Origin of the sequence: Streptomyces sp. NPDC002018 (assembly GCF_042890865.1) — a bacterium.
GTDB lineage: Bacteria > Actinomycetota > Actinomycetes > Streptomycetales > Streptomycetaceae > Streptomyces.
This window is the reverse complement of record NZ_JBIASO010000009.1, coordinates 1-115,343: the sequence shown is the minus strand read 5'-3', so window position 1 is coordinate 115,343 and position 115,343 is coordinate 1. Positions and strand designations below refer to the sequence as shown.

The window sequence follows — 115,343 nt, the reverse complement described above, 5'->3', positions numbered from 1 at the left end:
CAAGGCCACGGAACACCCCGAGTGGAACCCGGCGCTCTACGCGCTGGATCTGCTGATCCCGGTGATCAACCTCGGCCAGGACGGCTACTGGCTGCTGAAGGGCGGCTGGCAGTGGGCCGCGGCGGCCCTGGTCATGCTCGGCTGGATCCTCGCCACCACGGTGGCCACGGGCGCCTCCCGCCTGCTCAGGCGCGGCTGAGGGTTTCTTGTTTTGGGGGCTCGGTTCGCCTCCGGGGCGCTTCATGTCGATGCCGACAGTCGACCGTGCTCGGCCGCTCGTACCTCACGGCCTCCGCGCGCTCTCCTTTTCGGCACCGACGCGCCCCTTCGGCTCACTCGCCGGCGGCCGACAGCGGCCGGAAACAGGTCCCCCACCCCAGGCGGTCTGCGCGCGGCCAGCGCGCGGCCACACCTCGGGGAGCGGGGCGGCGTCGGCGGCCGACAGCAGCCGGAACATGTCCGCACCCCGGGCCGGTGGGCGCGCGGCACACCTCGGGGAGCGGGGCGGCGTCGGCGGCCGACAGAAGCCGGAAATATGACCGCACCCCGGGCCGGTGGGCGCGAGCGGCGCCTGCCCGCACCCCAGGGGCACCTGTTTCTTTACCGTCCCTTGACTTCGGGCAGGACAACCTTTCCGCCCGCTACGAAAGCTTCACAGCCGCCCCCTGGCGGCCTCCGTCACCTGCGGTTTTCAATGGTCCGCACCATGTCATTGCTTCGCGCCCTGATCAGCACCGCGCGTACGGTCCGGCACTCCTCCCAGCTCACCGCCGGGCTGCCGCCGGACGACGCGGTGCTGCTCGACGCCCCGGACGAGCGGCTCGGGCCCGCGCTGGTCTCCGCCGCGCTCGGTGAGTACGAGCAGGCCGCGAAGCTGCTGGCGACCACCCGGGAGTCGGCCGAGTGGGAGAACCGCGACCGTTATGTGATGCGGCTGGCCGCCTTCGCCCACGGCCGGGACGCCTGGCTGACCGCCTGGCTGAGCGTCGCGCCCCGCGACCCCGACGCCCTGCTCGTCAAGGCCGAACTCGCCATCCGCAGGGCCTGGCGGTCGCCCGCCCGCGCCGAACGGCTGCGGGAGACCGGTTCGCTGATCGACGCCGCCGCCGACGGCGATCCCCGCGACCCGGTGCCCTGGCGCGTCGCGCTCGACCACGCCCGTGGCACGCACGCCACGCACTCCGCCTTCGAGTCGCTGTGGGAACAGGCGGTACGTCGCTCCTCGCACCACTACGGCTGCCATGTCGCCGCGCTCCAGTACCTCTCGCCCCAGTGGTACGGCTCACACCGCGAGTCCTTCGATTTCGCCGAACAGGCGGCGTACGACGCGCTGCCCGGCTCCCTGGTGCGCGCGCTGCCGGTACGGGCCGCCTTCACCCAGCTCCTGGACGGACGGCTCACCTCCGTGCAGGCCGACCGCGTCGACGCCGCCGCCGATCTCGCCGTCACGGTCTCCGCCGAGTACGCGGCCTGCGATCCCTGGCCGGCCGAGGTGCGCAATCTGCTGGCGTACGTGCTGGTGGAGCGGGGCCGCTGGGACGCGGCGCTGGAGCAGTTCCGGCTGATCGGACCGTGCGCGACCTCCTTCCCGTGGACCTGTTTCACCGACGATCCGCTGGGCCAGTTCCTGGAAACACGTGACGCCGCGCGGCTCCAGGTGGCCTCCGCGACGCCTTTGCGCGGCAGAGCCGAACGGAGACCGCCCCGCGGCCACTACGCTTGACCGTTGTGACCACCGCACGCCTCCCTCTCTTCCCGCTGAACGCGGTGCTGTTTCCGGGCCTCGTCCTGCCCCTGAACGTCTTCGAGGAGCGCTATCGCGCGTTGATGCGCGAGCTGCTCAAGACGGACGAGTCCGAGCCGCGCCGCTTCGCCGTGGTCGCCATCCGCGACGGGTACGAAGTCGCGCCGACCGCGCCGGGCATGCCGGACACGACGGCCGTGCCCGCGCGCGGGCCCGCCGCCGGCTTCGGCCCCGAACCTCTCGACGCCTTCCACCCGGTGGGATGCGTCGCGGACGCGGCGACCATCCGCGAGCGCCCCGACGGCAGTTTCGAGGTGGTGGCCACCGGCACCACCCGGGTCCGGCTGCTCTCGGTCGACGCGAGCGGCCCGTATCTGACGGCCGAGCTGGAGGAGCTTCCCGAGGAGACGGGCGACGGCGCCCGCGCCCTGGCCGAAGGGGTGCTGCGGGCGTTCCGCAGCTACCAGAAGCGGCTGGCGGGCGCGCGCGAGCGTTCGCTCTCCGCCGGCGACGAACTCCCCGACGAGCCCTCGGTGGTGTCCTATCTGGTCGCCGCCGCGGCCGTCCTGGACACCCCGGCGAAGCAGCGGCTGCTGGAGGCTCCGGACATCGCGACCCGGCTGCGCGAGGAGCTGAAGCTGCTGCGCGCCGAGACGGCGGTGATCCGCCATCTTCCGTCCCTGCCCGCGGTGACGCTGACGCATACGCCGCCCAGCGCCAACTGACACCCCGACCGACGCGAGGAATGGACGCCTTGGCGAAGAAGTCCAAGAAGCAGCAGCAGTCCGGAGGCACCCCGGCGACCGTCGCGCTGACCGCGGCGGGCACGGCGTACACCCTGCACGCGTACGAGCACGACCCGGCGTCCCCGTCCTACGGCGAGGAGGCGGCCGAGGCACTGGGCGTCTCCCCGGACCGTGTCTTCAAGACGCTGGTCGCGGACGTCGACGGCGAACTGACCGTGGCCGTCGTCCCGGTCGCCGGCTCGCTGAACCTCAAGGCCCTCGCGGCGGCGGTCGGCGGCAAGCGCGCGGCGATGGCGGACCCGGCGGCGGCGGAACGTACGACGGGCTATGTACGCGGCGGTATCTCACCGCTGGGCCAGCGCAAGCGGCTCCGTACGGTCCTCGACGCCTCGGCCGGGTCGCACTCCACCATCTGCGTCTCGGCGGGCCGCCGCGGTCTGGAGGTCGAGCTGTCCCCCGAGGATCTGGCCACGCTCACGGCGGCCGTCCTGGCCCCGATCGGCCGCGCCTGACGAGCCCTGCCCGTCCCGGTCCGCCGACTGCTCAGGGCTGCTTCCGCGGGGCGTCCCAGGACCGGCCGTCCTCGCCCCGCGGGGGTCCGTACGACGGGCCCCAGTCCCACTCCGGTTCCGGATCGCGGGGGCCGAAGAGGGCCGTCAGGGAGAGATGGACGACCATCGCCGCGACCGGCCACGCCAGGAGCGCGCCCTTCGCGTTCAGTTCGAGGGGCGCGTCGAACGTGACCCCCGTACCGGCCGCCTTGGCGTGTGCCACCACGTCCGGCGTGGGGCCGAGCCAGGTACCGAGCTTCCACGCGAGCACCGCGCCCAGCAGTCCGCCCAGTGCCAGCCCGACCACCAGCGGGATACCGCCGCGCCTGCGGAACAGGAACACCAGCCCCGCGCTGACCGCGCCGAAGCCGAGCGCCAGCAGCAGGAACGTCCCGTCGGCGGCGATCGCCTCCTCGCCCTCGGTGTCCTTGAGGAAGACCGCCGTCGCGTCCGAGATCAGCGGGACGCGCGGTGCCAGCCACAGCCACAGCAGTCCGAGCGCCAGCCCCGACACCGCGACCGCCACCAGGACCACGGCGGCCTGGCGCACCTCGGTCCGCAGATCGGACTCCCCCTCCTCGGCCCCGTCCCCGGGGAAGGGTGAGGACCCGGCCGGCGGTGACTGCCAGGGGTCGTCGTGCGGTGGCTGGTGAGGCGGCGTCAGGGGAGCGGTCACTGTGCCATCGTGCCAGGCCCGGCGCCGTGATGCCTCATCGGACCGCCGCACGCCGGTACGCCCGGGTCGCCACGGCCAGCGAGACGACACCGACGGCCGCGCACACCGTGAGATCGAGCCCGACGGCCGCCCAGTCGGGATGCGCGTCGAACGTACGGGCGAGTGCCTCGACCCCATAGGTGGAGGGCAGCAGATCACGGGCGTACGCCACCGGCCCCGGCAGCCGGTCCGCGGGCAGTACGCCCAGCAGCAGCGCCGCGGACATGCCGAGCTGGCCCAGCAGCGTGGCCAGCTCCTGGCGCGGCGCGAGCAGACCGCACGCCGCGCCGAGCCCCGCGAGAGCGGCGCCGGACAGCGGAATCACCGCCACCAGCACCCAGAGATGGGTGAGGGGCAGATCGAAGAGAACGCTCCCGGTGACGGCGGTGACCGCGGTGCCGGGCACCGTGAACGAGGCGTACGCGCCCGCCGCGCCCAGCACCACCGCCGCCGGCGGCACGGGCAGCGTGGCGTAGTGGTCGAGACCGCCGCTCGCCCGGAGCTGACCGAAGTACTGGGCGAGCAGATTCAGTGCCACGAACGCCACGACGAGCACGCTCGATCCCGCGACGACCGCCCGTGCCTCGTCGCCCCCGTCGACGACCCCCCGCATCAGGACCATGATCCCGACGGACTGGAAGGTCGCCACGAAGAGCAGCGGGATCCGGGCGACGCGGGCCCGCGAGAGCTGCGCCCGGTAGACGGCGGCGAGCGAGGGCAGCAGCCGGGCACGGGGCGCGAGGGGCGCCGGTCCACCGTCCGCCGGCTGCGCGGTCTCCGCCGCTGTCCCGGCTCTCCCGGACACGGCCTCCGCGGGCACGATGCTCACCTGGCGCTGCTCCTGTTCGCTCCGTACCGGGGGCCGTTCCGTATCTGGGGCCCGTTCCGTACCTGAGGGCGGGCGCTCACGCCTTCACCAGCCCCTTCGTACGTCCGCCGAGCGCCAGATAGACATCCTCCAGGCTCGGTGTGGCCAGCGTGAAGTCGTCCAGCGCGGCGAAGGCCGCGCCGCCGGTCACGGCGGCGACGGCCGCGCGGGCCTCCTCGGGGGCGAGCCGCAGCACCCAGCGGCGCCCCGACTCCTGCGCGGATCCGCGCAGCGCGGCAACCTCGGGCACCTCCAGCGGTGCCCGCTCACGCCACACCAGTTCCACCCTGACCTCCCCCGCGACCTGTTCCTTCAGCCCCGAGGGGGTGTCACAGGCGATGACCCTGCCCCGCTCCAGCACCGCGACCCGGTCGAGCACGGTCTCCGCCTCGATCACATTGTGGGTGACCAGCAGGACGGTCGTGCCGCGCTCGGCCCGCCGCCGGTCCACCGCCGCCCACACCGCGCGCCGCGCGACGGGGTCCATCCCGGTGGTGGGCTCGTCGAGCACGAGGACGGGCCGCTCCCCCACCAGCGTGGCGGCGAAACAGGCGAGCCTGCGCTGCCCGCCGGAGAGCTTCTTCAGCGGGCGCCCCGCGATCCCGGTGAGCCCCAGCTCCTCCAGCACCGCGTCCCGCTCGACGCGGGCCGCCCGCAGCGCGAGCCCGCGCAGCCGCCCGGTGGTCTCGGCGGCGAGCGCGACGGTCAGTTCGTCGAGGGCCGTCGACTCCTGGCCGAGATAGCCGATGAGACGGGAGGCGCGTTCGGGATGACGCACCAGATCGTGGCCGAGCACCTCGACCTCGCCGGAATCGGGCCGCATCAGACCGGTGAGCTGCCGTACGAGCGTGGACTTGCCCGCTCCGTTCGGCCCGAGCAGACCGAAGATCTCACCGCGCCGTACCGTGAGTGAGATCCCGTCGGTGGCGCGTACGGCCGGCGTCCCGGGAGTCCCCCGTCCGCCACGCGCGGCGGGGTACGTCTTGACCAGATCGCGCACCACACACACCGTACTCACGAGCAACGACCATACGGGGTCCCGCCGGGCGGACGCGTCGCGGGTCTCTCTTCCCCCGCGCCCCGCCACCGCCGGAAGCAGCCCCGCGCCGCGTACCGCCCCTCGCCGGGAGCCGCCCCGCGCCGCGCCACCGCCGGGCAGCCGCGGGGTGCCCCGCCTCTGTCTGCGGCTATGTCTGCGGCGCCTTGTCCGCCGCCGCCCTTACGTCGATCTCGCGCCAGAACCCCGCCCGGATCGCATACCGGTCGTGCTCGTCGATCTGGTCGTCCTTGTGGGCCAGCAGCCCGAACCGCGCCGCGTACCGCAGCAGTTCCCCGTCGATCCGGTGCGGCACCCGCGGGTACATCACCGACAGCTTCTGGACATGGCCCGCGTCCGGGAGCCGTTCCATCCAGCGCCGCGCGAAGACCTGTCCCACCTCGAACGGGTCCCCGCCCACGGTGGTGATGTCCTCCTCACGGTCCGCCCAGCGCTGCTCCGCGCTGGTGAGCTGCGCCAGCGTCGGCAGCGACGCCGTCTCCGGCGGCTCCCCCGCCGTACCGCCGCCCGGCCGCTCCACCCACCCCTTGTCGGAGGACCAGCGGAGGGTCGCGTTCGCGGGCTGCTGCGCGGCCGGCTGGGCCTGCGGTCCGCCGGGGCCGCGCAGGCTCGCCAGGTCCTTGGGGGTGGGGACGCTCTTCCCGCCGGCGGCCGGCGGGTGGGACTCGGCGGCGCCGTGCTCCCCGGCCGGCCGCTCCGAGCCGTTGCGCCGCCCGGCCGTCGCCTCCTCCGCCTCCGCCGCGCGCTCGGCCGACGCGAGCGCCGACTCGGGCAGCGGCGCGGAGAGGATCGCCGCGATCTCGGGCCGGGGGGCGGGGGGCGGCGCGCAGACCCCGCCCAGATCCTTGGCGCGTACGGCCTTGGTGATCCAGGACCGGTCGAGCACCCGCCGCTCGTCGGCCTCGGCGACCAGGTCCTCGGACTGGTTGTAGTCGCCGTCGGCCGCCTGCACCGCCCAGAGGTGTACGGCGACGCCATGCTCCTTGGCCGACATCAGTCCGGGCAGCAGATCCCCGTCCCCGGTCACCAGCACCACATCGGAGCAGGCACGATTTCTGGCCAGCTCGGTCAGCTCCGCGTGCATCGCGGCGTCGACGCCCTTCTGCGCCCAGCGCCCGTCGCTGCGGGTCAGCGCGCCCAGCCGTACGGTGACGCGGGGCATGACCCGCAGCCGCCGGTGCTCGGGCTGCGGCACCCGGTCGGGGGCGCCGTCGAACCAGTAGATACGGAGCAGCGGCTGTTCCGTATCGGCCTCGGCGCGTTCGCGCAGGCCCTGGATGAGGGCGGCATGGTCGACGGTGATGCGGGAACGTGCCGGTTCTCCGGCGAGAAGACTCGCGGCGGCGCCCAGCAGATAGCCGGCGTCCACCAGGACGACGCAGCGGTCCACGTGTTCCACCCTCTTTCGGGAACCTCGGGATCGGGAGATCGGGAGTTACTGCGGGTTTGCTTCGAGTCTGCCCGACGGCAAGAGGCTTAACGTCCGGAACTCGATCATCGGCGTGGCGGATCACCGGTCACGCCCGTGACAAGGCACCACTACACACGGCAATGATCCAGAATGCGGCCATTCGTGGCCTGTGTGACGCTGAAGGCGGCCCTGGACCCGACTCATCCCCCGCAGGAGGCAGCACCATGGCCAAGAACAAGAACCGCGATCACCGGGACCGTGGCGGCAAGCAGCCGCAGCACACCGGGTCCCCGCGTGGGGGCGAGGACACGGGGTCCTCGTCCATGGAGGAGCGGGCCGGGGAGAAGCTGTCGAACATATCGCCGACGGACGTCGCTCCCAAGGGCCGGCAGAAGCGCTTCGGCCACAACTGACCCGGCCGGCGGTCCACCGGGTCCGGCGCCCGACGGCGCACGGCGCACGGTGCACGCGAACGCGCGGCGCACGGCGCACAACGCGCGGCTACGACGACGCACGAGGGGCACGCCCGGCCGGGCGTGCCCCTCGGTGATATGAGCGGTGGCGCTATCCCGCGAGGCAGGACGGCCCGAGCAGCACCTTCAGATCGCCGAAGAGCGCCGGGTCGGGCTGTACCCGGTGCCGGTCGAGCCGCAGCACCGTGGTCTTGCGGGCGCCCTGGAGCTTGATCCTGACCTCCGAGTTCCCCCGGTGGTGGCTGAGGATCTCGCCGAGCCTGCTGATCATCGGCGGGGTGACCTTCACCGTGGGGATGGTGATGGTGACCGGCGCGTTGGTCCCGGCGGACGACAGGTCCGGGACCGCCAGCTCCATCGCGACCAGACGGGGGATGTCCTCGCGCTTGTCGAGGCGGCCCTTCACGAAGACCACGGTGTCCTCGACCAACTGGGTGGAGACCAGTTGGTAGGTGGCGGGGAAGAACATGCACTCGATGGAGCCGGCCAGATCCTCGACCGTGGCGATGGCCCAGGCGTTGCCCTGTTTGGTCATCTTGCGCTGGAGCCCGGAGATGATGCCGCCGACGGTCACGACCGCGCCGTCCGCGTGCTCGCCCCCGGTGAGCTGGGCGATCGCGGCGTCCGCCTTGTCGGACAGCACATGCTCCAGACCGAAGAGCGGATGGTCGGAGACATACAGCCCGAGCATCTCCCGCTCCTGGGCGAGCAGATACGACTTGTCCCACTCGACATCGGAGAATTCGACGTCAAGACCGAAGCCGGGCTCGCTGGTCTCCTCGTCGCCCATGCCGCCGAAGAGGTCGAACTGCCCCTCGGCCTCCTTGCGCTTGACCTGCACCACATTGTCGATCATCGGTTCGTGGTGGGCGACCAGACCCTTGCGGGTGTGGCCCATCTCGTCGAAGGCGCCGGCCTTGATCAGCGATTCGACCGTGCGCTTGTTGCAGACCACGGCCTCGACCTTGTCGAGGAAGTCCGGGAAGCTGCTGTACTTCCCCTTCGCCTTGCGGCACCGGATGATCGAGTCCACCACGTTCTGGCCGACGTTGCGCACCGCCGTCAGACCGAAGAGGATCACATCGTCGCCCTGGGCCGCGAAGTTCGACTGCGACTCGTTCACATTGGGCGGCAGCACCTTGATGCCCATGCGGCGGCACTCGTTGAGATAGACCGCCGACTTGTCCTTGTCGTCCTTGACCGAGGTCAGCAGGGCCGCCATGTACTCGGCCGGATGGTTGGCCTTGAGATAGGCGGTCCAGTAGGTGACCAGTCCGTACGCGGAGGAGTGGGCCTTGTTGAACGCGTATCCGGCGAACGGGACCAGTACGTCCCACAGGGCCTGGATCGCCTCGTCCGAGTAGCCGTTCTTCTTGGCGCCGGTCTGGAAGAGGACGAAGTTCTTCGCCAGCTCGTCGGCCTTCTTCTTGCCCATCACGCGGCGCAGGATGTCGGCCTCGCCGAGGGAGTACCCGGCGATGATCTGGGCGGCCTTCTGCACCTGCTCCTGGTACACGATCAGGCCGTGGGTGAGGCCGAGGACCTCCTTGAGAGGCTCCTCCAGCTCCGGGTGGATCGGGGTGATCTCCTGCTGGCCGTTCTTGCGCAGCGCGTAGTTCGTGTGCGAGTTCATGCCCATCGGGCCCGGCCGGTACAGGGCCGAGACGGCGGAAATGTCCTCGAAGTTGTCGGGCTTCATCAGCCGCAGCAGCGAACGCATCGGGCCGCCGTCGAACTGGAACACCCCGAGTGTGTCCCCGCGCCCCAGCAGTTCGAAGGTCTTCGGGTCGTCCAGGGGCAGGGCGAGCAGATCGAGGTCGATGCCCTTGTTCGCCTTCACCATCTTGACGGCGTCGTCCATGATGGTCAGGTTGCGCAGGCCCAGGAAGTCCATCTTCAGCAGGCCGAGCGACTCACAGCTCGGGTAGTCCCACTGGGTGATGGTGACACCGTCGGTGTGCCTGACCCAGACCGGCACATGGTCCGTGATGGTCTCGCTGGACATGATCACACCGGCGGCGTGCACACCCATCTGCCGGACCAGGCCCTCGACACCCTTCGCGGTGTCGATGACCTTCTTCACATCCGCCTCGTTCTCGTACATCCCCCGGATCTCGCCCGCCTCGCTGTAGCGCGGGTGCTTCGGGTCGGTGATGCCGTTGAGATCGATGCCCTTGCCGAGGACATCGGCGGGCATGGCCTTGGTGAGCCGGTCGCCCATCGCGTACGGGTAGCCGAGCACCCGCGCGGAGTCCTTGATCGCGTTCTTGGCCTTGATCTTGCCGTAGGTGCCGATCATGGCCACCTTGTCGGCGCCGTACTTCTCGGTCACGTACCGGATGACCTCACCGCGCCGACGCTCGTCGAAGTCGATGTCGACATCGGGCATCGAGATGCGCTCGGGGTTGAGGAACCGCTCGAAGATCAGACCGTGCTCGATCGGGTCGAGGTCGGTGATCCCCATGGCGTACGACACGATCGAACCGGCGGCGGAGCCACGCCCGGGGCCCACCGCGATGCCGTTGTTCTTGGCCCACATGATGAAGTCGGCCACCACGAGGAAGTACCCCGGGAAGCCCATCTCGATGATGATGCCCATCTCGTACTCGACCTGCTTGAGCCGGTCGTCCGGGATGCCGTCCGGATAGCGGCGGGCCATGCCGCGCATGGTCTCCTCGCGGAACCAGGTGACTTCGGTGAAGCCCTCCGGCACATCGAACCTGGGCATCAGGTTCCGCTCCTCGAACCAGCCCTCGGTGTCGATCTGCTGGGCGACCAGGAGGGTGTTGGCGCAGCCCTCCTGCCAGGCGTCGGAGGAGTCGACGGCGTACATCTCGTCGGTGGACTTGAGGTAGTAGCCGGTGCCGTCGAAGCGGAAGCGGTCGGGGTCCGAGAGGTTCTTGCCGGTCTGGATGCACAGCAGCGCGTCGTGCGCGGTGGCCTCTTCGGCGTATGTGTAGTGCGAGTCGTTGGTGACGATCGGGGGGATGCCGAGCTTCTTGCCGATCTCCAGCAGTCCGTCACGGACCCGGCGCTCGATCTCGATGCCGTGGTCCATCAGCTCCAGGAAATACCGGTCCTTGCCGAAGATGTCCTGGTACTCGGAGGCCGCCTTGACCGCCTCGTCGAACTGTCCCAGCCGCAGCCTGGTCTGGAGCTCGCCGGACGGGCAGCCGGTGGAGGCGATCAGCCCCTCCGACCACTGGGCGATGGTCTCCTTGTCCATCCGCGGCCACTTCTGGAGCCAGCCCTCCGCGTACGCGTCCGAGGAGAGCCGGAAGAGATTGTGCAGCCCCGTCCTGTTCGCCGCCCAGATCGTCTTGTGCGTGTAACCGCCGGAACCCGAGACGTCGTCCCGCTTCTGGTGCGGCTGCCCCCACTGGATCTTCCGCTTGTTGCGCCGCGACTCCGGCGCCACATACGCCTCGATCCCGATGATCGGCGTCACACCCGCCTTCTTCGCCTGATGGAAGAAGTCGTAGGCGCCGTGGAGATTGCCGTGGTCCGTCATCGCGATGTGCGACATGCCCATCTCGTTGCACGCCTTGAACATGTCCCCCAGCCGCGCGGCACCGTCCAGCAGTGAGTACTGGGTGTGGACATGCAGGTGCGTGAACGGCGGCTTGGTCACGGTGAAGGCCTCCAGCGAACGTACGGCACTGTGTGTTTTCCCGGACGCAACCCCCGGGCCCCCGGCTGCGGACAGTCTCGGGGGGACAGCGTCGAAGTCTACGTCCCAGGAGTGACAGAGGACGGGCACTCGCGAGTAACGTCAGGCGTTGCCCGGTGAGGAGGTCCGGCTCCGTCGGACCCGTTCCTCTTCCCCGCGCCCCACCCTCGATTGTCATGCTCCAGGAGGCACAGAACGATGTCGGTCCCGCGACCTGTTGAGGTAGCTGACGAGCAGCGCGGCGAGGAGATCCTCGCCGTCTTCGACACCGCGTTCGGTGCGCTGCTCGCGGCCGATCCGGCGGCCTTCCAGGTGAAGTTCCGGAAGATGGCCGCCTCCGCCTTCGCCTTCTACCGGGGCACGGCGAGCCTCTTCTACAGCGATCTGGAGCGGGAGCGCTCGTCCGCGGCCGCGGGGGCCTTCCTGGACGAGCGCACCGCCCGCGTCTGGATCCACGGCGATCTGCACGCCGAGAACTTCGGCACGTACATGGACGCCAACGGCCGGCTGATCTTCAATGTCAACGACTTCGACGAGGCGTACATCGGCCCCTTCACCTGGGACCTGAAGCGCTTCGCCGCCTCCCTCGCTCTGATCGGCTACACCAAGGCGCTCAGCGACGCGCAGATCACCGAGCTGGTGGAGATCTACGCAGGCGCCTACCGGGAGCGGATCCGCGCCCTGGCCACCGGTGCCAAGAACGACGAGGTGCCGCCCTTCACCCTGGACACCGCCCAGGGCCCGCTGCTGGGCGCCCTGCGCTCGGCCCGCTCGCTGACGCGCTTCGGGCTGCTCGACTCGATGACCGAGATCCGGGAGTACGAGCGGCGCTTCGCCCCGGGCGGCGGCTCCATCGAGCTGGACGCGGCCACCCGGTACAAGATCCTCGCGGCCTTCGACGGCTATCTGGAGACCCTTCCCGAGTCCAGCCTGACCCGGCCCGACTCGTACCGCGTGAAGGACGTGGTCGGCCGCCGGGGCGTGGGCATCGGCTCCGCGGGCCTGCCCTCGTACAACATCCTGCTGGAGGGCAACAGCGACGCCCTGGAGAACGACGTCGTGATCTATATGAAGCAGGCGCAGACCCCGGCGGTCTCCCGGCACATCACCGACCGCGCCGTGCGGGAGTACTTCCAGCACGAGGGCCACCGCACGGTGATCTCGCAGCGGGCGCTCCAGGCCCACGCCGACCCGTGGCTGGGCTGGACGGAGCTGGACGGCGCCGGCCAGCTCGTGGCGGAGATCTCCCCGTACGCCGTGGATCTCGACTGGTCGGATCTGGACGACCTGGAGGAGATCGCGACGGTCGTCGCCGACCTGGGCAGGGCCACGGCCACGATGCACTCGGCGGCGGACGACGAGAGCGGCCACTCGCTGGTGCCGTTCTCCACGGAGCGTGCCATCGACGCGGCGATCGCGGCCGACGAGGACGGCTTCGGCCAACTGCTGGTCGACTTCGCGCACAGCTACGGAGCGCGGGCCAGGACGGACCACCAGATCTTCGTGGACCTGTTCCGCAACGGCCGGCTGGCCCCCTGAGCCCGGCCCCCGTGAGCCCGGCCCCCGTGCGACGGGCGGGGGCGCTCCCGGTGTCAGCTCCCGCCGGACCTTAGGGACCGCTTACAGGGGCGCATGGCACACTCGGCGACGATGGACATATCCGGGACGCGGCTCAGGGCCACGCGGGCAGCACTGTTCACGGCACTGGTCGTGACGCTGTCCGCGGGCTCGCATGTGCTGCTCTCCCGGGCCCCGGTGCCGCTGTCCCTGGTGGCCGCGCTCAGCGCCGTGGTCTTCCTGCTCGCGTACGCGGCGGCGGGCCGTGAGCGGGGCTACTGGCGGATAGCCGCCCTGCTCGTCCCGCTCGAACTGGCCGCGGACACCGTCTTCACCAGCGGCCAGCACGTCTGTTACGGACCGGCGGGCGGCCCCGTGGCGGGGTCGCTCCGCTCGGTCGGCTTCGACCTCCTGTGCGGTGGCGCGCTCGGCGCGCCGCTGCCCGCCGTGGTCTCCCCTGACTCCACCGCCGCCACCCTGCTGAACTCTCCCGACCCGGCCCTGCCCTGGCTGCTGCTGGCCGCCCATGTCGCGATCGGGCTGTTCGCCGCGTACTGGCTGCGGCACGGCGAGTCCGCGCTGTCGGGTCTGGTGCGGGCCGTGGCCGTGGCCGCGTTCCGGCCGCTGCTGATCGCGGTCACCGTGGTGGGGACGGCCGGGGCTGCCGTACGACGGGCGGTGCGCCCGGCGGACGGCCCGCGCCGCGCCCGTACCCGGCTTCTTGTGCACTCCGTAGGACGGCGGGGGCCGCCGCGCCCCGCGCTCAGCTCTGTCTGAGCAGGCAGCCCCTCCCCGTCCCCCCGCGTCAGCGGAAGCACGTCATCACACGGAGTGATTCACCATGAGCGCACGGAACAGCAGGACGAGCAAGGCAGCGGCCCGCGAGCGGCTGCGCGAGGAGCGCGAGCGTCAGGCGCGGAAGGACAGGGTCCGCCGCCAGTTCGTCGTCGCGGGATCGGCCGTCGTGGTCCTCGCGATAGCCGGCGGTGTGGGCTTCGCCGTCGTCCAGGCGAACAAGCCCTCGCACTGGGAGGCGATGAAGGACGAGACGAGCGTCGTCGCGCCGAAGAACACGGAGGGCACGGACGGTACGACCGTCGTCATCGGCAAGGCGGACGCCAAGAAGACCCTCGAACTGTACGAGGACTCCCGCTGCCCGGTCTGCGCGAGCTTCGAGCAGACGGTCGGCGAGACGGTCAAGAACGACGTCGACGCCGGCAAGTTCAAGGTCAAGTACATCGGCGCCACCTTCATCGACAACTCCGACAACGGCACGGGCTCGAAGAACGCCCTGTCCGCGCTGGGCGCGGCGCTCAATGTGAGCCCCGAGGCCTTCATGGAGTACAAGGCCGCGCTGTACTCGGCGAAGTACCACCCCCAGGAGAGCGAGGACAAGTTCGCCAAAGACTCCTATCTGATCCAGGTGGCCGACTCGGTGAACGCGCTCAAGGGCAACAAGGCGTTCCAGCGGGACGTCGAGGACGGCACGTACGACGCCTGGGCGATGAAGATGTCCGCCGTCTTCGACAAGAGCGGGGTGGGTGGCACCCCGACGCTGAAGATGGACGGCGCGAAGCTCACCGCCGAGGGCAGCGAGAACCCGCCCATGACGGTGGCGGAGTTCAATGCCGCGATCGACAAGGCCCTGGCGGCCTGACGGCTTTCCCCGGGGAGCCCCCGGCGGACCGCGAAGGAACGGCGGAGGGCCGGTGCCCGACGGGCGGGCGAACATTCCCGATTCGCCTGCCCCGTCGGCCTACCGGTCAGTAATCTGATCGGCCGTGACCAGTCTTCCGCCTTCTTCGCCGCGTCGCCGCACGGTCGTCAAGGCCGCTGCCGCCACCGCCGCCGCCACCGCTGTCGCCGCTCCGGTCGTGCTCGGCGGCTCCGCCTCCGCCGCCGAGGCCCCCGCTTTCCTCCACGGCGTCGCCTCCGGGGACCCGCTCCCGGACGGCGTTCTCCTCTGGACCCGGGTCACCCCCTCCTCCGACGCCGTGCCGGGCTCCGGCAGGGGAGCCGAGACCGAGGTGCGCTGGGAGGTCGCCGAGGACCAGCGGTTCGCGACCGTCGTCGCCTCGGGCACCGTCGTCGCGCGGGCCGCCTCCGACCACACCGTCAGGGCCGATGTAAGGGGTCTGCGCCAGGCGACCGTCTATTACTTCCGGTTCACCGCGGGCGGCACGGTCTCCTCCGTCGGCCGTACGCGCACCGCCCCGGCCGCCGACACCGCCGCGCCTGGTGTGCGCTTCGGAGTGGTCTCCTGCTCCAACTGGGAGGCCGGCTACTTCTCCGCGTACCGTCATCTCGCGGCCCGCGCCGATCTGGACGCCGTCCTCCATCTCGGCGACTACATCTACGAGTACGCGAGCGGTGGCTTCCCGGAATCGGAGTACGTCGTACGGCCGCACGAGCCGACGCACGAGATCACCACCCTCTCCGACTACCGCGTCCGCCACGGCCGTTACAAGTCGGACCCCGATCTGCGGGCGCTGCACGCGGCCCATCCCGTGATCGCCATCTGGGACGACCACGAGTTCGCCAACGACGCCTGGTCGGGCGGCGCGGAGAACCACACACCCGGTACGGAGGGCGGCTGGGCCGACCGCGCGGCGGCGGCCAGGCAGGCGTACTTCGAGTGGATGCCCGTCCGCGCCTCCACCGAGGGCACGGTCTACCGCAGGCTGCGCTTCGGCTCGCTCGCCGATCTCCATCTGCTGGACCTGCGCTCCTTCCGCTCCCAGCAGACGACCGCGGGCAACGGCGCGGTGGACGACCCGGAGCGTACGATCACCGGCCGCGCCCAGCTCGACTGGCTCAAGGCGGGCCTGGCGGGCTCCGACGCCGTCTGGAAGCTGGTCGGCACCTCGGTGATGATCTCGCCCGTCGCCTTCGGCTCCCTCCCCGCCCATCTGCTGGGCCCGATAGGCGAGTTGCTGGGCCTGCCCGAGGAGGGGCTCGCGGTCAACGTCGACCAGTGGGACGGCTACACGGACGACCGCGAGGAACTGCTCGCCCATCTCACCGGGCGCGGGATCGAGAACACCGTCTTCCTGACCGGTGACATCCATATGGCCTGGGCCAACGATGTGCCGGTCACGGCCGCCACCTATCCGCTCTCCCGCTCCGCCGCCACGGAGTTCGTGGTCACCTCGGTCACGTCCGACAATCTCGACGACCTGCTCCATGTCCCGGCGGGCACGCTCTCCGTGGTCGCCACGGCGGCGGTGCAGCTCGCCAACCGCCATGTGAAGTGGGTGGACATGGACCACCACGGCTACGGCGTGCTCGATGTCACCGCCGCGCGGACGCAGATGGACTACTACACGATCTCCGACCGCGCCGATCCGGGAGCGACGACCTCCTGGGCCCGCTCCTACCGCACCGCGTCCGGCTCCCAGCGGGTGGAGAGGGCGGACCGGCCCGTACGCTGACCGGGCCTCAGAGCGACGCGATGAAGGCCAGCCCGGTCCGCCAGGTCCGCTCGGCCGCCGACTCGTCGTAGTCCGGCAGACCGGGGTCCGTGTAGAGATGCCCTGCCCCCGGGTAGCGGTAGACCTCCACATCGGCCCCGGTCTGCCGCATCCGCAGATACCAGGCGGTCAGCCAGTCGTGCGACTCGAAGGGGTCGGGATCCGCGACATGGAGCTGTACGGGCAGCTCGTCCACGGACGCGTTCTCCGCGATGTCGGACGTGCCGTGCAGCAGCAGCAATCCGCGCGCCTTCGTGTCGCCCAGCGCCAGATTCTGCGCGATGGACCCGCCGAGCGAGAACCCCACGTACACCAGACCGCGGCCGGAGTACGGCGCGGCGGCCAGCACGGCACGCCTCAGCAGCTCTTCCTTGCCGATCTTCTCCTTGAGCGCCATGCCCTCCTCGGCCGTCCCGGCGGTTTGTCCGTCGAAGAGGTCGGGCACGTGCACCTGGTGCCCCTCGGCACGCAGACGGTCGGCCGCGTCGTGCACGGCGGGGCGCAGACCGTAGACCGAGTGGAAGAGCATGATGTCCATCGGGCCATCCTGCCAGCCCGTGCCGCCGCCCAGCGAGGGAGCCATGGAGAACGTATTGCGCCCACTGACCGTGCTCGGGGGCTCGGTCCTGCTCACCCTGGCCGTCGGCTGGGTGGTCGACCTGGTGCTGCGCCGGGCGGATCAGCGCCACCCCGAGATCTCGCTGTGGGGGCTGCTGCGCCGCTGCCGGCTGCCGTTGCAGGTGGTCCTGCTCACCGCCCTGCTGCGCGGCTCGTTCCGGGAGACCGGCTGGCGGATCCTGCACAGCTACCAGACGGCGATCGGCCGGGCACTGTCGCTGGTGCTGATCGCCGCCGGCGCCTGGCTGGTCGTACGGATCGTGTCCGCCGTGGTGGAGTCGGCGTACGCGCGCTACGCGTCCTCCACCCGCGACCCGGCCCGGGTCCGCCGGGTCGGCACGCAGGTCACCCTGATCATGCGGATCGTGACCGCGGTCGTCGTGGTGGTGGCGGTGGCGGCGATCCTGCTCACCTTCCCCGACATGCGGGCCGTCGGCACCTCGATGCTGGCCTCGGCGGGCATCATCGGCGTCGTCGCCGGTGTCGCCGCCCAGTCCACCCTCGGCAATCTCTTCGCCGGCTTCCAGATCGCGTTCGGCGACATGGTGCGGATCGGCGACACGGTGGTGGTGGACGGTGAGTGGGGCGTGGTCGAGGAGGTCACCCTCACCTTCCTCGCGGTACGGACCTGGGACGAGCGGCGTATCACGATGCCGGTGTCGTACTTCACCAGCAAGCCGTTCGAGAACTGGTCGCGCGGCGGGGTCCAGATGACCGGCACGGTCTTCTTCCAGCTCGACCACTCCGCGCCCGTGCCGCTGATGCGCGAGAAGCTGCACGAGATCCTGATGGGGTGCCCGGCCTGGGACGGCCGCGACTGGAACCTCGCGGTCACCGACACCACCCCGAGCACGATGGAGGTGCGCGCGGTGGTGACGGCCAAGGACGCGAACGACATCTGGACGGCACGGTGTGCCGTACGGGAGGAGATGCTGGCCTGGCTGGCCGAGCACCACGCGTACGCCCTGCCGAGGATCGGGACGGCGCCCGCGGCGGTGCTGCCGTCGCAGAGCCGCGGCGAGCAGGAGCCGGAGGAGGAGCCCCGGCCGGGAGGCGCCGACCGGCATCCGTCGGGGGCGGGCGCCCGCGACGAGGACGGCGACCGGCCACGCACCGGCCGGGGCTGACGGACCGGTCGGCAGTCCGGCCGACCCGCACGGTCCGGTCGGCGGCAGCCCGGCCGACCCGCGGGCCGGCCGGCTGACGGACCGTACGGCCCATGGCGCCCCCCCAGACCCCCAGACCCTGAGCCCCGGAGCGCCGGAGCCCCGGAGTCCCGGAGCGCCGCGACCGCACCCCCGCGCGGACAGCCCCGCACGCCGGGATCAGCGCATGCTGCGGACGTCGAGATGGCGCAGGACGCGGTCCACCACCTCGGGATCCGCGCCCGGTTCGCTGCGGGCGGCCAGGATCTCGTGCCGGGCCGCCGACATCATCTCGCGCTGGATCCGCTGCATGGTCCTGAGCCGTCCCACCCGGTCCGCGACCCATTCACGCCGCTCGTCGTCCACGATGTCGGGGCTGATCCGTACCCCGACGTCGAACGCGGCCCGCTGAAGCCGCTCGCTGATGTCCTCGGGCAGTTCCTCGACATCCTCGATCTCCTTGAGCCTGCGCCGGGCGGCCTTGGCCGCGCGGACGGCGAGCGAGTGCTCCAGGTCACGCTCGGCGCCCGCGTCCGCCCGTACCCCGAGCGTCCTGACCAGCCAGGGCAGCGTGAGTCCCTGGAACACCAGGGTGGTCACGATGACCGCGAAGGCGATGAAGATGATCTCCTCCCGGCCGGGGAACGGATGCCCGTCGTCGGTCTCCAGCGGGATCGCCAGCGCCAGGGCGACCGAGGCCACCCCCCGCATCCCCGCCCACCACATCACCACGGTCTCGCGCCACCCGACCGGGATGTCCTCGTCGTAGTCGCGGAGCTTGTGCATCCGCTTGGCCAGCCAGGTAGCCGGGAGCAGCCAGAGCAGCCGGACCACCACGACGACCCCGACGATCGCCGCGCCCCAGCCCAGCATCCGCCCTTCCCTGCCGCTGGCCGCACCGAACGCGTTGTGCAGTTCCAGCCCGATGAGGCCGAAGGCGACACCGGTCACCAGTACGTCGACGACCTGCCAGAACGAGTTGCCGGCCAGCCGCCCCATCACATCGTCGGCGTCGGCGGTGTGCTCGGCCAGGAAGAGGGCGGTGGTGAGGACCGCGAGGACACCGGAGCCGTGCAGTTCCTCGGCCAGCACATAACCGACGAACGGCACCAGGAGCGTCAGCCCGATCTGGAGGGTGGCGTCCCCGAGCAGCGACATCAGCTTGTTGGAGACCCAGCCCAGCGCGAGTCCCAGCGCCACGGCCACCACCGCCGAGAGCACGAAGGAACCGACCGCCTGCGGCCAGGAGAACGTTCCGCTGACGGCCGCGGCGATCGCCACGTGGTAGAGCACGATCGCGGTGACATCGTTGAAGAGCCCCTCGCCCTCCAGGATCGAGACCAGTCGGCGCGGCAGCCCGAGCGATCCGGCGACGGCGGTCGCGGCGACCGGGTCGGGCGGCGCCACGAGCGCGCCCAGGGCGACCGCGGCGGCGACCGGGAGGCCCGGCACGACGGAGTGGGCGACGGCCGCCACCGCCGCCGTCGTCACGAAGACCAGCGCGACCGCGAGCAGGAAGATGGGACGCTTGTTGGCGGCGAACTGCCGCCAGGAGGTGCGCTGTACGGCCGCGTAGAGCAGGGGCGGCAGCAGCAGCGGAAGGATGAAGTCAGGCGGCACCTGGACGTTCGGTACGAACGGCAGCAGCGCCAGGCCGATCCCCACCAGGGTCATCAGCACCGGCGCGGGCAGCCTGAGCCGTTCCCCGAGCGGGACCGTGACCACCGCGCCGAGCAACAGCACGAGCAGCAGAGCCAGTTGGTCCACAGTGCGCCCTCCGGTGGTCGCGAGCCCGATGGCGGCCCTCGATGATCAGGACCTCAAGCCTGCCACGCACCCTCACGCGGTCAGCGGGCCTCCCCCCGCCACGCCCCTCCGGACTCTCGCTAGACCGTTCCCTCGCCGCTCTGGATCACGCGGCGCATCGACCGGTGCGGCATGTCCGCGTCCAGGAACTCGGGCCCGTACGCCTCGTATCCGAGCCGTTCGTAGAAGCCCAGCGCGTGCGACTGCGCGTGCAGGTCCACCACCGTGAGCCCGCGCTCACGGGCCGCGTCCTCGATGGCCCGCACCAGCGCGGCGCCGATACCGCGGCCCCGGGCCGCCGCGGTGACCGCCAGCCGTCCCAGCGAGCCCACGGCCGGGTCCCCGCCGGTCCGGTCGGCCGCGCCGGGGCCGTACAGCAGCCGTCCGGTGCCCAGCGGCACCCCGTCGTCGCGGACGGCGAGCACCTGGACCGCCTGGTCGTCGCGGCCGTCGTACTCGATGTCCTCGGCGACCCGCTGCTCGACGACGAAGACCTCCTTGCGGACCGCGAAGCACGCCTCGATGTCCGCCGGGTCCGTCGCGAGCCGGATCACCAGGCCGCTCTGCGCCCCGCCCGCCCCGGCGCTGTCCGCCCCGCTCATACGTTGCTCTCCGCCCGGACCCGGTCCAGCGCTCCCTGGAGATCTTCGGGGTAGGTGCTGGAGAACTCCACCCACTGGCCGTCCGCCGGGTGCTCGAAGCCCAGCCGCACCGCGTGCAGCCACTGCCGGGTCAGCCCCAGCCGCTTGGCCAGCGTGGGATCGGCGCCATAGGTCAGATCGCCCACGCACGGGTGGCGGTGGGCCGACATGTGCACCCGGATCTGGTGCGTACGGCCCGTCTCCAGCTTGATGTCCAGCAGGGACGCCGACCGGAAGGCCTCGATCAGGTCGTAGTGCGTGACCGACGGCTTGCCCTCCGCGGTCACCGCCCACTTGTAGTCGTGGTTCGGATGGCGGCCGATCGGGGCGTCGATGGTCCCGCTCATCGGATCGGGGTGCCCCTGCACCAGCGCGTGGTAGCGCTTGTCGACGACCCGGTCCCGGAACTGCGCCTTGAGCAGGGTGTACGCCCGCTCCGACTTGGCGACGACCATCAGCCCCGAGGTCCCGACATCGAGCCGGTGCACGACGCCCTGGCGCTCGGCGGCGCCCGAGGTGGAGATCCGGTAGCCGGCCGCGGCGAGACCGCCGATGACCGTCGTACCGGTCCAGCCGGGGCTGGGGTGGGCGGCCACCCCGACGGGCTTGACGATCACGACGATGTCGTCGTCGTCGTGCACGATCTCCATGCCCTCGACGGGCTCCGCCACGATCTCCACGGGCGCCGCGGCGGGGGGCATCTCCACCTCGAGCCAGGCGCCGCCGTTGACCCGCTCGGACTTTCCGACGACGGAGCCGTCGACCTGGACCTTCCCGGAGGCGGCCAGCTCCGCCGCCTTCGTACGGGAGAACCCGAACATACGGGCTATGGCGGCGTCGACGCGCTCGCCCTCCAGGCCATCGGGTACGGGCAGCGTTCTGATCTCGGGAAAGCTCACCCGTCGAGTATGCCCTGTCAGTCCTTGTGGACGGTCCCGTCGGGGTCGAGGCCCCGGAACGACAGCAGCACGATCAGGATGCCGCCGCAGACGATCGCGGAGTCGGCGAGATTGAAGACGGCGAAGTGCGCCGGGGCGATGAAGTCCACGACGGCGCCCTGGAAGACCCCGGGAGAACGGAAGATCCGGTCGGTGAGATTGCCGAGCGCGCCGCCGAGCAGCAGTCCGAGGGCGATCGCCCAGGGCAGGCTGTAGAGCTTGCGCGCCAGCCGGGCGATCACCACGATCACGGTCGCCGCGATGATCGTGAAGATCACCGTGAACGCCTCGCCCACCCCGAAGGCGGCGCCGGGGTTCCTGATCGCCTCGAACTTCAGCAGATCGCCGATGACCTCGATCGGCTCGTGGTGCTCCAGCTTGGCCACCACGAGCATCTTGGTGCTCAGGTCGAGCAGATAGGCCAGGACGGCGACGGTGAAGAGCGCGGCGATCTTGCGCTTGCCCCTCGACCGCTCGGGCTGCCCGGCCTGCCCGGACGCCTCGGACTGCTCGGCGGGAGCCGCAGTCTCGTCGTCAACATCCGGAACATCCGGCGTACCGATAACGCGCTCCGCCTCTGCCACGTGAGTCCCTCAACCTAGACGCCTGACTGAGGACGAGCGTACGGCACACCGGTACCCGTTCAGCCTCGACGTTCCTGCTTTTGCTTGTCCTCCACGCACAGCGTGGCCCGGGGGAACGCCTGCATCCTGGCCTTCCCGATCGGCTTGCCGCAGATCTCGCAGAGACCGTAGGTGCCGGAGTCCAGCCGCTGGAGCGCCCGCTCGGTCTGCTCCAGCATCTCGCGGGCGTTGGCGGCGAGCGCCATCTCGTGCTCCCGCGTGATGTTCTTGGTGCCGGTGTCCGCGTCGTCGTCACCGGCCCCGTCCCCGGAGTCCCGCATCAGCCCCACGAGCGCGGTCTCGGACGAGGTGATCTCGGCGGTCAGCCGGGCGATCTCCCCTTCCAGCTCGTCCCGGGCCTCGGTGACCTCCGCCTCGGTCCAGGGGTCCTCGCCCGGCCGTACGGCCAGCTCCCCGGGGGGCGTCGCCGCGGCGCTCGCCGTGGAGACCGCTGCCGCGGCCCCCGGGGCGGACTCGCCGGCCGCCGTGCCCCTGCCTCCCGCAGTCTTCTTCGCTCCCACCGTTTTGGCTCCCGTCTGTTCCGCGGCCTGGGCCGCCCCCTTGGCCGCGGACGCGGCCTTCTTCGCAGGTGCCTTGCTCGCCGGCGCCTTTTTCGCTGCCTTCTTCGCGGCCGTCCTCTTCGTGACGGCCTGCTGGGCCGGTGCCTTCCTGGCCGGTGTCTGCTTCGCCGGCGCTTTCTTCGCCGCCGGCTTCTTCGTGGAGGTCTTGCTCATCGAGGTCTTGCTCATCGAGGTCTTCTTCGCGGTGGTGTTCGCGGTGGTGGACTTCTTGGCCGGCGCCTTCTTCGCCGCCGGGGAGGTCGCCCTGTTCCTCGCCGTGGTCCTGGCGGCGCCCTCCGCCGCGGCTCCCGCCGCTGCCGACTTCTTCGCGGGGGACTTCTTCGCCACCATGGCCGCGGCCCCTTCACATATGGTGATCTTGCTCGCGAATCGTGCTGGGACGATAAATCGACCCCAGCCCCGCGGCAACGGGGCACGCCGCCGGTTCGGCCCTCCCCATGGCGTGACAAGACGAGCCTCCATCCGTTGTGCCCAGCTTGCTGCCCGGTAATCCGCCGCCGGGCGGCCACAAAGTCCGAAAGGGCCGGTATAACCATTCGGGTCATACGTTCGGCCGTACGGCAGCCCTGGCCAAAACCGGTCGGCCGCGCCCCCCGCCGCCCCGTACACTGGGCCCTGCGAAAGGCGTGGATGGGGACGAGTAGCGTCGTACGCGGCCATGAGCGACCCGGGGACGGTGCGAGCCCGGGGGCAGAGCGCGAGGTGAAGCATCACCCCGGAGCCGCCGGAAGAAAGCCCTGGTCATCCCGGGGTGAGTAGAACCGGCAGCGCGACCCAATGAGGGGGCCGTGGGCGGCGTACGCCCGGGGCCAAGGAGGGTGGTACCGCGGGAGCGCAGCTCTCGTCCCTCCGACGGAGATGTCGCAGTTCCGCCGGAGGAAGCGCCCCATGACACCAGTGACCCCGCCGCAGTACCACCAGGTGCCCGCCCAGGTCGACCTGCCCGCGCTGGAGCACGCCGTGCTCGATTTCTGGCGTGAGGGCAAGATCTTCGACAAGAGCCTCGAACGCTCCGAGGGCCGCCCCGAGTGGGTCTTCTACGAGGGCCCGCCCACCGCCAACGGCATGCCGGGCGCCCACCACATCGAGGCCCGCGTCTTCAAGGACGTCTTCCCCCGCTTCCGCACCATGCGCGGCTACCACGTCGCCCGCAAGGCCGGCTGGGACTGCCACGGTCTGCCCGTGGAGCTGGCGGTGGAGAAGGAGCTGGGCTTCAACGGCAAGAAGGACATCGAGGCGTACGGCATCGCCGCGTTCAACGACAGGTGCCGCGCGTCCGTGACCCGGCACACCGACGCCTTCGCGGAGCTGACGACCCGCATGGGGTACTGGGTCGATCTGGACGACGCGTACCGCACGATGGACCCGGAGTACATCGACTCCGTCTGGTGGTCGCTGAAGGAGATCTTCGGCAAGGGCCTGCTGGTCCAGGACTACCGCGTCGCGCCCTGGTGCCCGCGCGACCAGACCGGTCTCTCCGACCACGAGCTGGCGCAGGGGTACGAGACGATCGTCGACCCCTCGGTCTTCGTCCGCTTCCCGCTCACCTCGGGGCCGCTCGCGGGCGAGGCGTCGCTGCTGGTCTGGACGACCACCCCGTGGACCCTGATCTCGAACACCGCCGTGGCCGCGCACCCCGAGGTCACCTATGTGGTCGCGACCGACGGCGAGGAGAAGCTCGTCGTGGCCCGGCCGCTGCTGGAGAAGGCGCTGGGCGAGGGCTGGGAGCTAACCGGTGAGTCGTTCTCCGGCCGCGAGATGGAGCGCTGGACCTACGACCGTCCCTTCTCGCTGATCGACTTCCCGGACGGGACCGAGGCGCACTACGTCGTCAACGCCGAGTACGTCACGACCGAGGACGGTACGGGCCTGGTCCACCAGTCCCCGGCCTTCGGCGAGGACGACCTCCGGGTCTGCCGCGCGTACGGCCTCCCCGTCGTCAACCCGGTCCGTCCCGACGGCACCTTCGAGGAGGACGTCCCGCTGGTCGGCGGTGTCTTCTTCAAGAAGGCCGACGAGGCGCTGACCGAGGATCTGCGCGAGCGCGGGCTGCTGTTCCGGCACGTGCCGTACGAGCACAGCTACCCGCACTGCTGGCGCTGCCACACCGCGCTCCTCTACTACGCGCAGCCGTCCTGGTACATCCGTACGACCGCGATCAAGGACCGGCTGCTGGAGGAGAACGAGGGGACCAACTGGTTCCCGGACTCGGTCAAGCACGGCCGGTACGGCGACTGGCTGGACAACAACGTCGACTGGGCGCTCTCGCGCAACCGCTACTGGGGCACCCCGCTGCCCATCTGGCGCTGCGCGGACAACCACCTCACCTGCGTGGGTTCCCGCGCCGAGCTGACCGCGCTGACGGGCAGCGACCAGTCGGAGCTGGACCCGCACCGTCCCTTCATCGACGCCGTCACCTTCACCTGCCCCACCGAGGGCTGCTCGCTGGAGGCCGTCCGGGTCCCCGAGGTCATCGACGCCTGGTACGACTCGGGCTCGATGCCGTTCGCGCAGTGGGGCTACCCGTACCGGAACAAGGACCTCTTCGAGAAGCGCTACCCGGCGCAGTTCATCTCGGAGGCGATCGACCAGACGCGCGGCTGGTTCTACACGCTGATGGCCGTCGGCACGCTGGTGTTCGACAAGTCGTCGTACGAGAACGTCGTCTGCCTCGGCCATATCCTCGCCGAGGACGGCCGGAAGATGTCCAAGCACCTGGGCAACATCCTCCAGCCGATCCCGCTGATGGACCAGCACGGCGCGGACGCGGTCCGCTGGTTCATGGCGGCCGGCGGCTCCCCGTGGGCGGCCCGCCGGGTCGGGCACGGCACGATCCAGGAGGTCGTGCGCAAGACGCTGCTGACGTACTGGAACACCGTGGCCTTCCAGGCCCTGTACGCGCGCACCTCGGGGTGGGCGCCCAGCGAGGCCGACCCGGCGCCGGCCGACCGGCCGCTGCTGGACCGCTGGCTGCTGAGCGAGCTGCACGCGCTGGTCGACCAGACCACCCAGGCCATGGAGACCTACGACACCCAGCGCACCGGCAAGCTGCTCTCGGCGTTCGTGGACGATCTCTCCAACTGGTACGTCCGCCGCTCACGCCGCCGCTTCTGGCAGGGCGACAAGGCCGCGCTGCGCACCCTGCACGACGTGGTGGAGACGGTCACCCGGCTGATGGCGCCGCTCACACCGTTCATCACGGAGCGGGTCTGGCAGGACATGGTGGTGCCGGTCACCCCGGACGCGGTGGAGTCGGTGCATCTGGCGAGCTGGCCGCAGCCCGATCTCGCGGCGATCGACCCGGCGCTCTCGCAGCAGATGGCGCTGGTACGGAGGCTGGTGGAGCTGGGCCGCGCGACCCGGGCGGAGTCGGGTGTGAAGACCCGCCAGCCGCTCTCGCGCGCGCTGATCGCGGCGGCGGGCTTCGAGGCGCTCTCCCCGGAGCTGCGGGCGCAGATCACGGAGGAGCTGAACGTCTCCTCCCTGGCGACGCTCGCCGAGGTGGGCGGCTCGCTGGTCGACACGACGGCGAAGGCCAACTTCCGGGCGCTGGGCAAGCGGTTCGGCAAGGGCGTCCAGGCGGTGGCGAAGGCCATCGCGGACACGGACGCGGCGGCGCTGTCGCTGGCCCTGCGCGAGGGCAAGGCGACGGTGACGGTCGACGGCGATCCGGTGTCCCTCTCCCCGGAGGAGGTCATCATCACGGAGACCCCGCGCGAGGGCTGGTCGGTCGCCTCGGACTCGGGCGCGACGGTCGCGCTCGACCTGGAGATCACCCCGGAGCTGCGGCTCGCGGGACTGGCGCGTGACGCGATCCGGCTGATCCAGGAGGCGCGCAAGAACAGCGGCCTGGATGTCGCGGACCGTATCGCAGTCCGCTGGACGGCGACGGAGCCGTCCACGTTGGAGGCCCTCACCGAGCACACCCCGCTGATCTCGGACGAGGTCCTGGCGACGTCCTTCACGCCCGGCGCCCCGGACGACTCCTACGGCCCGCCGTTCACGGACGAGTCCCTGACCCTCACGTTCCATCTGCGCAAGTCCTGACACCCGGCGAAGGGGTGGGACGGGGGCTTCCTCCCCCGGCCCGCCCCTTCGTCTTTCCCACGCCCCGCTCCCCCGGTGCGGGAAGGTGACCGCTCCCTCGGCCGGGCCGCCGGGCACCGCGAAGCCGGTGCGCCCCAGGGGCAGTCGGCGGACCGACGGGCCCGCCCACGCCGCGCTCCGGGACCCGGGCACGGCAAAGGGCCGGGCCCGGGGAGATCCCCGGGCCCGGCCCTTCAGCCTGCCGACGGCTACGCGTTGTCCACGCGTACCCCTGTCAGTTGTCGTCCTCGTCGATCAGGAATCCCCGCATCGGCGACGGCGCCTGCTGCATCGGCTGCGGCGCCTGCGGCCGTACCGGTGCCATCGGCTGCGTCATCGCCGGGGACATCTGCTGCTGGCCGCCGTACGACGGGCCCGAGGGTCCGCCGTGGCCCATCGAGGGGCCGCCCATGCCGTGTCCCATCGCACCCGCTCCGGCCGGAGCCATCGACGGGGACGGCGGCAGCGAAGCGGTCGCCGGGGTACGCGGCGGGGCCAGCGAGTCGTCCGCCTGGGTCTCCAACTGACGGAGCTGGCTCTCCAGGTAGGACTTCAGACGGGTCCGGTACTCACGCTCGAAGCCACGCAGATCCTCGACCTTGCGCTCCAGCGTCGCGCGCGCGGACTCCAGCGAGCCCATCGCCACCCGGTGCTTCTCCTGCGCGTCCCGCTCCAGCGCGTCCGCCTTGGCGCGCGCGTCGCGCTCCAGACCCTCGGCGCGGCTGCGCGCCTCACCGACGATCTTGTTCGCCTCGGAGCGCGCCTCGGCGATCGCCTGGTCGGCGGTCTGCTGGGCGAGCGAGAGCACTCGGGCGGCGCTGTCGCCGCCGGGGCCCTGACCGGGCTGCTGCATCTGCGGGCCGTGGCCGCCCATGGGGCCGCCCATCGGTCCGCCCATGGGACCGCCCTGCATGGGACCACCCTGGCCCATCGGACCACCCTGGCCCATGGGGCCGCCCTGCATCGGGCCGCCCTGACCCATCGGTCCGCCCTGCATGGGACCGCCCTGCATCGGGCCGCCCTGACCCATGGGACCGCCCTGCTGCATGGGGCCACCCTGCATGCCGCCGGGGCCGTGCTGGCCGCGCGGGTCATGACCCTGCGGACCATGGCCGTGGCCACTCGGTCCGGCGGGAAGCTGCGGAGCGCCACCGGGGAGCTGGGGGGGACCCATCTGCGGCGGCTGCTGCTGAACCGGCGGTCCTGATATGGCGGCGGGGACAGGCGCACCGGGACGGTCCTGCTGTTCCGGAGGCTTGCGCATGCCCTGCTGCTGCTGGTTCTGCGCGGCGGCACGCGTCGCGGCGGCCAGCTTCGCGCGCAGATCCTCGTTCTCGCGGAGCAGGCGCGTCAGTTCGGCCTCGACCTCGTCGAGAAAGGCATCGACCTCGTCCTCGTCGTAGCCCTCTCGGAGGCGGACGGTCGTGAACTGCTTGTTCCGCACGTCCTCAGGGGTCAATGGCATCTCTTCTTCACCTCTACGTAGTCGTCGGCAGTCGGCAAGACCGTATCGTTCACATTCCCCTCGCAAGCGTGCTCACCAGCGAGATCAGGATGTAGACGATGATCATCAGAACGAAGAAGGACAGGTCGAGTGCCACGCCCCCGAGACGCAACGGCGGGATGAACCGCCGAAGAAGCTTGAGCGGTGGATCCGTGACAGTGTAGGTGGCCTCCAGAACGACCACCATCGCCTTGCCGGGCTGCCATGAGCGGGCGAACTGGAAGACGTAGTCCATGACCAACCGGAAAATAAGCACGATGAGGAAGCACATCAGCGCGATGTAGACCACCTGTAGTGCGACGCCCATCCCGCTGCTTCCCTCTCCCCTGGCTCACTCTGGTCCGGTCGTGCGCCGGGCCGTTCCCGCCGCGCGACCGGGTCGTTCCCGGTGCTGTGTTCCTAGCTCTGGTTGAAGAACCCGCCCTCTGCGATGCGGGCCTTGTCCTCCGCCGTGACATCGACGTTAGCAGGAGACAGCAGGAACACCTTCTGCGTCACCCGCTCAATGCTGCCATGGAGACCGAAGACAAGTCCCGCGGCAAAGTCGACAAGTCGCTTCGCATCGGTGTCGTCCATCTCCGTGAGATTCATGATCACCGGAGTGCCCTCGCGGAAGTGTTCCCCGATGGTACGGGCCTCGTTGTAGGTCCTCGGGTGCAATGTGGTGATGCGGTAAGGCTCCCGCTCGGACACGACCTTGGGCATGATCACCGGTGCGTTCTTCTCCAGACTCGGACGTTCAGGTGTGATAGATGCCACGGGGGCGATTCGTGCCGGACGCCCGATTTCCGCCCCCAGCGGTACCGGTTCGCGCTCGCGTTCACGTTGGGCGGGCGGCTGGACCACCCGCATCGGCTCTTCCCGCTCCCGTTCCCGCTCACGCTCCTGCTGGTGCACGGGCTGGTGGCGCCGGTGCTCCCGCTCGGGTTCCGGCTCGGGTTCGAAATCGTCATCGGGGTCAAAACCCCGGCCGTCGTACCCATCGTCCTCCACGAGGCCGAGGTAGACCGCCATCTTGCGCATCGCGCCGGCCATGCTCTGAGTCCTCCGCTCTGTGGTGGATCGGCCTCGTCACCAAGTGCCCGCGATCCACTAGGTCTGACCGCCTTTCGGCGGAAATGACCATATTTTCTGCTGTGGTCCGACTTGCTTCGCGACGTTACCCGAGCCGGGGTCGGACTCCGAGTACCGCCGTACCGACGCGAACATGTGTCGCTCCGGCCCTCACGGCGTCCTCAAGGTCCGCGCTCATCCCTGCCGAGACCATGTTCGCAGCCGGATGGTCCGCGCGCAGGCGGGATGAGAATTCCAGCAGCCGCTCGAACGCCGCCTGTTGCCGGCCCGCGTAGGGACCGGCGAGCGGCGCCACGGTCATCAGACCGCCGAGCCGCAGTCCTGGTGCCCCGGCCACCGCCGCGGCCAACTCCTCGATCCCGTCGGGCGCCACACCGCCGCGCGCGCCGCGCTCGCCGGACTCCGCGTCGAGTGCGACCTGGATCAGACAGAGCGGCTCACGTCCCGCGCGGACCGCCGCCGCGGAGAGGGCCGAGACCAGTCTGATCCGGTCGACGGACTGCACGACGTCGGCGTAAGAGACCACGGAACGGACCTTGTTCGTCTGCAATTGGCCGACAAAGTGCCACGTAAGCGACAAATCCGAACAATCACTGGCTTTGGGGGCGGCGTCCTGGTCCCGGTTCTCGGCCACGTGCCGTACGCCGAGTTCATGCAGCAGCCGTACATCGCTCGCCGGGTAGGTCTTGGTGACCACGATCAGGGTCACCTCCTCCCGCTTGCGCCCCGCCGCCGCGCAGGCGGAGGCGATACGTTCCTCCACCAGCGACAGATTCGCGGCGAGTTCGGTCCTGCGGTCGTTCATGTGCGATCAGTCCAGCCAGACATAGCCGGCGAGCCGCCCGGTCGTGCGGTCGCGACGGTACGAGTAGTGGTCGTCCGACTCCAGTGTGCAGACCGCGGAGCGCTGCCGGTCCACCACCCCCAGGGCCGCGAGCTGCGCGTGCACCCCCGCGGTGACATCGACGGCGGGGGTGGACCAACTGGTCTCGGACCAGGCCTCCGGTACCGCGGCGGCCACCTCGTCCCGCATCGCCGCCGGGACTTCGTAGCAGCGTCCGCAGACCGCGGGACCGGTGCGGGCGTGGATCCCGGACGGTTCGGCGCCCAGCGCGATCATGGCCTCGACGGCGGCCGGGACGACCCCGGCGACCAGGCCGGGACGTCCCGCGTGGGCGGCGGCCACGATCCCGGCGGCCGGATCGGCCAGCAGTACGGGAACGCAGTCCGCGGTGAGTACGGCGAGGACCGGCCCGCGCCGCCCGGTGACGATCGCGTCGACGGCCGGGATCTCCCCGTCCGCCCAGGGTCCTTCGACGACGGCGACCTCACGGCCGTGCACCTGGTTCATCCAGACGACCCGCGCCGGGTCGAGCGCCAGGGACTTCGCGGCGAGTTCGCGGTTGGCCCCTACGGCCCCGGGATCGTCGCCGACCGCGCCGCCGAGGTTGAGCTGCTCATACGGAGCGGCGCTCACCCCGCCCCACCGGTCGGTGAAGGCGAAGTGCGCGCCGCCGAGTGTCTCGTGCTGCCGTATCACTTCAAGAAGTCCGGAACGTCCAGCTCCTCGGCCTGGCTGTCCTGCTGGTAAGGACGGGCCGGGGGAACGTGCGGCGGGTGCACCGGCGAGAGGGGCTTCTCGTTGGCCACCGGGGCGGGGTCGTTCTTGAGCGGGCGGTCCTCGCGCGGCGGCACGGTGCCGAGTCCGCTCGTGGAGCGGCCGCTGTCCGAACGGGACGGGGCCGGCTGGTCGTCGCGCTTGCCCGCCGAGCCGAGCACGGTCTCGCGCCGGGCCGGGGGCTGTCCGCCGTCGAAGCCGGCCGCGATCACGGTGACCCGTACCTCGTCGCCGAGGGCGTCGTCGATGACCGCGCCGAAGATGATGTTGGCCTCGGGGTGGGCCGCCTCGCTCACGAGCTGGGCCGCCTCGTTGATCTCGAAGAGACCGAGGTCGGAACCGCCCGAGATGGAGAGCAGAACGCCCCGGGCGCCGTCGATGGACGCTTCCAGCAGCGGCGAGGAGATCGCCATCTCGGCGGCGGCCACCGCGCGGTCGTCGCCACGGGCCGAGCCGATGCCCATGAGCGCCGAGCCCGCCTCGGACATCACGGACTTGACGTCGGCGAAGTCGAGGTTGATCAGACCGGGGGTGGTGATCAGGTCGGTGATGCCCTGGACACCGGAGAGCAGGACCTGGTCGGCCGACTTGAACGCGTCGAGGACACTGACCTGGCGGTCCGAGATGGAGAGCAGCCGGTCGTTGGGGATGACGATGAGGGTGTCGACCTCTTCGCGGAGTTCGGCGATGCCGTCCTCGGCCTGGTTCGCGCGGCGACGGCCCTCGAAGGTGAACGGCCGGGTGACCACACCGATCGTGAGGGCCCCGAGCGAGCGGGCGATATTGGCGACGACGGGCGCGCCGCCGGTGCCGGTGCCGCCGCCCTCCCCGGCGGTGACGAAGACCATGTCGGCCCCCTTGAGGACCTCCTCGATCTCCTCACGGTGGTCCTCCGCCGCCTTGCGGCCGACGGCCGGGTTGGCGCCGGCGCCGAGGCCGCGGGTGAGTTCCCGGCCGACGTCGAGCTTGACGTCGGCGTCGCTCATGAGCAGGGCTTGCGCGTCGGTGTTGATCGCGATGAACTCGACGCCCTTGAGGCCGACCTCGATCATTCGGTTGATGGCATTGACACCACCGCCGCCGACACCGATGACCTTGATGACTGCGAGGTAGTTCTGCGGTGCTGCCACGTCGAAGGCCTCTCGCCTCGAGTTACGTGTCGCCGCTCCGCCGATGTGGCGCCGCGACGACTGATGCCGATGGGACGGTCCGAAACGCCGACCCAAACCCTGACGTTGAAGTTCAGGGTTACCAGTGTGTCCGCTTCTTGGACTCTTCCGAACAGGACACTAAGTCGACAAGTGGCGCACGTTCAACGAACACGCCGAACCTCCCGTTTTTCTTTTCACCCTATGTGATCACCCATAGCGCTGACCAACCAGGGTGCTGGCCAGCGCATATGTCCGTCAACTCCCCGACGCGGCAGGCGCGGTGGGAGCACTCACATCGAAGTACCCGGCCTCGGGGGCCGCTTTCATCAGAGCGGTGAGCGCACGTGCCTTGGCCGCGCCGTCCTCGGCACTTCCCCACATCACCGTACGGCCGCCGGTCAGCCCCAAGGAGATCGAGTCGTACGAACGGACCCGGACCCTCCTGGTGTCCCCGGCCACTTTCCCGGGGAGTTCACTTCTGACCCGCACCGCTTCGAGTACCAGCCGGTCGGTTCCGAAGCGCCGCGGAGCCGTCGACCGATCCACTGTCAATTCGAGGCGGGCGACGCCCGGGGGCGCCTTCTCCACCTCGGCGAAACGTACACCGCTCCGGTCCACTTCGATGAACTTTCGGCCCTCTTCGATGAGCAGGACAGGCTTTCGTTCGATCACTTTCAGACGGATTCCATGGGGCCAGGAACGAGCCACCTCGACCGAGTCGATACGGGGCAGCTTCCGCCGGAGCCTGGCCTCGATCCCGTCCGTGTCCACGGAAATGAGCGGGGCCCCGACCGGAACGGCCGCGGCGGCCTCGACCTCGCCACGGGTGAGCACCCGGGTACCCGACGTGCTCACCCGCTCGACCCGCAGCCAATCCGAGCCGTACAGCGCCCAGGTGCCGCCCGCGAGCAGCACACTCGCCATGATCAGTACGATCATCATCCGGCGGCCCGGCAGCCGGAACCGGCGGTCCGCCGGCCCCTGGGGAGGGTGGCCGGACGCCGGCCGCGGTCGTGCGCCGCGCTCGGCGGTCGTCGGTCCGGCCACGCTCCCCTGCCTCCCTATGCCTGACGGCGTGCGGCGATCGCCTCGTACACCATGCCGACCAGCAGCTCGTCGGCGTCCCTGCGGCCGAACTCGGCGGCTGCGCGGGACATCTCGTACAACCGGTGCGGATCGGCGAGCACCGGAAGGACCTGGCTCTGGACCCACTCGGGCGTGAGGTCGGCGTCGTCGACCAGCAGGCCGCCGCCGGCCTTCACCACCGGCTGGGCGTTGAGCCGCTGTTCGCCGTTGCCGATCGGCAACGGGACATAGGCGGCGGGCAGCCCGACGGCGGAGAGTTCGGCGACGGTCATCGCGCCCGCGCGGCAGAGCATCATGTCGGCCGCCGCGTACGCGAGATCCATCCGGTCCACATACGGTACCGGGATGTAGGGCGGCATTCCGGGCATGTTGTCCACGCGCGGCATTTCATTCTTGGGACCGACCGCGTGCAGGATCTGGATACCGGAGCGCTGGAGCACCGGAGCGATCTGCTGGATCACCTCGTTGAGCCGGCGTGCGCCCTGCGAGCCGCCGGAGACGAGCAGCGTCGGCAGGTTGGGGTCGAGCCCGAAGGCGGCACGCGCCTCGGGGCGTACCCGCGCCCGGTCGAGGGTGGCGATGGTACGGCGCAGCGGGATCCCGATGTACCGGGCGCCCCGCAGCTTGCTGTCCGGGGTGGAGACGGCCACCGCGGCCGCGTACCGCGAACCGATCTTGTTGGCCAGCCCCGGCCTCGCGTTGGCCTCATGGACGATGATCGGCACCCCGAGCCGCTTCGCCGCCAGATAGCCGGGCAGGGCGACATAGCCGCCGAAGCCCACCACGCAGTCGGCCTTGGTGCGCTCCAGGATCTGCTCGGCCGCCTTGATGGTGCCGCGCAGCCGCCCGGGGACGGTGATCAGCTCCGGTGTGGGCTTGCGCGGCAGCGGTACGGCGGGGATCAGCCCCAGCTCGTAGCCCCGCTCGGGAACGAGCCTGGTCTCCAGGCCGCGCTCCGTGCCGAGGGCCGTGATCCCCACGGTGGGGTCCTGCCTGCGCAGGGCGTCCGCGAGGGCGAGCGCGGGCTCGATGTGGCCGGCGGTCCCCCCACCGGCGAGTACGACATGCACCGAAATTCACCGCTCTCCGGACGGACGCTTCTTGACGCGCCGTCTCATCGTCTTCCATCTCACCCCGGGCCGCCGCATGGCCAGGGCCGCCTTCGCGGCGGGATCCTCCCGCGCGAACGCGATCAGCAGCCCGATAGCGAACATGGTCGGCAGCAGGGCGGACCCTCCGTAGGAGAACAGCGGGAGCGGGACTCCGGCGATCGGCAGCAGACCGAGCACCGCACCGATGTTGACCACGGCCTGGGCCGTGATCCAGGTGGTCACACCTCCCGCTGCGTACCTCACGAAGGGATCCTCCGTGCGTCCGGCCACGCGGATACCCGCATAGCCTAGAGCCGCGAAGAGGGCGAGCACCGACAGCGTCCCCGCCAGCCCCAGTTCCTCCCCGGTGATGGCGAAAATGAAGTCGGTGTGCGGTTCGGGCAGTTGGCCCCACTTTTCCACACTCGCGCCGAGGCCGGAACCGAACCATCCGCCGGAAGCCAGGGCGTAGATTCCGTGGACCGCCTGCCAGCACTCGCCCTTCGGTCCCAGATCGATCGCGCCGACGCACGCGAACCGGGAGAGCCGGTTCTCGCTGGTCTTGATCAGTACGAAGGCGACCAGCGAGGCGAAGGCCAGCACCCCGGCGAAGAGCCTGGTGGGAGCGCCGGCCAGCCAGAGCAGACCGAAGAGGATGGCGGTGAGGATGATCGCCGTACCCATGTCGCCGCCGAGCATGATCAGCCCGAGCAGCATGAAGGTGACGGGCACGAGCGGCACCAGCAGATGCTTCCACTGGGACAGCAGGCGCTTGTCCTGTTTGCGGGCGAGCAGATCGGCGCCCCAGAGGATCAGCGCGAGTTTGCCGAACTCGCTGGGCTGGAGCTGGAACGGGCCGCCGAGATAGATCCAGTTCTGGTTGCCGTTGACGGACCGCCCTATCCCGGGGATCTGGACGAGCACCATCAGGAAGACCGCGCCGACCAGCAGCGGATAGGAGAGCGCCCGGTGGAGCTTGGTCGGCATCCGGGAGGCCAGCAGCAGCAGTCCGGCGCCGAGGACCACCGCGAGGAACTGCTTGCGGAAGAAGTAGGTCGAGGGCAGGGAGAGCTGGAGCGCGTAGATCATCGACGCGGAGTACACCATCACCAGACCGAGCACGGTGATCAGCAGCCCGCTGCCGATGATCAGGTAGTACGCGGTCAGCGGACGGTCCCAGGCGCGGCGCGCGCGCTCGTACAGGCGCCTCGGGCCACCGCCCCGGGGCGGGCGGGGGACGCCCGTCCTGCCGCCCGCCCTGCGGGCCGCGGGGGGACGGCGTACGGCGGCTCCCACCGCCCGGCCGCGCAGCGCGAGCCCCTGTCCGAGGCCGGTCAGGGGGCCTGGGCGGCCCGCTCGCGGACCGCGGGCGGTGGTGCCGACGGGCGGGCCCGCGAGCACGGGCCCGCCCGTCAGACCCCAGCGGTGGAGCGCGGGACGCGGGCCCGGAGGCCGTCCCGACGGCCGTGGCGGATCGGCCCGGGGGCTCCGCGGGCGCGCGTCATGGGACGGGACACCGGTCCCGGGACCGCCGTGCGCCCCGCCCCCGGAGGGGCCGGGCCCCGCGGCGGGATACGGTCCGCCGCGGCCGGTACCCTCCCGGCGGCCCGGGTCGGTGAAGATCCGCCGGACGGGCCTTCGGTCCGCGGTGTCGTCGGCCGGCATCGTCGCTGTCCCCTCCAGTCGTGCCTGGCGCGGCTGCCGGGGATCCGGGGCCCGCGGCGTCACCACGGGTGTCGCGGCCCCCGGGACGGCCCGGCACGAGGGCCGGGCCGGTCAGGCGTGCTCGGCGGCGAGTGCGTGTACCGCGTCCGCGAACGCCTCGCCTCGCTTGTTGTAGTTGACGAACATGTCCATCGAGGCGCAGGCCGGGGCCATCAGTACCGTGTCCCCCGGCTGTGCGAGCCGTGCCGCTTCGCGGACCGCCGCCGACATCGCCCCAGTGTCGGTCCGGTCGAGGTCCACGACCGGGACTTCGGGGGCGTGTCGCGCGAGGGCTTCCGCGATCAGCGCGCGGTCGGCGCCGATCAGGACGACCCCGCGCAGCCGCTTCGCCGACGCCACGACGAGTTCGTCGAAGGTCGCGCCCTTGGCGAGGCCGCCGGCGATCCAGACGATCGGGTCGTACGCCGCCAGGGAGGCCTCGGCGGCATGGGTGTTGGTCGCCTTGGAGTCGTCGACGTAGGTGATTCCGGCGACCTCCGCCACCCGCTCGATCCGGTGGGGATCGGGGCGGAAGGAGCGCAGTCCGTCGCGTACGGCGGCGGGTTCCACACCGAAGGCGCGGGCCAGGGCCGCCGCGGCGAGGGCGTTGGCGATGTTGTGCGGCGCCGGTGGCTGGACGTCGGAGACCTGGGCGAGCTCCTGGGCCCGCTCCCGGCGGTTCTCCACGAAGGCCCGGTCGACCAGGATGCCGTCCACGACGCCGAGTTGGGACGGCCCGGGGGTGCCGAGGGTGAAGCCGATCGCGCGGCAGCCCTCCTCGACGTCGGCCGCCCGCACCAGTTCCTCGGTGGCCGGGTCGGCCGCGTTGTAGACACAGGCGACGGCATTGCCCTCGTAGATACGGCCCTTGTCGGTGGCGTACGCCTCCATCGAGCCGTGCCAGTCGAGATGGTCGGGGGCGAGATTGAGCACCGCCGCGGAGTGGGCGCGCAGGCTCGGCGCCCAGTGGAGCTGGTAGCTGGAGAGTTCCACGGCGAGTACGTCGTACGTCTCCTCGCCGGTGACGGCGTCCAGCAGCGAGACACCGATATTGCCGACGGCCGCCGTGCGCAGCCCCGCGGCCGTCAGGATCGAGGCGAGCATCCTGACGGTCGTGGTCTTGCCGTTGGTGCCGGTGACGGCGAGCCAGGGGGCCGCCCCGGGGCCGCGCAGCCGCCAGGCCAGTTCGACATCGCCCCAGATCTCCACCCCGGCCGCCGCGGCGGCCGCGAAGAGGGCCTTGTCCGGCCGCCAGCCAGGAGCGGTGACGACCAGCTCGGTGGCCTCGGGCAGGGTGTCCCCGTCCCCGAGGCGCACCGTGATCCCGAGCCGCTCCAGCCCGGCCGCCTGAGCGCGGGAGCGCTCGTCGTCCCCGTCGTTGACGACGGTGACCTCGGCGCCGAGACCGTGCAGGACCCGGGCCGCCGGGACCCCGGACACCCCGAGACCCGCGACGGTGACCCTCTTGCCGTTCCAGTTCACTTCTCGGCCGCCCAGCCCGCGTAGAAGAGCCCCAGACCCACGATCACACACATGCCCTGAATGATCCAGAACCGCACCACCACAAGGACTTCGGACCACCCCTTGAGTTCGAAGTGGTGCTGGAGCGGCGCCATCCGGAAGACCCGCTTGCCGGTCATCTTGAAGGAGCCGACCTGGATGACCACGGACATCGTGATCATCACGAACAGACCGCCGAGGAGCGCGATCAGGAACTCCGTACGGGAGCAGATCGCGAGCCCGGCGAGCGCGCCGCCGAGCGCGAGCGAGCCGGTGTCCCCCATGAAGATCTTGGCGGGCGAGGTGTTCCACCACAGGAAGCCGAAGCAGGAGCCCATCAGGGCGGACGCGACGACCGCGAGATCGAGCGGATCCCGTACCTCGAAACAGGCGTTGGGGTTGGTCAGGGTGGCCGCGTTGGCACAGGACTCCTGGAACTGCCAGAGCCCGATGAACGTGTACGCGCCGAAGACCATCACCGAGGCGCCGGTGGCGAGACCGTCCAGTCCGTCGGTGAGATTCACACCGTTGGACATCGCGAGGATCATGAACAGCGCCCAGACCACGAACAGCACCGGGCCGATCGACCAGCCGAAGTCCATGATGAACGACAGCCTGGTGGAGGCGGGGGTGTTGCCGCGGTAGTCGGCGAACTGGAGCGACAGCACCGCGAAGGCGATACCGACGATGAGCTGGCCCGCCATCTTCGCCTTGGCCCGCAGACCCAGCGAACGCTGTTTCACGATCTTGATGTAGTCGTCCAGGAACCCGACCAGGCCCATGCCCGCCATCAGGAACAGGACCAGCACCCCCGAGAAGGTCGGGTCCTCGCCCGTGATCACCTTGGCCAGGGCGTAGGCGATCAGTGTGGCGATGATGAAGGAGATGCCGCCCATGGTGGGCGTGCCCTTCTTGCTGCCATGCGTGCGCGGGCCGTCGTCCCGGATGAACTGCCCGTATCCCTTGCGGGCCAGGAGCTTGATCAGCAGCGGAGTGCCGATCAGGGTCAGGAAGAGCCCGATGGCTCCCGCGAAGAGGATCTGCCTCATCGGCCGGCGACCTCGCCCTCGCTGGCGTTCTCGAGCAGTGCCAGGGCGACCCGTTCAAGACCGGCCGACCTGGAAGCCTTCACCAGCACGACGTCTCCCGGACGCAGCTCACTGCGCAACAGGTCGACCGCCGCCCGCGCGTCGGACACGTGCACCGACTCCTCACCCCACGAACCCTCGTTGTAAGCGCCCAATTGCAGCCAGGACGCTTCCCTGCCCCCGACTGCCACGAGCTTGCTGACGTTGAGCCGGACGGCGAGCCGTCCGACCGCGTCGTGCTCGGCGAGCGAGTCGTCCCCCAGCTCGGCCATCGGGCCGAGCACCGCCCACGTACGGCCCCCCGCGGCCCGTGAGGCACCGCCCATGGCGACCAGCGCGCGGAGCGCCGCTCTCATGGATTCGGGATTCGCGTTGTAGGCGTCGTTGACGATCGTCACGCCGTCCGCGCGCTCGGTGACCTCCATACGCCAGCGGGAGAGGGTTCCCGCCTCGGAGAGCGCCACGGCGATCTCGTCGACGGACATGCCCAACTCATGGGCGACGGCGGCCGCGGCGAGCGCGTTCGACACGTGGTGCTCACCGTACAGCCGCAGTGTCACGTCGCTGCACCCGGAGGGTGTTCGAAGCAGGAAAGAGGGCTGTCCGGACCCGGTGAGACGGACGTTCTCTGCCCGTACGTCTGCTTCGCCCGCCTCTCCGAACAGCAGGACGCGCGCCTTGGTGCGCGAGCTCATGGCGCGGACGAGCGGATCGTCGGCGTTGAGCACCGCCACGCCGCCCTCGGCCGCGGACGGCAGGGACTCCACCATCTCGCCCTTGGCCAGGGCGATCTGCTCACGGCCGCCGAACTCCCCGATGTGGGCGGTGCCGACGTTCAGGACGAGGCCGATCCTGGGCGGGACGAGTCCGGTGAGGTAGCGGATGTCGCCGATGTAGCGCGCGCCCATCTCCAGGACGAGGAAGCGGGTGTCCTCGACGGCCCGCAGAGCCGTCACGGGGAGACCGATCTCGTTGTTGAGATTGCCTTCCGGCCACACGGTGGGCCCGAGGCGGCAGAGCAGTTGTGCGATCAGATCCTTGGTACTGGTCTTGCCGGCGGAGCCGGTGAGGGCGACGGTGGTGGCGCCGAGGCGGTCGACGACGGCGCCGGCGAGGGCGCCGAGGGCCTGGACGACATCGTCGACGACCAGGGCGGGCACGCCGAGGGGGCGGGTGGCCAGGACGGCCACCGCGCCCGCGGCGACGGCACGCTCCGCGTAGTCGTGACCGTCGACGCGCTCGCCCGCGAAGGCGGCGAAGAGACTGCCGGGCTCGACCGCGCGGGAGTCGTACACAACGGATCCGGTGACCCGGACGGACTGATCCGGTATGTCGTGCGGCTGCCCGCCGACGATGGCGGCGATCTCGGCGAGGGAGAGGGCGATCACTGGGTCATCCCTGACTGTTGTTCTCGTGGCGGTGCGCGTGGTGCTGCTCGTGATGCGGGTCGGCGCGGTGCTCCTGACCGGGTTCGTGTGCTGTCGCGGGGCGCAGGGAGCGCTCGATGGCCTCGCGCAGGACCTGGCGGTCGTCGAAGGCGCGTACCACCCCGGCGATGTCCTGGCCCTGCTCATGGCCCTTGCCCGCGACCAGTACGGTGTCGTCGGGCCGGGCGCGGGAGACCACGGCGCTGATCGCGGAGGCACGGTCGGCGTCGACCAGGACGTCGCCGCGCTCGTGGACCGGCACCTCGGCGGCGCCGGCCAGCATCGCGGCGAGGATCGCGAGCGGGTCCTCGGAGCGGGGGTTGTCGGAGGTCAGTACGGCGGTGTCGGCGAGCCGGGCGGCGGCGGCGCCCATGGGCCCGCGTTTGCTCTCGTCGCGGTCGCCGCCGCAGCCGAGGACGATATGCACCTTGCCCTTGGTGACCTTGCGCAGGGAGCGCAGGACCGATTCGACGGCGTCCGTCTTGTGGGCGTAGTCGACGACGGCGAGATAGGGCTGGCCCGCGTCCACACGCTCCAGCCGGCCCGGCACCCCGGGCACCGCGGCGATCCCGTCCGCGGCGGTGTGCGGGTCGATCCCGGCCACCGCCAGGGTGACGACCGCGGCCAGGGTGTTGGCGACGTTGAACGGGCCGGGCAGCGGCGCCTCGGCCCGGACGCGCTCGCCGGCGGGGCCGATCGCGGTGAAGGTGGAGCCGTGCGAGCCGACCTCGACCTCCTCGGCGCGCCAGTCGGCGTCCGGGTGGCCCTCCGCGGAGAAGGTGGTGATGGGGACGGTCGCCTCGACCGCGAGCCTGCGGCCGTACGGGTCGTCGAAGTTCACCACGCCGGTCCTGCTGCGCTCCGGGGTGAACAGCCGCGCCTTCGCCTGGAAGTAGTCCTCCATCCCGGAGTGGAACTCCATGTGCTCCGGGCTGAGGTTGTTGAAGACGGCGACGTCGAAGACGCAGCCGTCGACCCGGCCGAGCACCAGGGCGTGGCTGGAGACCTCCATGGCGACGGAGTCGACACCGCGCTCCCGCATGACGGCGAAGAGCGCCTGGAGGTCGGTGGCCTCCGGGGTGGTGCGCTCCGACTTGATGCGCTCGTCACCGATCCGCATCTCCACGGTGCCGATCAGGCCCGTACGGTGACCGGCGCCGCGCAGTCCGCCCTCGACCAGATACGCCGTGGTGGTCTTGCCCGAGGTGCCGGTGATACCGATCTGGAGCAGATCGGGGCCGGGGTGCCCGTAGATCTCGGCGGCGAGTTCCCCCATGCTGCCGCGCGGGTCGGGGACGACCAGGACGGGCAGTCCGGTGGCCCTGGCACGCTCGGCGCCCGCCGGGTCGGTGAGCACGACGGACGCGCCGAGGTCGGCGGCCTGGGCCGCGAAGTCGGCGCCGTGGAAGCGGGCGCCGGGCAGGGCCGCGTACACGTCTCCCGGGCGTACCGCGCGTGAGTCATGGGTGATGCCGGTCGCTTCCCCGGGGGTCACCCGCCTGCCGGGGCCCGTTCCGGCCGCCGGTGCCGGTACCTCCCCCGGGCTCGGTGCCTCGGCTCCCAGCCGGGCGGCCAGCTCCGCGAGGGAGGTCGGGCGGACCCGTTCCGGGCGGGGCGTCCCCGGCTGGTTCACAGGGGCGTCCTCGGGGGTGGTTCGGTACTGATCAGCTTGTGGCACGGCGGTGAGCGTACCGGGCTCCGCGGGCCGCGGGCCAAGTGAGGGGGCCTCCTGCGCGGCGCGTTCCGGGTGGTTCCCCGAATCGGGGGTGATCGTTGTCACTGGCGCTTTCCCTGGGGTCACTCGCCGGGTTTGAAGGTCACCGGCAGCCTGGCGGGTTTACTGCCGGTCGGTTCGACCTGCAGGGTCTTGAGAGCGAACTCCATGACCTTTTTGTAGATGGGTCCGCAGATCTGCCCGCCGAAGTAGCTGCCCTTCGTCGGGTTCTGGATGGCGCAGTAGACCGTGATCTGCGGTTCGTCGGCGGGCGCGAAGCCCGCGAAGGAAGCGGTGTAGCCCTTGTAGCGGCCCAGGTCCGGGTCGACCCGGTTGGCCGTACCCGTCTTGCCCGCGACGCGGTAGCCGGGGATACGGGCCTTGGTGCCCGTGCCCTCCTCGTTGCCGACGACCGACTCCAGCATGGTGGCGACGGTCTTCGCGGTCCTCTCGCTGACCACGCGGGTCTTCTTGGGCGCGGGGGCGGGGGTGAAGCGTCCGTCGGGGCCCGTCGAGCCGCGGATGAGCGTGGGTTCGATCCGTACGCCGCCGTTGGCGATGGTCGAGTAGACCGAGGCGGCCTGCATGGCGTTGAGCGAGAGGCCCTGGCCGAAGGGGATCGTGTACTGCTGCGAGGTGGACCAGTCCTCGGGCTTGGCGAGGATGCCCTGGGTCTCGCCCGGGTAGTCCAGGCCGGTGGGCCGGCCGATGCCGAACTTGGTCAGATAGGAGTGGAGGACCTTGTTGGCCTCGGGCTGGGTCCTGCCGAGCTGGCCGGTCGCCAGGATGGTCCCGATGTTGGAGGACTTGGCGAGGACGCCGTTGAGCGTCAGGTACCAGGTCGGGTGGTCGATGTCGTCCTTGAAGAGCCGGTCGCCGCGGTGCAGCCGGTTGGGGACGACGACATGGGTGCCCGGGGTGGCGGCCTTCTCCTCCAGTACGGCGGCCATCGACATGACCTTGCTGGTGGAGCCGGGCTCGTACACGTCCTGGAGCGCCGCGTTGCCCATGGCGGCGGCGTCGGCCTGGGAGAGGTCGTTGGGGTCGAAGCCGGGGGCGTTGGCCATGGCGAGGACCTCACCCGTCCTGGTGTTCTGCACCATGACATAGCCGCGGTCCGCCTTGGAGGCGCGCACCTGGTCCGAGATGGCCTGCTGGGCCGCCCACTGGATGTCCCGGTCGATGGTCAGCTCGATGTCGGAGCCGGGCACCGCCGGTTTCTCCCGGGAGCTGGCGGTGGGGACCCGGCGGCCGCCGGACTGGGCGTAGGTGACCTCGCCGTCCTCTCCGGCCAGCTCCTTGTCGAGCATGGACTCGACCCCGCCCGCGCCATGGCCCGCGGCGTTGACGTATCCCAGTATCCCGGCGGCGAGGTCGCCGTTGGGGTACACCCGCTTGCTGCTGGCCTCCTGGAAGACACCGGCCAGCACACTGACGCCCGTGCCGTTCCTGGTGCCGGTGCCGCCCGCCGTACCGTCCGTGTCCGCCTCCCTGGCCTCTTCCTCCTTGCTGGCCTTCCGGGCGAGGACGCTCTTGAGGTCCTTGATCTGGTTCCAGACCTGGGGCGTCTGGCGGTGGGCCAGGACGGTGTAGCGGGACTTGGGGGTCCTGAGCTTCTTCACGAGCGTGCCGGTCTCGGCGCCGAGGATGGGCGCGAGCAGCGCCGCCGCCTTCTCGGGAGCGTCGGGGATTTTGCTGAACTCGCGGGTGAACATGTACGGGTCGGCGGTGATGTCGTACGCGTCCACGCTGGTGGCGAGGGCGATCCCGGAGCGGTCGGTGATCTCGCCGCGCTCCGCGTCGATCCGGTGGCTGAGATAGCGGCTCTTCTCGGCCTTGGCGGCGTAGGCGCTCGCGTCGACGGCCTGTACCTGGAGCAGCCGGACGACGAACACCAGCATGACCAGGGTCAGGGCGAGGCTGACCAGGCGCAGCCGGGGGCGCGGGCTGCCCAGCCGGATCCGCTGCGGCGGGGCCGTACCGGCGCGCGGCCTGCGCGCCGGGGGCCGGCCCGCGGGGCGGTTCCGGCCGGGGCCGCCGGAGCGCGCGGGGCCCGGCACCCGGCGGCGCGGTGGTTCCTTGGAGGGCACGGGGTCACCTGCCGGGGGTTGTCGGGGCCGGGGTGCCGGTTCCCGGCGCGGGAGCCTGCCGCACGCCCGTGGAGCCGTACGGGGAGGGCTGGGGCGCCGGTACGGAGACAGCGGCCGAGGGCGTGGGGAGGACCGGCGCGGGCGGGGCGGCGGGGACCGGCGGGGCGGGGACGACGGGCGCCGCCGTGGCGGTGAGCGGCGGTGTCCGCTCCATGGCGGAGGGCCGCACGAACGGCTGTAGGGCGGGCTCCGCCGGGCTCGGCTCCCCGCTCCCGCCGGGGACCCCGCGCACCGTGCCGTCCGGGTCGAGGAAGGCGGGGCTGCCACCGGGCACCATGCCCAGCTCACGGGCGCGGCGCTCCAGGGCGTACGGGGCGGAGTGGGCGTCGACGTCCTTCTGGAGCGCCTGCTGTTCGTCGGTGAGGTCGGTGGTCCGCTTCTTGAGTTCGCTCAGCCGGAACGAGCCCTCGTTGAGGGACGAGTTCAGCAGCAGCAGGGTGATCAGTCCGCCGCCGAGGAGCAGGACGACCAGCAGGACGAAGGGGGTGCGGGCCGCCGAGCTGGACCCGGCGGGCATGAGCTGGGAGAGCCGGGCCGCCCGCCCCTTCAACTGCTTGGCCGGTCGGCTCACAGAGCGTCCTCCCGGATCCGCTGCGCCCCCCGCAGCCGGGCCGGAGCGGCGCGGCGGTTCTCGGCGACCTCTTCCTCCGTGGGGAGTTCGGCGCCGCGGGTGAGCAGTTTCAGACGGGGCTGGTAGCGCTCGGGCACGACGGGCAGACCGGGCGGCGCGGTGGTGGCGGCGCCCGCCGCGAGGACCTGCTTGACCAGGCGGTCCTCCAGCGAGTGGTAGGAGAGGACGGCGATCCGGCCGCCGACGGCGAGCCTGCCCACGGCCGCGGGGATCGACCGCTCCAGGACGGCCAGCTCTCCGTTGACCTCGATCCGCAGGGCCTGGAAGGTGCGCTTGGCGGGGTTGCCGCCGGTGCGCTTGGCGGCCTGGGGCAGGGCGTCACGGATCAGTTCGACCAGCCGGGCGCTGCGGGTGAAGGGCTCCTTCTCCCGCTCCTTGACCACCGCGGAGACGATGCGCCTGGCCTGCTTCTCCTCGCCGTACGCGCGCAGGATCCGCACCAGCTCACCGGGCGGATAGGTGTTGAGCACCTCGGCCGCGCTGACCCCGGCCGTCTGGTCCATCCGCATGTCGAGCGGGGAGTCCTGGGCGTAGGCGAAGCCGCGGTCCGCCTCGTCGAGCTGCATCGAGGAGACGCCGAGGTCGAAGAGGACGCCCTGGACCCGGGGGGTGCCCAGCCGGTCGAGCACCTCGGGCAGTTCGTCGTAGACGGCGTGGACGAGGGTGGCGCGGTCCGCGTACGGGGCGAGCCGCTCACCGGAGAGCCGCAGCGCCTCCTGGTCGCGGTCGAGCGCGACCAGCCGCACGTCGGGGAAGGCGGCGAGCAGCGCCTCGCTGTGGCCGCCGAGACCGAGGGTGCAGTCCACGACGACCGCGCCGGGCTCGGTGAGCGCGGGGGCCAGCAGATCGAGGCACCGCTGGAGCATCACCGGAACGTGCCGGACCTGGTTCATACCCACCGCTCCTCACGGGGGGCGCCGGGGGCGCCCCGCCGGTGTTCCGCGGGCGCGCGGCCTTCCGTGACTCGCTCGCTGCGCTCGCTCATGCGCCCTCTCAGGTCCGGCGCGGCGGTACACACAGCCGGGTCTTCGCCCCGCTCGGAAGGGGAGGTGGTCCGCCGGCGCCGGAAAGGGCGTCGGCCGACCGTCGAGCGGGAGGAGGCCGAGCCGCACGTTCGCCGCACTCGCGGGAATTCGGAATGTGTCCGGGCCGGGCCCGGGGACTTCGCGCCACTTTAGTCCACCGGTACACGGGGTTCCCGGTCAACCGACCGGTCAGCGCGTCGCCGGGGTCGCTCTCCACAAGTCCATAAACGCCACAATCCACTCGTTCGGCTCCACGGTACTCACACGTGTGGGGTAGGTCACACCATGCCGAGTTGACGTTCTTTGTCCCTTCTCACCCAGGGCCTCAGCGCCGCCGGACCATTACCGTCGTAGGTATGTCGACTTCCGCACATCTCCCCGCAGAGCCCGCCGCGGCTCCCGCCGGTGCGGCACGCACCGGAGGAACGGTCACCGACCGTCTCGTAGAGGCGAACCACCGCTACGCCGCCGGGTTCGACGACCCGGGAATGGACGCGCGGCCCGTGCTCCGGGTCGCCGTCGTCGCCTGCATGGACGCCCGGCTCGACCTGCACGACGCCCTGGGACTCTCCCTGGGCGACTGTCACACCATCCGCAACGCGGGCGGCGTGGTCACCGACGACGTCGTCCGCTCCCTCACCATCAGCCAGCGCGCGCTCGGCACCCGCAGCGTGGTGCTGATCCACCACACCGGCTGCGGCCTGGAGAGCCTCACCGAGGACTTCCGGCACGAACTGGAGATGGAGGTGGGGCAGCGGCCGTCCTGGGCCGTGGAGGCGTTCCGCGACGTCGACCAGGACGTACGGCAGTCGATGCGGCGGATCAGGACCTCCCCCTTCCTGCCGCACACCGACGACATCCGCGGATTCGTCTTCGACGTGAAGACGGGCCTGCTGCGAGAGATCGACCCGGCCGCATGAGCGTCTCCGGAACCGGCGTGTGAGCGCCATCGGAACCGGATGAACGGCAAAGCCGACATATCCCACCCACTTATCCACAGGCGAGTGACACGAAGCGGTAACGGCAACAAGAATGCGTCTGTGACAACGTTCCGGAACTTTCCGGAGCCGGTGTCCGTGTTTCGGGGTGGGCCGGGCCGTCCGATGAGCATCGGCCCGTGGAAAGGGCCGAGGAGGGCCGGGTGACGACCTATGACGATCGAGCGAGCCTCACTGATCTGACCACCACAGCGGAGCGTGTCCGCACATCGGTGGAGGGTGTGATCGAGGGCAAGCCAGAGGTCGTACGGCTTTCGCTGACCGTGCTCCTCGCCGAGGGACATCTTCTGATCGAGGATGTCCCCGGCGTGGGCAAGACCATGCTGGCCAAAGCGCTGGCGCGTTCCATCGACTGTTCGGTGCGGCGTATCCAGTTCACTCCCGACCTGCTGCCGTCGGACATCACCGGGGTGTCCATATACGACCAGCAGCGGCGGGACTTCGAGTTCAAACCGGGTGCGATCTTCGCCCAGATCGTGATCGGCGACGAGATCAACCGCGCCTCGCCCAAGACCCAGTCGGCACTGCTGGAGTCCATGGAGGAGCGCCAGGTCACCATCGACGGGCAGACCTATGAACTGCCCAGCCCCTTCATGGTGGTGGCCACACAGAACCCGGTCGAGATGGAGGGGACGTACCCCCTCCCCGAGGCGCAGCGCGACCGCTTCATGGCCCGGGTGTCGATCGGATACCCCAGCCCCGAGGCCGAGTTGCAGATGCTGGACGTGCACGGCGGGATCTCCCCGCTGGACGACCTCCAGCCGGTGGCCCACGCGCACGACATCGTGAAGCTGATCGACGCGGTGCGTACGGTCCATGTCGCCGAATCCGTACGGCGCTATGCCGTGGAGCTGGTCGGGGCGACCCGTCACCACGCTGATCTCAGGCTCGGTGCCTCGCCGCGCGCCACGCTCCATCTGCTGCGCGCGGCGAAGGCCGCCGCCGCGCTGAGCGGGCGGGAGTACGCGCTGCCCGACGACGTCCAGGCGCTGGCCGTCGCGGTGCTCTCCCACCGGCTGCTGCCCACGGCCCAGGCACAGCTGAACCGCCGCACCGCCGAGCAGGTCGTGCTGGAGATCCTCCAGCGCACCCCCGTGCCCACCGCGGACGGCGGTCATACCCAGGGCAGCCCGGCGCCCGGGGGACCGGCCGGGCCGCTCTACGGCCGGCAGGCCGGCGTACGGCGGCTGTGATGGCGTCCGGGGGGCCGGCCGCGGTGGACGGCGAGGACAGGGGCGGGCTGCGGCCCGCGCTGTCCGGACTGACCACGCGCGGCCGGTCGTTCCTCGCCGCCGGAATCGCGGCGGTGGTCTGCGCCTTCGTCCTGGGCCAGTCGAATCTGCTCCAGGTGGGTTTTCTGCTCACCGCGCTGCCGCTGATCTGTGTGGCGGTCCTTTACCACACGCGCTACCGGGTGGCGGGCAGCAGACGGCTCTCGCCGTCCCGGGTCCCCGCCGGTTCCGAGGCGCGGGTGCATCTGCGGATGGACAATGTCACGCGGATGCCCACCGGGCTGCTGATGCTCCAGGACCATGTGCCGTATGTGCTGGGTCCGCGCCCCCGGTTCGTGCTCGACCGGGTGGAGCCGGGCGGCCGGCGTGAGGTGTCCTACCGGGTCCGCTCCGATCTGCGCGGACGGTATCCGCTCGGACCGCTCCAGCTACGGCTGAGCGACCCCTTCGGCATGTGCGAACTGACGCGCTCGTTCAGCGCGTTCGACACACTGACCGTCATTCCGCGCACCGAGCCGCTGCCGCCGGTGCGGCTCGCGGGCGAGGCCTCGGGGTACGGCGACGGACTCCAGCGCTCGCAGGCACTGGCCGGCGAGGACGATGTGATCCCCCGCGGGTACCGGCACGGCGACGATCTGCGCCGGGTGCACTGGCGCTCCACCGCGCGGTACGGCGAGCTGATGGTGCGGCGCGAGGAACAGCCGCAGCGGGCGAGATGCACCGTGCTGCTGGACACCAGACAGGACGCCTATCACGGCGCGGGTCCCGACTCGGCCTTCGAGTGGGCGGTGTCCGGGGCGGCCTCCGCCCTGGTGCACCTGATGGAACGGGGCTTCGCGGTCCGGCTGTTGACGGACACGGGCAGCTCGGTGCCGGGCGAAGGGACCGACGGCTACGCCGGGGCGGCCCAGGGCTCGGCCGACTCGGCCGGGCTGCTGATGGACACCCTCGCGGTCGTCGAGCACTCCGACAGTCCTGGCCTCTCCGCCGCGTACGAAGTGCTGCGCGGCGGAGAGGGGCTGCTGGTGGCGTTCTTCGGCGATCTGGACGAAGAACAGACCGCCGTGGTGGCCCGGATGCGGCAGCGCAGCGGGGTCGCCGTCGCCTTTGTGCTGGACAGCACGGACTGGGCCCAGGGCATGGGCGTCGACCACCGTGTCGAGGAGCGGCTGCGGCAGCTCCGCGAGGCGGGCTGGACGGCCCTTCTGGTGCCCCCGGGCGCGGCGCTGCCCGAGCTGTGGCGGCAGGCCGCGCGACAGCGCTCGGAATCGTCCGTCACGGGCGGTACGACAGGCTCCATCGGAGGTTGGTCATGAGCGGGAGTGCACGGCTGGCGCTCTGCTCCTTCGCCGCCACGCTGATGGCGGCGGGAGCACTGGTGCCCCTGGTCCAGCCGGCCACCTGGCTGCTGCACGCAGCGATCATGGTGGCGGTGCTGGGCGGGGTGGGCGCGCTGGCCCGGCGGGTGCCGCTGGCCCGGACCCTGACCGTGGCGCTCCAGGCCGTCGTCGCCCTGCTGATGCTCACGGTGGTCTTCGCCGGGGACCGGGCGCTGCTCGGCATCCTGCCCACCCCCGGGGTCTTCCAGGAGTTCGGGCAGCTTCTGACGGCGGGCGGCGAGGACGTCGGGCGGTACGCCATACCGGCCCCGGCCACCGACGGCATCCGGCTGATGCTGGTGGGCGGCGTCCTGCTGATCGGGCTCGCGGTGGACGCCCTCGCGGTGACGTTCCGCGGCGCGGCCCCGGCCGGGCTGCCGCTGCTCGCCCTCTACTCGGTCGCCGCGGGGCTCTCCGGCGGCGAGGGCGGCGCCCTGTGGTTCGTCCTCGCGGCCTCCGGCTATCTGCTGCTGCTTCTGGCCGAGGGCCGGGACCGGCTGTCCCAGTGGGGCCGGGTGTTCGGCGGTTCCCCGCGCGCGCAGGGCCGGTTCGCGGCCGGTCTGGAGGCGGCGGGCCGCGCGCCCGCCCCGGTGCGCACCGGCCGCAGGATCGGGGTGGTGGCGCTGGGCATAGCCCTGGTGGTCCCCGCGGCCCTGCCCACCCTGGACGGCGGACTGCTGGCGGGCGCGGGCCGGGGGAACGGCTCGGGACTGGGCGGCGGGGGCACGATCTCCGCGGTGAACCCGCTGGTCTCCCTCCAGGACAATCTGAACCAGCCCGACGACCGCGAGGCGCTGAAGTACAAGACGAACGCGCCGAACACCCAGAACATGTATCTGCGGATCATGGCGCTGGACAGGTTCGACGGGACGTCGTGGCGGTTCTCGCAGCGCAAGGTCGAGGACGTACCGGAGCGGCTGCCCGCCGCCCCGGGGCTGAGCCCCGGCGTGAGCACGACCGAGATCACGACGACCATCTCGACCGCCGGGTGGTACCAGCAGAACTATCTGCCGATGCCCTATCCGGCGACCAGGGTGAAGATCGACGGCCGCTGGCGCTTCGAGCCCGAGGGCAGGACGCTGGTGGGCGACCGCGGGCAGTCGACCCGTGGCGCCGGGTACGAGGTCGGCAGTCTCCAGGTGAATCCGACCCGGGAGCAGCTCGCCGCGGCGCCCGAGGCGCCGGAATCCGTGCGCCGTGAGTACACCCAGGTCCCGGCCGTCCTGCCGGACGTGGTCAAGGAGACCGCGCTCGAGGTCACCGAGGGCGCGGCGAACAACTACGAGAGGGCCGTCAGGCTCCAGGACTGGTTCGCGCTGGACGGCGGCTTCACCTACGACACCCAGGTGGATTCGGGCACCGGGGTCACGGCGATCACGCGCTTCCTGGAGAACAGGGAGGGCTTCTGCGTCCACTTCTCGTTCACGATGGCCGCGATGGCCCGCACCCTGGGGATACCCGCGCGGGTGGCGGTGGGCTTCACCCCGGGCTCCCCCCAGTCGGACGGCAGCATGTCGGTCGGACTGCGTGACGCGCACGCCTGGCCCGAGCTGTACTTCGAAGGGGTCGGATGGACCCGCTTCGAGCCGACACCGAGCCGGGGCAGCGCTCCCGACTACACCCGCCCGGACACCCCGGCCGGAGCCGAGAGCGACCCGAGCCGCCCCGAGGCCACCGCCCCGGCCGCGCCGTCCGTGGCGCCGTCCGCCTCGGAGAGCTGCCAGACGCAGGCGACGCAGGCGCCCGAGTGCGCCACGGTCACGCCGGGTGCGGCCGCTTCGGCCACGGGCGGGGGATTCCCCTGGCGGATGTCGCTGCTGATCGGTCTGGCCGTACTGCTGGTGGTGGGAGTGCCCCTGCTGCCCCTGCTGTGGCGGAGCGAGATACGGGCACGGCGGCTGGGTTCCCGTGGGCGTACGGAGGCCGACGCCCTGGTGCGGACGCTCGCGGTCTGGCGGGAAATAACCGACACGGCCTGGGACCACGGCATCCGGCCCGACGAGTCGCAGACGCCCCGGAAGACGGCGGACCGGCTGGTGCGGCTGGGCGGGCTGGAGGGCCCCGCGGCCGAGGCGGTGCACCGCGTGGCCGATTCCGTGGAGCAGGTGCTGTACGCGCCACGGCCGCGGCCCGGCACGGGGCTCGCCGAGGACGCCCGGCTGATCCACGCGGGGCTGCGCGCTCCGGTGAGCCGCTGGAACCGGCTGCGGGCACTGCTGGCCCCGCGCTCGTCCGTCCGGGTGGTCTGGGCCGCCTCGGAGCGGTGGCGGGCGTTCACGGCGGGCTGGAGGGCACGCCGCGCGGACACCGCCGGAACGGGCATGGCCCGCTGGCGCCCCTCGCGTCAGCGCGGCTGACACGTTCCCCCGGCCCCGCCGGGCCGGAGGACCTCTCCACGGGCGGCCCCGGGCGCCGTATCTGGCACGGACACGGGGGCTGTACCGGGCACGGACACGGACTCGGACACGGCTGAGGGGCGGACGCTCATTGCGTCCGCCCCTCAGCCGTACGGTCAAGCCTGAGAACCTTCAGGGACTCACTGGCCCTGTTCATCACGGCGGCGCTGCCACCGCTGCTCGATCCGGTTCATCATCGAGCGACGCTGTCTGGGTTGTGGTCGGGTGGCCGGGCCTGCGCCCGCCACCGGTTGCTCACCTGGTTTGGGCGCCTTGCGCCACCCGGTGACCGCCAGGACCGCACAGCCCAGCATGACGAGGAACCCCACCACGCTGATCCAGATCTGCTGGGCGACCATTCCGGCCATGAGGAGCGCGATACCCACCAGGAAGCCGGCAACTGCCTGGTAGACCCGTCGCCGGGTGTACGTACGCAGCCCGCTTCCCTCAAGCGCTGTCGCGAACTTGGGATCTTCGGCGTACAGCGCTCGCTCCATTTGCTCGAGCATTCGCTGCTCGTGCTCCGAGAGCGGCACGGAGTCCTCCTAGTCGTCGGTCGCGGGGGGCGACCGGTATGCGGCTCCTTCAAGGATAGGCAGGGAATCGCCCCCGTGAAACCCGCCCTCAACGCCATTTCGCCATTCCGGGCCGCCATGTCGACTCGGCCGCTGAGGCGTTGATTCCCCAACCATCGATCCGTCATGCCGGATGGTGTACCCCGATCATACGGCGCCCGGCGCCGCATCGGGGGGCCTGTGGCGCACTCCATGTGCCGCTGCGCCCCTGATCAGCCGGGCGATCGGGGCTCCGGGGAGGGTCCGGCCGGTCCCGGAACGCGTCCGGGCCGGTCCCGGAGCGCGATTCCGACGGGATTCGGCCACTCTTGCACCGGACTTCGGCCGTACTCGGCTCAGTCCCGCTTCTCCCCCAGCACATGGAGCTGGGTGGCCACGGAGTGGAATGCGGGCAGCTCGGCGGCGGCGGCCTCCAGCTTCAGCAGGGCCTCCAGGGCCCCGGGCTGGGTGTCCACCAGACCGCCGGGAACCAGGTCCGCGAAGACCCGTACGCCATGGACGGCGCCGATCCGCAGACCGGCCGCCCCGACCAGGTCCGTGAGCTGCTCGGCGGTGAAGCGCCTGGGGACGGGGTCGCCCTCGCCCCAGCGGCCCGCCGGGTCGGTGAGCGCCTGCCTGGCCTCGTTGAAGTGCCCGGCCAGCGCCCTGGCCAGCACAGCGCCGCCCAGGCCCGCCGCGAGCAGACTGAGCGCACCGGCGGGGCGGAGCGCCTCCACCGCGTTCCTCACGCCCTCCGCGGGGTCGTCCACGTACTCCAGGACCCCGTGGCACAGCACGGCGTCGAAGCCACCACGGGCGACCACCTCGAAGAGCCCGTGGATGTCCCCCTGCACCCCGCGCACACGCTCGGCGACCCCCGCCTCGGCCGCCCGGCGCTCCAGCGCGAAGAGCGCGTTCGGACTGGGGTCGACCACGGTCACCCGATGCCCCAGCCGGGCGACGGGCACCGCGAAGCTGCCCGTGCCCCCTCCGGTGTCGAGCACATCGAGGGTGTCCGTCCCCGCCACCTTGGCCCGGCGGTCGAGAGCGTCCCTGAGGACCTCCCAGACCACGGCGGTACGCAGGGAGCCCCGGGGACGCGAGGGCGTCTCCCCACCGGCAACAGGGGAACGGTCCGACACGGCAGTTGACTCCTCGGCGCGGTGCCGCCCCGGACGGCGGGGCGTGGAACGGTGCGGGCTCCGCCCACCCTATTGCCTCGGCATTGCCTCGGCCGTCCCCGCCCGTCACCCAGCGGCACCACCCCGCCGGGGCCGCTCGGACCCGGGCTCCTCGGCCCGGGGCCGCGGCAGCACCGGCTCCAGCACCAGCAGCCGCTCCACCAGCCGCAGGAACATGGCCACGTCGCGCAGCAGATCGTCCGCGTCGCGGCTGCTCGCCGCGCCCTGGATGCCCGCCTCGGCGCGGGCCCTGCGGGTGGCGCCCGAGGCGAAGAGGCTGCTCCATTCGGTCAGCTCGGGCGCGATCTCGGGGAGCACCTCCCAGGCGCTCCTGATCCGGCTGCGCTTGCGCGGAGTGGTCTCCGGGCGGTCCCGGGCGGCGAGGACCGCGGCGGCGGTGCGCAGGGCGGCGAGATGGGCGGTGGCATAGCGCTCGTTCGGAGTGTCCAGCGTGGCGGCCTCGTCGAGCCCCGTACGGGCCTGGGCGAGCAGATCGAGGGCCGCGGGCGGGGCCGTGGCCCTGCGCTGCACGGGGTGGACATCGGTCGGCGGTCCGGTCAGCGAGGGGGCAGGGCCGTCTGTGCGGCGCCGGCGTGCGGCACCGGCGTAGGAGCTGGCCATGACGAACCTCCTGTCGTCGTGTGACGGCGCTGTGGCCGTATGTGTCCATCCTGAAGGACACCACTGACAATCGGCCCTGACCTGCGGTTTTGCTTCGCGCATGGGTGCGGAGTAGCTTTTGTACTGACCAGTCAGTACAAAAGAATGACCCCACCACGATCCGGGGAGGACGCATGGACCGCATGGAGGCCGACCGGGACCACGGGTCCGGCGGCGGGAACAGCGGCGAGACCGGCGGCGGGAGCAGCGGGAGCGACGACGACGCCCGCGGCGCCGGCGACGAACCCCGTGGCGCGGCCGTCGTCGCCGAGGACTTCGGGCTCAAGGGCCCGCGCGGCTGGGTGTTCCGCCAGGTCCGTGTCGACGCCGCTCCCGGCACGCTCGTCGCGGTCCAGGGACCCTCGGGCTCGGGCCGCACCTGTCTGCTGCTCGCCCTCACCGGCCGGATGCGTCCCACCGAGGGCCACGCCGAGACCGGCGGTCTGCCCCTGCCGCGCGCGATGGCCGCCGTCCGCCGGATCAGCGCCCTGGCTCATGTGCCCGGCCTCAGCGAGCTCGATCCCGCCCTGACCGTCGCCGAGCATCTGCGCGAACGCGTCCTGCTGCGGCGCCGGTTCGACGGATCCCCGCGCGCCCTGCTGCGGTCTCGCGCGGACCGGGCCGCCGAGGCCCGTGACCGTATCGCCACCGCGCTGATGTGCGCCGGGCTCGACACGGCCGCCCTGCCCAAGGGCGACCGCACCTCGGCACGCGACCTGGAGCGGCTGGAGGCACTGCGCCTCCAGGTGGCCCTGGCACTGATCGGCCGGCCCCGGCTGCTGGCCGTGGACGATCTGGACCTCAAGCTCTCCGGGACCGAACGCGCGGAGGCCTGGCGGCTCCTGCGCTCCGTCGCCGGAAGCGGTACGACGGTGCTCGCCGTGTGCGGCCAGGCCCCCGGTGACGCGGACACCGTCGTCCGTACGGACGCGGGCCCGGACGAAAGCCGGGAGGGAAGCCGGGAGGGAAGCCCGGACGAAAGCCCAGACCGGAGCCAGGCCCTGACCCCGGACGACCGGCGCGACCGCCAAGTCCGCCACGACCGGCGCGACCGGCGCGAGGACGACAACGACCACAAGCCCGAGGAGGAAACGGCCGATGCGCTCGCCGAGACTGGCCGCGCTTGAGCTGAAGCGGTTCGGCAGGGGAAGGCTCCCGCGCGCCGCGCTCGTCGCGATCACCCTGCTGCCGCTGCTCTACGGCGCCCTGTATCTCTGGTCGTTCTGGGATCCCTACGGACGGCTCGACCGGATACCCGTCGCGCTCGTCAACGACGACAGGGGGGTCTCCGCCGCGGGCCGGAAGATCGCGGCCGGTGACGAGATCACCCGGGGGCTGCTCGACAGCGAGGTCTTCGCCTGGCACGAGGTGAGCGCGGCCGAGGCGCGACGGGGCGTGGAGGACGGTTCGTACTATCTCTCCCTGACCATGCCCGCCGACCTCAGCGAGCGGATCGCCTCCGGTTCCGGTGCCACGCCCGCGACCGGCGCGCTCCAGGTCCGTACGAACGACGCCAACAACTACATCGTCGGCCAGATCTCCCGGACCGTCTTCTCCGAGGTGCGGACCGCCGCGTCGACCGACGCCGCACGCTCCTTCCTCGACAGGATCTTCATCTCCTTCTCGGACATCCATGACGCCACCGAGAAGGCCGCCGAGGGCGCCGACCGGCTCAAGGGCGGTATCGGAAAGGCCAAGAAAGGCTCCCAGGACCTCGCGGACGGACTGAGGACCGCCAAGGACGGCAGCGGCGAACTCTCCGGCGGGCTGAGGAAACTGGACAAGGGCGCGGGCGATCTGGAGACCGGCACCCGCCAGGTCGCGGACGGCACCCAGTCGCTCGCCGACAAGGTCAACGGCGTCGCCGGACAGGTGCGTCCGTATCTGAAGGACAACGGGAGGACGATCGCCGAATCGGCCCGGCTGATCGCGGACTCCTCACAGGCGGTACGGGACAACCTCGACGCGCTCGTGAAGGCCGCGCCCGCCGCCGCGACCGGCGCCCGGGGGGCCTCCGACGAGCTGAACACCCTCTACCGGGCACGGTGCGAGGACGCCCCGGAGCCCGACCCCGACGCCTGTCCCCCGCTGGAGCGCGCCACGACGGCCGCCGCCGACGCGGCCGATGTCGCCGAGGACGTCAACGCCCTGGTGGAGAACGACGACGGTGATCTCGAAGCGCTGGACGGCCGGCTCGCCACGCTCCAAAGGCAGGCGACGGCGCTCGCCCGGCACGCTCCTCATCTGGACGAGGACCTGGAAGCCGTCGTGACGAAGATCAACGCGCTCAACACCGGGGCCAGGAAGGCCGCCGAGGGCGCGGACCGGCTCCACACCGGACTGACCGGCGCCGAGCGGGGCTCCGCCACCCTGGACAGCGGCATCGGCCGGCTCGGAACGGGCGCGGACACCCTCGACGGAGGGCTGTTCACACTCGCCGGCGGATCGGCCGAACTGGCCGGGGGGCTCGCCGACGGCGTCGGCAGGATCCCCGACTACGACAAGGACGACCGCGACCGCCGTACGGAGGTGATGGCCGACCCCGTCCAGCTCGCGTCCCGTTCGCTGCACACGGCGCCCAACTACGGCACCGGCTTCGCCCCGTACTTCATCCCGCTCTCCCTGTGGGTCGGCGCGATGGTGGCGTACATGCTGATCCAGCCGCTGAACCGGCGCGCGCTGGCCATCGGCGCCCCCGCCTGGCGGATCGCGCTCGCGGGCTGGCTGCCGGTCGCCGCGATCGGGCTGTTCCAGGTCGCCGCGCTGATCTCCGTACTGCACTGGGCGATCGGCCTGGAGATGGCGCACAGCGCCGGTACGGTCGGCTTTCTGGCCCTGGTCACCTGCTGCTTCACCGCCATCGTCCAGTGGCTCAACGCCCGCTTCGGACCGGCGGGACGGATTCTCGTCCTGGCGCTGCTGATGCTCCAGCTCACCTCTGCCGGCGGTACCTATCCCGTGCAGACGAGTCCGGGCTTCTTCGCGGCCGTCCATCCCTACCTGCCGATGAGTCATGTGGTCGAGGCGCTGCGCAGACTGATCACGGGCGGCGGGCTGGGCCCGGTCTGGCAGGCGTGCGCCGTGCTGGCCGCCTTCACCGCCGGCGCGCTGGCGCTGACCGCCCTGTCCGCCCGTCGCAAGCAGGTGTGGACCCTCGACCGGCTGCGTCCCGAACTGAGTCTGTGAGGACGGGGTGGGGGGACCTGTGAGAATCGTCGCCATGGACAGCAGCAGCACCCGCCGCCAGGCCACCCGGCAGAAGCTCTACGAGGCGGCGGTGACCCTCATCGCCGAGCAGGGGTTCTCCGCGACGACGGTGGACGAGATCGCCGAGCGCGCCGGAGTCGCCAAGGGCACGGTCTACTACAACTTCAAGAGCAAGACGGAGCTTTTCGAGGAGCTGCTGCGGCACGGAGTCGGGCTGCTCACCTCGTCGCTGCGTACCGCCGCCGACACCACGGCCGAGCGGGGCGGCACCAAGGTGGCGGCACTGGACGCGATGATCAGGGCGGGACTGGTCTTCATCGACCGCTATCCGGCCTTCACCCAGCTCTATGTCGCCGAGCTGTGGCGCACCAACCGGGCCTGGCAGTCGACCCTGCTGGTGGTGCGCCAGGAAGCGGTCGCGGTCGTCGAGAGGGTGCTGCGGGAGGCCGTCGAGGGCGGTGAGCTGAGCGACGAGATCGATATCCCTCTGACGGCGGCGGCGCTGGTGGGGATGGTGCTGGTGGCCGCGCTGGACTGGAAGGCGTTCCAGCCGGAGCGGTCGATCGACGAGGTGCACGCGGCGCTCTCGCGGCTGCTGCACGGGCGGGTCGGCGGGCGCTGACACACGGCCGGCCCGGAGATTCTCGCGGGAGACCGGGAAACCGGGAGACTGAGAGGCCGGGAGACCGGGAAACCGGAAGACCGGAGAGCCCGATTCCCGTGGTCCCCCGTGGTCCCCGGGCCCTCCGTCGTACGCCCCCGTTCCGTCAGGGGAGCCGCGCCGTTCCGCCGCCCCGTGCCGGCGGTGCCGGCGCCGCGCCCCTTCCGTGGTCCCCACTCTTCCGTCCGCACGGCCGGCGTCCCATCCGCGCGCCTACTCATCTCCCCTCCTGAGTAGCTGTACTCAGTGCTCCGCACCCCGGCGTGCTCCATACCTCGGCGGGTGGGCTGTCAGTGGCCCCCGCTAAGGTCACTGACATGGCACGGATTGTGGTGATCGGCGCCGGGATGGGCGCCATGGCGGCGGCTGCCCGGCTGGCCGTGGCCGGGCACCGGGTGACGGTGTACGAACGCTCGGAGACGTACGGCGGCTCGGTCGGCCGCTTCGAGCGGGACGGCTTCGTCTTCGACACCGGCCCCGGTCTGCTGCATCTGCCCGCCGTCTACCGCGATCTGTTCGTCAAGACCGGCAGGGAACCGCTGGAGTCGTGCGTCCGGCTCGATCAGGTCGATCCGGCGAGCCGCCATGTCTTCGCCGACGGCACCGACGTACGGCTGCCGAACGCGTCACGGGCGGGTGTGGTCTCCGCCCTGGACGCGGCGCTGGGCGCGGGTGCCGGGGAGCGGTGGGGGGCGTTCCTCGGCCGGGCCCGTGACGCCTGGGACCGCTCACGCAGACCGCTGCTCGAAGAGCCGCTGTGGGCCGACCGGCAGGTGCTCGGGCGCGATCCGTATCCCGCCGTACGGCAGCGGCGGCTGCTGCGCGGCGCCCGCCGGGCCACCACGGTCGCGGAGGTCGGTGCCTGGGAGCTGGCCGATCCCCGGCTGGGCGCTCTGCTGGACGGATACGCCCTGGCGTACGGACTGGATCCACGCCACGCCCCGGCGGGCGCCGCGCTGCTCCCGTATCTGGAACAGACCTTCGGGAGCTGGTATGTGCGGGGCGGGATAAGGGAGTTGGCCCGCGCGGTCCACGCACGCTGTCTGGCCCGCGCGGTGGAGTTCGTCTTCGGCGCCGAGGTGACCCGCGTCATGGAGAAGGACGGCGCGGCCACCGGCGTGGAGCTGGCGGACGGCACCCTCGTGCCGGCCGACCGGGTCGTGGCGGGCATCGCGCCGGGGCGGCTCATGGACCGCGCGTGGTGGGGCGACGAGGAGATACGGCCCCGGGAGGCGGGCGGCACCGCGGCGCCCGGACGGTTCACGGTGCTGCTGGCGCTGCGCGGCGCCCGGGACGCGGACGCCGCGCACCGGACGGTGGTGCACTCCCCCGACGGGAGCGCCGAGGCAGCCGATGTCTTCGGCGGCCGTACCGCCCCGAGGCCCACGGTGACCGTGCTGCGGCCCGATGACGCGGCGACGCGCCCCGACGGTGACCATGAGGCGGTCACACTCACTGCGACCGTGGCCCCGCACGGCCCGGTGGACTGGTCGGACGGGACACTGCGCGAGCGGTATGCCGAGGTGCTGACAGACATCGCGGAAAGGGCCGTTCCCGGGATCAGGGAGCGGCTGGTGTGGCGCGAGATACGGACACCCGCCGACACCCTGGCGGAGACGGGCGCGGCCGGTGGCTCGGTGCCGGCGCCGGCGCTGGCCGGAGCGGCGGGCCGACTGCTCCACCCGGCCAACAGCACACGGCTGTCCGGGATGTATCTGGCGGGCGGCTGGGCCCATCCGGGCGGCGGGCTCGCCCATGCCGGGATGTCGGGGTCGCTGGTGGCGGGGCTGATCGTCGAGGGAGCGGACTTCCGCGGCTCCCAGTGAGCCGGTATTCCCAGTGAGCCGGTGGACACCCGCGGCACGGGCAGGGCCTCGGCCCGGCTCCGGTCCCGCTGTCCGTGGCGGGGACAGGCATCCTGAGGGCGTGTCGGACGTGGGCGGACCGGCCGACCGTCAGGGCCGCTCGTCAGGACCGACCGCCAGGACCGCTCGGCAGGAGCACCCCTCAGTAGCGGTACTGCTCGTTCAGTAGCGGTACTGCTCGTTGTAGCCGGGGTCGTATCCCGGCTGCTGGGGCTCTTCCCTCGGCATCGGCGGGGCCTGCTCGCCCTCGCGCTGCTGCGGGACCCAGACGCCGCCGGGCGGGGTGTCGGCGCCGTACTGCTGCTGACCGCCGTAGGGGTCGGCGTACTGCTGCTGGCCGCCGAAGTTGTCGTACGAGCCGTACTGCTGACCGCCGTTGGCCGGGTCGGCGTACGGGTCGGAGTATCCGGGGTACTGCTGCTGGCCGTTCCCGTAGTCGTACTGCTGGCCGTAGACGTCCTGGCCGGCGTAGTTCTCCTGGCTCGCGTAGGTGTGCTCGCCCGAGTGGCCCGGGTGGTAGGCGTCCTGGCTCGCGTAGACGTCCTGGTCCGCGTACGCGTCCTGGCCGGCATACGCGTCGTGCGTCGCGTAGGCGTCCTGTCCCGGATAGCCGTCCTGGCCGACCGGCTGCTGGTAGCCGGGGTAGGCGTCGTATCCGCCGTCCCATCCGTTCGCGTCGGGCCCCGGTGTCCCGCCCTCCCGCGCCGCGTCATGGCCCGGGGCGTCGTAGTCGTTGTAGACGCCGTACTGCCCGGTGTCGTCGGGCATCGGCTCCGGTTCGTAGATCTCGGCGCTCTCCACGGGCGCGGCCACCGGCTGGTACTCCAGATCGGAGACCTCCAGGGACGGTTCGCGCTCGGCGTCCTGGCGGCCGGTGTCCTTCCGGCGGCGGCTGGCCCCCGGACTGCCGCCTATCGCCCAGCCGGTGGAGAAGCCGCGGCGGAAGGAGAGCGTCACATACGTCTGGCCGACCGCGAACGCGATCGCGCCCAGCGCGATGACGAAGACGGAGGGCATCAGAACGCCGAGGACCACACCCATGAAGCCGGTGAAGGCAAGCAGTCGCCAGCGCAGTCGCGCCTTGTACTGGAGCAGCACCTCGCCCAGCAGCCACAGGGCCACGATGCCGAATGCGATGTAGAGGACCGTCCAGCCCATGCCCGCCCCTCTCCTGCGGCCACCAGCCCGGGACAGGGCGGGTACGGCCGGTCACGACTGCTCGTGCAGTCCGAGATTCTCGTAGATTTCGAGCGTTGCGGTGGAGTTGTTGAGGGTGATGAAGTGCAAGCCGGGAACACCCTCGGAGAGCAGCTCCGCGCAGAACTCCGTCGCGAACTCGATGCCAATGGAGCGTACAGCGGCGGGATCGTCCTTGACGGAGAGGATCCGCTCTTTCAGTTCGGCCGGGAAGACCGCGGTGCTGAGCTGTGGCAGCCGCTCCAGCATCCGGACGCTGGTGACCGGCATGATCTCGGGAATGATCGGTGTCGCGCAACCCGCGGCCCCCACCCGGTCACGCAGCCGCAGATATCCGGCGGGTTCGAAGAACATCTGGGTGATCGCGTAGTCGGCGCCCGCGTGGCACTTGTCCACGAAGTGCCTGATCTCGGTGTCCCAGTCGGACGAGCGCGGATGCATCTCGGGGAACGCCGCCACTCCCACACAGAAGTCGCCGGACTCCTTGACGAGCCTGACCAGTTCGGCGGCGTAGCGGACGCCCTCGGGGTGCTTGACCCACTCGCCCATGGGGTCGCCGGGCGGATCGCCCCGTACGGCGAGGATGTTGCGGATCCCGGCGTCGGCGTACTGGCCGACCATATTGCGCAGCTCGGCGACGGACTGGCCGACCGCCGTGAGATGCGCGACCGGGGTGAGTGTGGTGTCGGAGGCGATCCGCTCCGTGGCCCTGACCGTGCCCTCCCGGGTGGAGCCGCCCGCGCCATAGGTCACGGAGACAAAGCTCGGTGCCACCGCTTCGACCCGGCGCAGCGCGTTCCAGAGAGTGCGCTCGCCCTTCTCGGTCTTCGGCGCCCAGAACTCGAACGAGAACGATGTCTTGCCGGTCGCGAGCAGATCACGCACAGTCAGTGCGTGATCTGATCTGGTCGAAGCTGCGCCGAGGGCCATAGGTGCAGGTTATCGAGGGGGCGGCGGTCCCCCCAACCGGACGGGGGTATCCGCCCCGGTTCACGGGCTGTCCGCCACCTTCACACGGCCCGTTCCCGTACGCGCTTGGCCAGGCCGGCCGTCGCCGCGGCCGGGTCGTCGGCCTCCGTGATCGCCCGTACCACAACGATCCGGCGCGCGCCCGCGTCCAGTACCTGATCGAGATTGACCGCGTCGATACCGCCGATCGCGAACCAGGGCCGGTCCGTGGCCAGTGAGGCGGCATGGCGCACCAGGTCGAGCCCGGGGGCATGGCGGCCCGGTTTGGTCGGGGTGGGCCAGCACGGGCCCGTGCAGAAGTAGTCCACGCCCGGCTCGACGGCGGCCGCGTCCGCCTCGGCCCCGGCGTGGGTGGAACGGCCGATCAGCGGGGTGTCCCCGAGGATCGCCCGCGCCGCGGGGACGGGCAGGTCGCCCTGTCCCAGATGCAGGACGTCGGAGCCGATGGCATGCGCCACATCCGCGCGGTCGTTCACCGCGAGGAGTACGCCGTGGCGTCGGCAGGCGTCGGCGAAGACCTGGAGGTGCTCCAGCTCCTCGGCCGCCTCCATGCCCTTGTCCCGCAGTTGCACGATGTCCACACCGGACGCGAGCACGGCGTCGAGGAACTCCGGGAGGTCCCCCTGCCGCTTGCGGGCGTCCGTGCACAGATAGAGCCGGGCGTCGGAGAGCGACGCACGAGCGTCGGACATGGGAAGGTCCCCCCTCGGGTCGGCGGTGTGCGGAGGCGCCGGGGCCGCCGCGCGGCCACGAAGGCACCGCCGCACACCGCGAGAGTGGTGAATGGCTCAGACGGCGAGCGCCTGGGCCCGGCGCTTCACCTCCGTGCCGCGATTCTCGCTGAGCGCCTGCGCGGGCGTGCCCGGCAGGGTCGGGTCGGGGGTGAAGAGCCATTCGAGCATCTCTTCGTCGGCGAAGCCGTCGTCCCTCAGCAGCGTCAGGGTCCCGGCGAGGCCCTTGACGACCTTGCCGCCGTCGATGAAGGCTGCGGGCACCTGGAGCGTCCTGTTCTCGCCGCGGCGCACGGCGATGAGCTGCCCTTCCTTCACCAACTGGCGCACACGGGTCACCTCGACATCGAGGGCTTCCGCGATGTCGGGCAGGTGGAGCCAGGCGGGGACGAGAGCATCGATCTTTGCGTCAATCTCGGTCACAGGACAAGCGTGCCATCCCGGACTGACAGACGCCACGAACCGGCTCCGCCCGGAGCAGCCACCGCACCCGGCCGGGGACCGCCACAGAACCTGTCCGGGACCGGCACAGAACCCGTCCCGACCGGCACAGAACCCGTCCCGGACCGGCGCCTGCGGCCCGTCCTCGCGTCAGAGAACGGCCTGCCGCAGCGGTACGGCCGGATCGGCGGCCCGCGCCCCGTCCAGCCGTGCGCCCGTCTCCATCAGCTTGCGGCCCTGCGTCAGGTCACGCGGCCTGCCGACGGCGAGCAACGCCACCAGCGCGCCGTCCCGCAGCCACACCACCGACCAGGCGGCCTCCGCCGGATCGCCGCGCCACACCAGTGTGTCCGTCTCCGTGTGATGGCCCGCGTACTGCACGAACCGGCCGAACTGCTCCGACCAGAAGTACGGCACGGGATCGTAGCGCCGCCCGGTCTCGCCGACGGCCTGGGCGGCGACCGTACGGGGGCCCTGGAGCGCGTTGTCCCAGTGGTGCACGAGCAGTCGCTCGCCGTAACGGGCGGACGGGAAGGACGCGCAGTCACCGACCGCGTACACATCGGGCAGGGACGTCGCCAGCCGCTCGTCCGCGACGACCGCCCCGTCCGGGCCCAGCGCGATCCCGGAACCGGCCAGCCAGCCCGTCGAGGGGCGCGCCCCGATGCCCACGACCACCGCGTCGGCGGGCAGCCGCCGGCCGTCCGCCAGCACCACCGTGCCCGGCTCGACACCGGCCACCCGCACGCCCGTCAGCAGTTCGGCGCCGCTCTCCGCGTACCAGTGCGTCATGGGCGCGGCGACCTCGGCGGGCAGGGCGCCCGGAAGCGGCCGGTCCGCCGCCTCTACGACCGTCACGGCACACCCGGCCTCGCGGGCGGCGGTGGTGAACTCCGCGCCGATCCATCCCGCGCCGACGACCACGATCCCGTCCCGCCGTTCCAGGACGGGCCGCAGCGCCTCCGCGTCGTCCAGTGTGCGCAGCAGATGGACACCGGGCACCGACCCGGCGCCGGGCAGCCCGACCGGCTCCGCGCCGGTGGCGAGGACCAGGAGGTCGTACGGGACGGGCCCGGCCCCGGTGTCGACCTCCCGCGCGTCCGGGCGCAGGCCGGTCACCTCCACACCGAGCCTCAGCTCCACGGAGAGCGCCTCGAAGTCGATGTCGAAGGCCGAACCGTCCACCGTGCCCAGCAGCACCGCCTTGGAGAGCGGGGGCCGGTCGTACGGCGGATGGGGTTCCGCGCCGATCAGAGTGACCGGGCCCTCGAAGCCCTTCTCCCGCAGGGCCACGGCGGTCTGCACCCCCGCCATGCCCGCACCGACGATGACGACGCCCGGCTGTTCCCGCTGCTCACTCATCCGGTCACCTTAAGCAGCCGACGGGCCGTCGGGGGATGGGCTGTCCGGCTCCGGTTCCCGCCGGACCGGCCGCACGGACCCCGCACGGCCGGACCGCCGCCGCACGGTTGCGCCGCGGCCGGACGGCCTTACCCCGCGGCGGGCCGCGCGTTAGGCTGGCCGTCGACACTACCTCGCGGGAGCCCGGACGCACCGGGCTGAGAGGGAGGCTGGAGCGGCCTCCGACCGTACGAACCTGATCCGGGTCATGCCGGCGAAGGGAGGGGCTGGAAGCCCATGCAGTCGTCTCAGGAGAAGACCGGCTCCGATGTCCTGGTCATCGGGGGCGGGATCATCGGCCTGGTCACGGCCTGGCGGGCCGCGCGGCACGGACTGCGGACCGCCGTCGCCGACCCCGATCCCGGCGGTGGCGCCGCGCGGGTCGCGGCGGGCATGCTGGCCGCCGTCACCGAACTCCACCACGGGGAGCAGCTCCTGCTGGGGCTCAATCTCGCCTCGGCGGAGCGTTATCCGGCGTTCGTGGCCGAACTGGAGGAGGCGAGCGGCCAGGACACCGGCTACCGGGCCTGCGGCACACTCGCCGTCGCCCTCGATACCGACGACCGCGCCGAACTGCGCGAGCTCCACGCCCTCCAGCACCGCTCGGGCCTGACGTCCGAGTGGCTCACCGGGCGCGAGTGCCGACGGCTCGAACCGATGCTCGCGCCGGGTGTGCGCGGCGGTCTGCGGGTCGACGGCGACCACCAGATCGATCCCCGCCGGCTGGCCTCGGCCCTGGTCACGGCGTGCGAACGGGCCGGGGTGGTCCTCCACCGCTCCCGGGCCGAGCGGCTCTCCGTCGTACGGGACCGGGCCACCGGCGCCGTACTGGACGGCGGACACACGCTCACCGCGGACCAGGTGGTGCTGGCGGCCGGCAGTCTGAGCGGGCGGCTGGCCGGCGTCCCCGACGAGGTCCTGCCGCCGGTACGGCCCGTGAAGGGCCAGATCCTGCGGCTGACGGTGCCCCGTCCGTACGCGCCCTTCCTGTCCAGAACGGTACGGGCCGTGGTGCGCGGCAGCCAGGTCTATCTGGTGCCGCGCGAGAACGGCGAGCTGGTCGTCGGCGCCACCAGCGAGGAACTGGGCTGGGACACCACGGTCACCGCGGGCGGGGTGTACGAACTGCTGCGGGACGCCCATGAACTGGTCCCCGGCATCACCGAACTGCCGCTCACCGAGACCCGCGCGGGACTGCGCCCCGGCTCGCCCGACAACGCGCCGCTGCTGGGGCCGACCGCGCTGCCGGGGCTGCATCTCGCGACCGGGCACTACCGCAACGGGGTGCTGCTCACGCCCGTCACCGGCGACGCGCTGGCGGCGGTGCTGACCACGGGCGAACTCCCCGAGGTGGCCCGCCCCTTCAGCCCGCGCCGCTTCACCTCCGAACCGCAGGACCTCACCTCCGTACCGCGGGAGCTGACCGTATGAGCACCTCAGTCCGTGTGACCGTCTCCCTGAACGGCGAGTCCCGTGATCTCGCCCCGGGCACCACCCTCGACCTCGTGGTCCGCTCCCTCACCCCCGCGCCCTCGGGTGTCGCCGCCGCCGTCAACGAGACGGTGGTGCCGCGCGGCCGCTGGTCCGGCACCGTGCTCGCCGACGGCGACCGCGTGGAAGTCCTCACCGCGGTCCAGGGAGGCTGAGCCGCCATGGCCGACGACCGGCTGACCATCGCCTCCACCGTCCTCAACTCCCGGCTGATCATGGGGACGGGCGGGGCGCCCAGCCTGGAGGTGCTGGAACGGTGTCTGACCGCCTCCGGCACCGAACTCACCACCGTCGCGATGCGCCGCCTCGACCCCACGGTCCGGGGCTCGGTCCTCTCCGTGCTCGACTCCCTGGGCATCCGCGCCCTGCCCAACACGGCGGGCTGCTACACCGCGGGCGAGGCGGTCCTGACCGCCCGGCTCGCGCGCGAGGCGCTCGGTACGGAGTGGATCAAGCTGGAGGTGGTCGCGGACGAACGGACCCTGCTGCCCGACCCGATCGAGCTGCTGGAGGCGGCCGAGACCCTGGTCGACGACGGGTTCACGGTGCTGCCGTACACCAACGACGATCCCGTGCTCGCCAGAAAGCTGGAGGACGTGGGCTGCGCCGCGATCATGCCGCTCGGTTCGCCGATCGGCTCGGGCCTCGGCATCCGCAACCCGCACAACTTCCAGCTCATCGTGGAACGGGCGAACGTACCCGTGATCCTCGACGCGGGCGCGGGCACCGCGTCGGACGCGGCGCTGGCGATGGAACTGGGGTGTGCGGCGGTGATGCTGGCGTCGGCGGTGACCAGGGCGCGGGAGCCGGTGCTGATGGCGGAGGCGATGCGGCACGCGGTGGAGGCGGGACGGCTGGCGTACCGCGCGGGCCGGATTCCGCGCCGGCACTTCGCGTGGGCGTCGTCGCCGGAGGAGGGCCGAGCGGACCTGGACCCGGAGGCCCCGATGTTCCCACCGACACCGCCTCTCGGCGATGTGCCTCCCGGCTAGGGGGCCGTGGTGCGGGGTGCAGTGCGCCGTCCGGCGGGGGTGCGGGTTGTGGGTGGTGCGGGTGCCGGGGCCTCCGGAGGTACATGTCCGGACGGCATGATGTACGGCGCCCCTGGCCGTGCGCTGGATACGGGCGTCCCGGCGCCACACATCACGCTTTAGTGTCCGAACACGCACCTCCTACGACCCCGACCCCCTCCCGCCGGACGCCCGGCCGCGGGCCGGTGGGGGACCCGGAGGGCTGGTCGGTGGCGGGCGGTGAAGGGGGGCGTGCAGGGGGCGTGTCCGGGACACTAAAGCGTGATGTGTGGCGTCCGGACGCCCGTGTCCCACGCACCGCCAAGGGCGCCGTACATCATGCCGTCCCGGATGTGCCCCCGGAACGACCCCCGGCCACAACCCGCACACCACCACCGGCCCCCGCCACAACGCACCCAGAACCACGGCCCCCCGCCGGGAGGCGCACCGCCGGGAGGCGCATCCGCGTTACAGGTCGGCTCCAGTCATGGCCGCCCTTCCCCCTCCCCCTCCGCGCTGCTCGTAGACTCACCAGCGTGGATACGACCCTTCACGACCCCATCGTCGGGCAGGTGCTCGACGGCCGTTACCGCGTCGACGCGCGTATCGCCGTCGGTGGCATGGCCACGGTCTACCGGGCCGTCGACACCCGCCTGGACCGGATCCTGGCCCTCAAGGTGATGCACCCGGCGCTCGCCACCGACGCCGCCTTCGTGGAGCGGTTCATCCGTGAGGCCAAGTCCGTGGCGCGGCTGTCGCATCCCAATGTGGTCGCGGTCTTCGACCAGGGCGCGCAAGGGGCGTACGTCTATCTGGCGATGGAGTACGTCGCGGGCTGCACCCTCCGTGACGTCCTGCGCGAGCGCGGCGCGCTCCAGCCGCGGGCCGCGCTGGACATCCTGGAGCCCGTGCTCGCCGCGCTCGGCGCCGCGCACCGGGCCGGGTTCGTCCACCGGGACATGAAGCCGGAGAACGTGCTGATAGGGGACGACGGCCGGGTCAAGGTCGCCGACTTCGGGCTGGTGCGGGCCGTGGGCGATGTCACCAACACGACCGGGACCGTGCTCGGCACCGTGTCGTATCTCGCACCCGAGCAGATCGAGTACGGCACCTCCGACACCCGGGTCGATGTGTACGCCTGCGGGGTCGTCCTCCACGAGATGCTGACCGGTGCCAAGCCGCACGGCGGGGACACTCCCGCGCAGGTGCTCTACCGCCATCTGCACGAGGACGTCCCCGCTCCGTCCGCCGCCGTTCCCGGGCTCGCCGCCGAGCTGGACGGGCTGGTCGCGGCGGCCACCGCCCGCGATCCGGAGCTGCGGCCCGACGACGCGGTGGCGCTGCTCGCCAGGGTCCGCGTGGCGCGGGCCGTGCTCACCGACGCGCAGCTCGACGCCGTACCGCCCGGGGCGAAGGCGACGGGCGACGTGGGCGCGGACAACCGTACGGCCGTGATCCCGCGGCCCGTCCTGCCCGCCGAGGAGTCGCGGGTCCACCGGACCAGCCGGCTGGAGATGGCTCCGCCCGGCGGCTCGGCACCGCCCCGGCCCGTCCGGCGCGGTGCCCTGCCCCGCAGGGGGATCGTCGCGGCGGTCGTCGCGGTACTGCTGCTGCTCGGAGCCGGGGCCGGTGTCTGGTACATCAATTCCGGTCAGTTCACCCGGGTCCCCTCGCTGCTCGGACAGAGCGAGCAGGAGGCCAGACAGCGGCTCGCCGACGCGGGGCTCGACGCGCGGGTCACCGAGGACTTCAGTGAGACCGTGGAGCGCGGCACGGTCATCCGCAGCGATCCCGGGCCCCGTACCCGGATCCGCGGTGACGGCCCGGTGACCCTCGTCATCTCGCGCGGCCCGGAGATCGTCCAGGTGCCCGATCTGACGGGAGTGCCCCTGGCCGAGGCGAGACGTTCGCTGAAGCGGGCGGGCCTGGCCGCCGGGATCGTCACCCGGGAGTTCGACGAGCAGACCGCCCAGGGCGCCGTGGTGAGTACGTCGCCCTCGGCCGGAAGCGATGTACGGCCCGATTCCGGGGTCGCGCTCGTGGTGAGCAAGGGCGACCCCGTCGACATGCCCGATGTGACCGGCGAGTCCGTGACCGAGGCCACCGCCGAGCTGGAGGAGGCGGGACTCAAGGTCAGGATCGCCGCCCAGCGGGTGGACTCCCCCGAGGACGAGGGCACGATCGCCCGGCAGTCCGCGGCGGAGGACTCACGGCTGGCTCGTGGCGACACCGTCACGCTGACGGTCTCCAAGGGCCCGCGGCTGGTCGGCGTGCCGGATGTCGTCGGGCAGCCGGTGGACGAGGCGAGGAGTCTGCTGGAGGGCGCGGGGTTCCAGGTCGAGGTCGACCGTGACTTCCCGTTCCTGGGCGACACCGTGGCCGAGCAGTCCGTCGAGGGCGGCGACCGGGCTCCCGAGGGCAGCACCATCACCATCAAGACCAAGGGAATCTAGTCCATCATGCGCAACCCCGTCGGCGGCCATGTCCCCGTGGCCGGCGGCCTCGCCACGACCGGTCTGGCCTACGCGCGTGAGCTGCGTGCCGAGACCGTCCAGGTCTTCGTCGCCAATCCGCGCGGCTGGGCGACGCCCGCCGGGAATCCGGCGCAGGACGAGCGGTTCCGCGCGGAGTGCGAGGCCGAGGGGATCACGGCGTATGTGCACGCTCCGTATCTGATCAACTTCGGCTCGCACACCGGGGCGACCGCCGAGCAGTCGGTGGCGTCCATGCGCCACAGTCTGCGCAGGGGCCGGGAGATCGGCGCGCTGGGCGTGGTGGTGCATACGGGCTCGGCGACGGGCGGCCGTACCCGGGAGGTGGCGCTCGCGCAGGTGCGGGAGCGGATGCTGCCGCTCCTGGACGAGCTGACCCATGACGACGACCCGTTCCTGCTGCTGGAGTCGACGGCCGGGCAGGGCTTCTCACTCTGTTCGAGGACCTGGGACTTCGGTCCGTACTTCGAGGCGCTCGACTCCCATCCCAAGCTGGGGATCTGTCTGGACACCTGCCACATCTTCGCCGCCGGACACGATCTCACGGGGCCGCACGGGATGCGGCAGACGCTGGATCTGCTGGTGGAGACGGTCGGTGAGGGCCGCCTCAAGCTGATCCACGCCAATGACTCCAAGGATGTCGTCGGGGCGCACAAGGACCGGCATATGAATATCGGGGCGGGGCGGATCGGGGCGGAACCGTTCGGTGAGCTGTTCTCCCATCCGGCGACCGAGAATGTCCCGCTGATGATCGAGACGCCGGGCGGCAAGGAGGGGCAGGCGGCGGACATAGCCCTGCTGAAGAAGTTGCGCGACGGCTGATCCCCGGCCGCCGGGCCCGCCTACAGCTCCGGGCCGTCGCCCGGCAGCTCCTGGTAGGAGTAGCGCTGTTCGGCCCACGGGTCGCCGACGTTGTGATAGCCGCGCTCCTCCCAGAAGCCACGGCGGTCGGCTGTCATGTACTCCACGCCCCGGACCCACTTGGGCCCCTTCCAGGCGTACAGATGCGGGACGACGAGCCGCGCCGGAAAACCGTGTTCGGCGGTGAGCAGTTCACCGTCCTTGTGGGTGGCGAAGATCGTACGGTCGGACACGAAGTCCGCGAGCCGCAGATTCGAACTGAAGCCGTACTCGGCCCAGACCATCACATGGGTGACGGTGGGCGCGGGCGGTGCCAGCTCCAGGATCGTCCGGGCGGGTACCCCGCCCCATTCGGCTCCCACCATGCTGAACTTCGTCACACAGTGCAGATCGGCGACGACGGTGGCGAACGGCAGGGACGAGAACTCGTCGTGGTTCCAGCAGTGTTTGTCACCGTCGGCGGTGGCACCGAAGACCCGGAATTCCCAGCGGTCCGGCTTGAACCTCGGTACGGGTCCGTAATGGGTCACCGGCCAGCCGCGCTGCAGCCGCTGTCCCGGTGGTAGCTCGGCCTGTTCCGGCTCTCGATACTCCCGGCTCTCCGGCTGACCCATGCCTTCCATGGTGACAGACGGGGGAGGGTGGTCATGACCAGGTCGGACCAATTCCGGCGATTACTGCTAAACATGTACTTACTGGACGGATCCTGTCCTCGGTGCGAGGATGCGCGCATTCTGCCCGTCACCCGCCAGGAAGGAGTCTCTGCGATGCAGGGCGATCCCGAGGTCATCGAGTTCCTCAACGAGCAGCTCACCGCCGAACTGACCGCGATCAACCAGTATTTTCTGCACGCGAAGATGCAGGAGAACTTCGGCTGGACGAAGCTCGCGAAGTACACCCGGTCCGAGTCGTTCGACGAGATGAGGCATGCCGAGCGGCTCACCGACCGGCTTCTCTTCCTGGAGGCCCTGCCCAACTACCAGCGGCTCTTCCATGTCCGGGTGGGCCAGACGGTGACGGAGATGTTCCGGGCCGACCGCGAGGTCGAGGTGGAGGCGATCGACCGGCTCAAGCGCGGGATCGAGGTCATGCGGGCCAAGGGTGACCACACGTCGAAGCGGATCTTCGAGGCGATCCTGGCGGACGAGGAGCACCACATCGACTATCTGGACACCCAGCTCGAACTGGTCGAGAAGCTGGGCGAGGCGCTCTACATCGCACAGGTGATCGAGCAGCCGGACAACTGAGCGGACAACGCCCGGCCGAGGACCCAGCACCGGGAAGCCCGGCGCTCCAGCCGGACAGGACCTAGGCGACCCTGCGCAGAGCCGCCGGGACCGGGGCGGGGGCCATGGACACGGCCGCGACCTCGGCGTCCGCCGGTTCCACGAGCGCGGGAGCGCGCTGATCGAGCAGCTCACGGCGCGGGCAGCCGGCACGCCCGAGGATCGACTGGATACGGCGCACACAGGAGCCGCAGTCGGTGCCGGCCTTGCTGACCGACGCGATCTGGCGGGGCGTGCACGCACCGGCGTCCGCGTGTGCCCTCACCTCGGTCTCGGTGACGCCGAAGCAGGAGCAGACGTACACGCGGTTCACCTCCCGGACGGGGTCGGTCAGGCCACCCCGACCAGTTGGTGAGGTGAACCTAACCTTACCTGGCACCCCCGGGACGCAGAAGCCGGACAGCGCCGGTGGGGCGCGGATCACATTCGATCCGCGCCCCACCAGGTCGTACGGGTCACTCAAGGCTCCCGGCAGCGGGTGCCGGGACCGCTCCCCTACTGGTCGCGGTACATCTCGGCGACGAGGAAGGCCAGGTCGAGGGACTGGCTGCGGTTGAGGCGGGGGTCGCAGGCCGTCTCGTACCGCTGGTGCAGATCGTCGACGAAGATCTCGTCGCCGCCGCCCACGCACTCGGTGACATCGTCACCGGTCAGCTCGACATGGATACCGCCCGGGTGGGTGCCCAGGCCCTTGTGGACCTCGAAGAAGCCCTTGACCTCGTCGAGGACATCGTCGAAGCGGCGGGTCTTGTGGCCGGAGGCCGCCTCGAAGGTGTTGCCGTGCATCGGGTCGGTCACCCAGGCCACCGTGGCACCGGAGGCGGTGACCTTCTCGACCAGCTCGGGGAGCTTGTCCCTGACCTTGTCGGCGCCCATCCGGACGATGAAGGTCAGCCGGCCCGGCTCACGCGTGGGGTCCAGCCGGTCGATGTAGGTGAGCGCCTCGTCCACCGTGGTCGTCGGACCGAGTTTGATCCCGATCGGATTGTTGATCTTCGAGGCGAACTCGATGTGCGCGCCGTCCAGTTGACGGGTCCGCTCACCGATCCACACCATGTGCCCGGAGACGTCGTACAGCCCGCCGCTACGGGAGTCGACCCGGGTCAGCGCCGACTCGTAGTCCAGCAGCAGCGCCTCGTGCGAGGCGTAGAACTCGACCGTGCGGAACTCCGCCGGGTCGGTGCCCGCCGCCTTCATGAAGTTCAGCGCGTTGTCGATCTCCCGGGCGAGCTGCTCGTAGCGCTGGCCCGAGGGGGACGACTTCACGAAGTCCTGGTTCCAGGCGTGCACCTGGCGCAGATCCGCGTAACCGCCGGTGGTGAAGGCACGGACCAGATTGAGCGTCGCCGCGGACGCGTGGTACATCCGCTTCAGCCGCTCGGGGTCCGGGATCCGGGCCTTCTCGTCGAAGTCGAAGCCGTTGACCGAGTCGCCGCGGTACGTCGGCAGGGTCACACCGTCACGGGTCTCGGTGTTCTTGGAACGCGGCTTCGAGTACTGGCCGGCGATCCGGCCGACCTTCACCACCGGCACGGACGCCGCGTAGGTGAGGACGGCGCCCATCTGGAGGAGCGTCTTCAGCTTGTTGCGGATCTGGTCCGCCGAGACCGCGTCGAACGCCTCCGCGCAGTCACCGCCCTGGAGCAGGAACGCCTCGCCCCGGGCGACGGCACCCAGCCGGGCACGCAACTGGTCGCACTCGCCGGCGAAGACGAGCGGCGGATAGCTCTCCAGCTCCGCCACGACCCCGCGCAGGGCGTCCTGGTCCGGATACTCCGGCTGCTGGGCAGCGGGAAGGTCTCGCCAGGACGGCTCATAGGTCGCGGAGTTCTCAGCGTTCACTGTCACGCGAACCAGATTACGTGGTCGCGCGCTGTGTCACGGGCTGCTCTCACAGTATGGAACAGGAGAGCAGCATGGAACAGGAGAGCAGCATGGAACAGGAGAGCTCAGGGAACGTGAACCGTCCTCGCCCGGCGCCCTCGGCGGATGCGCTATCGTGCCCGTCATGTTCGCGCTTTCGCATCAGACCTGGTGGTGGACCGCTCGTCCGGCGGCCCACTGATTCAGCGCGCACCACGAATCGCGAAGGCCGCCCGAGGGGCGGCCTTCCGTCTTGTCCGGGCCGGTGGCGGGCCGGGGAAGAAGCGGCCGTTCCTCCTCTCCGGAAGGAACACCGCAGATGCCCAGCCATCCGCTCGACCGGCTCACACACCACGACGGCCCGCCCTTCGCCCTGCTGCGCCGCCGTACCCCCGGCCGTGACCACGAGACCGTGGAGCTGCTGATCGGCTCCGTGCACGAGGCGGCCCGGCTGGCCGACCTCCCGGCCGGTGACGGGACCTCGCTCGCCCTGGTGCCGTTCCGGCAGATCAGGGAGCGCGGCTTCGACGTACGGGACGACGGGACGCCCCTGTCCGTCCTGGTCGCGGACGAGACGTACGAGCTGCCGCTCGCCGAGGTGCTCGACCGGCTGCCCGGCCATGAGGTACGGGTCCAGGACGGCGCCTTCGACCTCGACGACGAGCGGTACGGGGAGATCGTCCGGCGGGTGATCGAGGACGAGATCGGCCGGGGAGAAGGGGCGAACTTCGTCGTCCGGCGGACCTTCGAGGGCCGGATCCCCGGCTTCTCCAGGACCGATGCCCTCGCTCTCTTCCGGCGGCTGCTCGCGGGTGAGCGCGGCGCGTACTGGACCTTCGCCGTCCACACCGGCGAGCGCACCCTCGTGGGGGCCAGTCCCGAGGTCCATGTACGGATGAGCGGCGGGACCGTCGTGATGAATCCGATCAGCGGCACCTTCCGCTATCCGCCCGGGGGGCCATCCCCGGAGGCGCTGCTGGAGTTCCTGGGCGACCGCAAGGAGACCGAGGAGCTGTCCATGGTCGTGGACGAGGAGCTGAAGATGATGTGCACCGTCGGCGACCGGGGCGGGGTGGTGATCGGTCCCCGGCTCAAGGAGATGGCGCATCTCGCGCACACCGAGTACGAGCTGCGCGGACGCTCCTCGCTCGATGTCCGCGAGGTGCTCAGGGAGACGATGTTCGCCGCGACGGTCACCGGCTCGCCGGTGCAGAACGCCTGCCGGGTCATCGAGCGCCACGAGGCCGGCGGGCGCGGCTACTACGGCGGCGCGCTCGCGCTCATCGGGCGGGACGCCGGGGGCGCGCAGACCCTCGACTCCCCCATCGTGATCCGTACCGCCGACATCGACCGCGACGGCGGGCTGCGGGTGCCGGTCGGGGCGACGCTCGTACGGCACTCCCGCCCCGAGGACGAGGTGGCCGAGACCCATGCCAAGGCGGCGGGCGTGCTGGCGGCCCTGGGGGTACGTCCCGGCCGGCCGCGCCCCGGGTCCGGGCATCCACGGCTGGCCGACGACCCGAGGGTGCGGGCGGCGCTGGACGCCCGGCGCGCGGATCTCGCGCCGTTCTGGCTGAGGATGCGGACCGGTCCCGCGACCCTCTCCGGGCACGCGCTGGTCGTGGACGGCGAGGACACGTTCACCGCGATGCTCGCCCATCTGCTGCGGTCCTCGGGCCTGGAGGTGACGGTACGGCGCTACGACGAACCGGGCCTGCCCGACGCGGTGCTCGCGCACGGGGGTCCGGTGGTGCTGGGCCCCGGCCCCGGCGACCCCGCGGACAGGACCGACCCGAAGATGCGGCTGCTGCGCGGGCTGGCCGTCGGACTGCTGCGCGAGCGGAGGCACGGGCTGCTCGGCGTCTGCCTCGGCCATGAGCTGATCGCGGCGGAACTGGGCCTGGGAACGGTACGCAAGCGGGTCCCGTACCAGGGCGCGCAGGCGCGGATCGATCTCTTCGGACGGGAGGAGACGGTCGGCTTCTACAACAGCTTCACCGCGCACTGCGACGACGAGGCGGCGGAGGAACTGGCGGCGGACGGGGTGGAGGTGAGCCGGGACGGTGAGAGCGGGGAGGTGCACGCGCTGAGGGGCGAGGGGTTCGCCTCGGTGCAGTTCCATCCGGAGTCGGTGCTGACGCTGAATGGGCGGGGGGTGGTGGCGGAGCTGCTGACGGGAGCGATGGGGGTGGTGCGGGGGGTGTAGGGGGGACGCGCGTTGCGGCGCGGTGCGCCTCCCGGCGGGGGGCCGTGGTGCGGGTCGCCTCCCGGCGGGGGGCCGTGGTGGGGGTGCGGGTTGTGGGTGGTGCCGGGTGCCGGGGCCTCCGGAGGCACATGTCCGGACGGCATGATTTACGGCGCCCCTGGCCGTGCGCTGGATACGGGCGTCCGGACGCCACAAATCACGCTTTAGTGTCCGAACACGCACCTCCTACGACCCCGACCCCCTCCGCCGCACTCCGACCGCGGGCCGACGGGTCCCGTTCGGGTGCCGCATCACCCCGGCCGCCCGGGGTGCGGACATGTCCCGGCTGCTGTCGGCCGCCGGCGAGTGAGCCGAAGGGGCGCGTCGGTGCCGAAAAGGAGAGCGCGCGGAGGTTCGTGAGGTACGAGCGAACCGAGCACGGTCGACTGTCGGCATCGACATGAGGCGCCCCGGAGGCGAACCGAGCCCACTAACCAAAGAAAACTCCCACCTCCTCGTACAGTTCCGGCCGTACCGTTTTGAGTTGGGCCGTCGCCTCGGCTATCGGTACGCGCACGATGTCCGTTCCCCGTAGCGCGACCATCGTGCCGAAGGCTCCGTCCCGTACCGCCTCGATCGCGTGCAGTCCGAAGCGCGTGGCCAGCCAGCGGTCGAAGGCGCTCGGGGTGCCGCCGCGCTGGACATGGCCGAGCACCGTCGTCCTGGCCTCCTTGCCCGTGCGGCGTTCGATCTCCTTGGCCAGCCACTCGCCGATGCCCGACAGCCGGACATGGCCGAAGGAGTCGAGCGTGCCGTCCTTGAGGACGAGGTCGCCGTCCTTGGGCATCGCGCCCTCGGCGACCACCACGATCGGCGCGTACGAGGCCTTGAAGCGCGAGGTCACCCAGGCGCAGACCTGGTCGACGTCGAAGCGCTGTTCCGGGATGAGTATGACGTTCGCGCCGCCGGCCAGCCCGGAGTGCAGGGCGATCCAGCCCGCGTGACGCCCCATCACCTCGCAGACCAGGACGCGCATATGGGATTCGGCGGTGGTGCGCAGCCGGTCGATGGCCTCGGTGGCGATGCCGACCGCGGTGTCGAAGCCGAAGGTGTAGTCGGTGCCGTACAGGTCGTTGTCGATCGTCTTGGGCACGCCGACACAGGGGATGCCGAACTCGTCGCAGAGCCGGGCCGCGACGCCGAGTGTGTCCTCGCCGCCGATCACGACAAGGGCGTCGACCTCGTGCGCGGCGAGGGTGTCCTTGATGCGGCGGACGCCGTCCTCGGCCTTGAGCGGATTGGTGCGTGAGGAGCCGAGGATGGTGCCGCCGCGCGGCAGGATGCCGCGTACCGCCGGGATGTCGAGCCGTACGGTGTCGTCGTCGAGCGGCCCCCGCCAGCCGTCCCTGAACCCGGTGAACTCGTAGCCGTACTCCTGGACGCCCTTGCGCACGATGGCGCGGATGACCGCGTTCAGTCCGGGGCAGTCGCCGCCCCCGGTCAGTACTCCGACTCGCATGGAAAACACTTCCCTTCGCCGTCGGTGAGGCACCCGGGCCACAGGAAGAGTGACTCAGGTCACTTTGGCATGGTGCGCGGGAGGGATCGGGTTGCACCAGAGGGCGGAGGGAGGCGGTTGCGGAGGGGGCGGCTCAGGCGTCGTCGAGGCCACGCTCGATGGCGTACCGGACCAGCTCGACCCGGTTGTGCAGTTGCAGTTTGCCGAGGGTGTTCTGCACATGGTTCTGCACGGTGCGGTGCGAGATGACGAGGCGTTCGGCGATCTGCTTGTACGAGAGCCCCTTGGCGACCAGCCGCAGCACCTCGGTCTCCCGTTCGGTGAGCCGGGGCGCCCCGGGGTCGTCCGGGGCGGCGGGCGCGGGCTCGGAGGCGAGTCTGCGGTACTCCCCCAGTACCAGGCCCGCGAGTCCGGGGGTGAAGACCGGATCGCCCGCGGCGGTGCGGCGCACGGCGTCGGTCAGTTCCTCCGTGCTGGCCGACTTGAGCAGATAGCCGGTGGCACCGGACTTCACGGCCTCCAGTACATCGGCGTGCTCGCCGCTCGCGGAGAGCACCAGCACACGGAGTCCGGGATGGGAGCCGACCAGTTCCTTGCAGACCTGGACGCCCGGCATACCGGGCAGGTTGAGATCGAGGACGAGCACGTGCGGGGTGGTGGCCGTGGCGCGGCGGACCGCCTGCGGGCCGTCCCCGGCGGTCGCGACCACCTCGAAGCCGGCCGCGTCCAGGTCCCGGGCGACGGCGTCCCGCCACATCGGGTGGTCGTCGACGACCATCACCCGGATCGGCTCGTCCGTGTCCGTCGCGTGCCGCTCGCTCATCTCTCTGCCTTCCCCCGTCGTGGAACCCTCAACTCGACTTCCGTGCCCTGGCCAGGCACCGAGAGCAGTTCGGCCGTGCCGCCCAACTCCCTCAGCCTGCCGCGGATCGAGAGGGCGACACCGAGCCGCCCCTCCCCCTCGGCCTGGGCGAGCCTGCCGTCCGGGATGCCCGGCCCGTCGTCCCTGACGGTCACGATCACTTCGTCCGGCCAGTCCTCGACCAGGATCCAGGCGCGGGCGTCCTCGCCGGCGTGTCTGCGGACATTGTCCAGGGCGGCGCCGACCGCCGCCGTCAGCTCCCCGGCCGCCGCGGGCTCCAGCAGCACGGGGGCGCCGGGCTCGGCGAAGGTGACCTTCGAGCCGCTGTACGGGGCGAGGAGCGAGCGCAGATCGCGGGGACCCGGCTCCTCGGTACGGACCGGTACGGCGTCCTCGGGGGCGCGGACGGTGGGCACGAGTCCGCTGGAGACCAGGGTGCGCAGGGCGATCTCCTGCTCCCCCGCCAGCCGTCCCAGCTCCGCGGCCTCGCCGCCGATGGCGGTACCGCGACGCTGCACCATCGCCAGCACCTGGAGCACGCTGTCGTGGATGTCCCGGGCCAGCCGCTCGCGTTCACGTGTCGCGGCCTCTATCTCCAGGGCGCGGGCGAGGGTGCGTTCGGAGGCGCGGGCCACCTCGACGACATAGCCGATGGCGATGGAGGCGACCCAGACGAGCAGCACATTGTGCAGGGTGTCCCGGCTGGGGTGGGCGCGTTCCACGAGGTTGGCCACGGCGACGAAGGAGGAGGCGACCGCGGCCCAGCGCCAGCCGCCCTTGATCGCGAAGGCGAGGACCGAGCCCGCGGTCCATATCGACGGCAGGGTGGGGCCGTCGACGCTCTGGGCGTGCGCGTCGGCGAGCGGGGTGAGCATGATGCCGGTGAGGGCGACGGCGAGATCGGCGACCAGGAAGCGCCTGGTGCAGTTCACGGCGTTCGCCACCCGGGGGAGCGTGACGAGGGTCCAGACGGCCAGGAAGGCGAGGAACGCCACGGCCACCCAGGGGCGTTCGAACCGGTCGCGTTCGAAGACGAAGATCAGTACCGCGTAGACCATGGTGAGCGGACGGTAGGCGGTCAGTGCCCGCCAGAGGGGCTGCTCGACCGACATGCGTCTGTTCTTCTGGGGTCCGGTCCGCCTCCGGGGCAGCCGGAACCCGTGCCGACCGTCGATCGGCCCCTCCCCCCTGTGTGGATCCACGCCTCGTGGATCACTCGCCGCCGGTTTCCGCCGCCTTCGCCTGTTCGGCGAGCCGGCGCTTGGCCGCCGTCGCGTAGATGTCGACATACTCCTGGCCGGAGAGCTTCATGATCTCGTACATGACCTCGTCGGTCACCGAGCGCAGGATGAAGCGGTCCCCCTCCATGCCCTGGTAACGGCTGAAGTCCAGCGGCTTGCCGATCCTGATCCCCGGGCGCATCAGCTTGGGGACCACCTTGCCGGGCGGCTGGATCTTCTCGGTGTCGATCATGGCGACGGGAAGGACCGGCGCGCCCGAGGCCAGTGCCACCCGGGCCAGGCCGCCCGGCTTGCCCCGGTAGAGACGGCCGTCGGGCGAGCGGGTGCCCTCCGGGTAGATACCGAAGAGTTCACCGCGCTCCAGGACCTTGATCCCGCTCCGGATCGCGGCCTCGCCCGCCCCGCGTCCGCCCGAGCGGTCCACCGGCAACTGCCCGACGCCCTTGAAGAAGGCGGCGGTGAGTCTGCCCTTGAGACCGGGCGAGGTGAAGTACTCGGCCTTGGCGATGAAGGTCACCTTGCGGTCGAGGACGGCCGGCAGGAAGAACGAGTCGGAGAACGAGAGATGGTTGCTGGCGAGGATGGCCGGCCCCTCGGCCGGAATGTTCTCAAGCCCCTCCACCCAGGGCCTGAAGGCGAGTTTCAGGGACCCGCCGATGGAGAACTTCATCGCACCGTAGATCAACTCGAATGCCTCCTGTGTGCTGTCGGAGAGACCTTAACGCGTGAGGGGCACGTGCTCTCCTTCACGGAGGCCGGACGGATCTGGTCGGTGTCGGTCCGGTCGCGTACGGTGAAGTACACCTTCCCGAGCCTCACGAACAGGAGACCCCGGTGCCGGTCCTTCCTGGAGCCGAGCCGTACCGCCACGAGGGCGGCGAGGTCGGCGTCCTTCTCTGTCACGGATTCACCGGTTCCCCGCAGTCGTTGCGCCCCTGGGCCGAGTATCTGGCCGAGCGCGGGCTCAGCGTCTCCCTGCCGCTGCTCCCCGGACACGGCACCCGCTGGCAGGACATGCAGCTCACCGGCTGGCAGGACTGGTACGCCGAGGTGGACCGGGCGCTGCGCGAGCTGCTCCGGCGGTGCCGTCAGGTCTTCGTCCTCGGACTCTCCATGGGCGGGACGCTGGCGCTGCGTCTCGCCGCGAAGCACGGCCCGGCGGTCGCCGGGATCGTCGTGGTCAACCCCGCGATGAAGACACACGGACTCTCCGCCCACGCCCTGCCCGTCGTCCGCCATCTCGTGCCGTCGGCCAAGGGCCTGACGAACGACATCGCCAAGGAGGGCGCGGAGGAGCTGGGGTACGACCGGGTGCCGCTGCACGCCGCGTACTCACTGCGGAAGTTCTTCGCCCTGGTGGAGGCGGCGCTGCCCCAGGTGACCCAGCCGTTGCTGCTGCTGCGCAGCCCCCGGGACCATGTCGTGCCGCCGGCCGACTCGGCCAGGATCCTCGCCCGGGTCTCCTCGCGCGATGTCCGTGAGGTCCTGTTGGAACAGAGCTACCACGTGGCGACGTTGGACCATGACGCGGAGCGGATCTTCGAGGAGAGTCTCTCGTTCATCGGCCGCCTCGCTCCGATTGCCGGGCAGAAGGGGAGCACCAGCGGTGGCTGAGCATGACGCGGACCGGGAGCCGCAGCCGATCGACGAGGACGCGGCCTGGGCGGCGATCGTCGCGGGGTACGGCGACGAGCCGGCGGATCCGCCGGGCGCCAAGCCGTTCAAGTCGGTGGAGGATCTGGCGTTGCTGGAGGGGGAGAAGAACAGCCTCCCGCCGAGCGCGCCGTCCGGGCCCGAGGCCGGGCCCGCCCCGGCTCCGGAGAAGGACAGGGCCGGCCAGGACGCCAAGGACGACAAGACCAAGGGCGGCGACGAGGGGAAGCCCGCGCTGGGCGGCTCGGTCGTCTTCGCGCCCGGGGTCGGCGGTGCGGGACCGCGTGACTACGAGGCGCCGGAGGCCCGGGAGGAGGACTTCGACGACGGCGACGAGGGGCATTTCGTACCCCCCGAGCCGCCGCCGCTGCCCGAGTCCGATGTCACGGCCAAGTTCGCCTGGCTCGCCGTGATCGGCGGTCCGGTGCTGATGCTGGTGGCGGTCCTGTTGCAGTGGGACATGACCTGGTGGCTGACGACGCTCTGCATCGGCGGTTTCCTGGGCGGCTTCGCCACCCTGGTGGCACGGATGCAGCACGACGACGACGAGAACGACGACCCGGGGCGCGGCGCGGTCGTCTGAGCCCGGATCGTCCGAGCCCGGGTCGTCCGGGTCCGAAGAGGGGGGCGGCGGGGGCCGGGGTCAGAGCGAGGCCGGTACGCGGAGGGCGGCCAGCACGGGAAGGTGGTCCGTCGCCGCCCTCAGATCGGCCTCGGTGATGCCCGGCAGCCCCCGTGGCACCCCGCAGCCGAGGATCTCGATGCCCTGGGTGGCGAAGACCGCGTCGATGCGCTGATGCGGGTGGCTGGGGGTGGAGGTGTGCTCACCGCCCCAGGGCTTCGCCGCCCAGCCGTCCTGGAGTTCCCCGGCCAGCAGCCGGAAACTCCGGCCGTCGGGCCGCTCGTTGAGGTCACCGGCCACGATCGCGTGCGGTACGTCCATGGTCTTGAGGCGGTCGAGCAGCAGCTCCGCCTGGGTGTACCGCTCGTCGGCCCGCAGACTGAGATGGCAGCTCAGCACTCCGATCCTGGCCCGCCCGATCCGTACGACCGCCGTCGCGAAACCGCGCCGGTGCAGCCCTGGGGTGAGCGGCAGCAGGATGTCCTCGGTCCGCTCGACCGTGGCGCGCAGCGAACAGAGCAGCAGCGGTCCTGACGCGGTGGCGCCGCCGCCCAGCACCACGAGACCGGTCCGCGCGGCCAGCCATGCCGCGCGCTTGCGCCAGCGGAAGAACCGCGGCGCTTCCTGGATGAGGACCAGATCGGGCGCACAGGCCCGGATCACCCGGACCAGCGCCGCGCGGTCGTCGCGCATCGACCGGACGTTGTAACTGAGCACCCGGATCACGGCAGAACCGTCCGGCTCGGTACGGGAGTCGGGCAGCGGGGACGTCGCCATGCCGACACGATACGGGAGAGCGCCCGGCGGTTCTCCGGCGACACCGCACCGGGGCGGAGGGGCGGGGCGGGTGCCACGCACCGCGCCCGCCGTATCCCTGTGGGGTGCGGCGGGCGCGGAAGTCGGTGGTCAGCCCTGGCGGGCCAGGTCCGCGGCGCCAACCAGGCCCGCTTCGCCGCCCAGTTGGGCCGCGAGCACCTGGGCGTGCGGCCGCCACTCGCCGCCGATCAGCCAGCGTCTGAAGGACTTCCGGATCGGGTCGAGGACCAGTTCGCCCTCGTCCGAGACCCCGCCGCCGACGATGAACGCGGACGGGTCGAAGAGCGAGGCCAGATCGGCGAGACCGGCGCCGGCCCAACGGGCCAGCTCACGGAAGGAGTCGATGGCCACCGGGTCGCCGGAGCGGGCCGCGGAACTGATGTGCCGGCCCTCGATGCCGTCCGGGGTGCCGTCGCCGAGGCCCAGCAGGATCCCCGCGTTCTCGGGGGTCGCGTTGGCCCGCTGGCGGGCGTAGCGGACGAGGGCGCGCCCGGAGGCGTACTGCTCCCAGCACCCCTGGCTGCCGCAGCCGCACAGCAGCCCGTCCGGCACCACCCGGATGTGCCCGAACTCCGCGGCCACACCGAAGCGTCCGCGGCGCAGCTTGTTGCCGATGATGATGCCGCCGCCGAGCCCCGTGCCGAGCGTGATGCAGATGACATCGTCGTGGCCCTGCCCGGCCCCGAACCTGTACTCGCCCCACGCGGCGGCGTTGGCGTCGTTCTCCACGACGACCGGCAGGCCGATCCGCTGCTCGACCTTGTCCTTGAGCGGCTCATGGCGCCAGTTGATGTTGGGGGCGAAGAGCACGGTGGCGCGCTTGTCGTCCACGTATCCGGCCGCCCCGATACCGACCGCCTCGATCTGGTGTCCCCCGCCGGCACCGGAGACCGCGGCGCAGATCGCGTCCACGATGCCTTCGGCGGTCGGCGGGGTGGGCACCTTGTGCGTCTCCAGGATGGTGCCCTCTTCGTCGACCACGCCCGCCGCGATCTTCGTGCCGCCGATGTCGACGCCGATGGTGAGTCCCATGTGTCCCTCAGTTTTCGGTCGAGCCCCGCTGTGGTCAACCGTACCCGAGGGCGGGCGCCCGAAGGTCAGTCCAGGTCGATATGACCGCTCGGACCAGGTCCTTCGTCCCTGGGGTCCGTGGGGTCGTCGGACTTCTTCGTGTCCTGTGGGGCGTCTGTGCCCTGCGCCGAGGGGGCTCCGGTGGAGGGTGCCGAGGAGGAGTCCTGGGTCCAGCGGCCTTCCTGGTTCTCGACCGCGGAGCGGTAGGCGGCGAGCAGTTCGTTGCCCGCCGCGGCGAGATGGCCGAAAACGCCGGGGTTCCGTTCGACGACGGGCTCGACGACCGCCTTGGCCTGGTTGATGAACTGCTGTACGGCGCCCTGCGCGGCCAGGCCGAACAGCGGTCCCGGCAGTGACGAGACCTTGTCGGCGACGGCGTCGACCAGCTTGCGCAGCTCGTCGGAGGCGGAGACGGGCGGCGGGCCGTAGGCGGCGCGGCGGCGGGCCTTCTCCGCCTCCAGATCCTCGGCGCATGCCGCGGCCCAGGCGTCCGAGTCGGTGGCGGGGCGCTCGGTGGCATCGCTCATGGAGACTCCTGCGTCAGGGGCAGAGGCCTTCCGCCATGGGCAGCGGAAGGGTTCGTACCTTCGACGGTACCCGAACGGCCGCGGCTCCTTCAGTGCGCGCGCGGCCACAGCGCGGGGTCGGGGGTGAATCTCACCCGCAGCACCCCGTCGGTGAGGGCCGCGCCGGTCACCGTGCAGCGGCGCAGCGCGGACGGCAGGGGCACGATACGGCGGAACGCGCCGACGGTGAGCAGGAGTTCGTCGTCCCTGCGGACCAGGGACAGCTCGCTCTTGACCGCTCCGGGCAGCGGCAGACACCAGACGAGCAGATTGTCGTCGGCGAGCCGGTCCTCGACCGGCCAGAGGACCGGGGCGGTCTCCGGGCCCGGCTCGTCCAGTCCGTCGGCGAGTCCTCCGGCGAGGCCCGCCGCCGGTCCCGCCGCCCCGCCCGCGAAGGGTTCCGGGGCCGGTCCCGCACCGAGGAGATCGAGATCGTCCGGGCCGTGCGGGTCCCGGCCGAGGTGCCCCACCGGGTACAGGGGCGCTTCGGGCGCCCACTCCTCGTACCACTCGTCCAGGCACTTGCGCTGCTGCGCGACGAGCGTCGCCAGCCAGGGGCCGGCCGCGTCACCGGGCAGGATCCGGTTCGCCACCAGGGTGTCGACGCGCAGCCCGTGGAGGGCGAGTCCGGTGCGGGCCGTGCGCAGCGCGCCCGCCGCCGAGGGTCCCGGCTCCGCGACGAGACGTACGGTCGTGGCGGGGTCCTGGATCAGCGACTGGACGAGCGCGAGTTCCGCGTCCCGCCGGTCGGCGATCTCGTACAGCCACTGGGCGGGCATCGGCACCCCGGCGAGCTGGGCCATCATCGGGCGCAGCGCGCGGGCGGCCTGCCGCTCACGGGGCAGCAGCCGGCGCAGATAGCGGCGGAGCTGTTCGGGGAGGGCGAGGACGGCGAGTGCCTGTCGCAGCGGCGGCAGATCGACGACGAGGACGTCCCAGTCGCTCTCGGCGGCCCGGCTCATCGCGTGCAGCAGGGCGAACTGTTCGCTGCCGGGGAGTTCGGTGAGTTCCTCGCCGGCCAGTCTGCGGGCGCCGAGCAGTTCCAGCGCGGTGGCGGCCCGCTCCTGGAAGCGGAGCAGTTCCTCGCGGAAGTGGTCGCCGGAGTCGACGCGCGCGGCCCACAGGCCGTCTCCGGCGCGGACGGGCGCGGCGCCCACCGGTATGCCGAGCGGATCGTCGAGCGGGTCGGCGGAGAGCAGCAGGACACGCCCGCCCCGCCGGGCGGCGGCCCGCGCGGTGGCCGCGGCGATGGTGGTACGGCCCGCCCCGCCCGTGCCGGTGACCAGGACCGTACGCATCGGGGTCAGGCTCCGGGGGCGGACTCGACGCGCTTCTTCAGGCCCGCGAGGGCGCGGTCGATGATGACCTTCTCCGCCTTGCGCTTGATCATGCCGAGCATCGGGATCTTGACGTCGACGGTCAGCCGGTAGGTGACCTCGGTGCGGTCACCGCCGCCGACGGGCGCCAGCAGGTACGAGCCGTCCAGGGCACGCAGCATCTGGGACTTCACCAGGGTCCAGCTCACCTCGTTGCCGCCGGTCCAGGTGTAGGCGAGGGTGTGGTCGTCCTTGATCGCTCCGGCGTCCAGCACCAGCCTGACCTGCTGGGCGCGGCCCCGGTCGTCGGTGGCCAGCACCTCGGCCTCCTTCACCTCGCCGGTCCACTCCGGGTAGCGGGCGAAGTCGGCGATGACGCCCATGACATCGGCCGGTGCCGCCTCGATCGTGATGCTCGAACTGGTGTGTTCCGCCATCGCCGTGCTCCTCCGGTACTGGGTACGCGGTGTGCAGGCTATCGCGAGTGCGGGGCTCACCATTCCAGGACCCAGGGGCGTCCGGTCGACGCGAAGTGACCGACATTCACGCACTCCGTGGAGCCGATACGCATCCGGCGTGCGAGCGGCTGATGGACATGGCCGAACAGGGCGTACCGCGGCTTCGTACGCCGGATGGCCGCCAGCAGGGCGCGGCTGCCGCGTTCGAACCGGCGCGGGACGATGTCGTAGGTCAGCTCGGGCACATCGGGCGGGATGTGGGAGCAGAGGACGTCCACCTCGCCGAGCGCCTCGACCTTCGCGGCGTACTCCTCGTCGGAGATCTCGTACGGGGTGCGCATGGGGGTGCGCAGTCCGCCGCCGACGAAGCCGAAGACCCGGCCGCCCAGCTCCACGCGGTCCCCGTCGAGGACGGTGGTGCCCGGTCGCGCGTACTCCGGCCAGAGGTCCGGGATGTCGACATTGCCGTAGGTGGCGTACGTCGGGGTGGGGAAGGCGGCGAACATCTCGGCGTACTGGCGGCGCACCGCGCCCTCGATGGCCGCGGCGGGGTCCAGGTCGAGGCGGGACCACAGCTCCCGGCCCAGGTCACGGGCCTCGTCGAAGCGGCGGGCGGTGCGCAGCTCCACGATCCGGTGGGCGCTCTCCACCCCGAAGAGATCGGGGAAGATACCGCGCGAGTGGTCGGCGTAGTCCAGGAAGAGGACGAGGTCACCGAGGCAGATCAGGGCATCGGCGCCGTCGCCCGCTGTCAGCAGGCCCTCGGTGTTCCCATGCACATCACTGATCACATTGACTCGCATACCTGCCATGGCGATCACCCTAGAACGGGCTTCCCCCACTCGATAGAGGGGGCCGGACCTGCGGTTCCTTCCGCCCTGTCAGAGGTGTGGACTACTGTGCGCGCAGTACCGTCCATCATGTGTGACGCAGGGAACATCTGGCCGCGACCCCCTATGCGTACGTCAGTACCGGTGGGTAACGTCCGGGCAGTCCAGTCGTGCTCGCCCCCGCCGAGCACCTGCCCGGTCCTGGACCGCGACCGCGCGTCGCACGGAGCCGTGGCGTCGGCGCCCGATGAGGAGCAGCAGTCTTGCGCGAGTTCAGCCTTCCGGCCCTGTACGAGGTCCCCGCGGACGGCAATCTGACGGATCTCATCCGCCGCAATGCCGCGCAGTATCCCGATGTGGCGGTCCTGAGCCGCAAGGTGGCGGGCGCCTGGACCGATGTCACCGCCACCCAGTTCCTGGCCGAGGTGCGGGCCGCGGCCAAGGGCCTCGTCGCGGCGGGCATCAGGCCCGGCGAGCGGGTCGCGCTGATGTCCCGCACCCGTTTCGAGTGGGTGCTGCTCGACTTCGCGATCTGGAGCGCGGGCGCGGTCACCGTCCCCGTGTACGAGACCAGTTCGGCCGAGCAGGTGCAGTGGATCCTGGGCGACTCGGGCGCGGTCGCGGTGATCGTGGAGAGCGACACGCACGGGGTGGCCGTGGATTCGGTCCGGCACACCCTGCCGGATCTGCGCGAGGTCTGGCAGATCGACCGGGGCGGCGTCGAGGAGCTGACGGAGGCGGGCGCGGACATCACGGACGCGGAGGTCGACGAGCGCGCGGCGACGGCCAGGGCCGACGATCCGGCGACCATCGTCTACACCTCGGGGACCACCGGGCGTCCCAAGGGATGTGTGCTGACGCACCGCAGCTTCTTCGCGGAGTGCGGGAACGCGGTGGAGCGGCTCAAGCCGCTCTTCCGTACGGGTGAGTGCTCGGTGCTGCTCTTCCTGCCGGCCGCGCATGTCTTCGGACGGCTCGTCGAGGTGGCGGCCGTGATGGCGCCGATCAAGCTGGGCTGCGTACCGGACGTCAAGAACCTGACGGAGGAGCTGGCCTCGTTCCGGCCGACGCTGATCCTCGGGGTGCCCCGGGTCTTCGAGAAGGTCTACAACTCGGCGCGGGCCACGGCGCAGGCCGCCGGCAAGGGCGGGATCTTCGACCGGGCCGCGCGGACGGCGATCGCGTACAGCAAGGCGCTCTCCACCCCGCGCGGCCCGTCGCTCGGCCTCAGGATCCGCCACAGGATCTTCGACCGGCTCGTCTACGGAAAGCTACGCGCGGTGCTCGGCGGGCGCGGGGAGTACGCGATCTCCGGCGGCGCGCCGCTGGGCGAGCGTCTGGGCCACTTCTTCCGGGGGATCGGCTTCACGGTGCTGGAGGGGTACGGGCTGACGGAGTCCTGCGCGGCCACCACCTTCAATCCCTGGGACCGGCAGAAGATCGGCACGGTCGGACAGCCGCTGCCGGGCTCGGTGGTCCGTATCGCCGACGACGGCGAGGTGCTGCTGCACGGCGAGCACCTGTTCGCGGGGTACTGGAACAACGAGCAGGCGACGGCCGAGGCGCTGGCGGACGGCTGGTTCCACACCGGGGACATCGGCACGCTCGACGAGGACGGCTATCTCGCGATCACGGGCCGCAAGAAGGAGATCCTGGTGACCGCGGGCGGCAAGAATGTCGCCCCGGCGGTGATCGAGGACCGGATCAGGGCGCACGCGCTGATCTCGGAGTGCATGGTGGTCGGCGACGGCCGCCCCTTCGTGGGCGCGCTGATCACCCTGGACGAGGAGTTCCTGGCCCGCTGGGCGAAGGACCACGGCAAGCCCGCGGGCTCGACGGCGGCGACACTGCGGCTGGACCCGGAGCTGCTGGCCGAGATCCAGCGGGCGGTGGACGAGGGCAACGCGGCGGTGTCCAAGGCGGAGTCGGTACGGAAGTTCCGTGTGCTGACGGCCCAGTTCACCGAGGAGGACGGGCACATCACCCCGTCGCTGAAGCTCAAGCGGAGTGTGGTGGCGAAGCACTTCGCGGACGAGATCGAGGCGCTCTACCAGTCCTGACCGCGCTCCTGACCCACGGCCCGGCCCGCGGTCCTGGCCGTACTCCTGCCGTACTCCTGCCCCACGGCCCGGCCCTGCGGCTCCCCGCGGACCGGGCCGCACGGCCGTCCGGCGGCGCGGTGCAGAGCGCGGGGGGGCAGGGTGCGGCGGGGCAGGGTGCGGCTGGTGCAGGGCGGCGGGGCAGCGGGGATCAGAGCAGCGCGCGCAGACGCGAGGCCAGTTGGTCCCAGCGCCACTTCTCCTCGACCCACTCCCGGCCGCGCTCGCCCATCCGCCGGCGCAGTTCCGGGTCCTGGAGCAGGGTGACGATCCGTTCCGCCGACTCCTCCGCCGCGACCGCCGGGGGCCCGCCGTGGACCACCCAGCCCGTCCCGCCGTCGAGCACCGCGTCCGGCGCGCCTCCCGAGTCGCCCGCGACCACCGGGAGTCCGGTGGCCGACGCCTCCAGATAGACGATGCCGAGGCCCTCGACGTCCAGGCCGCCGCGCCGGGTGCGGCAGGGCATCGCGAAGACGTCGCCCGCGCCGAAGTGGGCCGGCAGTTCGGCCCAGGGAACGGCGCCCGTGAAGCGTACGGAAGCGGCGACACCGGTGGCGGCCGCCAGCTCGCGCAGCTCCTTCTCGTACGGTCCGCCGCCCACGATCAGCAGCACGGCGTCCGGCACCCGCGCCAGGATCGCCGGCAGCGCCCGGATCAGTGTGTCCTGGCCCTTGCGCGGCACCAGCCGGGAGACACACACGACGACGGGCCGGTCCGTGAGCCCGAGCCGCTCGCGGACGGCGGCGCCCCCCGAACCCGGGTGGAAGGTCTTCTCGTCGACGCCCGGCGGCAGTTGCACCATGCGCGCCGCCGCCTCGGGGGTGAGCGCTCCGGCGATACGGGAGCGCGTGTACTCGCCGAGATAGGTGATCGTGTCCGTGGACTCCCCGATACGCCGCAGAAGCCGCCGTGCGGCGGGAAGCTGCGCCCAGCCGGCCTCATGGCCGTGTGTGGTGGCGACCAGCCGCCGCGCCCCGGCCTTCCGCAGCGCCGGGGCCATCAGCCCGAGCGGCGCCGCCGCGCCGAACCACACCGACTCACAGCCGTGTTCCCGCAGCAGTCCGGCCGCCCGCCGGGTCACGCGCGGGGTCGGCAGCAGCATCGTCGTACGGTCCCGTACGACGGTGAACGGCTGCTCGGCGTCGAAGGCGGCCGTCGCCTCCGCGCCCTCCCGGCCGCGCTTCCAGGTCGAGGCGTAGACCACCAGCCGCTCGGGGTCCAGACGCAGCGCCATGTTGTGCAGGAACGCCTGGATGCCGCCGGGCCGGGGCGGAAAGTCGTTGGTCACGATCAATGTCTTGCGCATCGCCGCCGACAGTACCCAACGGCCCTGCCTGATGGCTCGGGCGCGGTACCGCCCGGCATCATGATCCCCGCGACCGGGAACGAAGCACACGAAGCGCGGGAAGCGGACGAGGTGGTCATGGCGGGCACGCACGGCACAGGGCTTCCGGTCGCGGCCTGGACCCTCACCAGGGCCGTTCTGCTGCTCTGTGTCTTCAAGATCGTCTCCGTGCCGGGGCCCGACGTCACCGGCGATGTCTCGGTGATCTACCAGGGCTGGTACGAGGTGCTGAGGACGGGCACCTATCCCCTGGACGATGTGACCTGGCAGTATCCGCCCGCCGCCGCGCTGCCCGTCCTCGCGCCCGCCGTCCTGCCGTTCCTCGGCTACGCCACCGCCTTCTTCGTGCTGGTGTTCCTCTGCGACGCGGTGGCCTTCGCGCTGCTCCTGCGGGCCGCCCGGGGCACGGACCGGTCGCCCCGGGGCGTATGGCTGTGGATCGCCGGGGTGCCGCTGCTGGGCCCGACCGCGTACGCCCGCTACGACCTGATGGTGACGGCGGTCGCCGTCGCCGCGCTGCTCGCGGGGGTGCGCCGCCCGCGGCTGCTGGGCGCGCTCGCCGGGTTCGGCGCGCTGCTGAAGGTCTGGCCGGTACTGCTGCTGGTGGGCACCCCGCGCGGCCGGGTCACCCGCGGGGCCTGGGCGGCGGCGGCCGTCACCGGGGCCGTACTGACCGTGGTCTGCTGTGTCGCGATGCCCGGCGCGCTGGCCTTTCTCACCTTCCAGCGGGACCGGGGCACCGAGATCGAGTCGCTGGGCGCCCTGGTCTTCCAGGTGGCGCGGCACTTCGGCTGGAGCGGCAGCGTGCTGCTCAACTACGGCTCCGTGGAGTTCGTCGGACCGTATGTCCCGCTGGTCAGCACGGCCGCGCTGGGGCTGACCGCCCTGGCCTTCGGCTGGCTGCTGGTCTGGCGGCTGAAGGCGCGCGGGCCGGGGCCGGGGACCGTCTGCGACGCGGGCTTCACCGCGGTGCTGCTGTTCACCGCCACGAGCCGGGTGATCAGCCCCCAGTACATGCTCTGGCTCATCGGGCTGGCCACCGCCTGTCTGACGCTGCGGAGCAGCCGGATGGCGCTGCCCGCCTGGCTGGTGCTGGCCGCGACGGGGGTCACCCTGCTGGAGTTCCCGCTGCTCTTCTCCCATGTGGTGGGCGGCGATCCGCTGGGCGTCACACTGCTCTTCCTGCGCAACGGTCTGCTGGTCGCCGCGAGCCTCACCGCGTGCCGCCGGCTCTGGCGGGCGACGGTCCCGCGCCCCGCCGGGCGGGCGGGCAACGGCGCGGCGCCGGCCGGCGTCAGCCCAGCCGCTCCCGCGCGTACGCGCGCCAGCGGGCGGTGAAGTCCTCCGGCGTCGTGGCCAGGACATCGTGCAGGGCCTTCTCCACCGCGCCGTCGCGCCCGGCGTGCGCGCCCACCGCGCGGTAGAAGTCGGTCAGCCGGCGCTCGCCCCAGCGCTCGGCGATCAGCTCGCACGCCAGCCAGCCGCCCTCGTACGCCCTGGCCAGCCCCTCCGCGTCGGCGCCGAAGGCGAAGTCCTCGTCGGAGGGCAGCGCGGCGGGGGCGTCGCCGGAGCGCACGGCGCGCTGGAGTTCGGGAGCGACAGCGGCGTCCGTACGGTCCGTCCCCCGGTAGGCGACCCAGTCGGCGAACCCCTCCGAGAGCCAGGTGGGGGTGGCGGCCGAGGTGGCCGCGCGGGTCGCCACATGGGTGGTCTCGTGGGTGAGGACGATCCGCTGTCCGAAGTCGCCGAGGTCGCGGTACGCCTCGGGGTTCACGACGATCCGGTCGGCCGGTGTGCCCGCCGGGGCGCCGGAGCCGCCCGCGGGGATCCCGGTGGTGACCGCCGCGATGCCCCGGTAACCGGCTGCGGGAGCCCCCAGGAGGCCCGCCATGGCCTCCAGCGAGGCGGGGACGAGCAGAACCGCCCGGCGGGCCCAGGGGCCCGGCCAGGCGTCGTCCACGGCCGGCACCGCCCGGTCGGCCATGGCGGCGAACGCGCGCAGCCGCGCGTCGTCCTGTCCGACGCCGAGGACCAGGGCGCGCTCGCCCCGTACGACCCGTACCGGGCCCTGCTCCCAGAGCTGCCGGGCGCCGCCCTCGCCGGGCCGGTCCGCGGTCACGTACCAGCGCCCCGCGCGCTCCCTCAGCTCCAGCACACGCGGCGCGGACACCGGAGCACGGTCGTAGCCCGCGAGCCCGTAGCGCAGCTCGGCGCGTACGGTGGCCCGGCCACCGGAGCGTTCCACCCCGGTGAGCCGGTACTCCCAGGAGCCGAGCGGCACCCCGGCGAGATCACGGAACTCACGCCGGCCGGTGGCGCGCAGAGCCGTCGCGGCCGGGTCGAGGACCGCGAGATACGCCCGCTCGTCCCGGTCCAGGACGGCCGCGGCCCTGCGGTCCAGGGTCGCCCCGATCCGCGCGGCGGCGCTGTCGGGGGCCTTCGCCGGGGCCGTACAGCCCCAGAGCGGCACCAGCAGGAGCACGGCCGGCCACAGCACCGCCGCACGCCGACGCGTACCGTGCCGTCCCGCCGTCGTGCGCGCCCGACCTGCCACGCGGCCGATCGTACGGGGTGCCCGGGGCGCGGATCAGACGCGTGTGACCGAGGAGACGGGCATCATGCCGACCGGGTCGTAGCGCACCGAGGCGCCCGGGTACGGGGCGTGGATCACCTGGCCGTTGCCCGCGTACATCGCGATATGGCTGGCGTCGTCGCGGTACGCCACGAGATCGCCGGGCCGCGCCTCGGAGAGGGAGACCTGACGGCCCGCGTACCGCTGCGCCTGGGAGGTGCGCGGCAGCCCGACGCCCGCCTGCGCGTAGGACCACTGGGTGAGCCCCGAACAGTCGAAGCCGGAGGGCCCGTTGGCCCCCCACACATAGGGCCTGCCCACCGCGCGCCGGGCGGCGAGGACCGCGGCGGAGGCCCGCGCGGAGGCCGGCCCGGCGCCGGAGAGCACCGGCAGTCCGTCACGGCCGGAGCGGGAGGCCCGGTCGTAGGACTCGCGGTCGGAGGCGGGAAGGGAGTTCAGCAGCCGCCTGGCCTGTGCGAGCTTCCCCTCGACCGTGTGCTTGTGGCGGGCGACGACGGCCCGGCTGCGCTCCAGCTCGGTCAGATCGTGGGCGGCTTCCATACGCACCTGTCCCAGCCTTCGCTGGGCCTGCTTGAGCTCCCTCAGGGTGCCGGACTGGCGTTCACCGACCCGGTCCAGGACGGAGGCCTTGTCGAGATAGCTGTCGGGGTCGGAGGAGAGCAGCAGGGCGAGGGCCGGATCGATACCGCCGGAGCGGTACTGGGCACCGGCGACCGAACCGAGCGCCCCGCGCATCCGGTTGACGCTCTCCTGGCCGCGCGCCGCGCTGTCCTGTGCCTGGTCCACGAGCGCGCGCAGCCGCTCCACCCGCTCGGTCGCCCGGTTGTACTGCTCGGTCGCCTTCTCGGCCTCTTCGTACAGCCGGTCGACCTTGGCCCGGGTCGCCTCGGGCGACTGCCGCGGGTCGGCGCCCGCCGGGGCCGCTCCGAGCGCCGCAGCCGCCGTGGCCGCCGCGGCGGCGGACAGGGCCACCGCCGCGCTGCCGCGCGAACCGAGCCCGGAGCCGGGGTGTGAGGAACGGCGATGGGACACCACAGGAGGCCGCACTTCCTTCCGCTGAACGCACTGACGCGGCCCCCGGCCGCCCGACGGGCGGACCACTGGCCGGAGCCGCGGGAGCAGACAGTAGCCGGGCGACCACGGAGCGGCCAACGACCGCCCCGCGCACACAAAGTGACGCCCCGCCGTAGACCACAGGTCATCGGCGGGGCGCGGAGTCAGCGGGAGGCGCGGGAATTCGCCCGAATGGGCGGGTGTGACCGTCCGGATCCGGTGGGGATCCCGACGCGGCGGAGGTCAGAGAAGTCAGATACGCACACCGAACTGGAACGGCATGTTGTTGATCGACTCGTAGCGCACGCTGGCACCCGGCTTGGGGGCGTGCAGCACCTGGCCGTTGCCCGCGTAGAAGCCGACGTGGTGCAGGTCGCCGTAGAAGATGACCAGGTCGCCCTGCTGGAGCTGGCTCTGGCCGAGGCGCGTACCGGCGTTGGCCTGGGCCTCGGAGGTCCGGGGTATGGAGACACCGGCCTGGGCGTACGCCCAGGAGGTGAGCCCGGAGCAGTCGAAGGAGCTGGGGCCCGAGGCGCCGTAGACATACGGCGTGCCGATCTTGCCCTGGGCGGCGGCGAACGCGGCGGACGCACGCTGCGAGGCGGGCACCGAGTTGCCGAGGTCTGCGCGGGAGCTGGCGCGGTTGGCGCGGGACTCGTCGGCGGTCAGCGCGGCGCGCTCCTGCGCGGTGAGCGTGTTGAGCAGCTTCTGCGCGGCGGCGAGCTTCCCGCGGACCTCGTCCTTCTTGGCGCGCAGTTCCTTGCGGGTGTCGTCGAGGTCCTGGACCTTGCTCTGGGCCTCCTTGCGCTGCTGCGCGAGGGACCGCTGCTTCTCCTGGATCTGCTGGAGCGACTCGGCCTGCTTGGCGCTGACCTGGTCGAGCGTGGACGCCTTCTCCAGGTAGCTGTCCGGGTCGGAGGAGAGGAAGAGCTGTACGGCGGGGTCGATGCCACCGGTGCGGTACTGGGCGCTGGCCATCGAACCGAGGCTGTCCCGCAGCTCGTTCAGCTCGTCCTGACCACGGGCGACCTTGTCCTGGAGGGCGTCGACCTGCTTGGCGAGCTTGTTCTGCTGCTCCTCGGCGCCCTTGTACTTCTCGGTGGCCTTCTCGGCGTCCTCGTAGAGCTTGTTGACCTTCTCCTTGACGTCGCTCTTGCTCGGCTTGGGATCTGCCTGAGCGGCCTGGGAGGTGAGGGCGACAGCGGCGGCAGCGGTCGCGGTGAGCACGGTCACACGGGCGCGGCTCGGCTGCTTGGGACGACGGTGGGACGCCACGGAGGCGAGCTCCTTCTTCCTCAGCCGCCTACCGGGCCATGGGGGACGCAGGGCCCCGGCTCCATGCGTCCCGTACCCCTGCCAACTGGGCTGAACTGCATGAAATCGGCGGTTCCTTCGCTGTCACCCCGGGTGGGTGATCAACCGCGCGAAGGTTCGACGCCTGACCATAGTGACCTTCTTGTGATCAGTTCAAATCCTGGGGAGGAAAATCCCCATCACGACGCGCATAATTTACAGACAGTACACAGACAGTGATGGACATTTGACACAGTGATCCCACAAGGCAGGGCCAATTCGGTCATTGACCCCACCTGTTGACTAGATACGCGAAAGCCGCTTCAGCAACAAGGCGGACGCCACGGGCCTCGCGCCGGCCTGCGCCACCCCGTCCGCGACCTCACGGTCGGTGGAGACCACCACCACCGGCCTGCCGGGCGGCTCGGCCCTGACGAGCTGACGGATCAACTCGTCGGCGGTGACGCCCGGTTTGGAGAACAGCACCCGGACCCCGCGCGGCGGGGCGAGCAGCACCGGCGCCGCCAGCTCGGCGCCGTCGAAGACACAGGTGGTCTCCGCGCCCGACTGCGCCGCGAGCATCGCGAGCCCGCCCAGCAGCCGCAGCCGCTGCTTCTCCAGCGGCATCGTCGGATAACCGGTCTTGGTGACGTTGTAACCGTCCACGATCAGATGTGACTGCGGGAGCGCCAGCAACTGATCGAGCAGCGCGGGATCGGTCTCGGAGAGCGCGCGGGCCGCCACGTCCTTGGGCGACATACGGCCGGGCTCGACCGCGTCGACCGTGTCCCCCGGCCGGACCGCGGCGGGCGGCAGGGCCAGTTCGCGCCGCAGCCCCTGGGCCGACTCCAGCACGGTGTCCAGCAGCAGCCGCAGCCGCATGTCCTCCACCGAGCGGCCCTCACGGGCGGCCCTGCGGCTCGCTTCCACGGCCGACTCCGCCTCACCGAGCCGCGCCTTGATCCGGCGGGTCTCGCTCTCGGCGGCCGACACCGCGGCGGCGGCCTCGGCCCTGACCGTCTCGGTCTCCGCGTGCACCCGGCGCAGGGCGGCCTCGCCCCGCTTCACATCGCTCTGGGCACTGCGCAGTTTGCGGTGGAGCGACTCGGCCTCCTTGCGGGCCGCCTCCAGCTCCGTACGCAGCCGCTCGGTCTCGCTCTTGGTGAGCGCCCTGGCCACGGCCAGTTCCTCACGCAGCCGCTCCAGTTCGCGGCGGGCCTCCTCGTCGGCGCGCTCCGCGTCCGCACGCTGGGCCTCCTCGCCCGCGGCGGCCACCAACTTCACCCATCCGGGGGGCCTGAGCACATAGGCGGCCGCGGCCACATCGACCGGATCCGCGGCGGCGGGCGGCGATCCCGACTCCAGGGCCCCGGCCAGCTCCGGCTGGGAGTGGCTGATGCGCTCCCCGATGCGCTGCCGGAACAGCGGGTCGCTCTCCAGCGCGGCGGCCATGGCGTTACCCGCGAACTTGGCCCGTCTGTTCGGGGTGAACCGGGCGTACTGGCGCAACTGCGCCGGGAGTTCGGCGACCGTCAGACCGCCGAAGGCGTCCGACACCAGCGCGACGACCCTGCGCCGTACCCCGTCCGGGAGCGGGCGGTCCAGCGCCTCCGCGGCGTCACCGCCGGCCGCACCGGCCGGCTCGGCACCGCTTGCGGCCTGCTCCACATCCGTCACCCCATACCCTTTCGGGCGGCTCCCTCAGGAACCGGCGCCCGGCCTGTCCACCAGCTCGATCTGGTCCACCGCGTTGCACCAACGGCAGCGCACCGACTCGATGGTCTCACTGACCACCTCGCGCTCCTCGACCCTCGGCTCCCCCGCCAGGTCCAGATGGACGTACTCGACGGCCTTCGACGATCGCGTCACGTCGAAACGTGTGAGATTGCCGCACAGTGTGCAGCGCCACCGGGTGGCGGCCGTCGGCAGGGGAACCGTCGTCATCGTGCGTCCTCTTTCGTCGTCCCGCCCGCTGTCGCCCGCGGTGCGCCGTCGAACAGCGGATGTACTCCTTGCAACCCTACGGCCTCCGGGCCACCCCAGGGAGCGGCGAGGCACTCTGTACCCTTCACTCCCGGTAAGCCATGCTCTGTCAGTGAATACGTCGCGGACGACGGCCGACGGACCGGTGGTGACCCACACACTGATCGGCCTGTGCTGTCTGGCCTTCCTGTTCAGTCCGGCGTCGGGCTTCAACCCCGCGTACGGAAGGGGTGCGGAGCTCCTCGACGCGCAGATCCTCTATTTCGAGCGGTGGGGCGTCATCCCGGTCGAGCTGCTGAGCGGCTCCCCGCACGCCCTGTTCACGCCGCTGACCGCGCTCTTCGTCCACGGGAGCTGGCTGCATCTGCTGGGCAACATGCTGTTTCTGTTCGTCTTCGGCGCGATGGCCGAGGAACGGATGGGCCGGGCGCACTTCCTGTTCTTCTATCTCGCCGTCGGCTGTCTCGCGCTCTTCGCGTACGCGGTGGTGAACGCGGCCTCGGACCAGACCCTGGTCGGCGCCTCGGGCGCGATCTCAGGGGTGCTCGGCGCCTTTCTGTACCTCTTCCCGAAGGCCCGGGTCACCAGTCTCTTCCCGTTCCTGTTCTTCCTGCCGCTGCGCTTCCCCGCCTGGATCGTGCTGATCTTCTGGTTCGCGCTCCAGTGGCTGGCGGCGCGCGGCGCGGGCTCGGGCCCCGGCGTCGCCTATCTCGCACACCTCGTGGGCTTCTGCACCGGCTTCCTCTACGCCTGGGTGCGCTACTGGCGTACCGATAGAGTGGAAGACCACACCGCGGCCACCGAGGGAGAACGTCAACCGTGATCACCGCGATCGTGCTCATCAAGACCAGCGTGGACCGGATCCCCGAGATCGCGGAGTCGATCGCCGCGCTCGACGGCGTCAGCGAGGTCTTCTCGGTGACCGGTACGTACGACCTGATCGCCATGGTGCGGGTGGCCAAGCACGACGATCTGGCGGATGTGATCCCCGGCCGGATCAGCAAGATCAAGGGCGTCGAGGCCACCGACACGCACGTCGCGTTCCGTACGTACTCCCAGCACGACCTCGAAGCGGCCTTCGCCATCGGACTCGACGCGTAGGTCCTGGCCGGCCAGGACCTGCGGCCGCCTCCCGGCCACGCCCGTCGCGCCTGTCGCCCGTCACGCCCGTCGCGCCCGTCAGACCGCGGTGCCGTCCCGGTCCGGGACACAACGGCCGTCCTCCGTACGGTAGTTCCAGCGCGCTCCCTCGCTCACCAGCTCCCGTACGGCACGCACGAACCGGTCCACGTGCTCGTCCGGGGTCCCCGCGCCGAAGCTGACCCGGATCGCGTTCAGCGAGCGCTCGCCCGGCTCCGCCTCCGGGGCACCGCACTCCCCCGGGTCCTGCGGGTCGGTGCCCAGCAGGTTCCGTACCAGCGGGTGGGCGCAGAAGAGGCCGTCCCGTACGCCGATGCCGTACTCCGCGGAGAGCGCGGCGGCGAAGTGCGAGCTGTTCCACCCCTCGACCACGAACGAGAGCACACCCACGCGCGGGGCGTCGTCACCGAACAGGGAGAGCACCCTGACCTGGGGCACCTCCGCGAGACCCGCGCGCACCCGGGCGACGAGCCGCTGCTCACGGGCGACCAGGGTGTCGAAGCCCGCCTCGGTGAGCGCCCGGCACGCGGCGGCGATCGCGTACACCCCGATGACATTGGGGGATCCGGCCTCGTGCCGGGCGGCGGTGGTGTGCCACGCGACCTCGACCCCGCCGTCGCTCCGGCGGGTCACCGCGCGGCTGGCGCCACCGCCCGCGAGATAGGGCTCGGCGTCCTGGAGCCAGTCGGCGCGGCCCGCGAGCACCCCGGAGCCGAAGGGCGCGTACAGCTTGTGCCCGGAGAAGGCGACCCAGTCGACGTCCAGCGCGGCGATGTCCACGGGGTGGTGCGGCGCGAGCTGCGCGGCGTCGAGCACGATCCGCGCGCCGTGCGCGTGCGCGACGGCGGCCAGCTCCCGCACCGGCCACAGCTCACCGGTGACATTGGAGGCACCGGTCACACACACCAGCGCCGGGCCCTGGGGGTCACGCCCCGCGAGCGCGCGCTCCAGGGTGGCGACGGCCTCGGCGGGGGTACGGGGCGCGTTCAGATAGCTGACCCGGGCGTCCCGCCAGGGCAGCAGGGAGGCATGGTGCTCGGTCTCGAAGACGAACACCTGACAGCCGGCCGGCAGCACCGCGGCGAGCAGATTGAGCGAGTCGGTCGTCGAGCGGGTGAAGACGACCTGGTCGTCGGGGCGGCAGCCGAGGAAGTCCGCGACCGTGCGGCGGCTGTTCTCGAAGAGGTCCGTGGAGAGCTGCGAGAGATACCCGGCGCCCCGGTGGACGCTGCCGTAGTACGGCGCGTAGGCGGCGACGTCGTCCCACACCCGCTGGAGGGCGGGAGCGCTGGCGGCGTAGTCGAGCGCGGCGTAGGTGACCTCGCCGCCGGTGACGAGCGGAACGGTGACATCGCGCCCGAGGACCGGCAGCGGCTCGACGGAGGCGTTCTGCCCGCCGGACGCGCTGGGCGTGACGGGGGCGCCGTGCTCGACGGGGGCGCCGTGCTCGACGGGGGCGGGCGCGACGGAGACGGCGGGCGCGGGCGCGGTGGCGGGGGCGGTGGCGTTCGGGTATGCGGACATGGCGATATCTCCCGGCGGGACAAGTCGGAACGGCTTCAAGAACCCGCACGGCGGCACGCGTCGGAGCCGCGACGGTGGCGGGGAATGCCTCGATGCACGGAGATCACCGTGCGGAGGCGTTGAAGAAGGGGCCTGACGCCTGACGGCCCTAGCGCATTCGCTTGCTCACGAGACTGCTCCCTTGAGGACCAGGACCCCAAGGTGCAAGGGGTCCGCGCTTGCCGCGGACCTCGCTGCCCACGGCCTGGTCTTCACCCGGGGCACCCCGCCACGGACGGAGGGTTGCCGGACAGCGAGCCGGGGCCTTAATCGCTGTCACTCATGACCTTGCCCGAGAGTATGGCACAGCGTGCCGCGCGCCCCAACAGGTGTCCGCGATACGGGACGTGTGGGCGGTGCCGGGTGCCGGGTGCCGGGTGCCGGGTGCCGGGGCCTCCGGCCGTACGCCGGTGGGCCCCGTTCGGGTGCCGGGGCACCTCGGCCGCCCGGGGTGCGTTGGCGTTCCGGGCGCTGTCGGCCCGTCAGAGAGCGCTACAGCTCGCCGTTACCCAGCGTTCCAGGGTGCGCTTCGCCGCGCCCGAGTCGATCGATTCCGCCGCCCGCACGATGCCCGCCGCGAGTTGGAGGTCCAGCGGGTCGTCCGTCGGGTCCAGGGCCACCAGCGCCGCCGCCGAGTTGAGCAGGACCGCGTCGCGTACGGGGCCGGTCTCGCCGGACAGGAGGCGGCGGGCGACCTCCGCGTTGTACGACGCGTCCGCGCCGCGCAGCGCCTCGACCGGGACCAGGTCCAGGCCCACGTCCCGGGGGTCGAAGGCCTCCTCGGTGACCTTGCCGTCCCGTACCACCCACACCCGTGAGGTCGCGGTGGTGGTCAGTTCGTCCAGGCCGTCGTCGCCGCGGAAGACCAGGGACGAGTTTCCGCGCTCGGCGAGCACCCCCGCGACGATCGGCGCCATCCGCGCGTCCGCCACACCCACCGCCTGGGCCCGTACCCGCGCCGGGTTGGTGAGCGGGCCGAGGATGTTGAAGGTGGTCTGCGCGCCGAGTTCCTTGCGGGCCTTGGCCGCGTACCGCAGCGCGGGGTGGAACCTCACCGCGAAGCAGAAGGTGATCCCGGCCTCCTCGGCGACCTCGGCGACCCGCTGGGGGGTCAGCTCCAGATTGACACCGAGCTTCTCCAGCACGTCCGAGGCGCCGCTCGCCGACGAGGCCGCGCGGTTGCCGTGCTTGACGACCTTGGCGCCGGTTCCCGCCACGACGATCGCCGACATGGTGGAGATATTGACGGTCTTGGCGAGATCGCCGCCCGTGCCCACGATGTCGACCGTACGGCCGGGCACCTCAATGGTGTTGGCGTGCGCGTACATGGCGCGCACCAGGCCCGAGACCTCCTCGACCGTCTCGCCCTTCGCCCGCAGCGCGACCGCGAACCCGGCGATCTGCGCGTCGGTGGCCTCGCCGCTCATGATGCGGTCCATGGCCCACGCCGTGTCCTGCGCGCCCAGGTTCTCGCCGCGCAGCAGCGGGTTCAGCACGCCGGGCCAGGTGCGGTCCGCCATGGTGTCGCCTCCGACGGGGGTCACAGCGCTCATGCTCGCTCCTGGTGGGTTCCGGGACGGGTACGCGGACCGTACGAGGCCCACGCCGCAAGCCTATCGGCGTACGCCCGGCCGGCAGGACGGTTGCCCGGAGTGCGGACGGTACGCCGAGGGCCCCGGCCGGTTCCCCTCGCGGGGGGACCGGGCCGGGGCCCTCGGTGGTGGCGACCTGGTGAGGCCGGGTGGATCAGTGCTTGCTGTGGCCGCTCGTGATCTCCTCGTGCCCGTGGCCGTGCGCGGCGGCGATCTCGTTGTACTCCTCGGCCGTCGGCTTGGGGATCTGGTTGCCCTCGCCGTAGTAGCCCTTGCTCAGCTTCACGCGCAGACGCTCGGCGGGGCCGACCTTGCGGCGTACGCCGTTCTCGTCGACCTCGGGGCCGATCTCGGCCGGCTTGTGCTGGTCGTGGGCGGTCAGCTTGTGCAGATCGGCCTGGTCCAGCGGGGTGTGCACCTCGATGAACTCACCGTGCGGCAGCCGCTTGATGACACCGGACTCGCGTCCGTGCAGCACCTTTTCGGCGTCGCGCCGCTGAAGGCCGAGACAGATCCGCTTGGTGACGACGAAGGCGATGACCGGTCCGACGAAGAAGAAGATCCGGACGAACCAGGTGATCGCGTTGATCGACAGATGGAAGTGGGTCGCCCAGAGGTCGTTGCCACCACCGACGAGCAGGACGAAGTACCACGTCAGCCAGGCCACACCGAACGCCGTACGGGTGGGGGCGTTGCGCGGGCGGTCCAGGATGTGGTGCTCGCGGTTGTCGCGGGTGACCCAGCCCTCGATGAACGGGTAGACCGCGATCGCGACCAGCACCAGCGGGAAGATCACCAGCGGGATGAAGACACCCAGGACCAGGGTGTGCCCCAGGAAGTTGATCTCCCAGCCGGGCATCACACGGATGAGCCCCTCGGAGAAGCCCATGTACCAGTCGGGCTGGGCTCCGGTGGACACCTGGTCGGCGCGGTAGGGGCCCAGCGCCCAGATCGGGTTGATCGTGGCGATGGCGGAGACGATCGTGATGAGTCCGAAGACCAGGAAGAAGAAGCCTCCGGCCTTGGCCATGTAGATCGGCAGCAGCGGCATGCCCACGACGTTCTTGTTCGTACGGCCGGGACCGGCGAACTGCGTGTGCTTGTGGTAGAAGACCAGGATCAGATGGGCCACGACCAGTCCCAGCATGATGCCGGGCAGCAGCAGGATGTGGACCGAGTAGAACCGGGCCACGAAGTCGCCGCCGGGGAACTCCCCGCCGAACAGGAACATCGAGAGGTACGTGCCGACGACCGGCACGGACAGGATCGCGCCCTCCATGAAGCGGACACCGGTGCCGGAGAGCAGGTCGTCCGGGAGCGAGTAACCGGTGAAACCGGTGAACATGCCCAGGACCAGCAGCAGGAAGCCGAACAGCCAGTTGATCTCACGCGGCTTGCGGAACGCGCCCGTGAAGAAGACACGCATCATGTGGACGAGCATGCCCGCGATGAAGATCAGCGCGGCCCAGTGGTGGATCTGGCGGATCAGCAGACCGCCGCGGACATCGAAGCTGATGTCCACCGTCGAGGCGTACGCCTCGGACATCGTCACACCCTGGAGCGGGACGTAACTGCCGTGGTAGACCACCTCGTTCATCGACGGGTGGAAGAACAGCGTCAGATACACACCGGTGAGGATGATGATGATGAAGCTGTAGAGGCAGATCTCACCGAGCATGAAGGACCAGTGGTCCGGGAAGATCTTCCGCATGTTGGCCTTGGCCAGGGAGTAGATCCCCAGCCGGCCGTCCGCCCAGTCGGCGACCCGCTCACCCGCGGGTGTCCTGCGGTTCTTGTCGTCCGTAGCAGTGCTGGTACTCATCCGCGCTCCCAGAAGGCAGGACCGACGGGCTCGTCGAAGTCGCCGAGCGCCTCGAGGTTGCCCTCGGCGTTCACACCGATCCGCAGCTGCGGAAGGGCGTGACCGGCCGGGCCGAAGATGACGCGGGCGCCGTCGGAGAGGTCGAAGGTGGACTGGTGGCACGGGCACAGCACGTGGTGCGTCTGCTGCTCGTACAGGCTGATCGGACAGCCGACATGGGTGCAGATCTTCGAGAACGCCACGATCCCCTCGTGGGACCAGTCGAGTTCACGCTTGTCCTTGATCTCGTCCGGCTGGATCCGGACGATCATCAGGGCCGCCTTGGCGATCTGCTTCTGGAAGTCCTCGCTGTGCTCCTCCAGGCCTTCCGGCATGGCGAAGGTGAGCGAGCCCACCACGACGTCCTCGGGACGCAGCGGCTGGTGGGTGTTCATGTTGATGAGCTGCTTGCCCTTGGCCCACAGCGTGGAGCGGAGCTTCTTCTCGGGCAGCGGACCGAGATCGCGCAGCAGGACGACACCGGCGAGCGGCACCAGCGCCATCGCGCCGAACATCGTGTTGCGGATCAGCTTGCGCCGGCCGAAGCCGGACTCCGCCGCGCCGGCCGCGAAGTCCGACAGGACCTTCGCCTTGACCTCGGGCGGTGCCTCGATCGGGTGGCGGTCGTCCGCGACCTCCACGTCCGACATCAGCGTCCGGGCCCAGTGGACCGCGCCGGCGCCGATGCAGAACAGGGCGATGCCCAGGGTCACACCCAGCGAGAAGTGCAGGATGCTGACATGGCCCAGCGGGAAGATGTAGACGATCTTGCCGACCGGGAAGGCCACGAACGAGGCGATGAACGCCACGGTCGCCACCATCGACAGCAGGAACAGGAACGCGACCGTGCGCTCGGACCGCTTGGCCGCGCGCTCGTCGATGTCCTGTATGCGCGGCCGGTGGGCCGGCAGTCCCGGGTCGGCGAACGGGTCGTCCGCGCGCTCGACCGCGCCGTGCGCGTCGCCCTGCTCGCTCGGCAGGTTCTTCTCTGGAAATTCTTCTTGGCTACTCATGACTTCTTGGCCTTAGCGGTGTGGGCCGCGACCCAGATGGCGGCTGCGATCAGAACGCCCAGACCGAAGATCCAGCCGAAGAGACCTTCACTGACGGGGCCGAGGCCGCCCAGCTTGAGACCACCGGGGCTCGCGGACTTCTCGCCGTTCACCGTCTGGATGTACGCGATGATGTCCTTCTTCTGCTGCTCCGGCATCGTCGAGTCCGGGAACGAAGGCATGTTCTGCGGGCCGGTCTGCATGGCCTCGTAGATGTGCTTCGCGCTCACACCCTCGAGGTTCGGCGCGCTCTTGCCGTTCGTCAGGGCGCCGCCCTCGCCGGTGAAGTTGTGGCACTGGGCGCAGTTGGTGCGGAACAGGTCGCCACCCTTGGCGATGTCCGCGCCGGCGGGGTCGTACTGGTTCCCGGTCGGGGTGATCGGACCGGCGCCGAGGGACGCGACGTACGCGGCGAGCTGGTCGATCTCGGCCTGCGAGTAGATGACCCGCTTCTTGGGCACCTGCGCGCCGGGCTGCTGCGCGGGCATACGGCCGGTGCCGACCTGGAAGTCCACGGCGGCGGAGCCGACGCCGACCAGGGGCGGGCCGTCGCTGCTGCCCTGACCGCCGGTTCCGTGGCAGCTTGCGCAGCCGACGGAGTAGAGCTTCTTGCCCTCCTCGATGGCGAGGGACTGGGCGGTGTCGTCAGCCTGTGCCTTGCTCGCGGGCGCGAACGCGGCGTACAGCCCCCCGGTGGCCGCCAGCGCGAGGAGTAGGACGACGACCGCCGCCAGCGGATGGCGTCGTCGTGCGGAGAGCTTTTTCACGGATTACCCCGGTGTCAGGATCTTCTGCGTCGGTGTTTCTGGATTGTGTGCGCTTCGGGCGCGGTACCCGGCTACTTGATCAAGTAGATCGTGGCGAAGAGGCCGATCCAGACGACATCGACGAAGTGCCAGTAATAGGACACGACGATGGCTGCGGTCGCCTGCTCGTGGGTGAACCTCTTGGCCGCGTAGGTCCTGCCCAGAACCAGCAGGAACGCGATCAGACCTCCCGTCACGTGCAGACCGTGGAAGCCCGTCGTCAGGTAGAACACCGAGCCGTACGGGTCGGAGGACAGCGAGAGGCCGTCCTTCTTCAGAAGCTCGGTGTACTCGAAGACCTGACCGCCGATGAAGATCGCGCCCATCACGAACGTGATCACGAACCAGGAGCGGAGCTTCTTCACGTCGCCCCGCTCGGCGGCGAAGACACCGAGCTGGCAGGTGAGGGAGGAGAGCACCAGGATCGTGGTGTTCGTCGCCGAGAACGGGATGTTCAGGTGCGACGCCATCTCCTTCCAGTGCGCCGCGCCCATCACCGATCGCAGGGTGAAGTACATCGCGAAGAGGGCCGCGAAGAACATCAGCTCGGAACTCAGCCAAATAATGGTTCCGACGCTGGTGAGGTTCGGCCGGTTGACCGACGGGTGCGCGTGCCCGGTTTCTACTGTCGTTGCTGTCGCCACGACCGACATTATGTCGGTCGCTTATCCCGCCCTGACTCCGGGGGGTGCCGTTCGGTGTGTCCGTGGGATGTGCCCAGCTCGAACGGGGCGGTGAAGGGGCGTCCGTACCCGTGCTGACATGGTCTCCGACGGAGTAGCATCCGCGCATCGGTTCAGGGCAACGGAGCCCTGGAGCCCTCGCAGACACTGATGTCACGGAGGAACAATGCAGCCGACCGCCACGGTGCTGGTCTACAGCGACGACGCGAACACCCGCGAGCAGGTCCGGCTGGCGGCGGGACGCCGGCCGGCCTCCGATGTGCCGCCCGTCGAGTTCCTGGAGTGCGCCACCCTGCCCGCCGTGCTCGCACACCTCGACCGGGGCGGGATCGACGTCTGTGTGCTGGACGGCGAGACGGTTCCCGCGGGCGGGATGGGCGTCTGCCGGCAGATCAAGGACGAGATCTTCGACTGCCCGCCCGTGCTGCTGCTCATGGGGCGCCCTCAGGACGCCTGGCTGGCCACCTGGAGCCGTGCGGACGCCGCGGTGACCCTGCCGGTCGAACCGGTCGGTTTCGCGGACGCCCTGGCCTCCCTGCTCCGCCGGCGGCTCGCCATCAGCGCCTGACACGCGGGCGGGCCCGGTCCCGCCGCCCGGGAGGCGGCAGGACCGGGGTGGTCCCGGCGGCGGTCAGACCAGGGGCCGGAGACGGGCCGGGTCGGCGGGGCTGGCGCCGTCCCGGGTCCCGGCCAGGAGGACGCTGCCCTCGCGCCAGTCCTCCCAGTCCACGTTCCAGTCACCGAAGCCGTTGCCGAACTCCTCCATGTAGTCGCCGGCGCTGTTGATCACCTGTACGAGATCGCCCTCCTGCACGTTCTCGAAGAACCAGGCGGCGTTGGCGGTGGACATGCCCACACAGCCGTGGCTGACGTTCGCGGATCCCTGCGACCCCACGGACCAGGGCGCGGCGTGCACGTACTCACCGCTCCAGGTGACCCGGGTCGCCCAGTACACGGGGAGGTCGTAGCCCTCACCGCCGCCGATGCCGACGCTCGTACCGCGCATCCGTACGAAGTACTCCTTGCCCAGGATGACCTTGATGCCGTTACGGGTGGAGAAACCGGGCTTGCCGGTGGTCACCGGGATGCTGGTGACCTCTTCCCCGTTGCGGAACAGCGTCATGTAGTGCGCGCTGGCGTCGACGATGGCCTCGACCCGGTCGCCGGTGGTCAGCTTGAGCGGTTTGACGGCGCCGCCGTACAGCTTGTCGCTGATCTTCACGCCCTGGAGGGTGCTGTACGCGTTGATCTTGCCGTTCGCGGGCCAGTACTCCTTGGGCCGGTAGTGGAGTTCCTCGTCGTCCACCCAGTGCCAGGAGCCCTCTTCCGCCGCGGGGGTGGCACGGACCTTCAGCGACCGTTCGATGACATCCCGGGCCTTCTTGTCCGTGATCGGCTGGCTGAGCGTGGCCGTGATGGGCTGGCCCACTCCGTACTCGCCCTCCTCCGGTCCGAACTCGACCGTCAGGGTCCGCTTGGCGGGCATGGTGTCGAAGGTGAGTGTCCGCGAGCCGGGCTTGCCCTTCTTGTCCTCGGTCGCGACCTTGACGGTGTAGCGGGAGCCGGCCGCCAGGGGTGCCGTGGAGTGCCAGCGCAGCCCGTCGGCGGTGAGTTCACCCGCCAGGTAGTGGCCCGCCTTGTCGACGGCGTTGACGTCCGTGATCCGCTCGCCCTTGGCGGTCACTTCGAGGGGCTTGTTGGGATCGACCTTGGTGGCGCCCGCGGGCGTACTGAAGACGATCTTCCCCGGGGCGGCTTCGCGCGGCTTCCCGGAGAGCGGGTGCGGCCCGTCCTCACTGCACGCGGTCGCGCTCGCCCCAAGGGACACGACCAGCAGAGTGCAGGTGAGGACGGCGCGCAGACGTGGCGTGTGGTTCATGAACACACGGTAGGAACGTCCTCCCGCTCCGCGCGCGACGAGAGGTACGAATGGGGGCCCGCCGTACTCCATTGGAGTGCGACGGGCCCCTCATCGACGGCTCGGCCGTGGTGCCTACTGGTTCTGGTTCTCGCCCCGGTAGAACTCGAAGACCCAGCCCCACAGACCGATCAGGATCAGCGGCAGCGAGAAGTACAGCAGCCACCAGCCGATCGCGATGCCCAGGAAGGCCAGCGCGCCACCGACGCCGAGCGAGAACGGCTGCCAGCTGTGCGGGGCGAAGAACCCCACCTCACCGGCCTCGTCCGAGACATCGGCCTCCTTGTTGTCCTGGGCCATCGCGTCCACCCGGCGGGCGGTGAAGGCCAGGTAGAAGCCGATCATGACGCTCAGGCCGAAGGCCAGGAACAGCGCGGTCGTACCGGCCGGCTCCTTCGACCACACGCCGTACAGCACGGCGGCGGCGAGGATGAAGACGCTCAGCCAGAGGAACATCTTGCCTTGGATCTTCACTTCCCGGCCTCCTTGCCACCGGCGAGGACACCGGCTCCGGCACCGTGACCGACGTTCTCGAGCTGGTCGAGGGCGGCGATCTCCGGGTGGTGCAGATCGAATGCCGGGGATTCCGAACGGATCCTCGGCAGGGTGAGGAAGTTATGCCGCGGCGGCGGGCAGGAAGTCGCCCATTCGAGCGAACGGCCGTAGCCCCACGGGTCGTCGACCTCGACCTTCTTGCCGTACTTGGCGGTCTTCCAGACGTTGTACAGGAACGGCAGGATCGACAGACCGAGGACGAACGAGCTGATCGTGGAAATGGTGTTGAGCGCGGTGAATCCGTCGGAGGCGAGATAGTCCGCGTACCGGCGCGGCATTCCCTCGGCGCCCAGCCAGTGCTGGACGAGGAAGGTGCCGTGGAATCCGATGAACAGCGTCCAGAAGGTGATCTTCCCGAGCCGCTCGTCCAGCATCTTCCCGGTGAACTTCGGCCACCAGAAATGGAATCCGGCGAACATCGCGAACACCACGGTGCCGAAGACGACGTAGTGGAAGTGCGCGACCACGAAGTACGAGTCGGAGACGTGGAAGTCCATCGGCGGCGACGCGAGGATCACACCGGTCAGACCACCGAAGGTGAAGGTGACCAGGAAGCCGATCGTCCAGAGCATCGGTGTCTCGAAGGACAGTGAGCCCTTCCACATGGTGCCGATCCAGTTGAAGAACTTCACCCCGGTCGGTACCGCGATCAGGAAGGTCATGAACGAGAAGAACGGCAGCAGCACACCGCCGGTCACATACATGTGGTGCGCCCACACGGTCACGGAGAGACCCGCGATCGCGATGGTCGCGCCCACCAGACCGATGTAGCCGAACATCGGCTTGCGGCTGAAGACCGGGATCACTTCGGAGACGATGCCGAAGAACGGCAAGGCGATGATGTACACCTCTGGATGGCCGAAGAACCAGAAGAGGTGCTGCCAGAGCAGGGCTCCGCCGTTGGCCGAGTCGAAGATGTGCGCACCGAACTTGCGGTCCGCCTCCAGGGCGAAGAGCGCGGCGGCCAGCACGGGGAAGGCCAGCAGGACCAGCACACCGGTCAGCAGCACGTTCCAGGTGAAGATCGGCATCCGGAACATCGTCATGCCGGGGGCGCGCATGCAGATGATCGTGGTGATGAAGTTGACCGAGCCGAGGATCGTACCGAAGCCGGAGAAGGCCAGACCCATGATCCACAGGTCGGCGCCGACACCCGGTGAACGGACCGCGTCCGACAGCGGGGAGTAGGCGAACCAGCCGAAGTCGGCGGCGCCCTGCGGGGTGAGGAAGCCGCTCACGGCGATGATCGAGCCGAAGAGGTACAGCCAGTACGCGAACATGTTCAGCCGCGGGAACGCCACATCGGGCGCACCGATCTGGAGCGGCATGATCCAGTTGGCGAATCCGGCGAACAGCGGCGTCGCGAACATCAGCAGCATGATCGTGCCATGCATCGTGAACGCCTGGTTGAACTGCTCGTTCGACATGATCTGCGTGCCGGGACGGGCCAGCTCGGCGCGCATGAAGAGCGCCATCAGACCGCCGATGCAGAAGAACACGAACGACGTGACCAGGTACATCGTGCCGATCGTCTTGTGATCGGTGGTGGTCAGCCACTTCACGACGACATTGCCCGGCTGCTTGCGCCGTACCGGCAGCTCGTTCTCGTACGAGTCCTCTGCTGCGGCGGCGGCACCCTGGGGTTCGTTGAGGATGCTCACAGTTTGTTCGTCTCCGCGTTCTTGGCCGGATCCGTCTGCGCGATGCCCGACGGGATGTAGCCGTTCTGGCCCTTCTCGGCCAGCTCTTCCAGGTGCTGCCGGTAGCGCTCCGGAGAGACCACCTTGACGTTGAAGAGCATCCGCGAGTGGTCGACGCCGCACAGCTCGGCGCACTTGCCCAGGAAGGTGCCCTCCTGGTTCGGAGTCACCTCGAAGGAGTTGGTGTGCCCCGGGATGACGTCCTGCTTCATCAGGAACGGCACCACCCAGAAGGAGTGGATGACATCACGCGATGTCAGGATGAACCGGACCTTCTCCCCCTTGGGCAGCCACAGGGTCGGACCCGGGTTGCCGGTCTGGGGGTTGCGCTGACCCGGGACACCGGCGTCGTAGACGCCCTCGGCACCCTTGGGGAACTGCTCCGTGAACCGGTGGGGAATGGCGTCGAGTTCCTTGGGGACCGTGGTCCCCGTCGACGGGTTCCCGTCCACGTCCTCGACGTAGTTGAAGCCCCAGCTCCACTGGTAGCCGACCACGTTCACGGTGTGGGCCGGCTTCTCCGAGAGGGAGAGGAGCTTCGACTCATCACGCGCGGTGAAGTAGAAGAGCACCGAGACGATGATGAGCGGGACCACGGTGTACAGCGCCTCGATGGGCATGTTGTACCGGGTCTGCGGAGGGACTTCCACCTTGGTGCGGCTGCGCCGGTGGAAGATGACGCTCCACAGGATCAGACCCCATACCAGGATGCCCGTGACGAGCGCTGCCGCCCACGAGCCCTGCCAGAGGGAGAGGATTCTGGGGGCCTCTTCCGTGACGGGGGTGGGCATTCCGAGGCGGGGGAAGTCCTTGTATGTGCAACCGGTGGCGGTCGCGAGGATCAGGCCCGCAGTCAGCACCTGCGGCAGCTTCCGCCGCATCGGGCGCCGCGACGAGCGGTCGGAGCCGTTGGGACTCACGTAGCGCCTTCCCGAGAGTCTCGCCCGCGCGGCCGCCCGCGGCCGTCTCGCTGGTCGGTCGCCGGCCCTGACGCGGGCAGGGGTTTGGATGTTTATGCGGACCAAACCCTACTGGACTCGTTTTGGGGCCGTGCGGGGAGGGTGCCCAACGCGCCGCCCCGCACCCCGAAGGGGTGGAATGCCTGCCTCCGGGCCCCTTCGGGCGCCCCCTCAGGGCCTCTCGTCCGGATCGTGCTGGGCTCGTGTGCCCCGGCACCGCCCCCCGGCTCAGCCAGATCCGAACGAAAGACCCTAGCGTGGGGGTGTGTCCTACTTCGACGTCGCGTCCTCCGCTCCCCTGCATCCCGTGGCCCGGCAGGCCCTCCAGGCCTCCCTCGACGAGGGGTGGGCGGACCCCGCCCGGCTCTACCGCGAGGGTCGGCGGGCCGTACTGCTGCTGGACGCGGCGCGGGAGGCCGCCGCGGAGGCGGTCGGCTGCCGTCCCGACGAGCTGACCTTCACTCCTTCGGGAACGTCCGCGGTGCATTCCGGCATCGCCGGCGCGCTCTCCGGCAGGCGGCGGGCCGGCCGTCATCTCCTGGTCTCCGCGGTGGAGCACTCCTCGGTGCTGCACGCCGCGTCGGCCCATGAGGCGGCGACGGGTGGCGCGGTGACCGAGGTGCCGGTGGACCGCTACGGAGCGGTGGCGCCCCAGGAGTACGCCGGGGCCCTGCGCGAGGACACCGCGCTGGCCTGTCTCCAGTCCGCCAACCACGAGGTGGGTACGGAGCAGCCGGTGGCCGCGGTGGCCGAGGCGTGCCGGAGCCGGGGGGTCCCGCTGCTGGTGGACGCGGCGCAGTCGCTGGGCTGGGGCCCGGTCGAGGGCGGCTGGTCACTGCTGACGGCGAGCGCGCACAAGTGGGGCGGTCCGGCGGGGGTGGGGCTGCTGGCCGTACGCAAGGGGGTGCGGTTCGCCCCGCAGGGTCCCGCCGACGAACGGGAGTCGGGGCGTGCGCCGGGCTTCCAGAACATCCCGGCGATCGTGGCGGCGGCGGCCTCGCTGCGGGCGGTGCGCGCGGAGGCGGCCGACGAGGCGGTGCGGCTGCGGGCGCTGGTGGACCGGATCAGGGCGCGGGTGCCCGCGCTCGTGCCGGATGTCGAGGTGGTGGGCGATCCGGAGCACCGGCTCCCCCATCTCGTCACCTTCTCCTGTCTCTATGTCGACGGGGAGGCGCTGCTGCACGAGCTGGACCGGGCGGACTTCTCGGTCTCCTCCGGCTCGTCCTGTACGAGCAGCACCCTGACCCCGAGCCATGTGCTGCGGGCGATGGGGGTGCTGTCGGAGGGGAATGTCCGGGTCTCGCTCCCCCTCGGTACGCCGGAGGCGGAGGTGGACCGGTTCCTGGAGGTGCTGCCCGGGGTGGTGTCGGGGGTGCGCGAGCGGCTCGGCGCCCCGGTCTCCCCGGCCGGGCCGGGCGGTACACCGGCGCTGGTCGTGGACGCGCTCGGCCGACGGTGTCCGATCCCGGTGATCGAGCTGGCCAAGGTCTTCGGTGAGGTGCCGGTGGGCGGGACGGTGACGGTCCTGTCCGACGACGAGGCGGCGCGGCTGGACATCCCGGCGTGGTGCGGGATGCGCGGCCAGGAGTATCTGGGTGAGCGGCCGGCGGACCACGGTGTCGCCTATGTGGTCCGCCGGATCTCCTAGAACGTGACAGCCGGGCCGGGACGTGACAGCCGGGCCCTGCCCGGCCCCGTCCCATCCGGTCCCGTCAGTCGGCTACGGCGCGGGCGTCGTGTCGACGGGCGCGGCCGTCTCGGGGAGGTGGGCCTGGACCTCGGCCGCCGCGTCATGGCCGTACGCCTTGGTGAAGCGCTCCATGAAGTGGTTCCTGCGCAGGGTGTACTCCTGCGTGCCGACGGTCTCGATGACCAGCGTGGCGAGCATGCAGCCGACCTGGGCCGCGCGCTCCAGCCCGACACCCCAGGAGAGACCGGAGAGGAAACCGGCGCGGAAGGCGTCGCCGACGCCCGTCGGGTCGGCCTTGGTCTCCTCCTCCGGGCAGCCGACGACGATCGGCTCCTCGCCGACACGGTCGATCCGGACGCCCTGCTTGCCGAGGGTGGTCACCCGGTGGCCGACCCGGGAGAGGATCTCGGCGTCGCTCCAGCCGGTCTTGGACTCGATGAGCCCCTTCTCGTACTCGTTGGAGAAGAGATAGGTCGCGCCGTCCAGCAGCGTGCGGATCTCGTCGCCCTCCATACGGGCGATCTGCTGGGAGAAGTCGGCCGCGAAGGGGATTGAGCGGGTACGGCACTCCTCGGTGTGGCGGAGCATGCCCTCGGGGTCGTCCGCGCCGATCAGCACCAGGTCGAGTCCGCCGACCCGGTCGGCGACCTTCTTCAGCTCGATCTGGCGGGCCTCGCTCATCGCGCCCGCGTAGAAGGAGCCGATCTGGTTGTGGTCGGCGTCCGTGGTGCAGACGAACCGGGCCGTGTGCAGGACCTCGGAGATCCGGACCGAGGCCGTGTCGACTCCATGGCGGTCGAGCCACGCGCGGTACTCGTCGAAGTCCGAGCCGGCCGCGCCGACCAGGAGAGGACGGGCACCGAGCTGGCCCATGCCGAAGCAGATGTTCGCCCCGACACCTCCCCGGCGCACCTCGAGGTCGTCGACGAGGAAGGAGAGGGAGACCGTGTGGAGCTGCTCGGCGACGAACTGGTCGGCGAAGCGGCCCGGGAAGGTCATCAGATGGTCGGTGGCGATGGAGCCGGTGACTGCGATTCGCACGGCGTGAACGCTCCTGATGAAGGAGAACGGTTGACGGTTCACGCTACCGGGTCGGGGGGCGCCCCACCTAGGGCCTCTCGTTCGGATCTTGCCGGGCTCGCGTGCCCCGGCACCGCGCCTCGCGGCGTTGTCGGCGGAGGAGGGAGCCCACGCTCCGCGCGGGGGAACCGCATGCCGCTTCCTTCCGTCCCACCGGTGTCATACGGCGGCACACGGCCCGAGGGAGCAGTGGTGACCAGCACGGAGCGGCCCAGGAACAGCACAGACCGCCCGCGTCGGCGGCGTTCTCCGCTCGCCGTCGCCACGGTGGCGGCGGCGGTGCTGATCGCCGGGGGCGGTGGCGCGTACTTCGCCACGAGCGCCTTCGGCGGCAGCGGCGGGGACGACGCGCGCGGCGGGAGCGGTGCACCGGGGGGCGACCGCGCCCCGTCCTCACGCGCTCTCGGCGGCCCGGCGGGACCGGCTGACGGCTCGGCGCCGCCCGGTGTCGCGCCGGGCGAGCCCGATCCGCGCGGATTCGTCTACCGCGCCACGGGGGAACTGCCCGACGGCCCCGCCACGGCCCGGGTCCACCGGGCGGACGGAGAGGTCGCGGCGGACGCGGTGGCCCGGCTGGCCGAGGCGCTCGGGGTGGCGGGCACGCCGCGCGCCGACGGCACGTACTGGAAGGTCGGTACGGACAAGGACGGTTCGGGACCGCTGCTGCGTGTCGCCCGGCAGGCGCCGGGGGCCTGGACCTTCGACCGCTTCGGTCCGGGGGCCGGCGGGGACAACTGTCTGAAGGGCAGAAGCTGCCCCAACTCCGGTGACATCGGTGCCGCCCAGGGCGATGCCGTGAGCGAGGCGGCGGCGAAGCGGGCGGCGGCCCCGGTGCTCGCGGCGCTGGGCCAGAGCGACGCGGCGCTCGACACCGCTCAACTGATGGGCGCGGTACGGGTGGTGAACGCGGATCCGGTGATCGGCGGCCTGCCCACCTTCGGCTGGTCGACCGGGATCCATGTGGGAGCCGACGGTCAAGTGGTGCGCGGTACCGGTCAGTTGACGGTCCCGGAGCCGGGCGCGGCCTATCCGGTGATCGGCGCGGACGAGGCGCTGAAGGAGCTGAACAAAGCATCCGCCGGCCTGGGCGGTCCGGCCGTCGACTGCGCCACCGCGATGCCGCTGGAGGACGGGAGGACGGCGGCCCCGTGCACACCGCGGCCCCCGGCCGGCGCGAAGCCGGTGGAGATCGACCGGGCGGTCTTCGGACTGGCGCTGCGGACCGTGGAGGGGCGCGGGGTGCTCGTACCGTCCTGGCTGTTCGAGGTGGTGCCGGGCGGCGGCGCTCCGTCACACACGCTCGTCAGGCCCGCGGTGGCCGAGGAGTCCCTGACGGGGAGCGGGCCGGAGCGGACGCCGAAGCAGAGTGATCCCGGCCTCATGTCGTACGGCGGGGACGGGCGGACGCTGACTGTCCGCTTCATGGGCGGCGTGTGCGGGACGTACACGGCACACGCGGACGAGAGCGGTACGGCCGTCAAGCTGCGGATGTCCGTCAAGGACCCCGCTCCCGGCACGGTCTGTATCGCCCTGGCCAAGGCGCAGACCGTGACGGTGACGCTGGAGAAGCCGCTGGGCGAGCGCCGGGTGGTCGACGCGGTGACGGGTGAACCGGTGCCGCGGGGCTGAGTGATCCGCTCCGACGAGCCGGAAGACGTGCGTGCCCGTACGGGTACGCGCAGGAAAGGCGGCGGGCCCGAGGGGGGACCGCCGCCTTTCTGTGTCCGCCGTGGCGCTCACGCGCCGTACCGTGCCGGGGGCCCTCACGGGACCGGCCGGTCCGGCCGGGCCGGCCGGTCGACGGGGCTAGGACTTGTCCGGCCGATCATGTTCGGAGCCAGATGGTGAGGGCTGCCGCTGTTGCGGTGCCGAGGAAGATGTAGCCGCGCTTGTCGTATCGG

101 protein-coding genes and 2 riboswitches (1 of these 103 running past the window's edge) are annotated in these 115,343 nt (G+C 71.2%); of the genes, 36 read left to right on the top strand and 65 right to left on the bottom strand.

The genetic code is table 11. From position 1 onward, the window contains the following. From ACFYYH_RS17020 to ybaK, 4 genes are all read left to right on the top strand, one after another. Positions 1 to 199: the end of an oxidoreductase gene (locus tag ACFYYH_RS17020; RefSeq protein ID WP_388551353.1), read on the top strand. It extends 1,403 nt beyond the left edge of the window; only the last 199 of its 1,602 coding nucleotides appear in the window; its start codon lies off the left edge, out of view; the stop codon is at positions 197 to 199. 495 nt (positions 200 to 694) lie between these two features. Beyond that, the gene (locus ACFYYH_RS17015) at positions 695 to 1,723 is read left to right on the top strand and encodes a hypothetical protein (protein WP_388551351.1); all 1,029 of its coding nucleotides are present in this window, start codon (positions 695 to 697) and stop codon (positions 1,721 to 1,723) included. Between the two features lie 5 nt (positions 1,724 to 1,728). Continuing rightward, complete coding sequence (locus ACFYYH_RS17010) at positions 1,729 to 2,469, top strand: LON peptidase substrate-binding domain-containing protein (protein WP_388551349.1); 741 nt, start codon at positions 1,729 to 1,731, stop codon at positions 2,467 to 2,469. 29 nt (positions 2,470 to 2,498) lie between these two features. Next, positions 2,499 to 3,002, top strand: a complete 504-nt coding sequence (ybaK, locus tag ACFYYH_RS17005; RefSeq protein ID WP_388551347.1) for a Cys-tRNA(Pro) deacylase — start codon at positions 2,499 to 2,501, stop codon at positions 3,000 to 3,002. A 31-nt stretch (positions 3,003 to 3,033) separates the two neighbouring features. Here ybaK and ACFYYH_RS17000 read toward each other — a convergent pair whose 3' ends face one another. The 4 genes from ACFYYH_RS17000 to ACFYYH_RS16985 form a co-directional block, all read right to left on the bottom strand. Continuing rightward, entirely contained in the window at positions 3,034 to 3,717 is a 684-nt protein-coding gene (locus ACFYYH_RS17000; protein ID WP_388551345.1) for a DUF2567 domain-containing protein, read from the bottom strand. 34 nt (positions 3,718 to 3,751) lie between these two features. Further along, positions 3,752 to 4,585: an ABC transporter permease gene (locus ACFYYH_RS16995; RefSeq protein WP_388551344.1), complete on the bottom strand. Its 834-nt coding sequence runs from the start codon at positions 4,583 to 4,585 to the stop codon at positions 3,752 to 3,754. Positions 4,586 to 4,661: 76 nt separating this feature from the next. Next, entirely contained in the window at positions 4,662 to 5,633 is a 972-nt protein-coding gene (locus ACFYYH_RS16990; protein ID WP_388551685.1) for an ABC transporter ATP-binding protein, read from the bottom strand. 178 nt (positions 5,634 to 5,811) lie between these two features. After that, complete coding sequence (locus tag ACFYYH_RS16985) at positions 5,812 to 7,080, bottom strand: NYN domain-containing protein (protein ID WP_388551342.1); 1,269 nt, start codon at positions 7,078 to 7,080, stop codon at positions 5,812 to 5,814. A 236-nt stretch (positions 7,081 to 7,316) separates the two neighbouring features. Between ACFYYH_RS16985 and ACFYYH_RS16980 the strand changes: the two genes are divergently transcribed. Next, a complete protein-coding gene (locus ACFYYH_RS16980; RefSeq protein ID WP_388551340.1) occupies positions 7,317 to 7,505 on the top strand; it encodes a hypothetical protein in 189 nt (62 codons plus the stop codon). A 151-nt stretch (positions 7,506 to 7,656) separates the two neighbouring features. On the opposite strand, the gene dnaE is transcribed toward ACFYYH_RS16980, so the two are convergent. Next, positions 7,657 to 11,196, bottom strand: coding sequence for a DNA polymerase III subunit alpha (gene dnaE, locus ACFYYH_RS16975; protein WP_388551338.1), 3,540 nt, complete (start codon positions 11,194 to 11,196; stop codon positions 7,657 to 7,659). Positions 11,197 to 11,433: 237 nt separating this feature from the next. On the opposite strand from dnaE, the gene ACFYYH_RS16970 reads away from it, so the two are divergent. From ACFYYH_RS16970 to ACFYYH_RS16955, 4 genes are all read left to right on the top strand, one after another. Continuing rightward, positions 11,434 to 12,774, top strand: coding sequence for a DUF2252 domain-containing protein (locus ACFYYH_RS16970; protein ID WP_388551337.1), 1,341 nt, complete (start codon positions 11,434 to 11,436; stop codon positions 12,772 to 12,774). Between the two features lie 111 nt (positions 12,775 to 12,885). Next, positions 12,886 to 13,569 (top strand): hypothetical protein, encoded by a 684-nt coding sequence (locus ACFYYH_RS16965; RefSeq protein WP_388551335.1) that lies wholly within the window; start codon positions 12,886 to 12,888, stop codon positions 13,567 to 13,569. Between the two features lie 64 nt (positions 13,570 to 13,633). Continuing rightward, a complete protein-coding gene (locus tag ACFYYH_RS16960; protein WP_388551333.1) occupies positions 13,634 to 14,449 on the top strand; it encodes a DsbA family protein in 816 nt (271 codons plus the stop codon). A gap of 124 nt (positions 14,450 to 14,573) precedes the next feature. Then, on the top strand, positions 14,574 to 16,223 hold the full coding sequence (locus tag ACFYYH_RS16955; RefSeq protein ID WP_388551332.1) for an alkaline phosphatase D family protein: 1,650 nt from the start codon (positions 14,574 to 14,576) through the stop codon (positions 16,221 to 16,223). Positions 16,224 to 16,230: 7 nt separating this feature from the next. Here ACFYYH_RS16955 and ACFYYH_RS16950 read toward each other — a convergent pair whose 3' ends face one another. Continuing rightward, positions 16,231 to 16,800, bottom strand: coding sequence for a dienelactone hydrolase family protein (locus tag ACFYYH_RS16950; RefSeq protein ID WP_388551684.1), 570 nt, complete (start codon positions 16,798 to 16,800; stop codon positions 16,231 to 16,233). A 43-nt stretch (positions 16,801 to 16,843) separates the two neighbouring features. Between ACFYYH_RS16950 and ACFYYH_RS16945 the strand changes: the two genes are divergently transcribed. After that, complete coding sequence (locus tag ACFYYH_RS16945) at positions 16,844 to 18,007, top strand: mechanosensitive ion channel family protein (RefSeq protein ID WP_388551330.1); 1,164 nt, start codon at positions 16,844 to 16,846, stop codon at positions 18,005 to 18,007. A 198-nt stretch (positions 18,008 to 18,205) separates the two neighbouring features. Here ACFYYH_RS16945 and ACFYYH_RS16940 read toward each other — a convergent pair whose 3' ends face one another. The 5 genes from ACFYYH_RS16940 to ACFYYH_RS16920 all read right to left on the bottom strand — a co-directional run bounded on the left by ACFYYH_RS16940 (position 18,206) and on the right by ACFYYH_RS16920 (position 22,944). Continuing rightward, complete coding sequence (locus ACFYYH_RS16940) at positions 18,206 to 19,792, bottom strand: Na+/H+ antiporter (RefSeq protein WP_388551328.1); 1,587 nt, start codon at positions 19,790 to 19,792, stop codon at positions 18,206 to 18,208. A 119-nt stretch (positions 19,793 to 19,911) separates the two neighbouring features. Continuing rightward, positions 19,912 to 20,433: a GNAT family N-acetyltransferase gene (locus ACFYYH_RS16935; RefSeq protein WP_388551327.1), complete on the bottom strand. Its 522-nt coding sequence runs from the start codon at positions 20,431 to 20,433 to the stop codon at positions 19,912 to 19,914. Then, on the bottom strand, positions 20,430 to 21,371 hold the full coding sequence (locus ACFYYH_RS16930) for an RluA family pseudouridine synthase (protein WP_388551325.1): 942 nt from the start codon (positions 21,369 to 21,371) through the stop codon (positions 20,430 to 20,432). The genes ACFYYH_RS16935 and ACFYYH_RS16930 overlap by 4 nt, the downstream gene beginning before the upstream one ends. A gap of 17 nt (positions 21,372 to 21,388) precedes the next feature. Next, positions 21,389 to 21,994 (bottom strand): signal peptidase II, encoded by a 606-nt coding sequence (gene lspA, locus ACFYYH_RS16925; protein ID WP_388551323.1) that lies wholly within the window; start codon positions 21,992 to 21,994, stop codon positions 21,389 to 21,391. A 59-nt stretch (positions 21,995 to 22,053) separates the two neighbouring features. After that, positions 22,054 to 22,944, bottom strand: coding sequence for a TraR/DksA family transcriptional regulator (locus tag ACFYYH_RS16920; RefSeq protein WP_388551322.1), 891 nt, complete (start codon positions 22,942 to 22,944; stop codon positions 22,054 to 22,056). Between the two features lie 567 nt (positions 22,945 to 23,511). Between ACFYYH_RS16920 and ileS the strand changes: the two genes are divergently transcribed. Next, positions 23,512 to 26,661 carry an isoleucine--tRNA ligase gene (gene ileS, locus ACFYYH_RS16915; RefSeq protein ID WP_388551682.1) on the top strand — a complete coding sequence of 1,050 codons (3,150 nt, stop codon included), beginning with the start codon at positions 23,512 to 23,514 and terminating at the stop codon, positions 26,659 to 26,661. 274 nt (positions 26,662 to 26,935) lie between these two features. Here ileS and ACFYYH_RS16910 read toward each other — a convergent pair whose 3' ends face one another. The 16 genes from ACFYYH_RS16910 to rsmH all read right to left on the bottom strand — a co-directional run bounded on the left by ACFYYH_RS16910 (position 26,936) and on the right by rsmH (position 45,331). Further along, positions 26,936 to 28,165, bottom strand: coding sequence for a DivIVA domain-containing protein (locus ACFYYH_RS16910; protein WP_388551321.1), 1,230 nt, complete (start codon positions 28,163 to 28,165; stop codon positions 26,936 to 26,938). A 49-nt stretch (positions 28,166 to 28,214) separates the two neighbouring features. Continuing rightward, positions 28,215 to 28,511 (bottom strand): YggT family protein, encoded by a 297-nt coding sequence (locus ACFYYH_RS16905; RefSeq protein ID WP_046507963.1) that lies wholly within the window; start codon positions 28,509 to 28,511, stop codon positions 28,215 to 28,217. Positions 28,512 to 28,603: 92 nt separating this feature from the next. Then, positions 28,604 to 29,239 (bottom strand): cell division protein SepF, encoded by a 636-nt coding sequence (locus tag ACFYYH_RS16900; protein ID WP_388551319.1) that lies wholly within the window; start codon positions 29,237 to 29,239, stop codon positions 28,604 to 28,606. A 124-nt stretch (positions 29,240 to 29,363) separates the two neighbouring features. After that, positions 29,364 to 30,083 carry a YggS family pyridoxal phosphate-dependent enzyme gene (locus ACFYYH_RS16895; RefSeq protein WP_388551318.1) on the bottom strand — a complete coding sequence of 240 codons (720 nt, stop codon included), beginning with the start codon at positions 30,081 to 30,083 and terminating at the stop codon, positions 29,364 to 29,366. A gap of 6 nt (positions 30,084 to 30,089) precedes the next feature. Beyond that, positions 30,090 to 30,818, bottom strand: a complete 729-nt coding sequence (gene pgeF / locus ACFYYH_RS16890; protein ID WP_388551316.1) for a peptidoglycan editing factor PgeF — start codon at positions 30,816 to 30,818, stop codon at positions 30,090 to 30,092. Then, complete coding sequence (gene ftsZ, locus ACFYYH_RS16885) at positions 30,815 to 32,026, bottom strand: cell division protein FtsZ (protein ID WP_388551314.1); 1,212 nt, start codon at positions 32,024 to 32,026, stop codon at positions 30,815 to 30,817. Before ftsZ ends, pgeF begins: the two co-directional genes overlap by 4 nt. Positions 32,027 to 32,302: 276 nt before the next feature. Further along, on the bottom strand, positions 32,303 to 33,094 hold the full coding sequence (locus ACFYYH_RS16880; RefSeq protein WP_388551312.1) for a cell division protein FtsQ/DivIB: 792 nt from the start codon (positions 33,092 to 33,094) through the stop codon (positions 32,303 to 32,305). Positions 33,095 to 33,108: 14 nt separating this feature from the next. Beyond that, positions 33,109 to 34,203: an undecaprenyldiphospho-muramoylpentapeptide beta-N-acetylglucosaminyltransferase gene (gene murG / locus ACFYYH_RS16875; protein WP_388551310.1), complete on the bottom strand. Its 1,095-nt coding sequence runs from the start codon at positions 34,201 to 34,203 to the stop codon at positions 33,109 to 33,111. A 6-nt stretch (positions 34,204 to 34,209) separates the two neighbouring features. Then, positions 34,210 to 35,562: a putative lipid II flippase FtsW gene (gene ftsW, locus ACFYYH_RS16870; RefSeq protein WP_388551681.1), complete on the bottom strand. Its 1,353-nt coding sequence runs from the start codon at positions 35,560 to 35,562 to the stop codon at positions 34,210 to 34,212. 438 nt (positions 35,563 to 36,000) lie between these two features. Next, positions 36,001 to 37,410: a UDP-N-acetylmuramoyl-L-alanine--D-glutamate ligase gene (gene murD / locus ACFYYH_RS16865; RefSeq protein WP_388551308.1), complete on the bottom strand. Its 1,410-nt coding sequence runs from the start codon at positions 37,408 to 37,410 to the stop codon at positions 36,001 to 36,003. Further along, positions 37,407 to 38,477, bottom strand: coding sequence for a phospho-N-acetylmuramoyl-pentapeptide-transferase (mraY, locus tag ACFYYH_RS16860; RefSeq protein WP_388551306.1), 1,071 nt, complete (start codon positions 38,475 to 38,477; stop codon positions 37,407 to 37,409). The genes murD and mraY overlap by 4 nt, the downstream gene beginning before the upstream one ends. Further along, positions 38,474 to 39,904 carry a UDP-N-acetylmuramoyl-tripeptide--D-alanyl-D-alanine ligase gene (murF, locus tag ACFYYH_RS16855; RefSeq protein WP_388551305.1) on the bottom strand — a complete coding sequence of 477 codons (1,431 nt, stop codon included), beginning with the start codon at positions 39,902 to 39,904 and terminating at the stop codon, positions 38,474 to 38,476. The genes mraY and murF overlap by 4 nt, the downstream gene beginning before the upstream one ends. 4 nt (positions 39,905 to 39,908) lie before the next feature. Beyond that, entirely contained in the window at positions 39,909 to 41,723 is a 1,815-nt protein-coding gene (locus ACFYYH_RS16850) for a UDP-N-acetylmuramoyl-L-alanyl-D-glutamate--2,6-diaminopimelate ligase (protein WP_388551303.1), read from the bottom strand. A gap of 17 nt (positions 41,724 to 41,740) precedes the next feature. After that, positions 41,741 to 43,747: a peptidoglycan D,D-transpeptidase FtsI family protein gene (locus ACFYYH_RS16845; protein WP_388551302.1), complete on the bottom strand. Its 2,007-nt coding sequence runs from the start codon at positions 43,745 to 43,747 to the stop codon at positions 41,741 to 41,743. A 4-nt stretch (positions 43,748 to 43,751) separates the two neighbouring features. Continuing rightward, on the bottom strand, positions 43,752 to 44,378 hold the full coding sequence (locus ACFYYH_RS16840) for a septum formation initiator (protein WP_388551301.1): 627 nt from the start codon (positions 44,376 to 44,378) through the stop codon (positions 43,752 to 43,754). After that, positions 44,375 to 45,331, bottom strand: a complete 957-nt coding sequence (gene rsmH, locus ACFYYH_RS16835) for a 16S rRNA (cytosine(1402)-N(4))-methyltransferase RsmH (RefSeq protein WP_388551300.1) — start codon at positions 45,329 to 45,331, stop codon at positions 44,375 to 44,377. The genes ACFYYH_RS16840 and rsmH overlap by 4 nt, the downstream gene beginning before the upstream one ends. Positions 45,332 to 45,756: 425 nt before the next feature. On the opposite strand from rsmH, the gene ACFYYH_RS16830 reads away from it, so the two are divergent. From ACFYYH_RS16830 to ACFYYH_RS16815, 4 genes are all read left to right on the top strand, one after another. Continuing rightward, positions 45,757 to 46,383 carry a beta-class carbonic anhydrase gene (locus ACFYYH_RS16830; protein WP_388551299.1) on the top strand — a complete coding sequence of 209 codons (627 nt, stop codon included), beginning with the start codon at positions 45,757 to 45,759 and terminating at the stop codon, positions 46,381 to 46,383. Between the two features lie 221 nt (positions 46,384 to 46,604). After that, entirely contained in the window at positions 46,605 to 47,654 is a 1,050-nt protein-coding gene (locus ACFYYH_RS16825; protein WP_388551297.1) for an AAA family ATPase, read from the top strand. Further along, on the top strand, positions 47,654 to 49,009 hold the full coding sequence (locus ACFYYH_RS16820; protein ID WP_388551296.1) for a DUF58 domain-containing protein: 1,356 nt from the start codon (positions 47,654 to 47,656) through the stop codon (positions 49,007 to 49,009). The genes ACFYYH_RS16825 and ACFYYH_RS16820 overlap by 1 nt, the downstream gene beginning before the upstream one ends. Then, entirely contained in the window at positions 49,006 to 51,429 is a 2,424-nt protein-coding gene (locus ACFYYH_RS16815) for a DUF3488 and DUF4129 domain-containing transglutaminase family protein (RefSeq protein WP_388551294.1), read from the top strand. The genes ACFYYH_RS16820 and ACFYYH_RS16815 overlap by 4 nt, the downstream gene beginning before the upstream one ends. Positions 51,430 to 51,608: 179 nt before the next feature. Here the strand turns inward: ACFYYH_RS16815 and ACFYYH_RS16810 are convergent, their stop codons facing one another. From ACFYYH_RS16810 to ACFYYH_RS16800, 3 genes are all read right to left on the bottom strand, one after another. Beyond that, positions 51,609 to 52,004: a DUF3040 domain-containing protein gene (locus ACFYYH_RS16810; RefSeq protein WP_388551292.1), complete on the bottom strand. Its 396-nt coding sequence runs from the start codon at positions 52,002 to 52,004 to the stop codon at positions 51,609 to 51,611. A gap of 374 nt (positions 52,005 to 52,378) precedes the next feature. After that, the gene (locus ACFYYH_RS16805) at positions 52,379 to 53,095 is read right to left on the bottom strand and encodes a class I SAM-dependent methyltransferase (protein ID WP_388551679.1); all 717 of its coding nucleotides are present in this window, start codon (positions 53,093 to 53,095) and stop codon (positions 52,379 to 52,381) included. 174 nt (positions 53,096 to 53,269) lie between these two features. Beyond that, complete coding sequence (locus tag ACFYYH_RS16800) at positions 53,270 to 53,824, bottom strand: SAV_6107 family HEPN domain-containing protein (protein ID WP_388551290.1); 555 nt, start codon at positions 53,822 to 53,824, stop codon at positions 53,270 to 53,272. Positions 53,825 to 53,997: 173 nt separating this feature from the next. Between ACFYYH_RS16800 and ACFYYH_RS16795 the strand changes: the two genes are divergently transcribed. The 4 genes from ACFYYH_RS16795 (at position 53,998) to ACFYYH_RS16780 (ending at position 59,557) form a co-directional block, all read left to right on the top strand. Beyond that, on the top strand, positions 53,998 to 54,990 hold the full coding sequence (locus ACFYYH_RS16795; RefSeq protein WP_388551288.1) for an ATP-binding cassette domain-containing protein: 993 nt from the start codon (positions 53,998 to 54,000) through the stop codon (positions 54,988 to 54,990). Then, positions 54,962 to 57,049: a YhgE/Pip family protein gene (locus ACFYYH_RS16790; RefSeq protein WP_388551286.1), complete on the top strand. Its 2,088-nt coding sequence runs from the start codon at positions 54,962 to 54,964 to the stop codon at positions 57,047 to 57,049. The genes ACFYYH_RS16795 and ACFYYH_RS16790 overlap by 29 nt, the downstream gene beginning before the upstream one ends. Before the next feature lie 34 nt (positions 57,050 to 57,083). Further along, positions 57,084 to 57,692: a TetR/AcrR family transcriptional regulator gene (locus tag ACFYYH_RS16785; RefSeq protein WP_388551285.1), complete on the top strand. Its 609-nt coding sequence runs from the start codon at positions 57,084 to 57,086 to the stop codon at positions 57,690 to 57,692. A 356-nt stretch (positions 57,693 to 58,048) separates the two neighbouring features. Continuing rightward, positions 58,049 to 59,557: a phytoene desaturase family protein gene (locus tag ACFYYH_RS16780; protein ID WP_388551283.1), complete on the top strand. Its 1,509-nt coding sequence runs from the start codon at positions 58,049 to 58,051 to the stop codon at positions 59,555 to 59,557. 201 nt (positions 59,558 to 59,758) lie between these two features. On the opposite strand, the gene ACFYYH_RS16775 is transcribed toward ACFYYH_RS16780, so the two are convergent. From ACFYYH_RS16775 to ACFYYH_RS16755, 5 genes are all read right to left on the bottom strand, one after another. Then, positions 59,759 to 60,754, bottom strand: coding sequence for a hypothetical protein (locus tag ACFYYH_RS16775; protein ID WP_388551281.1), 996 nt, complete (start codon positions 60,752 to 60,754; stop codon positions 59,759 to 59,761). A gap of 51 nt (positions 60,755 to 60,805) precedes the next feature. Next, positions 60,806 to 61,723, bottom strand: coding sequence for a methylenetetrahydrofolate reductase [NAD(P)H] (metF, locus tag ACFYYH_RS16770; RefSeq protein WP_388551279.1), 918 nt, complete (start codon positions 61,721 to 61,723; stop codon positions 60,806 to 60,808). A gap of 80 nt (positions 61,724 to 61,803) precedes the next feature. After that, on the bottom strand, positions 61,804 to 62,454 hold the full coding sequence (gene thiE, locus ACFYYH_RS16765; RefSeq protein ID WP_388551277.1) for a thiamine phosphate synthase: 651 nt from the start codon (positions 62,452 to 62,454) through the stop codon (positions 61,804 to 61,806). A 96-nt stretch (positions 62,455 to 62,550) separates the two neighbouring features. Then, entirely contained in the window at positions 62,551 to 62,916 is a 366-nt protein-coding gene (locus ACFYYH_RS16760; RefSeq protein ID WP_365902354.1) for an Rv2175c family DNA-binding protein, read from the bottom strand. A 168-nt stretch (positions 62,917 to 63,084) separates the two neighbouring features. Continuing rightward, the gene (locus ACFYYH_RS16755; RefSeq protein ID WP_388551275.1) at positions 63,085 to 64,296 is read right to left on the bottom strand and encodes an NAD(P)/FAD-dependent oxidoreductase; all 1,212 of its coding nucleotides are present in this window, start codon (positions 64,294 to 64,296) and stop codon (positions 63,085 to 63,087) included. Between the two features lie 165 nt (positions 64,297 to 64,461). Continuing rightward, a riboswitch (TPP riboswitch) is annotated at positions 64,462 to 64,575 on the top strand. On the opposite strand from ACFYYH_RS16755, the gene thiO reads away from it, so the two are divergent. The 5 genes from thiO (at position 64,573) to ACFYYH_RS16730 (ending at position 70,150) form a co-directional block, all read left to right on the top strand. Next, on the top strand, positions 64,573 to 65,766 hold the full coding sequence (gene thiO, locus ACFYYH_RS16750; protein ID WP_388551274.1) for a glycine oxidase ThiO: 1,194 nt from the start codon (positions 64,573 to 64,575) through the stop codon (positions 65,764 to 65,766). Its footprint overlaps the riboswitch before it by 3 nt. Further along, on the top strand, positions 65,763 to 65,981 hold the full coding sequence (thiS, locus tag ACFYYH_RS16745; RefSeq protein WP_388551272.1) for a sulfur carrier protein ThiS: 219 nt from the start codon (positions 65,763 to 65,765) through the stop codon (positions 65,979 to 65,981). Before thiO ends, thiS begins: the two co-directional genes overlap by 4 nt. Before the next feature lie 6 nt (positions 65,982 to 65,987). After that, positions 65,988 to 66,818 (top strand): thiazole synthase, encoded by an 831-nt coding sequence (locus ACFYYH_RS16740; protein ID WP_388551270.1) that lies wholly within the window; start codon positions 65,988 to 65,990, stop codon positions 66,816 to 66,818. 554 nt (positions 66,819 to 67,372) lie between these two features. Continuing rightward, positions 67,373 to 69,289, top strand: a complete 1,917-nt coding sequence (gene pknB, locus ACFYYH_RS16735; RefSeq protein WP_388551268.1) for a Stk1 family PASTA domain-containing Ser/Thr kinase — start codon at positions 67,373 to 67,375, stop codon at positions 69,287 to 69,289. A 6-nt stretch (positions 69,290 to 69,295) separates the two neighbouring features. Beyond that, positions 69,296 to 70,150 (top strand): deoxyribonuclease IV, encoded by an 855-nt coding sequence (locus tag ACFYYH_RS16730; protein WP_388551266.1) that lies wholly within the window; start codon positions 69,296 to 69,298, stop codon positions 70,148 to 70,150. A gap of 20 nt (positions 70,151 to 70,170) precedes the next feature. Here ACFYYH_RS16730 and ACFYYH_RS16725 read toward each other — a convergent pair whose 3' ends face one another. Beyond that, positions 70,171 to 70,803 carry a sulfite oxidase-like oxidoreductase gene (locus ACFYYH_RS16725; protein WP_388551265.1) on the bottom strand — a complete coding sequence of 211 codons (633 nt, stop codon included), beginning with the start codon at positions 70,801 to 70,803 and terminating at the stop codon, positions 70,171 to 70,173. Positions 70,804 to 70,956: 153 nt separating this feature from the next. Here ACFYYH_RS16725 and bfr point away from each other — a divergent pair, with 153 nt between their 5' ends. Further along, complete coding sequence (bfr, locus tag ACFYYH_RS16720; RefSeq protein ID WP_388551263.1) at positions 70,957 to 71,436, top strand: bacterioferritin; 480 nt, start codon at positions 70,957 to 70,959, stop codon at positions 71,434 to 71,436. Positions 71,437 to 71,497: 61 nt separating this feature from the next. On the opposite strand, the gene ACFYYH_RS16715 is transcribed toward bfr, so the two are convergent. Then, the gene (locus tag ACFYYH_RS16715; RefSeq protein WP_388551261.1) at positions 71,498 to 71,788 is read right to left on the bottom strand and encodes a bacterioferritin-associated ferredoxin; all 291 of its coding nucleotides are present in this window, start codon (positions 71,786 to 71,788) and stop codon (positions 71,498 to 71,500) included. Between the two features lie 182 nt (positions 71,789 to 71,970). Beyond that, entirely contained in the window at positions 71,971 to 73,323 is a 1,353-nt protein-coding gene (locus tag ACFYYH_RS16710) for a class II 3-deoxy-7-phosphoheptulonate synthase (protein ID WP_388551259.1), read from the bottom strand. Positions 73,324 to 73,483: 160 nt separating this feature from the next. On the opposite strand from ACFYYH_RS16710, the gene ACFYYH_RS16705 reads away from it, so the two are divergent. Next, a complete protein-coding gene (locus ACFYYH_RS16705) occupies positions 73,484 to 73,540 on the top strand; it encodes a trp operon leader peptide (protein WP_388551677.1) in 57 nt (18 codons plus the stop codon). Between the two features lie 117 nt (positions 73,541 to 73,657). Beyond that, the gene (locus ACFYYH_RS16700; protein ID WP_388551258.1) at positions 73,658 to 75,544 is read left to right on the top strand and encodes an anthranilate synthase family protein; all 1,887 of its coding nucleotides are present in this window, start codon (positions 73,658 to 73,660) and stop codon (positions 75,542 to 75,544) included. A 469-nt stretch (positions 75,545 to 76,013) separates the two neighbouring features. Here the strand turns inward: ACFYYH_RS16700 and ACFYYH_RS16695 are convergent, their stop codons facing one another. From ACFYYH_RS16695 to ACFYYH_RS16680, 4 genes are all read right to left on the bottom strand, one after another. Continuing rightward, complete coding sequence (locus ACFYYH_RS16695; RefSeq protein ID WP_388551256.1) at positions 76,014 to 77,042, bottom strand: 6-phosphofructokinase; 1,029 nt, start codon at positions 77,040 to 77,042, stop codon at positions 76,014 to 76,016. Between the two features lie 133 nt (positions 77,043 to 77,175). After that, positions 77,176 to 77,865: a response regulator gene (locus ACFYYH_RS16690; protein ID WP_388551255.1), complete on the bottom strand. Its 690-nt coding sequence runs from the start codon at positions 77,863 to 77,865 to the stop codon at positions 77,176 to 77,178. Further along, positions 77,862 to 79,016: a MacS family sensor histidine kinase gene (macS, locus tag ACFYYH_RS16685; RefSeq protein WP_388551253.1), complete on the bottom strand. Its 1,155-nt coding sequence runs from the start codon at positions 79,014 to 79,016 to the stop codon at positions 77,862 to 77,864. Before macS ends, ACFYYH_RS16690 begins: the two co-directional genes overlap by 4 nt. Positions 79,017 to 79,116: 100 nt before the next feature. Next, complete coding sequence (locus tag ACFYYH_RS16680) at positions 79,117 to 79,830, bottom strand: lysophospholipid acyltransferase family protein (protein ID WP_388551251.1); 714 nt, start codon at positions 79,828 to 79,830, stop codon at positions 79,117 to 79,119. Between the two features lie 149 nt (positions 79,831 to 79,979). Between ACFYYH_RS16680 and ACFYYH_RS16675 the strand changes: the two genes are divergently transcribed. Both ACFYYH_RS16675 and ACFYYH_RS16670 read left to right on the top strand, forming a co-directional pair. After that, a complete protein-coding gene (locus tag ACFYYH_RS16675; RefSeq protein ID WP_388551249.1) occupies positions 79,980 to 80,759 on the top strand; it encodes an alpha/beta hydrolase in 780 nt (259 codons plus the stop codon). After that, the gene (locus tag ACFYYH_RS16670; protein WP_388551248.1) at positions 80,752 to 81,381 is read left to right on the top strand and encodes a hypothetical protein; all 630 of its coding nucleotides are present in this window, start codon (positions 80,752 to 80,754) and stop codon (positions 81,379 to 81,381) included. The genes ACFYYH_RS16675 and ACFYYH_RS16670 overlap by 8 nt, the downstream gene beginning before the upstream one ends. Before the next feature lie 60 nt (positions 81,382 to 81,441). Here the strand turns inward: ACFYYH_RS16670 and ACFYYH_RS16665 are convergent, their stop codons facing one another. From ACFYYH_RS16665 to ACFYYH_RS16640, 6 genes are all read right to left on the bottom strand, one after another. After that, entirely contained in the window at positions 81,442 to 82,197 is a 756-nt protein-coding gene (locus ACFYYH_RS16665) for an endonuclease/exonuclease/phosphatase family protein (RefSeq protein ID WP_388551247.1), read from the bottom strand. A 129-nt stretch (positions 82,198 to 82,326) separates the two neighbouring features. Further along, the gene (locus ACFYYH_RS16660) at positions 82,327 to 83,268 is read right to left on the bottom strand and encodes an ROK family glucokinase (RefSeq protein WP_388551245.1); all 942 of its coding nucleotides are present in this window, start codon (positions 83,266 to 83,268) and stop codon (positions 82,327 to 82,329) included. 65 nt (positions 83,269 to 83,333) lie between these two features. Further along, positions 83,334 to 83,834, bottom strand: a complete 501-nt coding sequence (locus ACFYYH_RS16655; protein WP_388551243.1) for a DUF5304 domain-containing protein — start codon at positions 83,832 to 83,834, stop codon at positions 83,334 to 83,336. An 89-nt stretch (positions 83,835 to 83,923) separates the two neighbouring features. Then, a complete protein-coding gene (locus tag ACFYYH_RS16650; protein WP_388551241.1) occupies positions 83,924 to 85,171 on the bottom strand; it encodes an ArsA family ATPase in 1,248 nt (415 codons plus the stop codon). A gap of 5 nt (positions 85,172 to 85,176) precedes the next feature. Continuing rightward, positions 85,177 to 85,626, bottom strand: a complete 450-nt coding sequence (locus ACFYYH_RS16645; protein ID WP_388551239.1) for an SRPBCC family protein — start codon at positions 85,624 to 85,626, stop codon at positions 85,177 to 85,179. Positions 85,627 to 85,682: 56 nt separating this feature from the next. Then, entirely contained in the window at positions 85,683 to 86,450 is a 768-nt protein-coding gene (locus ACFYYH_RS16640; RefSeq protein WP_388551675.1) for a metallophosphoesterase, read from the bottom strand. Between the two features lie 290 nt (positions 86,451 to 86,740). Here ACFYYH_RS16640 and ACFYYH_RS16635 point away from each other — a divergent pair, with 290 nt between their 5' ends. Beyond that, entirely contained in the window at positions 86,741 to 88,537 is a 1,797-nt protein-coding gene (locus ACFYYH_RS16635) for an AMP-dependent synthetase/ligase (protein ID WP_388551238.1), read from the top strand. A 190-nt stretch (positions 88,538 to 88,727) separates the two neighbouring features. On the opposite strand, the gene ACFYYH_RS16630 is transcribed toward ACFYYH_RS16635, so the two are convergent. Next, positions 88,728 to 89,882, bottom strand: coding sequence for a glycosyltransferase family 4 protein (locus ACFYYH_RS16630; protein ID WP_388551237.1), 1,155 nt, complete (start codon positions 89,880 to 89,882; stop codon positions 88,728 to 88,730). A 117-nt stretch (positions 89,883 to 89,999) separates the two neighbouring features. On the opposite strand from ACFYYH_RS16630, the gene ACFYYH_RS16625 reads away from it, so the two are divergent. Beyond that, positions 90,000 to 91,259: a glycosyltransferase 87 family protein gene (locus ACFYYH_RS16625; protein WP_388551673.1), complete on the top strand. Its 1,260-nt coding sequence runs from the start codon at positions 90,000 to 90,002 to the stop codon at positions 91,257 to 91,259. Here the strand turns inward: ACFYYH_RS16625 and ACFYYH_RS16620 are convergent. The 5 genes from ACFYYH_RS16620 to ACFYYH_RS16600 all read right to left on the bottom strand — a co-directional run bounded on the left by ACFYYH_RS16620 (position 91,216) and on the right by ACFYYH_RS16600 (position 96,804). Beyond that, positions 91,216 to 92,475 (bottom strand): hypothetical protein, encoded by a 1,260-nt coding sequence (locus ACFYYH_RS16620; RefSeq protein ID WP_388551235.1) that lies wholly within the window; start codon positions 92,473 to 92,475, stop codon positions 91,216 to 91,218. The genes ACFYYH_RS16625 and ACFYYH_RS16620 overlap by 44 nt on opposite strands. 33 nt (positions 92,476 to 92,508) lie before the next feature. Further along, positions 92,509 to 93,549 carry an NlpC/P60 family protein gene (locus tag ACFYYH_RS16615; protein WP_388551233.1) on the bottom strand — a complete coding sequence of 347 codons (1,041 nt, stop codon included), beginning with the start codon at positions 93,547 to 93,549 and terminating at the stop codon, positions 92,509 to 92,511. Between the two features lie 270 nt (positions 93,550 to 93,819). Next, positions 93,820 to 94,842 carry an NlpC/P60 family protein gene (locus ACFYYH_RS16610; protein ID WP_388551231.1) on the bottom strand — a complete coding sequence of 341 codons (1,023 nt, stop codon included), beginning with the start codon at positions 94,840 to 94,842 and terminating at the stop codon, positions 93,820 to 93,822. 321 nt (positions 94,843 to 95,163) lie between these two features. Further along, the gene (locus tag ACFYYH_RS16605; protein WP_388551671.1) at positions 95,164 to 96,528 is read right to left on the bottom strand and encodes an NYN domain-containing protein; all 1,365 of its coding nucleotides are present in this window, start codon (positions 96,526 to 96,528) and stop codon (positions 95,164 to 95,166) included. Between the two features lie 33 nt (positions 96,529 to 96,561). After that, on the bottom strand, positions 96,562 to 96,804 hold the full coding sequence (locus ACFYYH_RS16600; protein WP_388551229.1) for a hypothetical protein: 243 nt from the start codon (positions 96,802 to 96,804) through the stop codon (positions 96,562 to 96,564). Between the two features lie 151 nt (positions 96,805 to 96,955). On the opposite strand from ACFYYH_RS16600, the gene ACFYYH_RS16595 reads away from it, so the two are divergent. Both ACFYYH_RS16595 and ACFYYH_RS16590 read left to right on the top strand, forming a co-directional pair. Beyond that, complete coding sequence (locus ACFYYH_RS16595; RefSeq protein WP_388551227.1) at positions 96,956 to 97,666, top strand: rhomboid family intramembrane serine protease; 711 nt, start codon at positions 96,956 to 96,958, stop codon at positions 97,664 to 97,666. Further along, a complete protein-coding gene (locus ACFYYH_RS16590; RefSeq protein ID WP_388551225.1) occupies positions 97,663 to 97,944 on the top strand; it encodes an Lrp/AsnC family transcriptional regulator in 282 nt (93 codons plus the stop codon). Before ACFYYH_RS16595 ends, ACFYYH_RS16590 begins: the two co-directional genes overlap by 4 nt. A 78-nt stretch (positions 97,945 to 98,022) precedes the next feature. Here ACFYYH_RS16590 and ACFYYH_RS16585 read toward each other — a convergent pair whose 3' ends face one another. The 6 genes from ACFYYH_RS16585 to ACFYYH_RS16560 form a co-directional block, all read right to left on the bottom strand. Beyond that, entirely contained in the window at positions 98,023 to 99,507 is a 1,485-nt protein-coding gene (locus tag ACFYYH_RS16585) for an aminotransferase class V-fold PLP-dependent enzyme (RefSeq protein WP_388551224.1), read from the bottom strand. Between the two features lie 209 nt (positions 99,508 to 99,716). After that, positions 99,717 to 99,834: riboswitch (SAM riboswitch) on the bottom strand. Between the two features lie 194 nt (positions 99,835 to 100,028). Further along, entirely contained in the window at positions 100,029 to 101,099 is a 1,071-nt protein-coding gene (gene trpD / locus ACFYYH_RS16580) for an anthranilate phosphoribosyltransferase (RefSeq protein WP_388551223.1), read from the bottom strand. Between the two features lie 193 nt (positions 101,100 to 101,292). Beyond that, complete coding sequence (locus tag ACFYYH_RS16575) at positions 101,293 to 102,960, bottom strand: cytochrome bc complex cytochrome b subunit (protein ID WP_388551222.1); 1,668 nt, start codon at positions 102,958 to 102,960, stop codon at positions 101,293 to 101,295. Beyond that, positions 102,957 to 104,012: a Rieske 2Fe-2S domain-containing protein gene (locus tag ACFYYH_RS16570; RefSeq protein WP_388551220.1), complete on the bottom strand. Its 1,056-nt coding sequence runs from the start codon at positions 104,010 to 104,012 to the stop codon at positions 102,957 to 102,959. Before ACFYYH_RS16570 ends, ACFYYH_RS16575 begins: the two co-directional genes overlap by 4 nt. Continuing rightward, entirely contained in the window at positions 104,009 to 104,818 is an 810-nt protein-coding gene (locus ACFYYH_RS16565) for a c-type cytochrome (protein WP_388551218.1), read from the bottom strand. Before ACFYYH_RS16565 ends, ACFYYH_RS16570 begins: the two co-directional genes overlap by 4 nt. Before the next feature lie 71 nt (positions 104,819 to 104,889). After that, entirely contained in the window at positions 104,890 to 105,510 is a 621-nt protein-coding gene (locus tag ACFYYH_RS16560; protein WP_388551216.1) for a heme-copper oxidase subunit III, read from the bottom strand. A 196-nt stretch (positions 105,511 to 105,706) separates the two neighbouring features. Between ACFYYH_RS16560 and ACFYYH_RS16555 the strand changes: the two genes are divergently transcribed. Next, on the top strand, positions 105,707 to 106,108 hold the full coding sequence (locus tag ACFYYH_RS16555) for a hypothetical protein (protein WP_388551214.1): 402 nt from the start codon (positions 105,707 to 105,709) through the stop codon (positions 106,106 to 106,108). A gap of 63 nt (positions 106,109 to 106,171) precedes the next feature. Here ACFYYH_RS16555 and ACFYYH_RS16550 read toward each other — a convergent pair whose 3' ends face one another. From ACFYYH_RS16550 to coxB, 4 genes are all read right to left on the bottom strand, one after another. Then, positions 106,172 to 107,419, bottom strand: coding sequence for an Ig-like domain-containing protein (locus ACFYYH_RS16550; protein ID WP_388551212.1), 1,248 nt, complete (start codon positions 107,417 to 107,419; stop codon positions 106,172 to 106,174). 114 nt (positions 107,420 to 107,533) lie between these two features. Further along, complete coding sequence (locus ACFYYH_RS16545; protein ID WP_388551211.1) at positions 107,534 to 107,932, bottom strand: cytochrome c oxidase subunit 4; 399 nt, start codon at positions 107,930 to 107,932, stop codon at positions 107,534 to 107,536. Next, positions 107,929 to 109,674, bottom strand: coding sequence for a cytochrome c oxidase subunit I (gene ctaD, locus ACFYYH_RS16540; protein WP_388551209.1), 1,746 nt, complete (start codon positions 109,672 to 109,674; stop codon positions 107,929 to 107,931). Before ctaD ends, ACFYYH_RS16545 begins: the two co-directional genes overlap by 4 nt. Further along, positions 109,671 to 110,633 (bottom strand): cytochrome c oxidase subunit II, encoded by a 963-nt coding sequence (coxB, locus tag ACFYYH_RS16535; RefSeq protein WP_388551207.1) that lies wholly within the window; start codon positions 110,631 to 110,633, stop codon positions 109,671 to 109,673. Before coxB ends, ctaD begins: the two co-directional genes overlap by 4 nt. A 304-nt stretch (positions 110,634 to 110,937) precedes the next feature. Here coxB and ACFYYH_RS16530 point away from each other — a divergent pair, with 304 nt between their 5' ends. Further along, positions 110,938 to 112,320, top strand: coding sequence for a cysteine desulfurase/sulfurtransferase TusA family protein (locus tag ACFYYH_RS16530; RefSeq protein WP_388551205.1), 1,383 nt, complete (start codon positions 110,938 to 110,940; stop codon positions 112,318 to 112,320). 72 nt (positions 112,321 to 112,392) lie between these two features. Here ACFYYH_RS16530 and ACFYYH_RS16525 read toward each other — a convergent pair whose 3' ends face one another. Beyond that, positions 112,393 to 113,403 (bottom strand): carbohydrate kinase family protein, encoded by a 1,011-nt coding sequence (locus tag ACFYYH_RS16525; protein WP_388551203.1) that lies wholly within the window; start codon positions 113,401 to 113,403, stop codon positions 112,393 to 112,395. Between the two features lie 231 nt (positions 113,404 to 113,634). On the opposite strand from ACFYYH_RS16525, the gene ACFYYH_RS16520 reads away from it, so the two are divergent. Beyond that, on the top strand, positions 113,635 to 115,071 hold the full coding sequence (locus tag ACFYYH_RS16520) for a hypothetical protein (RefSeq protein WP_388551201.1): 1,437 nt from the start codon (positions 113,635 to 113,637) through the stop codon (positions 115,069 to 115,071). Positions 115,072 to 115,343: the final 272 nt, after the last annotated feature.

Bases quoted from the DNA above. Each gene is read 5' to 3' on its own strand.
- ACFYYH_RS16740 (WP_388551270.1), top strand. From the start codon at position 65,988: ATGGCCGACGACCGGCTGACCATCGCCTCCACCGTCCTCAACTCCCGG.
- thiE (WP_388551277.1), bottom strand. From the start codon at position 62,454: ATGTCCGACGCTCGTGCGTCGCTCTCCGACGCCCGGCTCTATCTGTGC.
- ACFYYH_RS16780 (WP_388551283.1), top strand. From the start codon at position 58,049: ATGGCACGGATTGTGGTGATCGGCGCCGGGATGGGCGCCATGGCGGCG.
- ACFYYH_RS16815 (WP_388551294.1), top strand. From the start codon at position 49,006: ATGAGCGGGAGTGCACGGCTGGCGCTCTGCTCCTTCGCCGCCACGCTG.
- ACFYYH_RS16585 (WP_388551224.1), bottom strand. From the start codon at position 99,507: ATGTCCGCATACCCGAACGCCACCGCCCCCGCCACCGCGCCCGCGCCC.
- ACFYYH_RS16820 (WP_388551296.1), top strand. From the start codon at position 47,654: ATGGCGTCCGGGGGGCCGGCCGCGGTGGACGGCGAGGACAGGGGCGGG.
- ACFYYH_RS16690 (WP_388551255.1), bottom strand. From the start codon at position 77,865: ATGAGCGAGCGGCACGCGACGGACACGGACGAGCCGATCCGGGTGATG.
- mraY (WP_388551306.1), bottom strand. From the start codon at position 38,477: ATGAGGCAGATCCTCTTCGCGGGAGCCATCGGGCTCTTCCTGACCCTG.
- ACFYYH_RS16645 (WP_388551239.1), bottom strand. From the start codon at position 85,626: ATGGCGGAACACACCAGTTCGAGCATCACGATCGAGGCGGCACCGGCC.
- ACFYYH_RS16775 (WP_388551281.1), bottom strand. From the start codon at position 60,754: ATGGGCTGGACGGTCCTCTACATCGCATTCGGCATCGTGGCCCTGTGG.
- ACFYYH_RS16900 (WP_388551319.1), bottom strand. From the start codon at position 29,239: ATGGCCGGCGCGATGCGCAAGATGGCGGTCTACCTCGGCCTCGTGGAG.
- ACFYYH_RS16640 (WP_388551675.1), bottom strand. From the start codon at position 86,450: ATGCGAGTCAATGTGATCAGTGATGTGCATGGGAACACCGAGGGCCTG.
- ACFYYH_RS16895 (WP_388551318.1), bottom strand. From the start codon at position 30,083: ATGAACGACCGCAGGACCGAACTCGCCGCGAATCTGTCGCTGGTGGAG.
- rsmH (WP_388551300.1), bottom strand. From the start codon at position 45,331: ATGAACCAGGTCCGGCACGTTCCGGTGATGCTCCAGCGGTGCCTCGAT.
- ACFYYH_RS16905 (WP_046507963.1), bottom strand. From the start codon at position 28,511: ATGGGCGTCGCACTACAGGTGGTCTACATCGCGCTGATGTGCTTCCTC.
- ACFYYH_RS16575 (WP_388551222.1), bottom strand. From the start codon at position 102,960: ATGAGTACCAGCACTGCTACGGACGACAAGAACCGCAGGACACCCGCG.
- ACFYYH_RS16655 (WP_388551243.1), bottom strand. From the start codon at position 83,834: ATGAGCGATGCCACCGAGCGCCCCGCCACCGACTCGGACGCCTGGGCC.
- thiS (WP_388551272.1), top strand. From the start codon at position 65,763: ATGAGCACCTCAGTCCGTGTGACCGTCTCCCTGAACGGCGAGTCCCGT.
- ACFYYH_RS17015 (WP_388551351.1), top strand. From the start codon at position 695: ATGGTCCGCACCATGTCATTGCTTCGCGCCCTGATCAGCACCGCGCGT.
- trpD (WP_388551223.1), bottom strand. From the start codon at position 101,099: ATGAGCGCTGTGACCCCCGTCGGAGGCGACACCATGGCGGACCGCACC.
- ACFYYH_RS16795 (WP_388551288.1), top strand. From the start codon at position 53,998: ATGGACCGCATGGAGGCCGACCGGGACCACGGGTCCGGCGGCGGGAAC.
- ACFYYH_RS16950 (WP_388551684.1), bottom strand. From the start codon at position 16,800: ATGGACATCATGCTCTTCCACTCGGTCTACGGTCTGCGCCCCGCCGTG.
- ACFYYH_RS16800 (WP_388551290.1), bottom strand. From the start codon at position 53,824: ATGGCCAGCTCCTACGCCGGTGCCGCACGCCGGCGCCGCACAGACGGC.
- ACFYYH_RS16600 (WP_388551229.1), bottom strand. From the start codon at position 96,804: ATGACGACGGTTCCCCTGCCGACGGCCGCCACCCGGTGGCGCTGCACA.
- ACFYYH_RS16700 (WP_388551258.1), top strand. From the start codon at position 73,658: ATGCCCAGCCATCCGCTCGACCGGCTCACACACCACGACGGCCCGCCC.
- bfr (WP_388551263.1), top strand. From the start codon at position 70,957: ATGCAGGGCGATCCCGAGGTCATCGAGTTCCTCAACGAGCAGCTCACC.
- ACFYYH_RS16555 (WP_388551214.1), top strand. From the start codon at position 105,707: ATGCAGCCGACCGCCACGGTGCTGGTCTACAGCGACGACGCGAACACC.
- ACFYYH_RS16570 (WP_388551220.1), bottom strand. From the start codon at position 104,012: ATGAGTAGCCAAGAAGAATTTCCAGAGAAGAACCTGCCGAGCGAGCAG.
- ACFYYH_RS16980 (WP_388551340.1), top strand. From the start codon at position 7,317: ATGGCCAAGAACAAGAACCGCGATCACCGGGACCGTGGCGGCAAGCAG.
- ACFYYH_RS16920 (WP_388551322.1), bottom strand. From the start codon at position 22,944: ATGGTGGCGAAGAAGTCCCCCGCGAAGAAGTCGGCAGCGGCGGGAGCC.
- ACFYYH_RS16910 (WP_388551321.1), bottom strand. From the start codon at position 28,165: ATGCCATTGACCCCTGAGGACGTGCGGAACAAGCAGTTCACGACCGTC.
- ACFYYH_RS16785 (WP_388551285.1), top strand. From the start codon at position 57,084: ATGGACAGCAGCAGCACCCGCCGCCAGGCCACCCGGCAGAAGCTCTAC.
- ACFYYH_RS16965 (WP_388551335.1), top strand. From the start codon at position 12,886: ATGGACATATCCGGGACGCGGCTCAGGGCCACGCGGGCAGCACTGTTC.
- macS (WP_388551253.1), bottom strand. From the start codon at position 79,016: ATGTCGGTCGAGCAGCCCCTCTGGCGGGCACTGACCGCCTACCGTCCG.
- ACFYYH_RS16970 (WP_388551337.1), top strand. From the start codon at position 11,434: ATGTCGGTCCCGCGACCTGTTGAGGTAGCTGACGAGCAGCGCGGCGAG.
- ACFYYH_RS16790 (WP_388551286.1), top strand. From the start codon at position 54,962: ATGCGCTCGCCGAGACTGGCCGCGCTTGAGCTGAAGCGGTTCGGCAGG.
- ACFYYH_RS16665 (WP_388551247.1), bottom strand. From the start codon at position 82,197: ATGGCGACGTCCCCGCTGCCCGACTCCCGTACCGAGCCGGACGGTTCT.
- ACFYYH_RS16755 (WP_388551275.1), bottom strand. From the start codon at position 64,296: ATGAGTGAGCAGCGGGAACAGCCGGGCGTCGTCATCGTCGGTGCGGGC.
- thiO (WP_388551274.1), top strand. From the start codon at position 64,573: ATGCAGTCGTCTCAGGAGAAGACCGGCTCCGATGTCCTGGTCATCGGG.
- ACFYYH_RS16960 (WP_388551333.1), top strand. From the start codon at position 13,634: ATGAGCGCACGGAACAGCAGGACGAGCAAGGCAGCGGCCCGCGAGCGG.
- ACFYYH_RS16945 (WP_388551330.1), top strand. From the start codon at position 16,844: ATGGAGAACGTATTGCGCCCACTGACCGTGCTCGGGGGCTCGGTCCTG.
- ACFYYH_RS16730 (WP_388551266.1), top strand. From the start codon at position 69,296: ATGCGCAACCCCGTCGGCGGCCATGTCCCCGTGGCCGGCGGCCTCGCC.
- ACFYYH_RS16725 (WP_388551265.1), bottom strand. From the start codon at position 70,803: ATGGGTCAGCCGGAGAGCCGGGAGTATCGAGAGCCGGAACAGGCCGAG.
- ACFYYH_RS16560 (WP_388551216.1), bottom strand. From the start codon at position 105,510: ATGTCGGTCGTGGCGACAGCAACGACAGTAGAAACCGGGCACGCGCAC.
- ACFYYH_RS16935 (WP_388551327.1), bottom strand. From the start codon at position 20,433: ATGAGCGGGGCGGACAGCGCCGGGGCGGGCGGGGCGCAGAGCGGCCTG.
- ACFYYH_RS16650 (WP_388551241.1), bottom strand. From the start codon at position 85,171: ATGCGTACGGTCCTGGTCACCGGCACGGGCGGGGCGGGCCGTACCACC.
- ACFYYH_RS16550 (WP_388551212.1), bottom strand. From the start codon at position 107,419: ATGAACCACACGCCACGTCTGCGCGCCGTCCTCACCTGCACTCTGCTG.
- ACFYYH_RS16625 (WP_388551673.1), top strand. From the start codon at position 90,000: ATGGCGGGCACGCACGGCACAGGGCTTCCGGTCGCGGCCTGGACCCTC.
- metF (WP_388551279.1), bottom strand. From the start codon at position 61,723: ATGGCCCTCGGCGCAGCTTCGACCAGATCAGATCACGCACTGACTGTG.
- ACFYYH_RS16630 (WP_388551237.1), bottom strand. From the start codon at position 89,882: ATGCGCAAGACATTGATCGTGACCAACGACTTTCCGCCCCGGCCCGGC.
- ACFYYH_RS16660 (WP_388551245.1), bottom strand. From the start codon at position 83,268: ATGGGACTCACCATCGGCGTCGACATCGGCGGCACGAAGATCGCGGCG.
- ACFYYH_RS16695 (WP_388551256.1), bottom strand. From the start codon at position 77,042: ATGCGAGTCGGAGTACTGACCGGGGGCGGCGACTGCCCCGGACTGAAC.